The sequence below is a fragment of the Halomonas sp. ML-15 genome, assembly GCF_014779595.1.
Lineage (GTDB): Bacteria > Pseudomonadota > Gammaproteobacteria > Pseudomonadales > Halomonadaceae > Franzmannia.
The window spans coordinates 961,808-1,075,951 of record NZ_JACXZT010000019.1 but is presented as its reverse complement, the minus strand read 5'-3'; the positions used below and the strand labels follow the sequence as shown (position 1 = coordinate 1,075,951).

Genomic DNA, 114,144 nt, shown 5'->3' with positions numbered 1-114,144 from the left:
ACCACCATCGCTGTTCAATTCATACATTCTGCTGACCGGGGCAATTCGCCATGCGCTCTGCTTTCATATCCCAGCGGTTAGCAGTGATATTCACGACTCTTCTGCTGTCCAGCCCCGCCGGGGCCACACTGCTCACCGTCAGGGATGCCGATAACGGCGAGTTGTTGCCCAATGCGGTGATAGAAGTCCACGTTAGCGGAGCGCCGGGCCGGCCAGGCGTCGACGACGACATCATCCAGCGCGACGCTGCGTTTCACCCGCATGTCTCGGCCGTGCCGGTCGACAGCCGTATTCGCTTCCCAAACCAGGACAGTACCCGCCACCACGTCTACTCCTTTTCACCGGCCAAGGTCTTCGATCTCAATCTCTTTCTGCGCGATACGCCGCCTCCCGTCACCTTCGACCAGGCTGGGGTCGTGGTTCTTGGCTGCAACATCCATGATCATATGCAGGCCTTCATTGTGATCAGCGACGCCACCCACGTCGGGATGACCGAGCATGACGGTCGCTGGCAGGTGCCCGACCTGCCGGCCGGCGAGCATCGCGTGAGGGTCTGGCACCCACGCCTCGACGACAGCCACCAGCAGTGGCATGAGTTCTCTATTAACGGCGCAGATCAGCAGGATATTCTCCTCACCCTGACAGCCTCGCCACCGCCGCCCTCTGAACCTTCGGCGCTGCAGCAGCGATTCCGTGATGCCACCCAGTGACGACAAGCGGGCGCCGCTGTGAGCTTTCGAGGCCGCCTGCTCAGTGTAATGTTGCTCGTAGTGGTGTTTTCACTCACCGTAACCGGTGGCGCCTTTATGCGAGTGGTCTATCAGGATGCCCTTGCCAAAGGTGAGCATGACCTGGAAGTAGGCGTAAACGTACTGCAGCAGATCCTCGATGAGCGCGGCCAGCAGTTGCGTAGCAACGTGGCGATCCTGGCCGATGACTTCGGGTTCAAGAGCGCCGTGGCCACTCAGGATACCGATACGCTGCGCACGGTATTGGCCAACCACGGCGATCGCGCCGGCGCCGATATGGTCCTCCTCAGCGACCTCTCAGACACCTTGCTGGCCAGCAGCCACCACCCTGCCGGAAGCACGCTACCGTTTACCGACTTGCTGGAGCAGGCGCAGCAGCAAGGGGCGGGGGTTGATGTCATCGTCGAAGCCGGGCAACCCTATGAATTCGTGCTGCTCCCGGTCCGCGCGCCAAACCTGATCGGCTGGGTGGGCATGGGCTTCTTGATCGATGAGGCGCTGGTCGAAGAGATTCATAATCTTACCCGCCTGGACATCAGCGTTGTCGCCCAGCCAAGCGGAGACACCCCCTTCTATCTTGTCAGTTCGCGGCGTGACCTGACCGACCGAACCACGCCGATCGACATCGCGGACGACCCCAACTATCTGACCCGCGAACTGGCCCTCAATCTGGCCGGCCCACAGCAGACCCTCGCCCTGGTGCAAGTGTCGCGAGAGAGTCTCTTGGCCGCCTATCGCGACCTGCAGTGGCAGCTATTAGCCATCGTCGGCTTGATCCTGCTGCTGACCACCGCTGCTGCGGCCTGGAGCGCCCGCAGCATGAGCCTGCCACTGACGCGGCTGAGCGATGCTGCTCGACGCATAGGTCTTGGCCAGCGCCTCGAGACGATTGACGTCTCCCCTCGGGGCGAAACCGGCCTGCTGGCCGGCACCTTGCTGTCGATGCAGGCCGATATCGACGAGCGCGAGCGAGCGCTGCTGCACCGCTCGCGCCACGACCCGTTAACCGACTTGCCCAACCGCAGCAGCGCACAGGAGTGCATCATGGCGCTGATCGGACAAGGACAGCCCTTCTCTCTGTTGCGCCTGGCTATCGAAAGATTTGGCGATATCAACGACACCTTCGGCTATGCCCTGGGTGATAGGGTACTGATTACCCTTGCCCAACGGCTTGCACACCTGCCCTCCTCTGACTTCCAGGCCTTTCGTCTCAGTGATGATGAATTCTTGCTGCTGGTGCGCAACCTGGCCCTGCCCGCTGGCTGGCAGGACACGCTGCTGAACGATCTAAGCGAGCCCATTGAACTGGATGCTTCACCGTTTCGCCCATCACTCACCGCCGGGGAGTCGCATAGCCCCGCCCACGGTGAAGATCCTCACTTGCTGCTGCGACGCGCCGACATCGCCCTCGAGACAGCACGTCGTCAGCGCAGCGCCTGGCAGCGCTACCAGCCCGGACAGGACGAGCAGCATGTTCGCCAGCTGCGATTAATACGGGACTTGCAGGAGGCAGCCAGGGATTCCCAGCTGTGGATGGCCTATCAGCCCAAGATCGAAGCCAGCACCGGAAAAGTGAGTCAGTTCGAAGCGCTCATGCGCTGGCAGCATCCCAGTCTTGGATTCATTCCCCCAGACGAGTTCATCACCCTGGCCGAGCGGTCGGGCAACATCCGCCTGCTCACCCGCTGGATGATTGACAGCGTGTGTCGCCAGCTCGCCGAATGGCGCAGCAACGGGCAGACTCACTCGGTAGCCATCAATCTGTCTGCCGAGGACGTTATTGATCCACAGCTTGGACAGCATCTGCTCAGCGTGCTGGCGCATTACGACCTCAACGTCGAGCAGCTGAGTCTGGAAGTGACGGAGAGTGCCGTGATGCAGGACCCCGCGCTTGCCCACCGCTGTCTGTCCGAGCTTCGACAGGCGGGTCTTACGGTGGCAATCGATGATTTCGGCACTGGCTATTCATCGTTGGCGCAGCTCAAGCAGCTCCCCGTGGCCGCCTTGAAGATCGACAAGTCATTCGTCATGTCGCTGGATACGCAGCCAGACGACGTGGTCATCGTGCGCTCGACCATTGATCTAGGGCATCGCCTGGGGCTAAGTGTCGTCGCCGAGGGAGTGGAAACCGCTGCCATCGCTGCCATGCTGCGCGAGTTCGGCTGCGACGAGCTGCAGGGCTATTTGATTGCCAAACCGCTCCCGGGTCATGAGGTCGCCGCCTGGCTCGATCACTATCACCCCCGCGACATCCTCGGCTTGGCGTAAACTGGAGACAGTGATGCGAGTGACCCGCTTACCTCGATATACCCTATGGCGCTGCGTGTGCGCCACTCTGCTCACCGCACTCTCTCTCAACGTCTCGGCCGGCAGCCGCCTGCTCGGCACTGGCGGCGTCAGTCAGATCGAAGGGGCCGCGGGCGGCGGCCTGTCTCCCTGGGCGGTGCTTGCCGGCACAGCCAGTAGCGGCGAAGTGGGCCTGACCACCGTGGGAACCCGTGCCTGGTTAAACGATTATCGCCTGAGCGTCGGCGGCGTCGGGCTCAATCTGCATGATCGTCTGGAGCTGTCACTGGCGCGCCAGCGGCTGGATCTCACCACCCTGGGTGGCAAGCTCGAACAGAACATCGCTGGAGGAAAACTGCGACTCTTCGGCGATCTGCTTTATCACCCGTGGGGCATCTGGAGTCTGGGTCTCCAGCACAAGTGGCTGGAGGAAGGCGACCTCGCCCGGGCGATCGGTGCCAGCGACACACGCGGCACAGACATCTATCTGAGTGGTAGCAAGCTATGGTTTTCCGCCATTGCCGGTCGCAACCTGGTGACCAACCTCACGCTCAGGCACTCCGCCGCCAATCAGGGAGGACTGCTTGGCTACGGCGGGGATCAGAAAGACTCAGCCTCGCTGCTCGTCGAGGGGGCAGTGGGACTCTTTATCACGCCCAGCTGGATCATCGGTACGGAATACCGACAGAAACCCGACAATCTCTCTTTCGCCGCAGAGGACGACTGGCAGAGCCTTTACAGCGCCTACTTCTTCACCAAGCAGGTATCAGTCACGGCTGCCTGGCTGGAGCTGGGCTCAATTGCAGGTCTCAATGATCAGCGCGGCGGGTATCTCTCGCTTCAGCTCGCTTTCTGAGGAGAAACAGCTTGCTACACCGCTCTCGCATCATGCTGATAGCCGTCCTTTCAAGCGCCATGCTGATGGCCGCCGGCTGCACGCTTCGCCAATCCTCTCCCCCCCTTTATGCCGACTTGGGTGGCGAATCAGGCATTTCAGCGGTGGTGGAAAATCTGATGTATCGGATTGCCGATGATTCGCACATTGTTGGCTTCTTCGCCAACACCAATATCGACCTCTTCGTGGCCTCGCTGGAGCAGCAGCTATGCGATATTAGCGATGGTCCCTGTGACTACCAGGGGCCTCCCATGGACCGTGCACACCAGCATATGGGGCTCGATAACAGCCACTTCAATCGACTCGTGGAGCATCTCGATGCCGCCATGATCGACGAGGGCCTGTCGCTGCAAACCCGCAACCGATTGTATGCGCGCCTGACGCCGCTACATGGCGAGATCATGCGCCTGCAATAGTTGAAGCGCGGCTGTCTGCTGCTGACTACACTGAAAGCGCCTCAACGCAGGTCGTTCCAGGATGCACATGCCCGATCACCCCAATCACCGCAGCCCAAGCCCACTGACCCAGCGCCGTCTGATGGGCCTGCTGTCGGGTGCCCTCGGTGTCGGCGTAGCGCTCATCCTGGTCATCAGCTGGCAGGTTTCGCGTCACATGGGCATGGGCACCGGCCTGGCCTGGCTAGCCGGCGGCGCGACGGTGCTGTTCGCCGGATCGCTGCTGCTTGTCCGTGAGCTCGGCCGCCAGCGCGAGGAGCATCGCCGCCTGGAGCGCGAACTGCATGACTCACGCCAGCGCCTGCTCGCCCAGCAGCAGGCCTGGCACGAACTGCGCGACCTCCAGCAGGAGGCTGGAGACAGCGACTTCTACACCAGCGTTCTGATCTCCACGACACGACTGATGAACGTATCGCGGGTCAGCATCTGGCTGCTGGACGATGAAAGCATGACCTGCGAAGCCAGTCTCGATGACACTCAGGTTGGCGAGCAGCTGCCCATCGAAGACCTCCACGGCTATCTGGAGGCGCTGCGCGACTCCCCCAGTCTGGTCAGCGGCGAAGCGCAGCAGGACCCGCGGCTGGTCTGCCTCAACGACTACCTGATACAGCACGGGGTGGTCTCGATGCTCGATGCCGGCGTCTTCGTCGGCGGCGAGCTGCGCGGCATCCTGTGCTGCGAGTCCCCGACCCCACGGCGCTGGCATGCCGAAGAGGTCAGCTGTCTACTGGCCGTTTCGGGGCTGATTTCACAGTTTTCCGAGTCGCTGAGGCGCCGTGAGGCGGAACAGGACCTGTACCGCTATCTGCACCACGACGACGTGACCGGCCTGCCGACCCTCAGGGGGCTGGACACCCGATTGGAACGCCACCTCGAGGCCGGCCGCTTTCATCTTGGGGTACTGCGAATTGGTGGACTCAGCCAGATCAATGAAACCCTTGGTCAGCGCGGCGGCGACGAAGCACTGAACCTGCTCGCCCAGCATTTGCAGCGCTACATGTCCCAGTCGCTGCCCGGTATCGACCTGGCGCGCCTGCCCTCCAACCGAGTCATACTGGTCATGCCCGACACCAGCCGCGACGTGGTGCATCAGCTGCTGGCAGAGCTGCTCGGCTCCCTCAACGCTCACCCCTGGTGGGTCGCCAATCAGGCGTTCCAGTTGCAATTCGCGCTTGGCGTCGCCAGCTACCCGGACCACTCCGACAACGTCGAGCAGCTGCTGCAGCGCGCTGAGCTCGCACTCAAGGAGGCGCGCCATGATACCCGCCACTTCGTGGCCTTCTATGCCAGCGAGCTGAGTGCATGGCAGCAGCAGCAGAACCTCCTCGAGCGTGAGCTGCGCGAGGCCGTCCGCAGCCAGCAATTCTGCGTCTACCTGCAGCCGCAGTTCGACCGCCAGGAAACGCTCAGAGGCGCTGAGGTGCTGCTGCGCTGGCAGCATCCAGAGCGGGGCCTGATCAGCCCCGGAGTCTTTATCCACGAGGCCGAGCGCAGCGGCCTGATCCGCTCGATAGGCAATTGGGTACTGGAACAGGCCGGACAGCTGCTGGCCGGCCCGCTGGCCAACACTCCACTCAGTCTGTCGGTCAACGTCTCGGTGCAGCAACTGCGCGACGAGGATTTCGTGCCACGTATTGCCAGGCTGATGCACAAACATGCCATCGCCCCGGGTCGGCTGACCCTCGAGGTGGTGGAGTCGCTGCTGCTGTCCCCCGGCATCAGCCTGCAGCTCAAGGCGCTCCGCGACCTGGGCGTTGAACTGTCCCTGGATGACTTCGGTACCGGCTACTCATCGCTACGCTATCTGCAGGATTTTCGTGTCGATGAAGTCAAGCTCGACAAGGTGTTCATCGATGTCCTGCAGCAGGCCGAGGATGCGCCATTGGCCAGATCGATTATCGCTCTGGCCAAGACGCTGGGACTCAAGCTGGTTGCCGAAGGCGTGGAGACCCCGTTCCAGCTGGAGTATCTTAGCCGACAAGGCGTCGATCTGGTCCAGGGCTATCATCTGGCGCGTCCCGAGCCGGTCGTGGACTTCCTGACGCGCGTGCAGGCTGCCCCCTCGCTGCTCAATCACGGTTGACGCAGCGGCGACAAAAAAAGCCGGCCCAAGGGGCCGGCTACAGGGGGCTAGGCCCCCTACCCTGACGACGCGGTGAAGGGCGCAGGTGGCGTCGCGATGGCGACTACTCTGCGCGACCTTGATCCGATTTGCCGTGCTTGCCATGGCGCTTGTGATCGTGAATCACGAACCCCACCCAGCCGGCCATGAAAGCGACCACCAGGCCAACGGTGACCAGTCCGAAAATTACGGCGTCATCCCAGTACATGGCGTGTCTCCCGTGGCGTATGTGATGTGGTCACTGTAGCCAGCGGGGTCAGGGGGGACCCTGACCTGGATCAAGTTTGCGCGGCCGCTACCCTACGATGGCCATCGCCCTTGATCCAGATCAGTTTTAACGGCGGGTCACGGCTGCTTGCGGTCCTCGACCTGGGTGTGGTCGACACCCTCGTCCAGCGGATGTCCCTTGGCCAGCTCGGCGCGACTCGCTTCGCGGACACTGAGGACCTCGAGCCGATAGCTCAGACGCCCACCGGCCAGCGGGTGATTGGTATCGATCGTCACGCGCTCCGGGCCTACCTCAACCACGGTGACGATCTGCGGGCCGGCGTCGCCCTGAGTCTGGAAGCGCATGCCCGGCGCCAGGTCGTCGACCGGAAATGCTCCTCGGGAGACCTCCTGAACGAGTTCCTCTTGGCGCAGGCCATAGGCCTCGGCGGGCATCAGCGTGACGTTCAACTCGGCGCCCACGGCCTGGCCGTCGAGCGCGCGCTCGAGGCCGGACACGATATTGTCATGGCCGTGCAGGTACTCCAGCGGCGTGTCGCGTCCGCGGGAGTCGTCGAGCACCTCGCCAAGGGCATTCTTGAGCACGTAGTGCAGGCGTACCACACGCTGGGGCGCGATGGTGGTCATGGTGTCTCCTTTGCAACATAACGGGGATCGGCGGCGTCAGCCATCGCGTCGCAGTTGGCCGACCGGCATCTCCAGACGCTGCTGCTTGTGCAGCATGGTCAGCAGCACGATGGCACGCTCCTCGCCTTTATGGGACTCGAATACTGCCTTGAGATCGCGGAACGGGCCGTCGGTGATCTCGACGCTCTCGCCGGCGCGAAAGTAGACATTCACCTGTGACGCAGCATCCGCGGTATGGGCGGCCTGATCGCGCAGCAGCTGCACCAGAGCATCATCCACTGCCAGCGGTTCGTGACCGAAGCTGACCAGCTTGAGCACGCCACGGGTGGAGCGTATTGGACGCCAGTTGCTGGCCAACCGGTCGAGACGAATGAATAGATAGTAGGGGAACAAGGGCTCGGCGACCCATACCAGTTTGTCGCGGCGCTTCTTCTGCACCTCGAGGACCGGATGAAAGACCTCATAGCCTTGATTGTCGAGGTGTTCAGCGGCGCGAAACGACTCTCCCCCCTTGCACTGGATAATGTACCAGCGCGGAATGGCATCGGAGGACAGATCGCTTGGGTCATCGTTGAATTCGTGCATAGGGCTCCTGCGCTAACCGGCCGAATGTCGCTGGCGTCTGCTCTGCGGCTCTGCAACAATCGCCGCAAGTGATCGGCGGCCAAAGCCTGAGTTTACCACTCCTGTCAGCCGTCTTCCGCCCTGCAATGCGTCCCACGGATCGGAGAGACTGCCCATGCCCACGCCTATTGTTCAGCGTAGCTGGCGCGCCGCGCTAGGCATCTACCTGCGCGCCCCGGTGATCACCATGCTGTTCCTGGGCTTCTCCGCCGGGCTACCGTTTCTGCTGGTGTTCTCGACGCTGTCGGCCTGGCTGCGCAGCGATGGCGTGGAGGTCGCCGCCATCGGTTTCTTCTCGTGGATCGGCATCCTCTATTCGATCAAGTTCTTCTGGGCGCCGGTGGTCGACCGCCTGGCGCTGCCAGTACTCACGCGCACCTTCGGTCAGCGCCGCGGCTGGATGCTGCTGGCCCAGGCGCTGATCGCCGGCGGGCTGATCGGACTTGCCAGCCTCGACCCCACCCAGAACCTGGTGGTGGTCGCTGCGTTTGCGCTACTGGTGGCCTTCGGCTCGGCCACCCAGGACATTGCCATCGATGCCTTCCGCATCGAGTCGGCGCCGGATGATATCCAGGCCGCCATGGCCTCGACCTATATCATCGGCTACCGCGGCGGGCTGCTGGCCGCCGGCGCCGGCGCGCTCTATGTGGCATCGGCCTACTCCTGGGAAGTCGCCTACCTGACCATGGCGGCACTGGTGGGTGTCGGGGTGATCACGGTGTTGTTGCGCCCTGAGCCGGCCCGGCTGTCGCTCAACACCCAGTTGATCCATGAACCCAAGGTGCGTGCTTTTCTACGCGCCAGCCGTGGCCAGCCGAAACCAATGCGCCGCCTGGGGGCCTGGCTGATCGGCGCAGTGGTCTGCCCATTCACCGATTTCTTCTCGCGTCATCGTCTCAAGGCGCTGTGGTTGCTGGTGTTTATCGCGGTGTTTCGGATCAGCGATCTGGCCATGGCGTCGATGGCCAATCCGCTGTATATCGATATGGGGTTCTCGCTGGCCACCATCGCCAACGTCACCAATATCTTCGGTATCGCCATGAGCATCAGCGGCGGCATCCTCGGCGGGCTGCTGGTGGCGCGCTACGGCATCGGGCCGATCCTGGTGCTGGGCGCCGCAGCGGCGACCCTGACCAACCTGCTGTTCGCGGCCCTGGCCCTGGCAGGTCAGAGCCTGCCATTCCTGGTCATGGCGATCATCGGCGATAACCTGGCCAACGGCCTGGCCAGTGCCGTCTTCATCGCCTTTCTCTCGAGCCTGACCTCGAAGGCGTATACCGCCACCCAGTACGCCCTGTTCTCGTCGCTGATGACCCTGCCAGGCAAGTTCCTGAGCGGCTTCGGCGGCATGGTAGTCGCCGCCGAAGGCTATGCCACCTTCTTCGTGATCGCCACCGCCCTCGGCCTGCCGGCAATCCTGCTGGCAATCTGGGTCAGCCGCGACCAGGACCTGGTGCCGAGGCCTGTGCCGCGTGCCACCTGACTATCCTTGCGGCTGTCGATCACATAGCCAGTCCAGCGCTCCACGAGTGTTGGCCCACTGGTCGCGCATCAGGGTGCGGTACTGCCAGGCCTCGGCGCGACTGCCCGGTTCCGGCAGTCCCGAGGCGGGCAGGCTGACGCCTCGCGCACGGTCATTGCAGAGCATCTCGATAACGTGGCCGTTGATGGCGAGCGCTTCGCGCAGCGCCTCGCTGGCCTCATCGAAGCGCTCGAGGCGGAACAGTGCCAACGCTCGTCCCATCATCACCCCCAGCAACGGCGTTTCCATCGGCTGGTGGCTGACCTCCAGGGCGCGCCGGTCGCTGCCTTCACGCAGCAGTTGATCGAGCACCAACTCGCGCAGCCCGAGGCTATCTTGTGCGTCGAGGGAGAGCAGCCGCTCGGCCAGCTCGCGGGAGTGCTCGCGGGCGCCACGCTCCATGCCCACCACCAGCGCCAGGCCGGTGCGCAGCAGCACAGCGTTGTCGGCGGCATCCCACTCGAAGGAACCATCGCCGTGGCCGTCGAGCTGAGTCAGCCAGCGCTCGAGGCGCTGGGCCAGCGGCTCGAACAGGCTCGGCGCCATCCACGGCAGGCTGCCGAAGCGGCTGGTCAACGCCAGCGTCAGCGCCTGCATCACCTGGGGCGAGTCGAGCCATTCGGGATGCGCGCAGAGCTCGGCGAGCCACTCCCCGGCATGGGGCCAGGGATCGTCCTCGAAGCCCAGCGCCGCGTCTTCATCGACCAGCACCTGGAAGTGCTTCTGCCAGGCGGCAAACAGAGTGTCCTCGCGGGCGCTGCGATGGTACTCACGGCTACCATCCTCGGCCGTGACGAAGCGCAGCAGCGGTGCCGTGGGCAGCGCTTCCAGCAGCGCCTGGAGCGCTGCCAGCGGATCGGCCAGGTCCTCCTCGGAATTGACCATCTGCTCGGCCAGCGTCGCCCCCGGATTCTCGGCGAGATCGGCGAGAAACTGCAGCTGTTCGGGGTCGAGATCGCCCTGTCGCGACAGCCGGCGAAACCAAAACCGGGCGCGCTCAGCGGCCTCTTCGACGTTGCCCTCGTGAAGCAGCAGCATGGCTTCGATATAGGCCAGAGTCGGCGAATCGGGCAGCGCCTGCTGGGCGCGCACGAAGGCTTCTCGGGCACTCGCCAGGTCATCATTGTCGAGATGCATCAGACACAGCCGTTCCAGCGCCACACCGCGCAGGAACAGCGGCCCGCGGTCGAGCACCTCATCGAGCAGCGCGGTGCGCTTGCGATAGAAGCCGCGCTCCTGATAGAGATCCACCAGCAACTCGAAGGCCGGCTCGGCCTGCTCTGGCATCTGCGACCAGTCGGCGCCGTCGAACAGCGCCTCGAGAATCTGCTGGGCGCGCCCACGCTGGCCGCTCTCGGCGGCGATCAACCCGGCCTCGAGCAGCGACTGGGCCGGCGCATTGCCACTGGCCAGAGCCGCCTTGAGGGTGGGCCCCTTCCACTCGCGCAGCGACAGCATCCACATCAGGTGGCTGGGAATAGGCCCGGGGATCGTTACCGCGCCGCAGCAGTGCTTGGTCTTGCGGCCCGAGTCGCACCAGCAGGGCTCGTTGCGCCCCGGTCGCGCCAGCGGCTCGCAGTCGAACCCCGCGCGTTCGAGGGGAGTCTGCGACCACAGCTCGGGCGCCAGCGCTTGAGCCAGCGCCAGGTCATCGCCGACCAGGATGCGCCCCTCGTCGCGGGCCCAGGCCATGAACGACGGATAGTGCTCATTGTCACGAATTGCGCCAAGGGCTCCCGATGCAAACCCCAGCAGCTGTTCTACCCATACCGCCAGCATCGCCATCTCCGCCGAAAAAAATCGCGATAGTTTAGCACGTAGGCGGGGGTCGGCTCACCCTAGTGCGCGGCGCTGGCGCGCCCACTCCAGCAGCGGCTGGCTGCGAACATGCATGTCGAGACGCGCCCCAAGCCTGACCAGGTTCCAGTAGTGGCCGTTAAGCGCCCGCGACAGCAGAAGGGTGTCCGCCGGGGGCTGCAAGCGATCCATGGCCGCCCACACCCGTGGACTCAGCTCACGCAGACGACGGTGCACCCGCACATCGCCGAAGTCCTGCTCGCCGGGGGCAAACAGCGGCGCCACCGCCTCGGCAGATTCGCGATACAGCGCCAGCGGCGCCCCCTCCCCCTGGCGCCCGCCCATCTTGAGCAGGGCGGCGTCCATGGCCAGGGGATCATGCACCAGGGTGGCTTCCAGTAGTTCGAGCATCTGTGCCAGACGCGCCTCGGGCACCGCAACCACCGCGCCCAGATCGTAGATCACCAGACGGCCCTGATCGTCGCAGGCGAAGTTGCCGGCGTGGGGGTCGGCGTGCAGCTCGCCGAAGCGAAACAGCTCCTCGGTCAGCCAGTCGGCTAGCGTCTCGGCGATTCGCTGGCGGGTCGCCGTGTCGGTCTGCTCCAGGTCGCGCAGCGGCGTGCCCGGCACATAGCGCATGGCCAGCACCCTGGGGCCGCAGAACTCCATGACCGGGGCGGGAATCACGATCTGGTGGTGGTCGGCATAGCGCTGCCGATAGCGCGCCAGCGCTGCCGCCTCGGCGCGATAGTCGAGCTCGCCGCGCAGGCTGTCGGCGAGCTCCTCGAACAGCGCGTCGAGGCGCGCCTGGGGCACCTTGAACCAACGCCCCAGGCGCATCATGCGCCGCACCTGCGCCAGGTCGCTCTCCAGCACCTCGGCCAATCCCGGATACTGCACCTTGAGCACCAGGGTCTCGCCGGCGTGGGTCACGGCGCGGTGCACCTGGCCCATGGAGGCGCTGGCAAAGGGGCGCTGCTCCACCTCGCGGAAATGCGCCTCGAGGTCGCCATACTGCTCGACCAGGGTGGTGCGGATCTTCTCCCAGGGCATCGGCTCGGCCTGTCGTTGCAGTCGCGCCAGCTCATCGGCCAGATCCGGCGGCAGCAGGTCGTCCCACTGCGACATGATCTGGGCCAGCTTCATGGCCGGCCCCTTGAGCTCCGACAGCCCGGCAAACAGCGCCTCGCCCAGCGCCCGCCAATCGCTGTTGCCGCCCAGCCGGCTCTTGAGCATGGCGCCGCCGGTGCGTGCCCCCAGGCCCAGCAGGCGTCGTGTCCGTCCGCGCTCGCGCATATCGATACAAACCCTATACATTGAACAAGAAGAGTACACCTGGCGGTGCCGTCGCGATACTGGAAGAATATCCACCACCCCAGCTTGTGAGTCACGCCATGCGCCTGATCATCGCCGAAAAGCCCAGCCTGGCCAGGGCCATTGCCGACGCCCTGCCCGGCCAGCAGCGCCGCTTCGATGGCGGCATCGAGGTCGGCGCGACCACCGTTACCTGGTGCCTCGGTCATCTGCTGGAGCAGGCGCCGCCTGACGCCTACGATCCACGCTACAAACAGTGGCGGCTCGACCATTTACCGATCGTGCCTGACCCCTGGCAGCTGATGCCACGCCCCAAGGCGCGCGGCCAGTTGGCGGTGATCCGGCGTTTGCTCAAGGCAGCCAGCGAAGTGGTGCATGCCGGCGACCCGGATCGCGAAGGCCAGCTGCTGGTGCAGGAGGTGATCGAGCATCTGCGTTGGCGTGGACCGATCAAGCGCCTGCTGATCAGCGACCTCAACCGCCCGGCGGTGGTCAAGGCGCTTGGGCGGCTGGAGGATAACGCCCGCTACCAGGCCCTCTACCGTGCCGCAGAGACCCGCGCCCGCGCCGACTGGCTGTACGGCATCAATCTGACCCGCGCATGGACCCTGACCGGGCGCCAGGCCGGCCATGACGGCGTTCTATCGGTGGGCCGGGTGCAGACGCCGGTGCTCGGTCTGGTAGTGCGCCGCGACCGCGAGATCGCTGATTTCACGCCGCGACCTTTCCATGTGCTGTGGGCCGATTTCGCGGTCGCCCATGGCCAGGTACGCGGCTGGTGGCAGCCCGGTGAGCGGCACCCCCTCGACGACCAGGGTCGGCTGCTGGAGCGCGCCCCGGCGGCCGAGCTGGCCGCACGGCTGCCGGGCGCCGAGGGCCTGCTGAGCGAGCTCGACAGCCGCGACAAACGCCAGGCGCCACCGCTACCCTACTCGCTGTCGGCACTGCAGGTCGACGCATCACGGCGCTACAAGTACTCGGCCAAGCAGGTCCTCGACACCTGCCAGGCACTCTATGAACGGCATACCCTGATCACCTATCCACGCTCGGACTGTCGCTATCTGCCCCGCGGCCACCACGCGCCGCTGGCGGCCGCCCTGCCGGCGCTGTGCCAGGCCGATGCGACCCTCGCCGAGTGGTGCCGAGGCGCTGATTTCACGCGCCGCGGACGCGCCTTCGATGATGCCAAGGTCGGCGCCCACCACGCTCTGGCGCCCACCGGCAAGACCCCCGACCTGGCGCGGCTGTCGGCGATGGAGGCCAACGTCTACCGCCTGGTGGTGCGCAATGTCCTGGCGCAGTTCCATGCCCACCTCGAGACCCGCGAGGTCAAGGCGTGCTTCGAGGTGCTGGGCGAGCGCTTCACGGCCAGCGGCAGCGAGGTGTTGGTGGCCGGCTGGAAGCCGCTGTTCACCACCCGCGACGAAACCCCGCCGCTGCCGCCGCTGACCCGCGGTGAAGCGGCCCGGGTCAGCGGCGCCGGCGTCGAGGATCGCGAGACCCGTCCGCCGGAGCCCTTCAACGATGCCAGCCTGATCAAGGCGATGATGAACGTCGCCCGCTATGTCGACGACCCGGCCGTCAAGCGGACGCTGCGCGAGTCGGACGGCCTGGGCACCGAGGCGACCCGCGCCGGCACCATCGAGACGCTGCTCGACCGCGGCTACCTGGTGCGCATCAAGGCCGCGCTGCGCGCCACCCATACCGGCCATGCGCTGATCGCCTCGCTGCCCGATCCCGCCACACGCCCCGAGCGCACGGCGCTGTGGGAGCAGCGCCTGAGTCGCATCGCCGAGGCCGATGACGACGAGCAGGCGTTCCTCAGCGCGCTACTCGGCGACCTGCGCGGCCTGCTTGGCGCCGCCGATGCCGAGCGTATGCGCCAGGCCCTGGGCAGCGCCCAGGGCGTCGCCGCACCGCCAGCGCGGCCGCGCAGCGGCGGCAAGAAGACGCGACGCAGCACCAAGCGCAGCAGCGGCACCCGGCGGCGCACGAGCAAGGCCTCGGGAGGCAAGACATGATCCAGCCGCAGCTGATTGTCGGCCCCGGCGCGCTGGGGCGACTGCTCGCCATGCGCCTCAGCGACCTGGCCCCGGTGACGCTGCTCGGACGGCGCCCGCCGCCCGAGTCGCTGTGCCTGACCAGTCCCGACGGCCAGCGCCTGCAGCGTCGGCTGACCGGCGCCACGCCGGAGAGCCTCACCGCGCCGTTTCGCGGCACCCTGCATCTCACCACCAAGGCCTACCACGCCGCGGCGGCGCTGGAGGGCATTTCGGCAAAGCTGGCGCCCGATACCCCCCTGGTGCTGTGGCAGAACGGCTACGGCGTACAACGGACGCTGACCCGGCGCTGGAGCGGGCCGGTGCTGTGCGCCACCACCAGCGAGGGGGCCTATGTGACCGAGGGCGGCGTGGTGCACGCCGGACACGGCGAGACCTATCTGGGTCATCTTGATGGCGCCCATGCCGACCTCGCCGAGGCGCTGGCCGCGCTGCTGAGTCGGGCCGGCCTGCGCTGCCAGGCCGTCGGCGATATCGATCTGCGGCTATGGCACAAGCTGGTCGTCAATGCCGCCATCAATCCGCTGGTAGCGCGCTGGCGAATTCGCAACGGCCAGCTGCGCGACCGGCCGTTTCGGCCGCTGGTCGAGGCGCTGCTCGATGAGCTGGAGGCGATCATGCATGCCGAGGGCATCGCCCCGCCGGCAGAGGGCTGGCATGGCCGGGTGTGGCGGGTCATCGAGGGCACCGCCAACAACCGCGCCTCGATGCTTCAGGACGTGCTCGCGGGGCGGCCCACCGAGCATGATGCCATCCTCGGCCCGCTGCTAGAAGCAGCGCGACGCCACGGGCTTGCCACCCCCCAGCTGAGTGCCCTCTACGCTGCAGGTTGAGGCCAGCGCAGCCACGCCTCGAGCCCGCCCTGGCGGCGATTGTTCAGCCGCAGCGTCAAGTGCTGTCGGCGGGCAACCTCTAGCGCAATCGACAGGCCCAGGCCGCTGCCTTCGACCTCGCGGTTGCTGCCTCGACGAAAGCGTTCGGTGACCGAAGCGAGTAGCGCCTCGTCGATCCCCGGGCCACTGTCGCGCACCACCCACCAGGCCTGTCCAGCATCGCGGCCCATCGCGACGCTCACCCAGCCCCCCGGCGGCGTATAGCGCAGGGCGTTATCGAGCAGATTGCGGATCAGCATGCCCAGCTCGGTGCCATTGCCCTCGACCCAGACAGCCTCATTGGTGTCGATAGAGAGCTGCTGATCACGGGCGTGTGCCTGAGGCCACGCCTCCGCGGCCAGCTCCTGGGTCAGTGCCAGCAGGTTTACCGGCGCCGGTGAGGCGTCGCTCTCCTGCTCCAGACGTACCAGCGCCAGCAGCTGCTCGACGACGCGCTGCAGTCGCTCGATGCCGCCCTGGGCCCGCGACAAGGCGTCCCGCTCGCCGGCCACGGCATTATCCAGATGTACCCTCAACGCCGCCAGTGGGGTGCGCAACTCATGGGCGGCATCGGCACTGAAGCGTCTCTCCCGGATAAGCGCTCCCTCGAGCCTCGCCATAAAGTCGTTCAAGGCGTCACGCAGCGGTCGTAGCTCACGCGGCACCGCCAACTGGAGACGCCCTAGCTGGCCTGCATCGCGCCCGGCGACCTGCTGCGACAAGCTCGCCAACGGCCGCAAGCCGTAGTGCACCACCAGGCCCACCAGCAGTAGCAGCACCGGCAGCGCGATCAGCAGCGGCAGCAGGTTACCCAGCGCCAGCTGGCGGGAGAGATCGTCATGGAAATCCTCGCGCAGGCCAATACTGAGCCAGCGCTGCTGATCGTCGAGGACCAGGCTGAAGACCCGCCAGCGCTCGCCGTCATAGGTTTCCCAGCGATAGCCCTGGCGCTGCGGCGACGGAAATGGGCCGGCATCGTTCCACTCGGCGCCCATCAACCAAGGCGTACCGTCTGCTTGCCAGAAGCCCAGGGTGAGCATGCGCTCGTCTTGATGGAAGCGCGCAGGGGCGGCGGCCGGCGTCTCTGCCACGTCCCCTTCGTCACCGAACCAGCGCGAGGGGTGGCCCGGCTGATCGAGGTGGCGAGCAATCCGCGCATACTCTTGTGGCGGCGTTCCCGGCGCCAGCAGCGAGGCGACGATTCGGCCCTGGAGGCTCAGCTGTACGTCGAGCACATCCTCGGCCTTGTGGTGGGTAACTCGATAGATGACGGCGATGATAATGACCGTGGCAATGGAGAGCACCATCGTCAGCGTGACGATCAGGTAGCGACGAATCGAGCGCATCAAGCAGACACCTCCAGGCGATAGCCGATGCCGCGGGTGGTGACGATCAGCGACTTGTCGAGCTTCTTGCGCAGGTGGTGAATATGCACCTCCAGGGCGTTCGACTCGACATCCTCGTCCCAGCCGTAGAGCAGGCTCTCGAGCCGTGAGCGAGGAATCACCTGACCGGGGTGACGCGCCAGCTCCAGCAGCAAGGCGAACTCGCGACGCCCCAGTTTCACCGCCTGGCCCTGCCACATCACGTCATGCCGCGCCTCATCGATCACTAGCTCGCCGAGCTGCAGCTGCGGGGAGCGGCGCCCCTCGCCCCGCCGCGTCACCACGCGCAGTCTGGCCAGCAGCTCGGGTAGATCGAAGGGCTTGAGCACGTAGTCGTCGGCGCCCCCGTCCAGGCCGCGCAGGCGATCGGCCAGGGCGTCCCGCGCGGTAAGCACGATCACCGGCAGGGTGTGGCGTCGACGCAGCGCCTCGAGCACCTCGAGGCCGTCGATATCGGGCAGGCCGAGATCCAGTACCAGCGCCGAGAACGTATCGCTTTCCAGCGCGGCCAGCGCCTCGCCGCCGCAGCGCAACCAGTCGACGGTATATCCCTCTCGGTGCAGCGCCACGCGTATGCCCTCGCCCAGCGACGGATCATCCTCGACCAGGAGTATTCGCATGTCAGAGCACCGTCGTCACTGTTTGAGTTTCGCCATGTCTACTTAAGGTTTTCTTAAGTCACGCCAGCCAAGGTAACACTCAGCGAGGTGTCCCTCGCCCACTCCATTAAGCAAGCGAAGAGGCTTTACATGACCCTATCACTGCATGCGCCGCGCAGCCTGAGCTACCTGCAACAACACCCCGCAATCGAACGTCCCGAGCCTCCTGTGCCGCCGTCATGGGAGAGTCCGGCCCTCGACGTGATGGTCGATCTATCCCGTGTCGAGGTGCCCAGCGTTGCCTATGACACGCCTATCGACGAGGCCCGCGCCGCGATGGAGCAGCACAAGGTCCAGCAGCTGCTGGTCATGGATGCCGCCGGCTGCCTTAGCGGCATCGTGATGCTCCGCGAGGTGATCGGTGGGCGTCGCATCACCATCGCCATGCACCAACACGACATTGCCAGGAGTGAGGTGACCGCAGGCATGGTGCAGATTCCCTGCGAGTCGCTGCACGCCATGCCGCTGACCCACCTGGAGCGACTGAGTGTCGGCCAGCTGATCGAGACCCTGCGCGCGTCTGGCGACCAGTACCTGCTGGTTACCCAGGGCGACAAGGAGCAGCCGCCGCGGCTGCGCGGCCTGATCTCGGCCGCCGACGTCAGCCGCGCGCTGCGACTGGATCTGTCGCTGCTGCCCGGTGCGCGCTCGTTTGCCGATATCTGCCAGGTAGTGCTTGGCCACGAGCTGTGAGGGCAACCAGCGCGGCAGCGCCGCGGAGACGCTGCCCCCAGCCGCCGACTAGCCGGTATTGCGTAGCCCGGCGGCGATACCCGCCATGGTCACCATCAGCGCCCGGGACAGCTCCGGGCTGATCGCCCCATCGGCATCGCGGTTACGCTGCAGCAGCTCGGCCTGCAGGCCGTGCAGCGGGTCGATGTAAGGGTTACGTACCGCAATCGCCTGGCGGATCAGCGGGGTGTTCTCGAGCAGCGCCTGCTGATCGAGGATCTCGAGCAGCAAGCCCTGCAGCCGGGTAAAGCGCTCACGCAGGTTCATGCCCAGCGCCAGCAGCGCCGGCTCATCGACCAGTCGTCGCTCGTAGTAGGCGGTGATCTCGACGTCGCCCTTGGCCAGCAGCATCTCGAGCATATCGAGATAGGTGCCGAAGAAGGGCCACTCCCGGCGCATCTCACGCAGCCGCTCGAGGCCGCCCTCCTCTTCCAGGCGAGTGGCGAAGGCATCCCCGCTGCCCAGCCAGGCCGGCAGCATCAGGCGGGTCTGGGTCCAGGCGAAGATCCAGGGGATCGCCCGCAGCGTCTCCACCCCGCCATCCTGACGCCGCTTGGTGGGCCGCGAGCCCAGCGGCAGACGCCCCAGGGCCCCCTCCGGCGTCACCGCGCGGAAGTAGGGCACGAAGTTGGGATCCTCGCGCACCACCCCGACATAGCCGCGATGGGCAATCTCGGCCAGGCGGTCCATCTCCTCACGCCAGTGCGGCTTGGGCGCCGGCGGCGGCAGCAGGGTCGCCTCGAGCACCGCGCAGGCGTAGATCTCCATCGAGCGCAGCGCGATCTCCGGCTGGCCGAACTTGAAGCGAATCATCTCCCCCTGCTCGGTCACCCGCAGGCTGCCGTTCACCGAACCCGGCGGCTGGGAGAGAATCGCCGCGTGGGCCGGACCGCCGCCGCGACCGACGGTACCGCCGCGGCCGTGGAACAGGGTCAGGTCCACGGCGTGCTCGTCGCAAACCTCGACCAGGGTCTCCTGGGCACGATACTGGGCCCAGGCAGCGGCCAGCTGGCCGGCGTCCTTGGCCGAGTCGGAGTAGCCGATCATCACCTCCTGACTGTCGCCGACCAGGCGCCGATAGCCGGGCAGCGCGAGCAGGCGGTCGACCACGTCACCGGCACGATTGAGATCGTCGAGGGTCTCGAAAAGCGGCGCGATGGGCAGCCGCACATCGCCACCCACCTCCTGCATCAGCAGCGCCACCGCCAGCACGTCGGAGGGCTGGGCGGCCATCGAGATGATATAGGTACCGAGCGCCTCGCGCTGCTCGCGGGCGATGACGCGGAAGGTGTCGATCACTTCGCGGGTCTCGGTGGAGCACTCCCAGCGGCGTGGGATCAGCGGGCGCCGCGACTCGAGCTCGGCGAGCAGAAAGTCCTGGCGCTGCTGCTCGTCCCACTCGCGGTAGTGGCCGAGCTCCAGAAAGTCGGTAAGCTCCTCGAATACCTGACTATGCCGGCTCGACTCCTGGCGGATATCCAGTTTGGTCAGGGTCACGCCGAATACCGCCACCCGGCGCAGGGTATCCAGCAGCGCGCCGTTGGCGATGGTGTCGAGCCCGACGTCGCACAGCGAGCGGTAGCAGGCCAGCAGCGGCGCATAGAGCTGGTCGCGGGTTTCGATGATTGGCCCGCCTTCATGGCTGCGGCCGTCGAGGCACGCCTTGGCCCAGTCGCGGGTCGCTTCGACCCGCGTCGTCAGCCGCTTGAGCAGCGCCCGATAGGGCTCAGGCTCGTCGCCGACCTCAGCCTTCAACGCACTGTTGGCCTTCCACATCGACAGCTCGGCCTTGAGCTGTTCGAGATCGCGCAGGTAGAGATCGGCGGCCATCCAGCGCCCCAGCAGCAGCACCTCGCGGGTGACCTTGGCGGTCACGTTGGGATTGCCGTCGCGGTCGCCACCCATCCATGAGGCGAAGCGCAGCGGCGCGGCATCCAGCGGCAAACGCTCGCCGGCGGTCTCCAGCAGCAGACTATCGAGGTCGCGGTGGAAGTCGGGTACCGCCTGCCACAACGAGTTCTCGATCACCGCGAAGCCCCACTTGGCCTCATCCACCGGCGTGGGCCTCTCGTGGCGGATCTCGTCGGTGTGCCAGGCCTGGCTGATCAGCTCCTCGAGCCGGCCGTGGGCGCGGCTCGACTGCTCCGGGTAGTCGCCGGCGGCCTCGATCACCGACAGGCAGTCGTCGATGGCGTCGTACTTCTGGATCAGGGTGCGCCGAATGACTTCAGTGGGGTGGGCGGTAAGCACCAGTTCGACGCGCATGCCGGCCAGCGTTTCAACCAGCTTGCGCGGCGCATGCCCCTCGGACTGGGCGCGTCGCAGCAGCTCGCCAAGCACCGGCTGTGAGCCGGGTTTGTAGTCTTCCACGCGACGGTAGCGGGCGCGGTAGTGCTGCTCGGCGATATTGGCCAGATTGAGAAACTGGTTGAAGGCGCGGGTCACCGGCAGCAAGTCGCGGTCGGGCAGCTTGCGCAGGAACTCGATCAGCTCGCGGCGACTCGGCTGGTCGCCCTGTCGGCCGCGCTTGGCGAAGCCGCGGATAGTCTCGATCTTGTCGACGAAGGCGCTACCCTGATCGTCGCCAATGGTACGCCCCAGGCTGTCGCCCAGCACGCGTACGTTGTCACGCAGCGATTCGTGGAGATCATCACTCATGGGCGGCGCCCTCCTTGCGGTAGTCAGGGGTGTCTTCATCGCGCTTGGCGTCTTGCCAGTGCGCTTCCATCTCGTCGAGCGTGACTGACGCCGGCTGCTGACCTCGCGCGGCCAACGCCGCCTCGACGTGACGAAAGCGGCGCTCGAACTTGGCGTTGGTGGTGCGCAGGCACTGCTCAGGGTCGGCCTTGAGGGTGCGCGCCAGGTTGGTGACCGCAAACAGCAGGTCGCCGACTTCCTCGGTGGCGTGTTGGCGGTCGCCGGCAGCGAGCGCCTCCTCGACCTCGGCCAGCTCCTCGCGGATCTTGGCGATCACGCCGCGGCTGTCGGGCCAGTCGAAGCCGACCCGGGCCGCGCGCTTGGAGAGCTTGGCGGCCCGCGACAGCGCCGGCAGCGTGCGCGGCACGTCGTCGAGCACCGAGACATTGCCAAGCTCGGCGCGGGCGGCGCGTTCCTCGGCCTTGAGCGCCTCCCAGCGGCTATTGACCTGGCGGGTCTGCACCTGCTCGGCGCTGACCCCGGCGGGACGGCGCGAGGCCAGGCTGCCGTCGGGGAACACGTGGGGATGCCGCTGCAGCATCTTGGCGGTCAGGGTATGCACCACGTCATGGAAGTCGAAACGCCCCTCCTCGGCGCCGAAGCGGGCGTAGTAGACGACCTGGAACAGCAGGTCGCCGAGCTCGCCGGGGAGCTCGTCGAAGGCGCGCCGCTCAATGGCATCGGCGACTTCGTAGGCTTCCTCGAGGGTATGCGGAACGATAGTGTCCCAGTCCTGCTGGATATCCCAGGGACAACCCTGCTGCGGGTCACGCAGCACCGCCATCAGGCTCAGCAGGTCGTCGAGGTCGTAACGTGACTGACTCATGGCTGGGGCCTCCGCTGGCGCCCAGACCGCGGCTTGCCACCACTGCGCAGGCGCTTGACGTCGATCACGTTGGGCAGCTGCTGAATGCGCGAGAACAGCCGGCCGAGTGTTTCCAGGCCGTCGACCTCCACGGTAATCGACATCCGCGCGATGCCGTCGTCCTGGTCGGTGAGAGTGTTCACCGACAGCACGTTGACGCGATCATTGCTGAGCACGCCGGTGACGTCGCGCAGCAGCCCGGAGCGGTCCCAGGCCTCGATCTCGATATCCACCGGATACTGGGTGCGCGACCGCTCGCCCCACTCCACCTCGATCACCCGCTGCGGTTCGTCGAGACGCAGCTGCAGGATATTGGGGCAGTCCTGACGGTGCACGGTGACGCCGCGCCCCTGAGTGATGAAGCCAACGATCGGCTCACCGGGCACCGGGTGGCAGCAGTTGGCCATGCTGGTCTTGAGGTTGCCGACCCCGAGCACGGTGATGGCGTCGCCGTCGCTCTTGCTGGGGGCACGACGCGGCTTGGCCAGCAGACGGTCGAGCTGCTCCTGATCATCCGACTCGCCGAACAGCTGTTGGGCCTGATGCAGCACCTGACCAATGCGCAGGTCACCGGCGCCCAACGCGGCGTACATGTCCTCGACGCTGGTGTAGTTGACCTTGCGCGCCAGGGTGATGAGATCCATGTCCTCGACGTCGAGTCGCTTCATCTCCTTGTCGAACAGCGCCTTGCCCTCTTCGAGGTTCTGGCTGCGCGCCTGCTGCTTGAACCAGGCCTGAATCTTGGCCCGCGCCCGCGAGGTACGCACGAACCCCAGCGAGGGGTTGATCCAGTCGCGGCTGGGGCCACCCTTGGTGGCAGTGAGAATCTCGACCTGCTGACCGGTCTTGAGCTTGTAGGTGAGCGGTACGATACGCCCGTTGACCTTGGCGCCACGGCAGCGGTGGCCGATCTCGGTATGCACGCGGTAGGCGAAATCGATGGGCGTGGCGACCTTGGGCAGATCGATGACGTGACCGTCGGGCGTAAACACATAGATGCGATCCGGGGCCACATCGCTATTAAGGCCTTCGCGCAGATCACCGAAGTCGCCGACCTCGTCCTGCCACTCGAGCACCTGACGCAGCCAGGCGATCTTCTCTTCGTAGCTGCGGCTCTTGGCGTTGGTGTCATGCCCCTTGTAGCGCCAGTGGGCACACACGCCAAGCTCGGCTTCCTCGTGCATGCCGAAGGTGCGAATCTGGATCTCCAGCACCTTGTTTTCAGGCCCCAGCACCGCGGTGTGCAGCGACTGGTAGCCGTTCTTCTTGGGATTGGCGATATAGTCGTCGAACTCGTTGGGCACATGATGCCAGCGCGAGTGCACGAGCCCCAGGGCGGTGTAGCAGTCGGTCACCTCGGGGACCAGGATACGCACCGCGCGCACGTCGTAGACCTGTGAGAAGTCGATACGCTTGCGCTTCATCTTGCGCCAGATCGAGTATATGTGCTTGGCCCGGCCGTCGACCTGGGTGCGCGAGATGCCCTGAGCCTCGAGCAGCCCCTTGAGCGTCGCCACCACCTCATGGATATAGCGGTCGCGGTCGAGGCGCTTCTCGGCCAGCTGCTTGGCGATCGACTTGTAGTCGTCTTCGTGCAGGTAGCGGAAGGAGAGATCCTCGAGCTCCCATTTGAGGTGGCCGATGCCCAGCCGATGGGCCAGCGGCGCGTAGATATCGAACACTTCCCGGGCCACTCTGAGCCGCTTGTCGCGGGTCGCATCCTTGACCTGGCGCAGTGCGCAGGTGCGCTCGGCGATCTTGATCAGCGCCACCCGTACATCGTCGATCATGGTCACCAGCATCTTGCGCAGGTTGTCCTGCTGGTCATGCTGGGTCATGCCGTGGCTCGGCGTCTGGTGGCTGATTGCCGCCATCTGCAGCACGCCATCGATCAGTCCCGCCACTTCGCCACCAAAGCGCTTGGCCACCCCATCGAGCCCTATCAACCCCTCGCGCACCGCGCGATAGAGCACTGCCGCCTCGAGGGTTTCCTGATCGAGCTTGAGCTCGCCGAGAATATCGGCCATCTCCAGGCCCATGCGAAAGCTCGAACCATCGTCCAACCACGCCTTATGGGGCCGCTCGGCCTCCCTGGCCAGGCGATCGGCGAGTTCGCAGGCCTCGCGCATTTCGCCCCGGTCACGCAGGGTGGCGTCTTCCTCCAGGCGAACCAACCATTGTGATATATCGACTGCCCCGTCGGCGGTCAGCGGCTGGTCTTCACGCACCTTAACCATGGGGTTGCGTTCCTCTTGTTGGGTGGCTCATCCGCTGCGTTCGAACAGCAGCATGGCTTCCAGATGAGCCGTCTGCGCGAACATGTCGGCCACGGCCGCGCGACGTATTCGATAACCACCTTGCACAAGGCGTGCCGCATCCCGCGCCAGGGTGGCCGGATCGCAGGCGATATACAGTAGCTGCGGCACCCTGCTGGCGGCCAACTGGGTGCAGACGGTGTCGGCGCCGTCACGGGGCGGGTCGAGCACCACCAGATTCGGTGCCCAGGCCAGGACCTCGCTCACCGCGGCGGCCTGGTTGAGATCACTCTGGCGCGCCTCGACATTCCCCAGCCCATTGCGTCGGGCGTTGGCGGCCAGCCGTTCAACCATCGCCGGATTGCCCTCCACGCCCAGCACCTCGCCGCCCCGGCAGGCCAGCGCCAGACTCAGGTTGCCCACCCCGGCGTAGAGATCGAGCACGCGCGCCGCGGGGGTCGGCGCGAGCCATGCCAAGGCGGTATCGATAAGGCGCTGGTTGACCGCGGCATTGACCTGCACGAAGTCGCCAGGGGCGAACGTCAGCGCCAGATCATACCCGTCGGCGACAATACGATAGCCCAGCTCGGGCGCCACACTCAGCCACTCTAGCTGTGCCGCCTCGCGCCCTAGCCACCACGCCAGGCTGACGCCCCGTTCGGCCGCAAACGCCTGCCAGCGCTCACGGTCGCCGCTATGCTCGCGAAGCTGGCGCACCACCAGCGTGGCCCCCGCATCACTGTCGATGAGTTCGATGTGCCCGACATGACGCGGCGCCTCGAGGGCCGCCAGTTGGTGGTGCAGCGGCGCCAGCAGCGCCGCCAGCCGTGGTACCAGAATAGTGCACTGATGAATATCGAGCAGGTGATGACTGCCCTTGCCGCGAAAGCCGAGATGGATCGCCCCCTGGGCATCGACCTTGACCCCCAGTCGGGCCCGCCGGCGATAGCCGTGACCGTCTGCCGCCAGCACCTCGGCCGACGCCGGCAGCGCCAGCGCTTCACGTGCCAAGTGCTCGCCAAGCACCGCCAGCTTGTGTTGACGCTGTCCGGCGTCGGCAAGATGCTGCAGGTCGCAGCCGCCGCACTGGCCGAAGTGGCGGCACGCCGGCTCGACGCGCTGGTCGGAGGCCTCGAGCAGCTCGCGCACATGGGCTTCGTCGAAACGCTTGCGCTGTCGATGCACCGCCGGCAAGACCCGCTCGCCGGGCAGCGCACGGTCGATGAACAGCGCCTTGCCGTCGGCGCGGTGCGCCACACCGCGGCCATCGTGAGCGAGGCGCTCGATCACCACGCTATCATCGTCGCCTGACACCACTCGCGATGTGGCCTTGTTGGCCTGGCGCAGCCCCGAGGTGCCCGAGGCCGGACGCGCCGTGCGACGCTTACCGAGCATCGCCATCAGGCCTCCGGTGCATAGAGGCCGGTAGACAGATAGCGGTCGCCGCGATCGCAGACGATAAACGCGATCACCGCATCCTCGACCTGCTCGGCGATACGCAGCGCACCGGCCAGCGCCCCACCGGACGAGACGCCGGCCAGGATACCCTCCTCGCGGGCCAGGCGGCGCATATGCTCTTCGGCCTCCTGCTGGCCAATGTCGAGCACTCGGTCGACCCGAGTGGCATCGAATATCTTCGGCAGATAGGCCTCGGGCCAGCGGCGAATCCCGGCGATGCTGGCACCGTCTTCGGGCTGCAGGCCAACGATCTCCACCGCAGGGTTCTGCTGCTTGAGGTACTCGGAGACGCCCATGATGGTGCCGGTGGTACCCATCGAGCTGACGAAGTGGGTGATAGTGCCGTCGGTCTGCTGCCACAGCTCGGGGCCGGTGGTACGAAAGTGCGCCAGCGGGTTGTCGGGGTTGGCGAACTGGTCCAGTGTCTTGCCTTCACCGCGGGCGATCATGGCATTGGCGACATCGCGGGCCCCTTCCATGCCCTCCTCCCTGGATACCGTGATCAAGGTGGCGCCGAACGCCGCCATCGCCTGTTTACGTTCGCTGGAGGCGTTGTCGGGCATGATCAACGTCATGCGGTAGCCCTTGATGGCGGCCGCCATGGCCAGGGCGATCCCGGTATTCCCCGAGGTCGCCTCGATCAACGTATCGCCGGGATGAATCTCTCCGCGGGCCTCGGCCTGCTGGATCATCGACAGCGCCGGACGGTCCTTGACCGAGCCGGCCGGGTTGTTGCCTTCGAGCTTGGCCAGCAGGGTGTTGTTGCGCCCCGCGGCTATGCGTTTAAGGCGTACCAGAGGGGTGTTACCCACCACATCCTCGAGCGTGGGGAAGTGCATGCGGAGCATCCTTCTCAAAGCGTATGCCACGATTATATCTGTGCCCGTCGGTGGGTGACAGGGATCGACCCGCGCTGTGGCATAATGCCTGGATCAATTTCCGTGCGGACCCATGGCCATGCCGATCAGAACCCGACTGCTGCTGCTGGCGGTCGTCGTGCCACTGGCGCTGATGCTGACCCTGACCCTGATTGCCCTGCTGCACGACAGCCAGGTGCGTCGCGAGGCCCTAGAACAGCGCACCCTGGGCAGCGCTGAGCTGCTGCGCCCCGCCATCGAACACGCCATGCTCGATCACCACAGGAGCTGGCTCCCTGAGCTTCTTCAGCGCCTGCAGGACATCCCCGAGGTGCGCGCCGTCAGCCTGCGCGACGCCGCCGGCACCGCGACCCTGGCGCTGGGACAGCAGCAGCCCGCGCTGAGCGACTACGCCTCGGTTCAGCGGCTCGGCGAGCACGACGGTGACTGGCGGCTGGTGGTTCCCCTCGACGGCGGTGATGCCACGCACTACCTGGATCTCAGCGTTGACACCACCACGCTGAGTCTCGCCTTCTACCGCCATCTGACCGCCGCCGCGCTGGTGTGGCTGGTCTCCGGGCTGCTGCTGTTCCTGCTGACCTATATCGTCTATCGCCGCATCGACCGCCCCATCGAAGAGCTGCAGGAACTGCTGCGTCGCCTCAATGCAGGCGACTATCAACTGCGACTGGCGCGTCGCGGCCCTCCCGAACTGGGACGCCTGGCAGACAGCGTCAACACCCTCTCCGACCACCTCGAGAACGCCCACGAGGATACCCAGCGGCATATCGACCAGACCACCCGCGACCTCCAGGAGTCGATGGAGACCATCGAAATCCAGAATATCGAGCTCGATATGGCCCACCGCCGGGCGCTCGAGGCCAACCGCATCAAGTCGGAATTCCTGGCCAATATGAGCCACGAGATCCGTACCCCGCTCAACGGCATCATCGGCTTCTGCCAGCTGCTCTCCCGCTCGAACCTCGACCCGCGTCAGCGTGAGTGGCTCGAGCATGTCAGCAAGGCCTCGGACAGCCTGCTAGCCTTGATCAACGACATCCTCGACTTCTCCAAGCTCGAGGCCGGCAAGATGGAGCTCGAGTGCGTCAATCTGGATATCCAGGCGCTGATCGACGAGGTGCTGGGGCTGCAGGCGCCCCAGGCCCATCACAAGCAACTGCACCTGCTGGGCCTGGTATACGACGATGTCCCCGAGCAGTTGCAGGGCGATCCACTGCGCATCAAGCAGGTGCTCACCAACCTGGTTCACAATGCCATCAAGTTCACCCAGCAGGGCGAGGTGATCGTCAGGGTAATGCTCGATGACAGCGATACCCAGGGTGTCACCCTCAGAGTCAGCGTCAGCGATACCGGTATCGGCCTCAGTGAAACCGCCTGCCAGCGGCTGTTCCAAGCCTTCAGCCAGGCCAGTGCCAGCGACAGCCGCCACTACGGCGGCACCGGTCTGGGGCTGATGATCTGCCGCCAGCTGGTCGAGCAGATGGGGGGCGAAATCAAGGTGTCGAGCGAGCTCGGTCGTGGTTCGACGTTCACTTTCACACTGCCGCTGCAGGCCCAGCGACTCGATCCAAGGCCTCCTGAGCTGACCCTCGGTGGTCTGCGGGTTGCCTTCGACGAAGCCCATCCGGCGACGCGCCACGCCATCGCCCACCTGCTCGAGGAGTGGGGGGCCCATCTGGTCGATATGCAGACCGACAGCCCCCCTGACCTGCTGATTGCCGGACTCCCCTATGAAGACCTGGCGCCAGCGCGCCTGGCCAGTTGGCAGGCGTGCCTCGACGCCAGCCGCTGCCCCTGCATTCTGCTGGTACAAGCGGGCCCACTGGAACTGCCCGACCTGCACCTGCCGCATGGAGGTGAACTGCTCAGTCGGCCGCTGTCGCGCCGGGCACTGGCCGCCAGCATCGAGCGCTTGATCTCGCCTCGTGCGCTGCCGCCCCTCCCTGCCGACCAGCCACAGGCGCGCTTGCTGGTGGTGGACGACAACAGCGCTAATCGTCGCCTGCTGGAAGCCATGCTCGAGGATCTGGGCCTGGGTGCCCAACTGGCCGCCAGCGGCGAAGAGGCCCTGGCTCTGGGGCAGAGCGAACACTTTGATCTGGTACTGATGGATATCCGCCTACCGGGGATGGACGGCATCGCCACCACTCAGGCGCTGCGCCGGCTCGACGCACAGTGGCGCGACTGTCCGGTGGTGGCGGTTACCGCCCATGCCATGCAGGAGGAGCGCCAGCGGCTGCTGAGCAGCGGACTCCAGGAGGTATTGATCAAGCCGGTCGACCACGACGCCCTGCATGAGCTGATCAAGCGTCGATTGGCCTTCGCCGAGCGCCCCGTCACCAAGGCGCCGGCGGCGATGCAGGATGAACTGGCAGTGGTCGACCTTGCGCTTGGCACCCAGTTGGCTGCCGGGCGTGAAGCCCTCGCCCGCGAGACGCTGATGCTACTGATCGACAGCCTTGACGCCAGCGAAGCCGCATTGCGCAGCGCTTGGCAGGCCGGCAACGAGGAGGCATTTCTCGACGCCATCCACGCCCTCAACGGCGCCTGTCGCTACTGCGGGGTGCCGCAGCTGGCACTGCTCGCCGAGACCCTCGAGACACGCCTGCGTAGCCGCGGCCTGGCCGATGTGGCCCCGCTACTCGACGACCTCTATGCCGCCATGGCACGTCTCGCCGACTGGCGTCACCGGCTTCAGCCCTCCAGCACCACGAACGCCAGCGCCAGCCCATCGTCGTCCGAGAGCGACAGGTGAAGCGTCGCCACCCCGGCGGCCTCGGCTTGCTCCCGTGCCCGCCCCGCCAGCACCAGTGACGGCCGTCCCAGGGCATCGTTGGCCACTTCGATCTCCGTCCAGCGCATGCCCTGGCGCAGCCCGGTACCGAGGGCCTTGACGAAGGCTTCCTTGGCGGCAAAGCGCTTGGCAAGAAAGGCCGCCGGCTGCGGGTGCTGATGATAGCGGGACAGCTCGGAGGGTCCCAGCAGACGCCGTGCGAAGCGCTCGCCGTGGCGCGCCATGGCGGCCGCAAAGCGATCAATTCGCGCCAGGTCGGTGCCGATTCCCAGGATCATTGGGAATCAGCCGTGCTGGTGATCATGGGCATGGTCGTGGTCGTACTCATCCAGAGCCGCAATCAGCCCCGCCTCCTGACCTGCGATGACCAGGCGCTTCATCTCGGCTACCGCTTCCTTGAGCCCCACGAACAGCGCGCGGGCGATGATCGCGTGGCCAATATTGAGTTCATGAATACCCCCGATGGCGGCGATGGCCTCGACGTTGTGGTAATGCAGCCCATGGCCGGCATTGACGGTCAGGCCCAGCTCCAGGGCCATCTCGGCCGCTGCCGCGATCCGCGCATGCTCATGCCTGGCCGCCTGGCCGCTAGCCTCGGCGTAGGCGCCGGTGTGCAGTTCGATGACCGGTGCCCCGGCCCTGGCGGCGGCCTCGATCTGCTGCGGTTCGGGATCGATGAACAGCGACACCTCACAGCCTGCGGCGGCCAGGCGACGGCAGGCAGCCTGCACCGCCTCGAAGCCCCCGACCACGTCCAACCCGCCCTCGGTGGTCAGCTCTTCACGCTTCTCCGGCACCAGACAGACGTGGGCCGGGCGCACCTCCTCGGCCAGGCGCAGCATCGTGTCGGTGACGGCCATCTCGAGGTTCATGCGCGTATTGAGGGTCTCGGCCAACAGCCGCACATCGCGCTCCTGGATATGCCGGCGATCCTCACGCAGATGCACCGTGATCCCATCGGCACCGGCCTCCTCCGCCAGCAGCGCGGCCTGCAGCGGATCCGGGTAGCGAGTACCGCGGGCCTGACGCAGGGTCGCGATATGATCGATATTGACGCCGAGCTGGATTCGAGGCGCATGCATGAGGGATCTCCACGCTTTAAAAGGATTGGGCATCCACCGCCGCAAGCGGCAGTGTTGAATGCATCAGGATGACGCGACGCGGCGGCGCGCCGCAAGACGCTGCATCAGCTCTCGCGAGCGCAGCGGCCGAGTGCCCAGCAGCGGCGCCAGCGCCGCCCGGGTCAGCACCTTGGCGGGGCCAGCCAGCCCCGCCTCTCCCCACTGGCCACTGGCCAGCAGGCGCAGGGTGCGCCCATCGAGCCCCTGGCTGCCACCCGGCGGTAGCGCCTCGAAGGCACGCGTCTCGGCGCGGTATACATAGCGTCGCTGGGGGTCCAGTTCGCCATCGGCCAGATCGCGAAACAGCGGCTCGGCATCCAGCAGCTCGAGCAGCGCCAGCTCCAGCCGACGCAGCGCACTAGCTCTCGCCTCAGGCCGCGGCAGGGCCTCGAGGGTCGCGCTGTAGAAGGCGAACACCTCGCCTGCCGGCAGCTCCAGCGGCATCACCCGGGTCAGCAGCTCGTTGGCATAGAGACCACACAGCAGTCCTTCGCCAGCCAGCAGCGCCGCGCTGCCAGTGCTCTCCATCAGCCGCAGGCGCTTGAGCTCGCCGCTGCCTACCCAAGTCACGTGTAGCGGCGCGAACGGCTGCAGACGTCCCCGCGAGCGGCTCCCCGGGCGCTGCACGCCCTGGGCCACGGCTCTTACCCGGCCATGGGCCAGCGTCAGCAGGTCGACCAGCGCACTGGTCTCGCGATAGGGGCGCTTGTGAAGCAGAAAGGCCGGTTCGGGCTGCATTTTGTATCTGTCCTGGAATGCGTACAAACCTCGTCGAGCGCAGACACGCCTCAGTCCAGGTGATACCCCAGGCTCTTCAGCGCGCGTTCGTCATCCGACCAGCCACGCTTGACCTTGACCCACAGGTTGAGCATCACCTTGCAACCAAGCGCGCGCTCCATATCGAGCCGCGCCTCACGGCCAATGCTCTTGATGCGCTCGCCGTTCTCGCCGATCAGGATCTTTTTCTGACCCTGACGCTCGACCAGGATCAGCGCGCTTATATGAGTGACACGATCGGTCTCGCGGAACTCCTCGATCTCCACGGTCATCTGGTACGGCAGCTCGTCGCCGAGTTGGCGCATGACCTTCTCGCGCACCAGCTCGGCGGCCAGGAAGCGCTGGGAGCGGTCGGTCACCTGGTCGTCGGGGTAGTAGTGAACGCTCTCCGGCAAGTGCTTGGCGACCTCGGCCTCGAGTTCCGGCACATTGCTGCCGTGCTTGGCCGATAGCGGCAGTATTGCCGCGAAGTCGCGCTTGGCGCCAACCTCCTCGAGCCACGGCAGCAGACTGGCCTTGTCCTCCAGCCAATCGACCTTGTTGACGGCGAGAATCACCGGCGCCTTGACGTGGGTCAGCTTGTCGAGCACCACCTGGTCTTCGGGCATCCAGCGGGTGCGGTCGACGATAAACACCACACAGTCGACGTCGCGCAATGCCTGACTGGCCGCCTGGTTCATAAAGCGATTGATCGCCTTGTTACGATCCTTGGACATGATATGCATGCCGGGGGTATCGACGTAGATGATCTGGTCATCACCTTCGCTCTTGATACCCATCACCTGATGGCGCGTGGTCTGCGGGCGCCGCGAGGTGATGGAAATCTTCTGTCCCAGGATACGATTCATCAGCGTCGACTTGCCGACGTTGGGGCGGCCGACAATGGCCACGAATCCACAGCGCTGCGTCATGCTCGCCCTCCTCGTGGTTCGAGCAGCACCAGCGCCTTCTCGGCGGCCTGCTGCTCGGCATGGCGGCGGCTCGAGCCGACACCGACGGTGGCGGACTCGAGCATCTCCACCTGGCATTCGATGGTGAAGGTCTGGGCATGAGCCTCGCCCTCCACCGACAGTACCTCATAGCGCGGCAGCGGAGACTGCCGGGACTGCAGAAATTCCTGCAGCCGGGTCTTGGGGTCCTTCTGGGTATCCTGCAGGTCGATGGCTTCGAGACGCAGCGCGTACCACGACAGCACCCGTGCCTTGGCCACGTCCATACCGGCATCCAGATAGATAGCGCCAATGACCGCCTCGACGGCGTCGGCGAGGATAGAATCACGCCGATGGCCACCACTCTTCATCTCGCCGGATCCGAGTCGCAGACACTCGCCGAGATCGAACTCTCTGGCCAGCTCGGCCAGCGTCTGGCCCTTGACCAGTTGCGCGCGAAGCCGCGACAGCTGGCCCTCTCGCGCATCGGGGAAGCGGCGAAACAGCGCTTCGGCGATCACGAAATTGACGATCGAGTCACCGAGAAACTCGAGGCGCTCGTTGTTCTGCCCGCCGTAACTGCGGTGGGTCATGGCCAGCTCCAGCAGACCGAGGTCGGCGAACGCATGGCCGACCCGGCGGCTAAAACCATTCAAGGGGTTACTCACGAAACTCCTGCTCTTTGTTGTGTCCTGATAACAATGAATAGCCCGATGCACGACTTCTCGCCATGCATCAGGCCTTGTAGTTGGCGCCAGCGATCACAAAACGTCAGTGAATGCGGCGCATCGAACTGAAGCTGGGCAATCCGCCATCCCAGTGCATCCATACCGCAAACGCCTTGCCGACGATATTTTCCTCCGGCACGAAGCCCCAGTAGCGGCTGTCATTGGAGTGATCACGGTTGTCACCCATGGTGAAATAGTGCCCTTCTGGCACCTCCAGCTCGCGCATCTGCGGCCCGGGGTCGCGGGGATTGTTGTAGATCTGATGGGCCTGCTCGCCGAGCAGCTCCTCAAGCAGCTCTTCGCCGGGCTGCTCGCTGGGGTCGGTCTCGAGCAGAGTGTTCGGCACCCGCTCGCCGTTGACGTAGAGCTCCTTACCCTCATAGCGGATGCTGTCGCCCGGCAGCCCCACCACGCGCTTGATGAAGTTGATCGATGGCTCCTGGGGGAAACGGAACACCATTACGTCGCCGCGCTCGGGCTCGTTAAACTCCGCGACCCGGGTGTGCAACACCGGCAAGCGCAGGCCATAGGTAAACTTGTTGACGAGGATGAAATCCCCCACTTCCAGCGTCGGGCGCATCGAGCCCGAGGGGATCTGAAACGGCTCGACCACGAAGCTCCTCAGCACCAGCACCACCAGCAGCACCGGAAAGAACGAACGCGAGTAGTCCACCGGCCACGGCTCGCGCGCCAGTTTGCGCCGCGTGGCATCGTCCAGGCCATCGCCGCTCTCTGCTTCCACCGCTGCCAGGCGCGCGCGCCGCGCACGCCCCCACCACACCACATCCAGCAACCAGACCACACCGGTGACCGCTACGGCCACCACCAGCAACAGCGAAAAATCCATGCCTATCCTCGTCCCTAGTCATTCACCTTGAGCACGGCGAGGAAGGCATCCTGGGGAATTTCCACCTTGCCTACCTGCTTCATGCGTTTCTTGCCTGCTTTCTGCTTCTCGAGCAGCTTCTTCTTGCGGCTTACGTCGCCACCATAACATTTGGCAGTGACGTTCTTGCGCAGCGCCTTGACGGTGGAGCGTGCCACCACCTGACCACCAATAGCGGCCTGGATCGCCACGTCAAACATCTGGCGTGGAATCAGCTCTTTCATCTTCTCGACCAGCAGACGTCCGCGGCCGTGGGCATGATCGCGGTGAATGATCGCCGCCAGGGCATCGACCTTGTCACCGTTGATCAGCACGTCGAGACGCACCAGCTTGGCCGCCTCGAAACGTTCGAAGCTGTAGTCCAGCGAGGCGTAGCCCTTGGAGATCGACTTCAGGCGATCGAAGAAGTCCATCACCACTTCCGACATCGGCAGCTCATAGACCAGCTGGATCTGGTTACCGAGGAACTGCATATCGAGCTGGGTGCCGCGGCGCTGCTCGCACTCGGAGATAACGTTGCCGACGTACTCCTGAGGCACCAGGATACTGGCGCGTACGACCGGCTCGCGCATCTCGTCGACATTGGCCATGTCGGGCAGCTTGGACGGATTGGAGACGTAAGATACCTCACCGTTGTCCATGACCAGCTCATAGACCACGGTCGGCGCCGTGGTCAGCAGGTCGATGTCGTACTCGCGCTCGAGACGCTCCTGGATGATCTCCATGTGCAGGGTGCCGAGGAAGCCGACCCGGAAGCCGAAGCCCAGGGCGTCGGAGTTTTCCGGCTCGTACCTGAGGGAGGCGTCGTTCAGCGCCAGCTTCTCGAGTGCGTCGCGGAAATCCTCGTAGTCGTCGGCGCTGACCGGAAACATGCCGGCATAGACCTGCGGCTTGACCTTCTGGAAACCCGGCAGCCGCGGCACGTCAGGCGTCTTGGTATGGGTGATGGTATCGCCCACCGGGGCGCCCTGGATCTCCTTGATGCCGGCCACCACGAAGCCTACCTCGCCCGCACGCAGCACGCCGGTCTCCTTGCGCAGCGGCGTGAACACCCCGACCTCGTTGACCTGCCAGTCACGGCCGGTGGAGTTGATGCGAATCTTCTCGCCTTTCTTCAGCGTGCCGTCGAACAGACGCACCAGCGATACCACGCCCAGGTAGTTATCGAACCAGGAGTCGACGATCAGCGCCTGCAGCGGCGCATCGGGATCGCCCTTGGGCGGCGGGATATCGCGCACCAGGCGCTCGAGCAGCGCCTCCATGCCCAACCCACTCTTGGCCGAGACCTGGCAGGCGTCGGTGGCGTCGATGCCGATGATCTCCTCGATCTCCTGGGCCACCTTGTCGGGGTCGGCCTGGGGCAGGTCCATCTTGTTGAGCACCGGCAGCACCTCGAGCCCCTGCTCCACGGCGGTGTAGCAGTTGGCCACCGACTGCGCCTCGACGCCCTGGGCGGCATCTACCACCAGCAGCGCCCCTTCACAGGCGTAGAGCGAGCGCGAGACCTCATAGGAGAAATCGACGTGCCCGGGGGTGTCGATGAAGTTGAGCTGGTAGGTGTTGCCATCCTCGGCGTGGTAGTCGAGGGTTACCGACTGCGCCTTGATGGTGATGCCCCGCTCGCGCTCGATATCCATCGAATCGAGCACCTGCTCCTTGAGCTCACGGTCGCTCAACCCGCCGCAGATCTGGATGATCCGGTCGGAGAGCGTGGACTTGCCGTGGTCGATATGGGCGATGATCGAGAAGTTGCGGATATGCTTGAGCTTGTCGTGGGACACGTCGTTGGCCATCGAGTCAGTTCTGCCTTTCAAGAAATCGGCGTGCGCGCCAGGACGGTACTATCGAAGCCACTATTTCGAATAGGGAGGGTCGACAGGAGGGCAGCAGGCGCATGCCGGTGAGCAAATTGCGCTCATTGTACCGGCATGCGCCTGGCAGGAACAGCGAAGCCGCGCCGGCTTCGCTGTTGGCTTACTCGCTGGCGTCGAGACGCAGCGCCACGAACAGCGAGCGGCCGTCGCGATAGAGGCGCATCGGCACGGCACGATCGCTGTCGATGCCCTCGACCACCTCGAGCAGCTGCTGGGGCGAATCGATGGTCTGCTGATCCAGCGAAACGATGACGTCTCCAGGACGAATGCCCGCCGCTGCCGCGGCACCTTGCGGGTCGACCTCGCGAACCTGCACGCCTCCCTCTATGTCGAGACGCTCGCGATCGGCAGCATCCAGCTCGATCACGCTGAGCCCAAGCCGCGCCTGGCGGTCGCTTACGTCTTCCTCGGCGGCGCGTTCCTCACCGTTGGCGTCCGGCCAGCGGCCCACGGTGACGCCCTGCGTGCGCTGCTCGCCGTCACGCATCAGGATCAACTCGACGTCATTGCCAGGACTGACCCGGCCAATCAGACGCGGCAGGGTGGTCGAAGACTCTACCTCTTCGCCGTCGACCTCGAGGATCACGTCCCCGGCCCTCAAGCCACTCTGGGCAGCGGGGCCTTCAGGATCGAGATCGGCGATCAGCGCACCGCTCGGGCTATCCATACCGAACGACTCGGCCAGATCCCGCGACACCGGCTGAATCACCACACCCAGCCAGCCACGGCTGACGCGTCCGTCATCGCGCAGCTGATCGGCGATATCCATTGCCACGCTGATCGGGATCGCAAACGAAACGCCCATGAAACCGCCACTGCGGGTGAATATCTGCGAGTTGATGCCGACCACTTCACCGTCGAGGTTGAACAGCGGCCCACCGGAGTTACCCGGATTGATAGCCACGTCGGTCTGAATAAAGGGCACGTAGGCATCCCGCGGCAGGGTGCGATTGATGGCACTGACGATGCCCGCAGTCACCGAGTGATCGAAGCCGAACGGCGAACCGATAGCGGCTACCCACTCGCCGACGCGCAGGTGGTCGGAGTTGCCTATGGTCAGAGTCGGCAGGCCCTCGACATCGACCTTGAGCAGCGCCACGTCGGTCTGACTGTCGGCGCCGATCAGCTCGGCCTCGAGCTCACGGCGATCATTGAGTCGCACCAGAATCTCGTCGGCGCCATCGACCACATGGGCATTGGTCAGGATGTAACCATCCTCGCTGATGATAAAGCCGGAGCCCAGCGACTGACGCTCCTGGCCACGCCCACGTCCCTGTCCAGGCGGACTGGGGAACTGATCGCCAAAGAAGTGGCGGAAGATCTCGGGGATATCCTGCCCCCCAGGGCCACCGAACTGCTGGCTACGCGACGGCACCTCGCGGGTACTGGCGATATTGACTACCGCGGGGGCAGCCTCCTCCACCAGCTCGGTAAAGTCGGGCAGGCTGCGAGCCTGGGCGGATTGCCAAGCAAAGGCGGCAATTATCAACAACAACCACAGCGAAAGATGTCGTGTCGTGCGTTCCATTAGGATGCTCCTGCGACGGCGTTGAAACACTCAGTGCGGATGTAACGAGCGTAGCGCCAGGCATGGCGATACGCGGGGAGGTAGTAGCTTGTGGCGTCTGAGCAGCGCAGCGTCACGGCGGCGGCTCCTGGGCGACATCATCATCATCGACCGCCACACGCTCGGGCCGCCACTCGACCTGCTCGGCAATCTGCAACAGCACCTGTGGCGGCAGCTCGCCCATGGCGACGATCTGCATGGTCTGGCCGCCGATATCAGCATGGCGCACCGCCGCATAGGAGATGCCCAGGCGATGCATCCCCGGCGACAGCACCTGACCGTCGGCATCCAGCGGCTCGACGAACAGACTCAAGCTCGACAGCCCGTCGCTGAACAGGCGGTGCCCTACGGCATCATCGTGCACGCTGCTGCGCGTCGATACCGGCTGCGGCGCATAACCCGGCGGCAACCAACCCGGCATCCAGGGATCCGGCGGCGCTTGGCGAAGCTTGTCGAGGCGCACATGACCGTCGTGCAGTCGAGCCCGCTCGAGATCGGTGATCTGAAAGGTTTCGAGTACGCGTCCGCTATCGTCCAGCAACAGCTGCTTGAGCGGCAGTGCCGTGGCACGGTCCAGCCACAGCCTGTGCCCATAGCGCATGCTGTCCAGAGGCTCGATATCCAGTCGCACCGCGTAGCGGCCGGCGATGCGCTCCTCGCCATCGAGCCGCAGCCGATAGTGGTCACTCAGGTGAGTCATGATCGCAGTGGGCGAGGCCGGCACCTCACTGCCCTCCTCGGCCCAACCACCACGGCCAATGCTGCCACGCCGTTCGAAAACCCGAGGCGGACCGTCGAGGAACTGCGCCACCTCGCGCTCGACGCCGTCTACCACCTCGTGGGACAGCGCCAGGGTGCGTATCCCGTCACTGCTGATGCGAACCGCCCTGGCGTGGAAGATATAACAGTGATTGGCCCAAAGACTGAATTCGAACCAGCCTTCAGGAGATTCCGGCGCTGCCACGCCATCGAGCACCGTGCAATCGAAACCGGCGTCACTGTCCCAGGCAGCGGCGAGGGCCTCCTGACCGGAGGGTTCATCGGCGACAACTGCGCTCGGCAACCACATCAGCGCAACGAAGGCTGCGGCCAGCGACGGGCCACAGCGACGAAAAGAGGCTATCAGCGAACAGCGCTGCACCGATCGCAGCGGATGACGGAAATACGCGGTCATCCCAGCCCCCATCAGCGCTGGCCCAGGGTCTCGGTTCCCGACGCGCGCAGCAGCGGCATCCAGGCATCCCCGCTACGATAGGTCGCACCCTCGGCATGGCGATCGAGATAGGATTGCAGCAGCTGCGCCTGCTCCTGATCCCCACGCTGAGACTGCCGAGAGCTGGGCGCCATGAACATCGGCATCTCCGCGGACGCGCCGACGGTCATGATGCCGCTGCTGCCCCCTTGGGCAGGCGACTGAAACATCGGCAGATCGACCAGCGATGGGCGGGAAGCTTGTGCCCCCGTATTGCCAGCGGATGCAGGAACGGCCTGGGCCGCACCTTGGGCGCCACTACCACCGGCCAGAGCCGGCTGGCTGGCCGCACCGTCGCTATCGCCACCGTGGTAGACCTGTACCCCGGTGATCACCATCAGCGATACGGCAGCCGCAATCGCGGCACTGCTGGAAAACGACAGGCCGCTGCGCTTGCGCGTCGACGGCTGTTCGACCACCGGCAGCGGTTCCTCCGCGATCTTCGCCATGATACCTGCAGAGAGGTCGGTGCTGACATCGACATCACGATCACGCTGCATGAGGCTGCGGGCCAAGTGATAGCGACGCCAAGCGTCAGCATCATCGCCTTGACCGTCGAGTGACTTGAGCACGCGACGCACCTCGAGCTCATCACCTTCATTGTCCATCAGCGCGGACAACGACTCTCGTGCATGTTGATTCATTACTTACACCCTCATCCTCGACAGGGCCTGACGCCCATTAGTCAGTAGAATCCTTGAAGCCGTACCAAGAACACTTCATTTGAGCCTGGCAGCAGGCTCGCAACGTTGAACGCTGGTTGCGGCGCTGACCCGTCATGCAACTGCCCCTCGGGAAGCGCCAATGGCGACCACCCTTGTGACGTCATCAGTCGCCAACAGTTCAGCGGCGGGCACGAAAAACTCACTCATGGATCATGTCCTGCGTGCGCGACGTGGTCATCAGCGGCTGGATATGCTTATCCACCGCTTCGCGGGCACGGAAGATTCGCGAACGCACGGTGCCCACCGGACAGTTCATGATGTTGGCGATATCTTCATAGGAGAGCCCATCGAATTCACGCAGCGTAATCGCGGTGCGCAGATCCTCTGGCAGATTCTCGATGGCCTCGAAGACGGCAGCCTCCAACTGATCACGCGCGATGACCGCCTCCGGCGTCTCGGTGTCGGACAAGCGGCCGCTGTGATCGACAATCTCAGCATCGACGATGTCCAGGTCGCTACCCGGCGGGCGACGCCCGCGCGAGACCAGGTGGTTCTTGGCCGTATTGATGGCGATACGATACATCCAGGTATAGAAGGCACTCTCGGCGCGAAATTTGCCCAGCGCACGGTACGCCTTGATGAACGCCTCCTGAGCCACATCATGCACCTCGGCATGATCGTGCACATAGCGGCCGATCAGGCCGATGATCTTGTGCTGGTACTTCTTTACCAGAAGATCGAAGGCCCGGTTGTCGCCCTGCTGAGCACGCTCGACGAGTTGCTGGTCGGTTTCCCTTGTGCCCATTCAACCCCTCCCCGACCGGGAGGGCATCGCGGGGGGGGAGTCAGACAGTGCCAGCACAGCGGCGGTAAAAGCGAATCTGATAATCATGGCGTCAACCTGGGCCCTGTCAGGCAAGTGTGATGGTTACCCGTAAGTGTTCCTGTTTATTGGCATTCCATCAAGCAGGGGCTGCCGACCTCAACGACCCGCTGTGACCGAAACCACGCGCTGGAGTTCCATCTCAGCGTTGATTTTTCACGCCTCGCCGGGCGATAGTAGGGCCACACTTTGCATATTCCACGCGTGAACCACGTCACAGGTAGCGGCATGTCACAACAGCAGGTCAACAACCTCAACGTCCTGGCCCAGGACGTTCTCATCACCCCCGATGCGCTGAAGCAGGAAATCCCGCTCACCGAAGGCGCCGAGCGCACCGTTATCGAGGGGCGCGACACCATTCAACGCATCCTCGACGGCAGTGACCCGCGCCTGCTGGTGGTGGTCGGCCCTTGCTCGATCCACGACGTGGACGCCGCACTGGATTATGCTCGCCGGCTACGCCGCCTGGCAGATCAGGTCAAGGACAGCCTGTATATCGTGATGCGCGTCTACTTCGAGAAACCGCGCACCACGGTGGGCTGGAAGGGATTGATCAACGACCCGCACCTCAACGGCTCCTTCGAAATCCAGGAAGGCCTGCATATCGCTCGCCAGTTGCTGGTGGATCTGGCCGAGATGGGGCTGCCGCTGGCCACCGAGGCGCTCGACCCGATCTCCCCGCAGTACCTGCAGGACTGCATCAGCTGGTCGGCGATCGGCGCACGCACCACCGAATCCCAGACCCACCGTGAGATGGCCTCCGGCCTGTCGTGCCCGGTGGGCTTCAAGAACGGCACCGACGGCAGCCTCGACGTGGCGGTCAACGCCCTGCAGTCGGTGGCCCATCCGCACAACTTCCTGGGCATCGATCAGGCCGGCCAGGTGGCGATCATCCGCACCCGCGGCAACGCCTACGGCCACGTGGTGCTGCGTGGCGGCAACGGCAAGCCCAACTATGACAGCGTCAGCGTGGCGCTGGCCGAGCAGGAGCTGACCCGCGCCGGCATCAAGCCAAATATCATGGTCGACTGCTCCCATGCCAACTCCAACAAGGATCCTGCGCTGCAGCCGCTGGTAATGGAGAACGTCACCAACCAGATCCTCGAAGGCAACCGCTCGATTATCGGCCTGATGGTCGAATCGCACATCGGCTGGGGCAGCCAGAAGATCCCGGAGGATCACACTCAGCTCAAGTACGGTGTATCGGTTACCGATGCCTGCATTGACTGGGATGCCACCGTTGAGGCCTTCACCTCCATGAACGATAAGCTCAAGCCGGTGCTGGCAGCGCGTACCCAGGCCGCCTGAGGAAACACTGCATAAAGCACGCCCTGACACCCACAGCGCCCGCCGGATGGCGGGCGCTGTCGTTTGTGGTATCGCTAGCGATCAGGGCAGCTGTGCCACACCGTCGATCTCGCGACTGAAGGGGGGGAGCGCATCGAGCAGCGCGCGCCCGTAGCGCCGTGTCAGCACGCGGCGGTCGAGCAGCGTGATGCGACCGCTGTCCTGCTCCTTGCGGATCAATCTTCCGCACGCCTGCACCAGCTTGATCGAGGCGTCAGGCACGCTGATGCGCATAAAGGGATTGCCGCCACGGCTCTCGATCCACTCCGCCAGGGTCGCACCTACCGGGTCGTCGGGCACCGAGAACGGCAGCCGAGTGATCACCACATGCGTCAGATAGTCCCCGGGCAGGTCGATGCCCTCGGCGAAGCTTGCCAGGCCGAAGATGATACTGCCCTTGCCGGCGTCGACCCGGGCCCGGTGGCGCTCGATCAGCTCGCGCTTGGGCAGCCGGTCCTGGGCCAGCACCCGCTCGGCCAGCATCTTGGGTAGCGCCTTCTCCACCGCACGCAGCTGAGCCCGCGACGAGAACAGCATCAGCACCGCCTCGCGGTGGTCCAAGCCGGCAACGAAATCGATGATTGATTGCTCATGGACCTCGCGATTGCTGGGGTCCACCGCTTCACGGGGCACGCTGAGCACCGCTCGCGAGTAGTCGAAGGGACTCGGCAAGCGCTGATAACGGTAGCGGTTGGCCAACCCTGCCCGCTCCTGCAGCCGCTCGAAGCGTCCCAGTGCGGTGAGTGTGGCTGACGTCACCACCGCACCATAGCAGCTGCCCCACAGCGTGCGCGCCAGCGTATGCGCAGCAGACACCGGGCTCGCCGAATAGACCAGCTCGGGCTCTCCGGCCACAGGTTCGAAGGTCAGCCAACGCGCCCGCGGCGGCTCGGCCGGGTCATCCTCCTCGCTCATCGTCAGCCATAGCGCATGAGCCTCCAGGGCACGACCGTGCAACAGCGCGATCAGCGGCAGCCATGGCTCAGCCTGCTCCTTGGGCAGCCCGGTGTGCTTTTCCGGGTCGAGGCTCTCGCGCAGGATATCGGCCATACTCTCGAGATTGCGCGCCAGTGTGGCAAACACCACCACCAGCGCACTCGCCTGCTCGCGCAGCGCCAGCGGCGCACGCCCCATCTCGAAGCGGTGATGGCGGCTCTCGTCGCCACTGCCTTGGGGCAGCTCAGCGAGCTGGTGACCCAGCGCCATGATCTCGCCCAGCCGCGGCTCGATAGCGGCAATGGCCTCGGGAAACCCGGCCAACAGCCGGGCCAGCGTGGGCTGCACGGCCAGCGCCGCATTCAGTTCGGTGAGCGATTTCTTGAGCGTTCTCAACCAGCGCAGCGCGCCGTTGACGGCAAAACGGTGCGTGAAGTGCTCCACCGCTTTATCCGGCAGATGATGACCCTCATCGAAGACGTAGATGCAATCGGCAGGCTTGGGCAGCACCATGCCACCACCCAGCGACAAGTCGGCCAGCACCAGGTCATGGTTGGCGACAATGATGTCGGCGCTATCGAGGTGACGGCGTGCGCGAAAGAAGGCGCAGGCGTTGAAGTGGCCACAGCGTCGATTGGTGCACTGGCGATGGTCGGTGGTCAGCCGCCGCCACTGTGGATCGGCGATGGCCTCTGGCCAGCTGTCGCGATCACCGGCCCAGCGACCGCTGCCGTAGGCTTCGGCGAGCGACTTGACCAGGGCATGAAAGTCATCGCCGTCGCGCGATTCGAGGGCCTGCTCGAACAGCGATAGCGTCGGGTTGTCTTCGGCGCCGTCGAGGACTTTCTCGAGATTGGCCACGCACAGGTAGCGGCCGCGCCCCTTGGCCAGGGCATAGTCAAACGTGAGCCCGCTGTGGGCCTTGAGCGAGGGCAGGTCCTGATGCAGCACCTGCTCCTGCAGCGCCACCGTGGCCGTCGAAATCACCAGCCGCTTGCCGCGCGCCTGGGCCACCGGCAAGGCCGCCAGCAGATAGGCCAGGGTCTTGCCGGTGCCGGTGCCCGCCTCCAGCACGCAGACGTGCTCGTCGCTGACCCGCTTGCCGCTGTCGTCGGCTTGAATGCCGGCCAGGGTGCGGGCGATCTCGGCGATCATCAGCCGTTGACCGTAGCGCGGCGTCAGCTCGAGGCCCTCGAGCACGCGGCGATAGGCGGTCTGGATATCGCCTTTCAGGGCCTCATCGAGCATGGTGGCGCCTATAGCATACCTGCAGGGGGGTGCTCACAAGGCAGCTTGTCGTTGATGTAGCGCTCGATCTCGGGCAGTGAGAAGGCGTCTTCTTCGCCGACGAAGCTGATCGATACGCCCTTGGCACCGGCGCGACCGGTGCGGCCAATGCGGTGCACATAGTCTTCCGGATCTTCCGGCAGGGTGTAGTTGATCACATGGCTGACGTCGTCGATATGAATGCCACGCCCGGCCACGTCGGTGGCCACCAGCACCTGCACCTCGCCTTCACGGAAACGCTCGAGGGTCTTGATGCGCTGGGCCTGGGGCACATCGCCGGACAGCATCGCCACGTTGACATCGGCCTTCCTGAGCAGCTCGTCGAGCTTACGCACCAGGTCGCGGCGGTTGCCGAACACCATCACGCGCTCAAAACTCTCCTGCTTGAGCAGGTTGATCAGCAGCCGCTGCTTGTCGTCGTCGCCGACCATGTAGACGCGCTGATCGATGTCGGCGGCGTTCTCCACCGTGACCTCGATCTCCACGTGGGCCGGGCTCTCGGTCCACTGGCTGGCCAGATTGAGGATGTCTTCGGTGAAGGTGGCCGAGAACAGGAAGGTCTGACGCTCCTCTTTCTTCGGCGTATGACGAATGATGCGCTTGACGTCGGGAATGAACCCCATCGACAGCATGCGATCGGCTTCGTCGAGCACCAGCACTTCGACCTGGGTAAGATCGACGTCGCGCTTCTCATGGAAATCGAGCAGCCGGCCCGGTGTCGCCACCAGGATATCCAGGTTCTTGCCCAGATTGTCGCGCTGCTTCTGGTAGTCCATTCCGCCGACCACGCTTGCCACGTTGAGGTCGGTGAAGCGCGCCAGTGCCTTGGCATCCTTCTCGATCTGCAGTGCCAACTCGCGGGTCGGGGCAACGATCAACGCCCGCGGCGCACCGGCTTTCTGGCCGTTCGGCGTTTCCTCCTCGAGGAAGTAGGCAAGAATCGACATCAGGAATGCCGCGGTCTTGCCGGTACCGGTCTGGGCCTTGCCGACGATGTCGCCGCCAAGCAGGGTCTGCGTCAGCGCTTCGGCCTGAATCGGCGTGCAGTACTCGAAGCCCAGGGCATGGATCGCGCGCATCAGCGGCAGCGGCAGATCGAAGTCGTGGAAGCGCCACTTGCCCGCCACCGGCGGGACCTGGAACTGACGCAGATCCCAGCTGGATTGCGACTTGCGCGGCTTGCGGCGACGACGCTTGGGCTTGCGGTTCTGGGCCGGTGCGGTGGTCTTTTCCGACTCGCTCATAGGCTGTGATTCTGTCCGTAATGTCTGTGGATGGTATGCCAGTCCAAACCTGCCTGGACGTTTTCAGGCGAACTATTGTAGCAGCCATTGGCGACGAGGGCGCCCCCGGCTGTGTGGCACCCGTCGTGCCTGTTAGAATGTGGCTACACGGTATATGGAGTCATGCGTCATGACACGCAGGAAGAAGACCCGCTCGCTGGCTGACAAGGTGACGCTGCGCACCGGCAAGCGCAAGGATTTCAAGAAATGGCGTCACGAGAATCCCGATCAGGTCACCTCGTCGCGTCGCTTCACAGAGAAGAAGCGCCAGCAGCGCAAGCTGCAGGCGGCCCGCAAGCTGGCCCGCCAGCAGCAGGCGCCGGGCATTCAGGTGCATCCCGAGTCTGGGGGTGACGACTGATGCGCCTGGTCTCGTTCAATATCAACGGCATTCGCGCCCGTCTGCATCAGCTGGAAGCGCTGATCGAGTCGCACCGTCCGGCGCTGATCGGTCTGCAGGAGACCAAGGTACAGGACAGCGAGTTTCCCCGCGAAGCGGTCGAGGCCATGGGCTACCGCGTCTTCTTTCACGGCCAGAAGGGCCACTACGGCGTGGCGATGCTGTGCCGCGACGAGCCCGAAGCGGTCTACTACGGCTTTCCCGATGATGCGGAAGATGCTCAGCGGCGCATGATCGGCATACGCCTCGCGGCGTCCAACGGCGATCCGCTTACGGTGTGGAACGGCTATTTCCCTCAGGGCGAGAACATCGAACACCCCACCAAGTTCCCGCACAAGCAGCGCTTCTATGCTCAGCTGACGCGACTGCTCGAGGAGGAGTGCCGTCCCGAGCAGCGCCTGGCGGTGATGGGCGACTTCAATATCTCGCCGGAAGATATCGATATCGGCATCGGCGAGGATAACCGCAAGCGCTGGCTGCGCGAGGGCAAGACCAGCTTTCAGCCCATTGAGCGCGAATGGCTCGGTCGCGTCAAAGGCTGGGGCCTGAGCGACAGTTACCGGCTACGCTACCCTGAGGTCGACGACCGCTTCAGCTGGTTCGACTACCGCTCCAGGGGCTTCGAGCGCGAGCCCAAGCGCGGCCTGCGCATCGACCATATCCTGGTCACCGCGCCGCTGGCCGAACGCGTGGCCGATGCGGGTATCGACTACGACCTGCGCGGCATGCAGAAGCCCTCGGATCACGCCCCGGTATGGACCGAGCTAGCGCTCTGAGAGCTGCGCCTGGGTGTGGGGCTGATCCAGGCCGCCAAGCCACGCCTCGGCCTCTTCAGCGCCCAGCGAGGCGGCTTGCTGCCAGGCGTCCCGCGCCCAGCGATCGCGCCCCCAGTCGTTAGCCAGCTGACCCAGCCGCAGCCAGTCGTCGGCCTCACCGCTGCGCTCTGCCAGCTCCTGCCACGCCATCAGCGCCGCCTCGCGGTCTCGCGCCGCCTGCCAGGCCTGGGCCAGCAGTCGGCGGTGCGCCAGGCTGTCGGCCACCTCACCCGCCTCGAGGGCAGCGTGCAAGTGTTCGGCGCCTCGCGCGGGGGTGCCTGCCATCATATGCAGACGCACCAGGGTCAACAGATCCTCATCACCCGAGAATACCCCCAGGCGCCAGGCGCTATCCCAGAACACTGCCGCCTGCTCATGAAGTCCGGCCTGCTGAGCCAGCGCCGCGGCGCGGCGCCACTCTGCGGCGGGCGAGTCGCCGTCCAGCTCGCCCCCCAGCAGCGTCAGCACCTGCTCTCCGGCACCGCTCTGCTGATAAACCGCCACGGCCAGGCGGCGCTGGCTCGGCGACAGCGAGCCCGTCTCCGCGGTCGCACGTGAGAGCCACTCGCGGGCGTCTTCCCAGCGCTCAAGCTCCGCCAGTGTCCTGACCATGCGCCAGTAGTCGTCGCGCTGCCCCGCATGGCGAGTCAGCCAGTCGGCCAGCAGTTCAGCCCCCTGCTCGCGCTGTCCGGCCGAGAGCCGCAGGCCGGCCTCCTGGTACAACCAACGATCGCGCTGGCTCGACGATGCCTGGCTGCTGTTTCTCGCTTCCTCGAGGTATGCAGCGGCCTCCTCGAAACGCTCCAGCCTGGCGGCGGCGTGTGCCGCCAGCTGGAGATAGAGCGCACTCGCCCAGCGGTCCGCGGCATTGCCCCCCGCCAAACGCTGGGACTGCGACTCGGCGCGCTGCAGTACCGTATCTGCCGCCCCCTCCTGGAGCTGCTGCTGTAGACGCTCGAGATCGCGGATGAACTCACCCGGCAGCGGCGGCTCGGCCAGCACCGTCAGCGGCGTGGCAACAAGCCAGATCCATACGATACTCAGCGCGAGACGTTTAAGGTGCATCGATCACCTCAACTGAAATTCGAGACGTTGATGGGCACGCCGCAGGCCTCCGGCCGGTTCGAACTGCCAGCGCTGCACCGCCTCTATCGCGGCGCTGTCGAAGACATTGCGCGGCTGGGCACTGGTGACCTGGACGGAGGAGGGATCCACGCTGCCATCCGGCCGGATCACGAAGCGTACCTCGACGAAACCCTCTAGTCCGCGCCGCTGCGCCCGCGATGGGTACTCCGGCGGCACCCGGCTGGTCGGTGAGAGCTGACCAACGTCCACCGGCGCCTCACTGTCCGCTTGAGTATCACTCGGGCTGGCGTCTGTCGCCGTATCCGACGCCACCTCGGCCGTCGCCTCTGCTTCGGGTGCAGGAGACGGCTCCGGCTCGGGCTGCGGCTCAGGTTCGGGCTGCGGCTCCGGTTCGGGCGGCGGCTCTGGCGACACTTCGCTCATCTCCGGCAGCGTCTCGTCCAGCTCCAGGGGTTCCGCAGCGTCCGGTAGCGGCTCCGGATCCGGTAGCGAGATAGGGCTCTCCTGCGGCGGCAACTCAGGTGCGGGCGGCGGTACTGCCGCGGGTGGCGGCGGAGGCGGCGCTTCCGCGGGCGCTTCGGCAGGCTCCTCTTGCGGCACCTCAGGGGCATCCACCATGGTCATCGCCATGGTGTTGTCGAGCATCTCGACCTCAGCCTCGGGGGGAGCCACCAGCAGCGCCAGCAGCCAGAAAAGGGCTACCGCCAGCAGAATCCCGCCAAGCGCCGACATAGGCACTCGCGTCATGACTCGCTCCGGCTGGCTGCCACCGCCACCTGCTCGACACCGGCACTACGGATGCTATCCATGACCTCAATCAGGATGCCGGTGGCGGCTTGCCGATCCGCCTGGATCACCACGCTGCCATCATCGCTGACCAGCGCGGCCACTTCATCGCCGACGCGATGCAGGTCGATGGCCTTGCCATCTACCCACACCGCCCCCTCCGGCGTGATGGCGACCATCACTTGCGCCTCCGGCTGGGGCGTCGCCGAACTCGATTCGGGGCGCTCGATCTCCACCCCACTCTCACGGATGAAGCTGGTGGTGACGATAAAGAAAATGAGCATGATGAAGACCACATCGAGCATCGGCGTCAGGTTGACTTCACTGGCCTCGCCGCTGTCGGCCGTCATTCGGCGCCTACGCATGGGATTCCTCCACGGCCCGGGCCAGGCGGTCATGTAGCCGCTGGTCCTCGCGCCGGATGATATGTTCCAAACGACTGGTGAAAAGCAGCCCGACGACCGCCACCGCCATGCCGGTCAAGGTTGGCAGCGTGGCACGTGCCACACCGTCCGCCATCGAGCGCGCCTGGCCGCTACCGCTAAGTGCCAGACTATCGAACACCGCGATCATGCCGGTCACGGTCCCCAGCAGCCCCAGCAGGGGACACAGGGCGACCAGCAGCTTGAGCCAGGGCAGCGGCCGACGCAGGCGCCGGATCAGCTCCCGCGTCCACACATCCCGGAGCGTACGGGCGCTCCAGCTCAAATGGTCGCTGCGCTGAGTCCAGCGCTCGATCAGCTGTCGGCGCTGGTGGCGATAGGTCACGCGAAAATACCACCAGCGCTCCAGCGACAGGGTGAACAGCAGCATGGCCACCACGGCGATAACGACCAGCACCTCACCGCCAGACTCGACCAGACGCTCGAGGGGCTCAAGCCAACGCGGAGTCATGCGACCTGCTCTCCTGGGATGTGGGCGCGTCGCTCAGTGAGCCCGTCTCGAGATGCCTGGCCAAGGCCGCGCTCGCCTGACCCTCGACGACACCGGTCAAGTGGCGACTGCGGCCCGACAGCGCGGTATGCATGAATAGCAGCGGGACGGCGGTCACCAGACCCAACACGGTGGTCACCAGCGCCTGGCTGATACCACCGGCCATTAGCTGGGGATCACCGGTGCCGTAGACGGTGATCGCCTGGAAGGTCACGATCATCCCGGTCACGGTACCCAGCAACCCGAGCAGCGGCGCGATGGCAGCGAGCAGCTTGACCAGTGGCTGGCCACGTTCGAGTCTCGGCAGCTCGGCCAGTACGGCTTCGTCCAGCCGTGCCTCCAGCGCCTCGGGAATTTGATTCGCCTGCAGCTCACGGAAGCGCTGCAAGACTCTGCCTAGCGGGTTATCACTGCGCAGCTGTGACAGCTTAGCCAGCTGGCGACGCATGGCGAGGCTGACCCATAGCAGGTAGCCATACTGCAACAAGCCCACCAGCAAGCCGAAGGCGCCCAGCGTCACCACCACGTAACCAACGACACCGCCCTGATGGAAGCGCTCCAGCAGCGTGGGCTGCTGGGCCAGCGCCGCAATCACATCGCCATGGGTGGGATCCAGAGCGACATCACGACGCTCACCGGCATGAAACTCGGCCAGCACCTTGGCCACCGAGCGCGGCGTGCGCTCGACCACCGCCAACCCCGCCTCTCCGACGCCGCGCCGCAGCAGCGCATCATCGGTAAAGGCCGCAAAGTCGCCCAGACGCACCACATCACGAGGCACTATCTCGCCATCCGTTCCAGCCACCGGCGCCTCGAACTGCACCACGCGCCCGGTCTCTTCCACCAAGCCCAGCAGCCGGTCGGCAAAGCTTTCCAGGTGCTCCAACTCGAGCACGGAGACCGTATCTAGCCGCTCGGGAAGCCGTCCCTCACCGACGGCTACCCAGCTATTATTGAGAGCGTCGCGCAGCTCGCCAGTGTGACGCGATGCCAGCTCGAGTATCGCCGCCAGATCACTGCCCTGCTCCTGCTGCCGCGCCTCGAGCTCGTCACGATGCTGGGCCTGGATCTCGCGCTGATCGCTCAGCGCCGCATGGCGCTCCTGAGCAGCGCGATGCGCTTCACGACTGCGTTCCAATGCCGCTTCCAGGGCCTCGCGATCGTCGAGCAACTCACTCAACCGCGCCCGGTCGCGCGCTTCGGCCGCCTCCCGCTCAGCACGCAGGCTACTCAGCGTCTCGGGGTCGCCCTGCGCCAGTGCGGTGACGCTGAACAGCACCACCAGCATCAGTAACGCCATCACTCTTAGCGTGCTCATATGCCGCCCTCCCTAGCCAGTGGGCCATTGTCACGCTCAAGCGGCTGAGAAACCGGTAGCTGCAAGAGTTCAGGGGCGCGCTGATCGCGCGCCATGCGCAAGCCTTTGCGCACTTCTCGGCGCTGCTGGTCATCCAACGGCGCCCAGTCAGCGTCTTCTGCCAACCACACCCCGCCCTCACGGCCATCCGGCGTGAGGTAATAGAGCCCTACACGCCCCAGACGCAGATAGTCCACTTCACGCCGGCTTGATTGCGATTCATCAGTCACTACCAGGTAATCGCGCCAAGCATCCATCTCCAGCCCATACGCCAGCTCATAGCGCCATACGTCCAGAATTCGCTCCATCCGCTCGGCATCGTCGAGGTCCGGATCCCCCAGTGCGGTTTCCAGACTCGCCACCCGGGCACGCCGCTGTGACTGCATAAACGGCAGATCCCTCTCGATCCAAGCGTCGAGCCTCGCCACCAGGCTCGCCTGCAGGGAGGGCAGCGACTGTCGTGTCACATCGAGGGTATCCAGCGCCAGCTCACGACGCTGCAACTGCTCCGCCTGCTCTACCAGATGGGGGACAAGGCGCGCGCTCTCCTGTTCTAGTTGCCGCGTCTCGCTTTCGCGCTCACGAAGCTCTGCCAGCATCGCGCGGCTCTCATCGTCTGCAGCGTCGATCTGCGCCTGCAGCTCAGCCTGCTGACGCTGAGCGTCTTGTGCCTCGGACGTCAGCGAGTCGGCATTGGCCTGTCCAGCCAGTAACAGGACGCATAGCGCAGCGCCTAAGCGCAGGGAATCTAAACCATTACCACGCACCGTTCTCTCCCGTCGTCGTTGCCTAGTAGAAGCCATCGCCAGATAGGATATCACCTCGACCGCGAATAACAATGACTTTCATTATCAAGAAGATGCCTCAACGAGGCGTACACCCCTCTCGAGACGCACGGGGCATACGGCGCAGGTTGGTCAATAGCGGGGTGCCGGTAGCCGGATCATGCAGCAGGGTGCAGTCGATGTCGTAGAGCTCGGCGACCAGCTCACGGGTCACCACTTCACGAGGCTCGCCCTGGACAATGATGCGCCCTTCGCGCATCGCCACCAAATGGTCGGCATAGCGGCAGGCGCTGGCCAGATCGTGCAGCACCAGCGCCAGCGTTCGCCCCTCGCCGGCCAGTCGCCGCACCAGCTCGAAGACCTCCAACTGATGGCCCAGATCGAGCGCCGAGGTCGGCTCGTCGAGCAGCAGCAGCGGCGTTTGCTGGGCGATGGTCATGGCGATCCAGGCACGCTGCCGCTGCCCACCCGAGAGCGCCTCAAGCGGACGCTCGGCCAACGCTAGCAGATCCGCCGCCGCGAGTGCCGCCTCGACGGCCAGATGATCCTGCCGCGACCACTGCCGCAAGATGCCCTGGTGGGGCTGGCGGCCGAAGCGGATCAGGTCGCGCACCGTCAGCCCCTCAGGGGCAATCGCCTCCTGCGGCAGCAGCGCCAGACGGCGCGCCAGCTCGCGGGCCGGCAAGCGCTGGATATCCTTACCGTCGAGCAGTACGCAGCCGCCCCCCGGGGCGTGGAGCCGTGCCAACCCTGCCAGCAGGGTCGACTTGCCGCAGCCGTTGGGGCCGACGATGGCGGTCACCCGGCCAGGTGGCAGGCGCAGGTCCAGCCCTTCGATCACACGTCGCTGACCGTGGGCCAGGTCGAGCCGCTGCGCTTCAAGCGCGCAGCCCTCCGCCACTTCACTCATGCCAGACTCCTTAGAGGTCGCAGTAGGATCCATAACAACCAGGGACCGCCGACCACGGCGGTGACGATCCCTACCGGCAGTTCGATGGGCGCCAACAGCACCCGTCCGACCAGATCGGCCAGCACCATCACCAGCGCCCCGGCCTGCGCCGAGGCGATGATCGGCACGCCGCGACGGCAGGAGAGCGAGCGGGCGATCTCCGGGCCGATCAGACCCACCATCCCCACTGGCCCGGCCACCGCCACCGCCAGCCCGGTGAGCAGTACCGACACCGCCAGCACCTGCCAGCGCCGTCGCGCCACCTGGGACCCTAACCCCTGCGCAACGGCGTCGCTGAAGCGCATCAGCGATAGCGCGCGGGACAGCGCCATCGCCATCACCAGCCCGACGGCCGATCCCACGGCAAGCACCAACAGCGCACCCGTGGGGCGGGCATTGAGCGTCCCCACCGTCCATGGGTAGGCGGCATTGGCGGTATCCATATCGACCCGCGCCAGCAGCAGCTGGGTGATGGCGCCGAATACCGCCCCCACGCCGATCCCGGCGACGATAAAGCGGTAGCCGCGACTGCCACCGCCGGCGGTCAGCCCGAAGGTGATCGCAGCAGCGGTGGCCGCCCCCGCCAAGGCCATCGCCGGTGGTGCCAGCGACACGCCGAGCCCCACCACCGAGGCCACGGCAAAGGCCGTGGCCCCATTATCAATACCGATGATGCCCGGTGTGGCCAGCCGATTACGGGCCAGCGTCTGCATCAGGCAGCCCGCCACCGCAAACGCCGCTCCGGTCAGACAGGCGGCCCACAGTCGCGGTAGCCGCAGCTCGATCACCATGAAACGGTCCATGAGGCCCCCGCCGCCCAGCAGCACGGCAACCAGCGACTGGGGTGCCAGGCGCACGCTGCCCAGCGCCAGATAGACACCGCTCGCGACCATCAGCGCCAGCAGCAACCCCAGATTGGCCAGCGCACTGCGTCGGCTGATCAACAGGCTCGCCTCGCCACCACCCGGCCACTGCCAGCGCAGCCGCCAACTGCCATGGGGCACCGGCGGCGCTGTGCTCGGCCGCATCTTGTCTCGTGCAGCGCTACGCGCCACGAAGAGTAACGACATAAGGATTCCGGCTCCGCTTTTACAGGGTGGGTAGGCGCCTGGCGCGCACCACCGCCACCAGCACCGGAGCGCCACATAGCGCCGTCAGCACGCCCAGCGGCATTTCCGATGGCGCCACCAGCAGCCGCGAAAGAATGTCCGCCGACACCACCATCAGCGGCCCCAGCGGCAGGCACAACCACAGCACGCGACGAATGTCGGGCCCCGCCAGGGCACGCGCGGCAAACGGCACCACCAGTCCGACGAAGGCGATGGGGCCGGCAATCGCCGTGGCCGCCCCGACCAGCAGGGCCACGGCCACGATCACCAGCAGCCGCACCCGCCCCGGACGGTGGCCTAGCCCCGCCGCCACCCGCTCGCCCAGCGAGAGGGCCGCCAGCGGCCGGGCGATGCTCAGCACGATCAGGCTGGCCACCGCGAGGCTCGGCAGAACGGCCAGCAGATCATCGAGGCGCCGGCCAGACAGACTGCCGATCACCCAGAAGCGAATCTCATCGGCAGCGCGCTGGTCGAACAGCAGCAGCAGTGCCGTCAGCGATGCAAGCAAACCTGAGAACGCCGCCCCGGCGAGCACCAGGCGAACCGGGTCGCCGCCCACTCCGCGCAGCCGCGCCACGCTTAGCACGCACAGGCAGCCGGCCAGGGCCCCCAGCTGCGCCGCCGAGACGCGCAGCGTGGTGGCACTGGCACCCAGCAGTAGCGCAACCGCCACAGCGAAGGCACTACCGGCACTGACCCCCAGCAGCCCCGGCTCGGCCAGCGGATTGCGCGTGACGGCCTGCAACAGCGCACCGGCACAGCCCAGCGCCAACCCCACGACCACTCCAATCAGGGTGCGCGGCAGCCGCAGTGAGCCGACCACGAAGCGCGCCTCGGGATCGCCGTCGCCGGCCAGCACCGCCAGTGCCCGCAACGCGCCGACCTCCCCCGCGCCCACCAGCACGCTGAGCAGCATCACGCTCGACATCAGCAGCACCAAGCCCAGCCAGGGGATCGCCGGGTGCTGGGCCTGCGCTGCAAACAGGGCTTGCCTCATGGCAGTAGCGCACGCTCGAGATCATCGAGGATTGCCTGGGCCGCTAGCGGTCCTTGGGCGCTACTCCATAGCTGGCCGTCGACGCTGACCACGCGATCACGCTGCACCACGTCGAGGCGCTCGAAGGCGGGCGACTGACGGGCACTGGCAAGCGCCTCCTCACCATCCGCATTGAGCGTGGCCAGGAACAGCCAGTCGTCATCGATGCGCGACAGATTCTCGAGGCTCAGCGGGTCGCTATGGCCAGCCTGCTCCGGCACCAGGCCGCCATCGTGCACCTCGAGCCCGGCAGCCGCCAGCACGCCGGTGCTAAACAGCTGCGACGACATGACCAAGGGCCCCTGGGGCATCCAGCGCACCAGGGTCGCACCGCTGTCGATACCCTGCTCTGCGATGGCCTGTGCCATCTCAGCGGCACGCTGCTCGACCTCAACGATGGCCTCTTCCACCTCGGCTTCGCGCCCTAACGCCTGGCCATAGAGCCGTGCATCGTCCTTCCACGCCTCGCGGCTAAACCCCTGAGCGGGAGGCACCACGGTGGGGGCGATCCGCGACAGCAGCGCGTACTGCTCATCGCTGAGCTGCGGCGGTGCCAGGATCAGATCAGGCTGTTGATTCAGCACCGCCTCGATATTGATCTCACGCACTACGCCGACGATAGCGATGTCGTCCAGATAGTCGTCGAGGTAGCGCGCCACGCCGTCGCCGCCACGGGTGGTCACCGCACCCAGCGGCGTAATGCCAGCGGCCAGCGCAGTGTCCAGGGCACCCTCGTGGAGCGTCACCACCCGCTGCGGATCGCTAGCCACCTCGACCGGCCCATGGGCGGTCTCCACACTGTGAGCGTAAGCGGTAGTCGTCATTAGCGTCATCATCAGGGCCAGCAGTGGGCGGCGTGGCAGCAATGCAAAGGACATGCAATATCTCCAGCATGAACGGCGAATGGATTTGAGGAGATTGATAATAATGATTCTCATATACTAGCGCAGCATCAGCCTGCGGAACGACGTGTTGCCGATTGCGCAACGCGACGCAGACGCCGATAATAAACAGAATCATTTATATGATGGTATGCCTTCATGGCATACTGATCGATCTAGCCGACCGAGAGACATCCCGGATGTACTTGCCATGCACGATCTTGATGAACTGACCGCCTTCGATGCGGTGATGCAGTCCGGCAACCTGACCCGCAGCGCCACCCGCCTGGGATTGTCGAAGTCGACGCTGAGCCGGCGTATCAGCCAACTCGAGGCACGCCTCGGCTATCCCCTGCTGCGGCGCCAGTCCAACCGTCTCTTGCCTACCGAGGCCGGCGCACTGTTCCACGGTTACTGCCAGCGCATACTGGAACTCGCACGCCAGAGCCGGGCGGCCCTCGAGGAGCTGCATCACGAAATCAGTGGCGAACTGGTGATCGATGCCCATGTTGCGCTGACGCGGCCGTGGATCTCCCAACTGCTGCACGACTTTATGGCGCGACACCAACGGATCGACATGACGCTGAAGACCCACGAGCGATTTCATGCCAGCGCCGAGAGTACCGCCATTCACGTCACCCTCGGCCCCGTTATGGAGGAGCACCTGCGCTGCGAGCAGTTGACGCTGCTGCGCTGCGGTATCTACGCCCATCCCGACTACCTGGCACGCTACGGCCGGCCACGGCAGCCCGATGAACTGTTCGATCACCACTGGATCGATCTGCTCGGCGACGCCGAGGGCGGCCTACCGCTGCGTCACAGCAACGGCGCGCAGTTCCTGTTCCAGCCGCCGCGCTCGCGGCTGCGACTCGACCAGCACATGCTGCAGGCCGACGCCATCGCCCGTGGCCAGGGACTCGGCATCATGCCGTGCTGGCTCGCCGAGCGCCGTGAACGCGCCCACCCCGGCGACCTGGAGCTCTGTCTGCCGGAGTGGCAGCTGCCGGCCCTACCGGTGTTTCTGCTCTATGCCCACGGCCATCAAGCCGGCAAGGTCAGCGCCCTTCTCGACTTCCTGCGCCGCCACCTTCCCGTGGAGTGGAACAGCGAGCCCGCCTCTCCCCTCAGCGTTGCATCCTGAGCAACGCATCGTTTCTGCTTGAGCCCTTCCCTCTCGCCACCAGGTGCCGATAGAATTCACCCGCATTTGATAATTAATATCATTCAATAACCAGCATCATTCAAAGGTGAACTCATGACCCACGCGTCTCGACGCGCCCTGGCTGTCGCCATCGCCGCGGCCAGCGCTTCCCTGACGGCTGTCGCCGAGGAGCCCCCACGTCTCGACAACATCGTGGTGACGGCGGCCGGCTTCGAACAGGCATTGGCCGATGCGCCGGCCAGCATCTCGGTGGTGACCCGCGAAGAGCTGGAGCAGCGCCAGTTCTCCAATATCGGCGAAGCCATTGCTCACATTCCCGGCGTCGACGTGCGCTCTGGCGTGGGCAAGACCGGCGGGCTCAATGTCAGCATTCGCGGCATGCCGAGTAGCTACACCCTGGTCCTGATCGATGGGCGCCGCCAGAACGCCGCTTCTGACGTTACCCCCAACGGCTTTGGCGAGACCGGCACCAGCTTTATGCCACCGCTGTCGGCCATCGAGCGTATCGAGGTGATCCGCGGGCCGATGTCGACGCTCTATGGCTCCGACGCCATGGGCGGCGTAATCAATATCATCACCCGCCGCGTCGCCAACGAGTGGAGCGGCTCGGTCACCGCCGAGAGCACCTTCCAGCAGCACCGTGAGGAGCCCAACTCCCAGGCGCTCAGCTTCTTCACCAGCGGCCCGCTGGTCGAGGAGACCCTGGGTCTCCAACTGCGCGGCCGGGTATACAACCGCGGCGCCTCCGACCGTCTACTGGAAGGCACCGGCCGCGACCCACGGCCCGCCGAAGGCGAGATCTACTCCATTGGCGGGCGCCTGAACCTTACCCCAGACGACACCAACGAGGTCTGGCTGGACGCCGAGCGCTCCCGCCAGTGGTATGACAATACCGATAGTCGTCTGGGCAGCCTGGACGGCAGCAACCCGAACAACCCCAACCAAGTCTACGGCTACGAAGATCACATGCGCTTCAACCGTGATCAGGTGGCGCTGGGACACACCGGACGCTTCGACGCAGGCACCTGGGAAACCAGCCTGACCCACGCCATTACCGAAACCATTGGCCGCACCATCCCCCATCCCAACGCGGGGCCCGGTACGCCACACCCCGCCCTGCCCCACGCCCCGATCATCGGCTCGCCACGCACTCTGGAGAACGAGCAGACGGTACTCGACAGCAAGTTCACCACCAATATCGGCGCGCACATGCTCACCTTCGGCGGCCAGTATATCGAAGCAGAGCTGACCGACGACCTCGCGCCTGACAGCTACGACGAGTCGCAGTGGGCGCTGTTCCTGGAGGACGAGTGGTGGCTACGCGACGATTTGGCGCTGACCCTGGGCGGCCGCTATGAGAATCACGACGCCTTCAGTGGACACTTCACACCGCGGGGTTACCTGGTATGGAACGCCGACGACAGCTGGACGTTGAAAGGCGGTGTCAGTCGCGGCTACAAGACGCCGACCCTCAACCAGCTGAGGGATGGCATCAACAATGTCACCGGCCAGGGTAGCCGGCTATTGATTGGCAACCCCGATCTTCAACCGGAGAAGAGCACCAACTACGAGATCGGTGCCCACTACGACCACCAGGCGGGCTTCTCGGCGGGGGCGACGCTCTTTCATACCGATTTCACCGATCGCATCGTCACCGCCAGCGAGCGTACCGTCACCGGCAACCCGAGTATTCCCGACGGCACCTATGATCAAGCGATCAACATCGGGGAGGCACAAACCCAAGGGCTCGAGTTGGAAGCTCGCTACCGTTTCGCCCCCGCCTGGGAACTGCGCGGCGGCTACACCTACACCGATACCGAGATCAAATCGGATGACGCCCGCGGCGCCAGCCTGACCCTCGCACCACGGCACAAGCTCACCGCCGCGGTGACCTGGGACATCAACGAGCGCTGGTCCGCCACCCTGGAGGGCGAGCACTACAGCGGCCGGGATCGCTTCGCCTCCACGCCTGAGGCGGGTAGCCAATCGGCAGCGCTCGTCGCCGCCGTTGGCGACAGTTTCAAGAGCTACGAGCTGTTCAATCTCAGTTCCACCTATCGCGTGGCGGATAACGTGCGCCTGACCGGCACCATCCACAATCTGCTCGATACCGACTTCGGCAGCGGTACGACCTACGAATACGAGGGTGACACCTACGCGGGCTATGACTACATCGCCACGGGTCGGTCGATTGACGGCACCTATATGGATCGCCGCAGCCTGTGGCTCTCGGCGACCTACGAGTTCTGATCGCCCTCGACTGGCTTGAGTTTCGACTCACATTTGCCCCGCCACGGCGGGGCTTTTTCATGCCTCCCCCCCCTTACCAAGGCCAGATACGACAACGCCCCGCACAGGGCGAGGCGTTGTCAGATTAGGCGTTCAGAGTTCGCTACTTAAAGCTTGCTCTCCAACTCCGGCAGCACCTCGAACAGATCGCCGACCAGTCCGGTACTATCGAGAGCGCTACCTGGAAGATCCCGATCTTCCTTACAGCTTGCTCTCCAACTCCGGCAGCACCTCGAACAGATCGCCGACCAGGCCGGTACTATCGAGAGCGCTACCTGGAAGATCCCGATCTTCCTTACAGCTTGCTCTCCAACTCCGGCAGCACCTCGAACAGGTCACCGACCAATCCATAATCCGCTACCTGGAAGATCGGCGCCTCCTCGTCCTTGTTGATCGCCACGATCACCTTGGAGTCCTTCATCCCCGCCAGGTGCTGGATGGCACCCGAGATACCCACGGCGATGTACAGGTCAGGGGCGACGATCTTGCCGGTCTGGCCGACCTGCATGTCGTTGGGCACGAAGCCGGCGTCCACCGCGGCTCTTGAAGCGCCGATGGCGGCACCCAGCTTGTCGGCGATGCCCTCGAGCAGCGTGAAGTTGTCGCCGTTGCCCATGCCGCGCCCGCCGGAGATGACGATCCGCGCACCGCCCAGCTCGGGACGGTCGGACTGCGCCAGCTCCTCCTTGACGAAGCGCGACTGGGCGTTGTCGGCAACGTAATCGACCGCCTCGATGGCGGCGCTACCGGTAGTGGCGACCGCGTCGAAGGCGGTGGTACGCACGCTGATCACCTTGAGCGGGTCGTCGCTCTTGACCGTGGCGATGGCGTTGCCGGCGTAGATCGGCCGCTGGAAGGTGTCGGCGCTCTCCACGGCGATGATCTCGGAGAGCTGGCTGACGTCCTTGAGCGCGGCAAGCCGCGGCAGCACATTCTTGCCGGTGGTGGAGGCGCTGGCCAGCACGTGGCTGTAGTCGTCGGCCAGGGCCACCAGCAGCGCGCCCATGGGCTCGGCCAGCTGATAGGCGTAGACGGCGTTGTCGGCGACCCGCACCTTGCTCACCCCATCGAGCTGGGCGGCGGTCTCGACGGCGGCATGGACGCCATCACCGGCCACCAGCACGTGAACATCGCCGCCGATGGCGTTGGCCGCCGCAACGACGTGGGCGGTGGCGTCGGCGAGTTGGCCGTCGTGAAGATCGGCGAGAACCAGAATGCTCATATGATCGACTCCTTCTTAAAGCACTTTGGCTTCGTTCTTGAGTTTGTCCACCAGCTCGTCGACGGAGCCAACCTTGACGCCACCCTGGCGCTCAGGGGGCGGGGTGACCTTGAGCAGGCTGACCCGGGAGGCCACCTCGACGCCCAGCTCCGCCGGGGTCTTGACGTCCATGGGCTTCTTCTTGGCCTTCATGATGTCGGGCAGCTTGGCGTAGCGCGGCTCGTTGAGGCGCAGGTCGGTGGTGACGATGGCCGGCAGGCTCAGTTCGACGGTCTGCAGGCCGCCGTCGATCTCGCGGGTCACGGCGACCTTGTCTCCCTCGACCACCACCTCGGAGGCGAAGGTGCCCTGGGGCAGGCCGCTCAGCGCCGCCAGCATCTGACCGGTCTGGTTGTTGTCGGTGTCGATGGCCTGCTTGCCGAGGATCACCAGCCCCGGCTGCTCCTCCTCGACCACCTTGGCCAAGAGCTTGGCCACCGCCAGCGACTCGACGCGCTCGTCGGTATCGACGTGGATGGCGCGGTCGGCGCCTAATGCCAGTGCCGTGCGCAGCTGCTCCTGGGCGGCCTTGGGGCCAACGGTCACCGCGACCACCTCGGTGGCAACGCCCTTTTCCTTGAGTCGCACCGCCTCTTCCACGGCAATCTCGCAGAAGGGGTTCATCGCCATCTTGACGTTGGTGAGGTCGACATCGGAATTGTCCGCCTTGACGCGGATCTTGACGTTGTAGTCGATGACGCGTTTAACCGCGACCAGTACCTTCATAGTGTCCTCGCTTGGTTCACTCGCTGAAGCCTTGGATTGGCAGCGACCGCCATGCCCTGGGACGAGCGTCGCTCACCGCCCTAAGTAGGGTGTTACAGTCGATCTATTATGCATATCATGGCCGAGAACTAGAAGCAAACGACCGTTTTAATCAGAATTTGATATAACCTGTTATGCAAACGCCTGATCAAGCACAATGGCGGGAAGCGACCAGACCGTGGGAGGAGACTGCAGGTGGAACACGTAGAACGCGATTCAATGGACGTCGATGTGGTCATCGTCGGCGCCGGCCCGGCCGGGCTTTCGGCGGCCTGCCGCCTCATGCAGCAGGCCGAAGCGGCTGGCCAGGAGCTCACCGTATGTGTGGTGGAGAAAGGCTCCGAGGTGGGTGCCCATATCCTCTCCGGCGCGGTGTTCGAACCCCGCGCCCTGAATGAGCTGTTCCCCGATTGGGAATCCCGCGGCGCCCCGCTCACCACCCCGGCGATTCGCGACGAGCTCTACCTGCTCAAGGATGCCGACAAGGCCCAGAAGCTGCCCAATGCGCTGGTGCCCAAGAGCATGCACAACACCGGCGGCGACCAGACTCGCTACGTGATCAGCGCCGGCAATCTGTGCCGCTGGCTGGCCGAACAGGCCGAAGGCCTCGGCGTCGAGATCTTCCCCGGCTTCGCCGCCCAGGAGACGATTATCGAGGATGGCGTGGTCAAGGGCATCCTGATCGGTGACATGGGCGTAGCCGCCGATGGCCAGCCCAAGGACGGCCATATGCCGGGCATGGAGCTGCGGGCCAAGTACACCCTGTTCGCCGAGGGCGCCCGCGGCCATCTGGGCAAGCAACTGATCGGTGAGTACCGCCTCGACGAGGGCAGAGATCCGCAGCACTACGGTATCGGCCTCAAGGAGCTGTGGGACGTGCCCGCCGACAAGCACGAGCCGGGCCTGGTGCTGCACGGCTCCGGCTGGCCGCTGGCCAAGGATGCCCACGGCGGCTGGTTCCTCTACCACGCCGAGAACCAGCAGGTGGTGGTGGGGCTGATCATGGATCTCTCCTATCAGAACCCCTGGCTGTCGCCGTTCGATGAATTCCAGCGCATGAAGCACCACCCGCTGCTCAAGCAGTATCTCGAGGGCGGCTCGCGGGTCGCCTACGGCGCCCGGGCGATCACCAAGGGCGGGCTCAACTGCCTGCCCAAGATGACCTTCCCCGGTGGTCTGCTGATCGGCTGTGACGCCGGCACCCTCAATTTCGCCAAGATCAAGGGCCTGCATACCGCCATGAAGTCGGGCTTGGTGGCCGCCGAGAGCGTCTTCGAGGCCCTCGCCACTGGCGATGAGGGCGGCCAGGAACTCACCGCCTTCACGGCCAAGTGGGAGGCGAGCTGGGCCTATGCCGAGCTCAAGGAGAGTGCCAGCTTCGGCCCGGCGATTCACAAGTACGGCACCGTCGGCGGTGGCGCCTACAACTTCGTCGACCAGTTGCTGGGCGGCAAGCTGCCCCGCGTCCACGACACCACCCCGGACCACGCCGCGCTCAAGCCCGCCGCCGAGTTCGAGAAGATCGACTACCCCAAGCCCGACGGCAAGCTCTCCTTCGACAAGGCCTCCTCGGTGTTCCTCTCCAACACCAACCACGAAGAGGATCAGCCCTGCCACCTCAAGCTCGCCGATCCGGCGCTGCCGATTCGCGACAACCTTCCCGAGTACGCCGAACCGGCTCAACGCTACTGCCCGGCCGGGGTCTATGAAGTGGTCGAGGACGACGCCGGCAAGCCGCGCTTCCAGATCAACTTCCAGAACTGCGTGCACTGCAAGACCTGCGACATCAAGGACCCGGCCCAGAACATCACCTGGGTGGCGCCGGAGGGTGGCGGCGGGCCCAACTACCCCAATATGTAAGCGGATAGAATGACACCAATGGCAGGCGGACTCAGGGTGAGAGCGCCTGCTGCAGTGCCTCGGCCACCCGCCGTTGCTGCGCGGACTCGAGATAAGGGTGCATGGGCAGGCTGAGCACCCGCGCACAGGCCGCCTCGCAGATCGGCAGCCGGCACGACGGGTCGGCCACCGCCGGCTGGCGATACAGCGGTCGGGGGTAGTGAATCGCGGTGGGAATCCCGGCTTCCAACAGCCGCGCCGCGACCTCGTCGCGCCCCTCCAACTGCAGGGTGTACTGGGCATGCACACTGGTATTGCCCGGCAGTCGCTGCGGCAAATCCAGCGCCAGCCCATCCAGCAGCGCGTCATAGCGCTCCGCCACCCCCTGACGCTGCGCCACCTCGTCATCGAACACCGCAAGCTTGACCAGCAGAATCGCCGCCTGCAGCGTATCCAGCCGGCTGTTCATGCCCAGCTGCAGATGCTGGTAGCGCCCCGCATCGCCGTGGTTGATCAGGCGCCGCAGTTGCTCCGCCAGATCGTCGTCATCGGTAAACAGGGCCCCGCCGTCGCCGTAGCATCCGAGCGGCTTACTGGGGAAGAAGCTGGTGCAGGCCACCCGACTCAAGGCGCAGGAGGCGCGACCATGACGACGGGCACCGAAACTCTGGGCGGCATCTTCGATCACTATCAGCGCATGGCGCTCGGCCAGGTCGTTGATCGCTTGCATATCAGCGCACTGGCCGAACAGCGAGACCGGCATGATGGCGCGGGTGCGCGGGGTAATCAGTGCCTCGAGCCCTTGGGGATCGAGCAGCAGGCTGCCGGGCTCGATCTCGGCATATACCGGCCGCGCACCGCACAGTGCCACGCTCTCGGGGCTGGCCACGAAGCCGAAGCCAGGGACGATCACCTCGTCGCCGGGGCCGATTCCGAGCCCCATCTGCGCCAGCTGCAGGGCCGCAGTGCCGCTGCCGCAGGCGATGCAGTGGGCGACGCCGGCCCGCGCCGCAAGGCGCTGCTCCAGCTCGGCGACCTCCGGCCCCTGTACATAGCAGCCGTGTGCCAGGACACGCTGCATGGCCGCATCCAGGCGCGGCTTGAGGCGCGCCTGCTGGGCAGCCAGATCAACGAATGCCATGGCCATGGATTAGCCCCCCACGGCGCCATCATAGGGCGCCAGCCCCAGCGTCCTGAGGCGTGGGTGCAGCTGGGCATCCGGCGCCGGCTCGGGCTGTGCCTCGCGAATCGCCTGCACCGCCGCCAGGCAGGGGCGTACCGTCTCGATGCCGAAGCCGCGCCCGGCGAGAATCTCACGATAGCTGACCGTGTGCAGATCGGTGAAACCGGCGGAAAACTCGAAGGCTTCACCGTCGCAGGTCACCGAACGATAGGTGGGCTGCCGCCCGCGCACCTCAGCGGGGAGATCATCGGCATCGATGGAGAGAAACCAGCGCACCCTTGCGCGCCGATACTCGAGATAGCCGCTGGCCTTGTGATCATCGCGATAGTGCAGCGACAGTTGCTGCAGCTCGCCGAAGACCATCTGCAGCATATCGAAGAAGTGGATGCCGATATCGGCCACCACGCCGAACGAGCGCCGCGGATCGCCCTTCCAGCTCTCCAGGTACCAGGGGCCGCGTGAGGTGATATAGGTGAGCTCCACCTCATGGTTGTCGCGCCCTGCACGCTCGACCCGATCGCGCAGCTCATGGATCACCGGATGGTGACGCAGCTGCATGATCGAGTAGACCCGCCGCCCGCTCTCCGCTTCCACTCGGCGCAGCTCATCGAGCTGCTCGACGCTGGCCACCAGCGGCTTTTCACAGATCACATCGCAGCCCAGGTAGAGCCCGGCGGTGACGTGGGCGCTATGCAGATGATTGGGCGAGCAGACCACCAGATAGTCGAGTGAATGGCCCTGTCGCTTGCGCCGCCAGGCGTGCTCGAGAAAGCGTTCGAATTCGGTAAAAAAAGCGCAGTCGGTGGAGATCGAATCGATGACACCCACTGAGTCGTTGATGTCGTAAGCCGCCACCAACTGATGACCGGTCGCCTGGATTGCCTGCATATGGCGAGGGGCGATATAGCCCGCCGCACCGATCAGCGCAAAGTTCATCCCAGCCTCCCTGGCGTCGAGTAGCAAGTCACCAGATAAAGGTAGCGGGCAGTGGCGAGATTTGCCTAATGCCTGTGATCAGTCGCCGCGCGCCACCGGCCGCGCCGGATCCTCGATCCACTCACTCCAGGAGCCGGCATAGAGGCGCGGCAGCGGCAGCCCGGCCACGGCATAGGCAAGAATCGTGTGGCAGGCGGTGATCCCGGAACCACAGTAGGCCACTACCTCTTCGGCCTGTGGCAGTTCGGCTGCCAGCCGCTCGGCCGGCTTGAAATACCCCGACGCGTCGAGGTTGGCGGCGCTCGGCCGAGAGCGGGCACCGGGGATGTGCCCTGCCACGGGATCGATGGGCTCCTCCTCACCGCGAAAACGCGCCGGGCTTCGCGCGTCGACCTTGAGGGCGCGGCCCGAGAAGACCTGATCGGCCTCTACCCGGGCCGCGTCATCGAACGCCGGTCGCCAGTCGCTTGGCCGAGTGGATGTGTCGCCCGGCTCAAGCTCACCGCCAATGGCCTGCCAGGCCATAAGACCACCGTCGAGGACGTACACCTCGGGATGACCGGCCCAGCAGCGCAGCATCCACCAGGCCCGCGCCGCAGCCAGCTGGCCGCCCATGTCGTCGAACACCACCAGCGGCCGGTCAGGCGAAACGCCGAGCCGCTGCAGTGTCGCCGTAAAGGTTGCCGGGTCAGGTAGCGGATGACGACCGCCCTTCCCCGGCGTCGCGGCCAGGTCGCGATCGAGGTCGAGAGGCAGGCTGCCGGGGAGGCTGGCCTGGCGCCACAGCACGCGACCCGCCGCGCTGTCATTGAGGCGTGCGCGGCAGTCGAGCAGCAGCGGTGCGCTATCGGTTGCCAGGCGCTGCTGCAGCGCCTTGGCGCTGATCAAAGGCTGTGTCATGCGGACTCTCCAATCGGTTCCAGGGGGGCGCGCAGCGCGATCAGGCGGCGCTTGCCGGCGTGGGTGAAGCGCACCTCGATCACCGGGTTGGCCGGGTCACCCTCGACCACCTGAATCTCGCCCTCGCCGAATACCGCATGGCGAACGCGCTGGCCAACGTCGAACGCCGCTGCCGCATAGCGACCCGCTGCGCTGGCGACGCCGGTGGCAGCAGTGATCGTCAGCGCTCGGCCGGTGGCCGCCAGGTAACGCTGCATCAGCGTCGGCTCGACCACCGCCAAGGCCGCCGTTGGCACGGCGTCCGCGCTCAGGGCATCGGCCACCCGCTGGCAGTCGTCCCAGGCGCTCTCGGCAATGAAACGGCTAGGACGGTGCTCGCCGCCGTCATGCACCATCAACAGCTGCTCGCGGGCGCGGGTAATGGCGACATAGAACAGCCGCCGCTCCTCCTCCAGGCGCTCCGGCGTCAGCGGGTTGTCACGACTGTAGTGGGGGAAGTCCTCTTCATTGGCGCCCCACAGCGCCACCAGTGGCCACTCCAGCCCCTTGGCGCCGTGCACGGTGGAGATCAGGATCCCGTCGGCATCGCCGGCGCCTCCCGCTTCGTCCTGGACGGGCCGCTCGAGCAGCGCGATAAAGGCCTCAGGGTCATGATCGAGCTCGGCGGCCTGCTCGATCAACACGTCGAGCAGGCGCACGTCCTCCTCGCCTTTCTCACGCCGGGCGGCGGCGCGCTTGAGCACCTTCTCGGCGTCGAGGCGCTCGACCACCTCGGCCAGCAGCCGCGACGGCGGCCAGGCGGCCAGCTTGGGCAGGTCGCAGAGCAGCGCCCAGCGGCGCTTGAGGTTGCGCCGCTGGATCGGCTTGAGACTCGCCAGCAGCGGGTCGTCACGGCTCGGCCACTGCTGCGACTCGGCCAGCCGCGTGGCCAGCGCCTGCAGCCGCTCACGCGCCACGAAAGGCGTCGGCTGGGCGAGCAGCAGCAGCAGATGCGCCGGGTCCTGGAGCAGCCGCGGCTGGCGCGCCAGGCGTAGATAGCCGGCCAACGCCTGGACCAGCGGCAGGCGAAATACGAAGCGGTCCTCGCGGGCCAGACGAAACGGCAGGCCGGCACGCAGCAGCTGCAGCTGCACCGACACCGACAGCGCCCAGCTGCGTACCAGCACACAGCCCTCGGCGAGGCTGCGGCCTTGGCGCTGCCAGTCGCCCAGGGCCTCGACCAGCGCTCCTCCCCCTTGGGCCACGCTCAGCCGGGTCGTCGGATTGCCCGGGGCTGCCAGACACAGCTGATCGGGTCGCCGGCGATTGGCGGCAATGGCATGGTTGGCGGCCAGCGCCAGCGCATCGCCATGGCGAAACGTGGTCGACAGCGGATAGTCGCGGGCCGCACCGAAGGTGCGCGTGAAGTCCTCGAGCATGGTGTCGGGGCGCGCACCGCGCCACTCGTAGATGCACTGGTTGGCATCGCCCACCGCCATCACCGACGCGCGCTCGCCGGCCAGCAGCGCCAGCAGCCGCTGCTGCGCCTCGTTGATATCCTGATACTCGTCGATGATGACATGGTCGAGAAAGCCCTGAACCCGCTGGCGCAGCGCGGGATCGGCCTCCAGGGCACGCAGCGGCCGATACAGCAGGTCGGCGTAGGTCATCAGCCGATGCTGCTCGAGCAGCGTCTCCGCGGCATCGAAGGCGTCGACGAAGTGGCCGGTGTCGTCGCCAAAGTCGAGCCGCTCATAGAGCGTCTGGGGCGCCTCCATCTCGGCCTTGACCAGTTCGCAGAAGTGGCCGAAGGCCTCGAGCCTATCGCCGTCCAGCGCCGACTCGAGCTGGGCCTCGTCGCCGTGCAGAGCCTGCTGGACCGCCTGGCGCAGCAGCCGCTCGCGCTGCCACTCCTGAGCCAGCAGCTCACGCCGCGTCAGCGCTCCCCAGCGGGTCAGGGTGCCGGTCAGGCGGTGGCCGATGGAGTGGAAGGTGCGCACGTCGGGCAGCGCCTGGCCCGGCGGTGCCCAGCGCATCAGCTTGGCGGTGAAGTCTTCCCGCGCTGCGCGGTTGAACATCAGCACCAATAGCTTTGACGGCGGCGTGCCCTGGGCCAGCAGGTGTAGCACCCGCGCCACCATGGTGGTGGTCTTGCCGGCACCGGCTACCGCCGCGACCCGGGCGTGGCCGCCGGCATGGGCAACTACCGCGCGCTGCTCGTCGGTCAGCTTCACGACGCCTCCAGCGCGCCGAGCGGCTGCCAGTGGCCGGCACTGACCAGGCCAAGCTGTGCGCGCCCTTCGACCGTGCGCTGCTCGCCCTCTTCCACAAGACGATAGAAGACGTTACGGCCAAGCCGCGCCGCCAGCCCGAAGCGCACCGCCACCTCGGGCACCGGGGTACCCTCAGGTGTGGCGGTAACCTGCAGCCGAGGCGACTCGCCCAGTGCCACACGGTCGCCCACGTTGGTGATCAACCACCAGGTACCGGCATGCTGCTCGGCGTCGACGACCACGAAGGCGCAGTCCTCTACCATGACATGCCACTTCTCCACCGGGCTGACCAGGTAGTGCTCGCCGTCAGACTCGCGACGCAGCAGCGTCGAGAGCAGCCGCACCAGCGAGGATCGGCGTATCAGCGTGCCTTCGTGAACCCAGTGGCCGTCGGCACGAATTGTCAGATCCATCTGCCCACTCAGCGCCGGGTGCCAACGCTCGAGGGGAGGAATCGCCCCGGTGGGCTCGGTAGCGCTCAGCAGCGGTTCGAAGGACATAGCGTTCTCTCGTTACATAACGGCTCAGACCAGCCCGGCGGCGGCCAGGCTATCATGCATTTCGGCCGGCGCATGGGGAGCCGCCTGGCGAAACAGCCGATAGAAGTTGGCCGTGGTCTGCATCGCCACTTCATCGACGCTGATGCCACGCTCGGCGGCAATGCACTCGGCCACCTCGACCACCCAGGCCGGCTGGTTGGGCTTGCCGCGATGCGGCACCGGTGCCAGATAGGGGCTGTCGGTCTCGATCAGCAGGCGATCGAGGGGAATCCGGCGCGCCAGCTCGCGCAGGGCAGCGGCATTGCGGAAGGTGATGATCCCCGACAGCGAGATATAGAAGCCGTGACGCACCGCCTCGCGGGCCATGTCGAGGTCTTCGGTAAAGCAGTGCAGCACGCCACCCACTGCCGGATCGGTGTGAGCCTTGATCAGCGCCAGCGTCTCGTCACGCGCCTCGCGGGTATGGATGATCACCGGCAGCTCGAGCTCGGTGGCAGCGATCAGTTGACGCTGAAAACGTTCCCGCTGCACCTCGCGGCTGGGCACCTTGTCCGGCGACTGCTGCAGGTAGTGGTAGTCGAGACCGCACTCGCCGATGGCCACCGCGTCGTAGCGCTCAGCGACCTCCTTGATCGCCTCGACGCTAGGCTCCTCAGCAACCTGGTGCAGCGGATGGACGCCGGCGGAGATCACCACGTCGCTGTGCTCACGGGCAATGGCGGCTACTCCAGGTACGTCTTCCAGGGTCACGCCGATGGCCAGGAACTGACCCACGCCACGGTCGCGGGCGGCGGCCAGGGCGGCGTTCAGATCGCCGTCATGGGCGCTCAGATCGAGGCGGTCGAGATGGCAGTGCGAGTCTACGAACATGCGGTGAAATACCCGAAAAATGGATGTATGGCATCGACTGGCAGGGCTACAGCGTATAGGTGGCAGCCCCCTTGTCGAGCTGCCCGGCCAGATGCGTTTCGATACGGTCGCGCACGGCCTTGTCCTCGGCACTGAAATGCACGCCGATACCCGGTCGGCGGCGACCCGACACCCCGGGAGGCGAGATCCACACGACCTGACCGGTGACCGGCAGCCGGTCGCTCTCGCCGGGCAGCGTCAGCAGCAGGAAGACTTCCTGACCCAGCTCATAGCGCGCCTCGGTGGGCACGAATATTCCGCCGCGCTCCAGCGAGGGCATATACGCCTGAAGTAGTGTCGGTACGTCGGGGATCGGAAGTGACAGGGCTTTCTGGGCGGCCATGGGCAATGACTCCTGCATAAACCAAGGGAGCGCTGGCTCAGGAACGCAGCAGCGCCGACCAACGCACCAGCCAGGCTTCCAGTACCAGCTGCGGGTTGGGGTTGCCGCCCACCGCCAGCAGGTGGCGCTGCTCCTGAGCATAGTCGAGCAGCCGAAACCAGTCGTGGATACGCGCGTTCTTGACCGCCTGCCGGTAGAGCGGCAGCAGGTCGGGGTTGCGCAGTTGACCGCGGTCTCCCGACAGTCCCAGCCGGATCAGGTCCTCGAGCCAGGCAATACCGTACCACAGGATGCGCTCCACCGATTGCCCAGAGAGGCGCGCAGCCTCGGCCACCGGTTCGGCACCGCGGACCAGCGCATCGAACAGCTCGTGCAGTGCCTGGCGCAGCGCACGGGACTCGGGATCGGCCATTTCACGGGCCAGCAGCGGTAGCCCGCCAGCCGCATCGAGCCAGAACGGCGCTTCGTCGACGTCGCCAAGGGCCTCGCCGAGCCACTCCAGACACGCCGACGCCGGCGGCACCGGCAGGCTCCAGCGCTGGCAGCGTGAGCGAATGGTCGGCAGCATGCGCGAGGGAATATCGGCAATCAGCACAAACAGGGTGCGCTCACCGGGCTCCTCGAGGCTCTTGAGCAGCGCATTGGCCGCCGCTATGTTCATCGCTTCGGCGGGCTGCAGCACGATCACCCGGTAGCCGCCCTGCTGAGCGGTCTGGTTGACGAAGGTATTGACCTCGCGAATCGGATCGATGCGGATCTGGCGACTCTTCTCCACCGGCGACACCCGCAGCAGGTCGGGATGGTAACCCGAGGCCAGCATCGCGCAGCTGTGGCAGCGGCCGCAGGCGAGCACACCCGGGTCCTGGCACAGGGTGCGCGCCAGCAGCGCCTCGGCCAGCTCCTGCTTGCCGACGCCGTGGGCCCCGGTCAACAGCAATGCATGGGGCAAGCGTCCGGCATCCTGCTGACCGGTAAGCTGAGTCCACAGCGCTTGCTGCCAGGGGTAGGGAGCGGGAACTGTCATGATGGCGTCTCCAGCAGCGTAGACAGGCGCTGGGCGAGCCGAGCCTGAACCTCGTCTAGCGCGCCGGCCGCATCGATGACCGCGATGCGCTCGGGAGCCGCGGCAGCCTGTGCCAGATAGGCCTTGCGTACCCGGGTAAAAAAGGCCTCACGCTCGCGCTCGAAGCGATCCGGCGCCGAGCCGCGCGCCGCCAGGCGCTGGCGGGCCGCCGCCAGCGGCATATCCAGCAGCAGGGTCAAGTCGGGCCGCAGCTCGCCCTGCACGAAGTTCTCGAGCGTGGCGATACGCTCCACCGGCAACCCTCGCCCGCCGCCCTGATAGGCAAAGGTGGCATCGGTAAAACGGTCGCACACCACCCAGGCGCCACGCGCCAGCGCCGGGCGAATCACCTGGGCCAGGTGCTGGGCGCGAGCGGCGAAGACCAGCAGCAGCTCGGCATCGTCATCCAGCGGCTCGTCGCTGGTAGGGTCGAGCAGCAGTTCGCGGATCGCCTCGGCGCGCGGCGTGCCGCCCGGCTCGCGGGTACGCACGACCTCGATGCCGCGGGCGCTGAGCCAGTCGCAGACCCAGGCCATATTAGTGGTCTTGCCGACGCCTTCGCCTCCCTCGAGGGTGATAAAACGCCCTTTCTCTTGAAAGCGACTCCGCTCCAGACTTTCCTGGGGACAAGCCTCCGAGGAGGCGCTATGAATACTTCCCTGTACGCTACCTACGCCATCCCTGGCGTAGGACCTCCTCTCCGGCTTGTCCCCAGCGTCTGTCGCTAACCGGTTTGAGTCGTTATGACGCATGCCTACTCCAATCAGCGATTACGAATATACCGATTGACCGCGTTGTTGTGCTCGCGCAGCGTACGGGAGAAGTGGTGGGTGCCGTCGCCACGCGAGACGAAATAGAGCGTCTCGCCGGGCAGCGGGTTGACCGCCGCCTCGAGGGAGGCGCGACCGGGCATGGCGATCGGGGTTGGCGGCATGCCGTCGATCACATAGGTATTGTAGGGCGTGGCTTCCTGCAGGTCGGCGCGGGTGATACGCCCCGTGTAGCGCTCTCCCATGCCGTAGATCACCGTGGGATCGGTCTGCAGGCGCATGCCCTGCTGCATGCGACGCTTGAATACCCCGGCGATCTCGCGGCGCTCTTCGGGCGCGCCGGTCTCGCGTTCGATCAGCGAGGCCATGATCAGCGCTTCATAGGGCGAGTCGATGGTCAGGTCGTCGTCACGCTCAGCCCATACTTCCTCGAGGACCCGCTCCATGCGCGTCAGCGCCTGACGCAGAATCTCGACGTCGCTAACGCCCTTGTGATAGCGATAGGTGTCGGGGAAGAACCAGCCCTCCGGATGCACCCCCTCACGGTCGAGCAGCGCCATCACTTCGTCGTCGGAGAGCCCTTCAGTGCGGTTATCGAGCTTGGGGGCATTGTCGAGCAGCTGACGCATCTGCCGAAACGTCCAGCCCTCGGGAATCGTCAGCGGATAGGTGACCACCTGATCGCTACCCAACAGTTCGATCAGCTCGCGGCCCGTCATCTCTGGCCTGAGCATATACTCGCCGGTACGCAGCTGCGGCACCGACTCGGGCTCGAGGCGAGTCAGCAGGCGAAAGGCCCAGTCGTCACGGATGATCCCGCGTGACGCCAGGTCGGCCACCACGCGATTATAGCCGGCGCCCCGCGGCACTTCGTAGAGGGTGTTCTCCTCCAGCGCAAGTGGCGCCTCGATCCGCGACTCCCAGTAGCGGTAGCCGCCATAGGCGGCCACTGCCGCCACCACAACCAGAAACAGCAGGCCTTTCACCACTCGCATCTCTTATCCTCGATCAAACTATCTCAGCGGATTGTCGGATAACCCAGCAGCCTGTGCCCGGCATCCTGCAATAGGCGATGATTCTCGTCCAGTGACCAGCGGCGCAGACATGCGCCCTGCGGGTCGTCCAACTGCGTCAGCGGCCAGACGCCCTGCAGCGAATTGCCCAGCCACGCCGCCTCGGCGTCGAGCAGTGCCGCCGGGCCCGCCTCGACCTCGGCGATGTCCAGCTCAGACAGCAGCGCCTCGCGCAGCGTACCGGCCACGCCGCAGTGCGCCAGGCGTGGCGTCTCGAGCCGCCCACGGCGCAGCCAGAACAGATTCATGCAGGTCGCCTCGACCAGCTGGCCGTGGCTGTCGCACAGTAGCCCCTCGGCGATGGCATCATCCTGCCACTCGCCCCGCGCCAGCACGTTCTCCAGCCGATTGAGATGCTTGATACCGGCCAGCGCCGGCTGACGTCCCAGGCGCAGCCGACAGTGGCGAACTCTCACGCCCTCATGCCAGCGCACCGGCTGTGGGGTGAAGCTGGCCAGCTGCCAGCGCAGCCGGGGCGTCGGCGAGTCAGGCGGACGATAGCCACGCCCACCGCTGCCGCGGGTCACGATCAGCTTGAGCACGGCGAGGCCAGGCGGCGCCTGGCGGCAGAGCGCCCCCATGGCGTCCTCGTCGGGCAGTGCAAAGCCCAACCGCTCGGCCCCGCGCCGCAGACGCGCCACATGCTCCGACCACAGCAGCGGCTCGCCGTCGCGCACCAGCACGGTCTCGAACAGGCCATCGCCATAGGCCAGCCCGCGATCATCGAGCGGCATCTCCTCCATTCGGCCGCCTTAGACTCGGGTGAAGATCAGCGAGCCGTTGGTACCGCCGAAGCCAAAGGAGTTGGACAACGCCACGTCGATCTTCATCTTGCGGGCAGCGTGTGGCACGTAGTCGAGAATGCAGCCCTCCTGGGGGTTGTCCAGGTTGATGGTCGGCGGCGCCACCTGATCGCGAATCGCCAGCACGCTGAACACCGCCTCTACCGCACCGGCTGCCCCCAGCAGATGGCCAATCATCGACTTGGTGGAACTCACCGCCACCGCTTCAGCGGCGCTGCCCATCACCTTCTGCACCGCACGGCTCTCGGCGAGATCTCCGGCGGGCGTCGAGGTGCCGTGGGCGTTGATATAGTCGATGTCCGAAGCGTCGATACCGGCATCGCGCACCGCATTGCTCATCGACAGCGCCGCGCCGCGCCCGTCTTCCGGGGGCGCGGTCATGTGGAAGGCATCGTCGCTCATGCCGAAGCCCTTGAGCTCGGCGTAGATGGTCGCTCCGCGCGCCTTGGCGTGTTCGTACTCCTCCAGCACCATCACCCCGGCACCGTCGGAGAGCACGAAGCCGTCGCGGTCACGGTCCCAGGGGCGGCTGGCCGCTGCCGGGTCGTCGTTGCGCGTCGACAGTGCTCGGGCCGCCGAGAAGCCGCCCAGGCCAAGCGGCGTAGTGGCCATTTCGGCGCCACCACAGAGCATCACGTCGGCGTCGCCATAGGCAATGGTCCGGGCGCTGTAGCCGATGTTATGGGTGCCGGTGGTACAGGCAGTGGTAATGGCGATATTGGGTCCGCGAAAGCCGTGCTGGATCGCCAGGTTGCCCGAGATCATGTTGATGATCGAGCCGGGCACGAAGAACGGCGAGATACGCCGCGCCCCGCCCTTGTTGAGGGCATTGTGGTTATGCTCGATCATTGGCAGCCCGCCAATCCCCGAGCCGATGGCGACACCGATGCGATCGGCGTTGTCTTCGGTGCACTCGAGGCCCGCGTCGCTGATGGCCTGGGCCCCCGCGGCCACGCCATACTGGATGAACAGGTCCATCTTGCGCGCCTCCTTGGGGTTCAGATAAGGGCTGATATCGAAGCCCTTCACCGAACCGCCGAAGCGCGTATTGAAACCGCTGACATCGAAATGCTCGATGGCGGAAATGCCGCTCTTGCCGGCCACAATATTCGCCCAGCTCTCATCGACGGTATTACCCACCGGCGTTACCAGCCCGAGCCCGGTCACCACGACCCTTTTCCGAGACATCAGCTCTCCTCCAGACATCCTTGATGGCACGGCCACGCAATGCTGGCTGCGTGCCGTTTTGCGCGCATTATACCTGAACCTTAGCGGGCTGTGGCCGCCGCGAAAACATCCCGCCACCACACCCATCGATCGCACCGCCAAGCGCAGGCCAATACGAAAACGGGGACCGTCCTGCAAGCAGGACGGCCCCCGTAACGGCCGCTGGCCGCGATCCGACAGCGCAACGCGCTGACGTCACACCTTACTGGTGTGCATTGACGTAGTCGATCGCTTCCTGAACGGTGGTGATCTTCTCAGCTTCTTCGTCGGGAATTTCGGTATCGAATTCCTCTTCGAGCGCCATCACCAGCTCGACGGTATCCAACGAGTCGGCGCCGAGATCTTCGGTGAAGGAGGAGGTGTTCTGAATGTCCTCTTCCTTGACGTTCAGGCGCTCTGCCACAACCTTCTTCACGCGCTCTTCGATAGTGCTCATTATGTGGTCACTCCAGTCGTTCAAAATAGCCGTTGAAAATCCAGCCGTTCGAAATCCGCTAGCCCAAAAAGCTGCGGTGTAGTGTATAGACCGCCCCCAGGCGACGCAAGATTCGCGCCCGGGAACGGTCCGCGCGCCATCAGCGCATGTTCATGCCACCGTTGACGTGAAGCGTCTCACCGGTGATATAGCCTGCTGTCTCGCCGGTCAGGAAGCCCACCGCTGCGGCGATTTCCTCCGGCTGCCCGAGCCGCGACAGCGGAATCTGGCCAAGCAGCATCTCGTGCTGCGCCTCGGGCAGAGCGTCGGTCATATCGGTGGCGATAAAGCCCGGCGCAACATTGTTGACGGTAATGTTGCGTGACGCCACCTCTCGTGCCAAGGCGCGGGAAAAGCCTTCCATGCCGGCCTTGGCCGCAGCATAGTTGCTCTGACCGAGATTGCCCATGGTCGCCACCACCGAACTGATACTGACGATGCGTCCGAAACGCGCCTTGGTCATGCCGCGCAGGCACGCCTTGCTGACGCGATAGACCGACTTGAGATTGGTGTCGAGCACCGTGTCCCACTCGTCTTCCTTCATGCGCATCAACAGATTGTCACGGGTAATGCCGGCGTTGTTGACGAGGATGGTCGGCGCGCCGAATTCGTCACCAATCGCCTTGACCAGCGCATCCACGCTGGCCTGGTCGGTAACGTCGAGGCAACGCCCGGCGCCCTGGATGCCGTGGGCCTTGAGGTCGGCATCGATCTTCTCGGCGCCGGACTCGCTGGTCGCAGTACCGATCACCACGCGGCCCTGACGCCCCAGCTCATGGGCAATGGCACGCCCGATACCGCGGCTGGCACCCGTGACCAATGCAATTCTCGCTTCGCTCATAGACTGTCCCGAATTAAGTCATGATCTGATCGACCAACGCCCAGCGTCAGCCCTACTTGCCAGCCTCATGGGCCAGCTCGAGCGCCGCGCTCAGGCTGTCGGGGTCGTTGATCGCCAACCCCCTGCTGCCGCGGGCGATGCGCTTGTTGAGACCGGTCAGCACCTTGCCTGGGCCACATTCGATGAACACCTCGGCACCCTGCCCAGCCATGGCTTCTACACACGCCGTCCAGCGCACCGGACGATAAAGCTGCTCCACCAGTCGCGTGCGCAGCGTATCGACATCGGCATGCGCCAGCGCATCGACATTCTGTATCACGGTGTAGCGTGGCGCACGCAGCTCGATGGCGCCCATGGCGGCCTCGAGGCGCTCGGCGGCGGGCCGCATCAGCGCACAGTGGGACGGCACCGACACCGGCAGCGGCAGCGCACGCTTGGCGCCAGCCTCCTGACAGGCCGCGATGGCACGCTCGACGGCCGCCTTGGCACCGGCGATGACCACCTGGCCGGGGGCATTATAGTTGACTGCCGAAACCACATCACCCTGAGCCGCCTGCTCGCAGGCCGCCTCGACGGCGCTGTCGTCGAGCCCCAGGATAGCCGCCATGGCGCCCTCGCCGGCCGGCACCGCGGCCTGCATGGCTTCACCACGCAGTTTGACCAGCCGCACCCCCTCGGCGAACGTCATTACACCGGCACACACCATGGCACTGTATTCGCCCAGGCTGTGGCCGGCCATGGCCGCCGGACGCGGCCCCTCGAGCTCCTGCCACACACGCCAGATTGCCACGCTCGAGGTCAGCAGCGCCGGCTGCGTGCAGGTGGTGGCATTGAGGTCCTCTTCCGGCCCCTCCTGCACCAGGTGCCACAGGTCGTAGCCCAGTGCGTCCGACGCCTCCTCGAAGGTCGTACGTACCACACTGTAGCGTTCCGCCAGCTCGCGCATCATGCCAACGTGCTGGGAGCCTTGTCCCGGGAACATGAGGGCCAGGGATTGAGTCATGGCTATCACCTCTGGGGGTTGTCTGCGTCCATTCGACGGGGATCGGCCCCGCTAACGCCTCGGCCGCACGCGACCGACGCGTTAGCACGCCGCCACTGATCCAGTTCTCGCGCCAGGTGCTGAGGCAGCGCTTGATCGACCTCTTGCACGGCACGCCCCACCGCATAGCCGAAGCCCGCAGCATCGGCGCCGCCGTGGCTCTTGACCACGATACCGTTCAGCCCCAGCAGACTGGCACCGTTGTAGCGCACCGGGTCGAGCTCGCGCTTGAGGCGCCGCAGCGCAGGCCTCGCCAGCAACCCTACCAAGCGACTGCTCCAGTGCGCCTCGAAAGTCGCCTGGACCCGCTCCATCAACATTCTTGCCAAGCCTTCGCTGGCCTTGAGCACGGCGTTACCGACAAAGCCATCGCACACTACCACATCGACCTTGCCAGAATAGATACCGTCGCCTTCGATAAAGCCTCGATAGTCGAGGCCCGGCACCTGGCGCAGCAGCGCATCCGCCTCACGCACACTGGCACTCCCCTTGGTGCCTTCAACGCCAATGTTGAGCAGCGCCACCCGCGGTGCCATCACGTCGTCCACCCGCCGCGCCATGACCGCCCCCATCAGGGCAAAGTCGACCAGCCGCTCGGCCGAGGCTTCGACATTGGCACCCAGATCGAGGAGATAGCAGCGCCCCCCCTCTCGGGTCGGTACCGCGGTGCTGATCGCGGGCCGCGGAATGCTTGCCACGGTCCCCAGCGCACGCCTGGCCAGTGCCATCAGCGCACCGGTATTACCGGCGCTGACGCCGGCATCGGCCCGCCCCTGGGCCAGGCTGTCGAGCATCATCGCCAGGCTGCTGTCACGCGGCGCGCGCAGTGCCTGAGACGGCTTCATCGCCTGATCGATCACTCGCGGCGCGTCACACAGCGTCAGCCGCTCGGCCACACCGCGCAGAGCTGCAGGCAAGGCATCGATCTCCGACGCCAATAGCGCCCGAGGGCCAAACAGACAGGCAGAGAGTCTTGGCTGAGCATGCAGCGCGCGCGCGGCGCCCTGAACGGTGGCGCGGGGACCGAGGTCCCCGCCCATCGCATCAATGGCCACGCGCATGGTCAGCGGACGATATGGATCGCGTCGCGCGCCAACTTACGCGTCGACGACCTTGCGGCCACGATAGAAGCCGTCCGGAGAGACGTGGTGGCGCAGGTGGGTGGTGCCGGTTTCCTTGTCCTGAGACAGGGTCGGTGCGCTCAGGGCGTCGTGGCTACGACGCATGCCGCGCTTGGAACGGGTCTTGCGGTTCTGTTGAACTGCCATGAGATATCACTCCAGAGTGTATCGATAATGAATCAGGATTTGTCTTTCAAGGCGCGCAGCACCTCGAAAGGACTGACAGTGGACGTCTCGGCAACTTCAGACGCCTCACCGCTGCTCAGCTGGTCGCGAGAGACGCGACACTGCGCCTCGTCGTGGTAAATCACCTGCGGCAGGCTGAGGAGCAACTCGTCCTCGAGCAGGCTGAGGAGATTCAGCTGTTCGTTTTCCACCAGCACCGGCTCATGAGTGCTCGGCAGTTCGGCCGCCAGGGCATCGCTGCTGACCATACCGAGCAGAAACTGGCTATCGACCCGCTGCGCCATTGGCGTCAGACAGCGCCGGCATGCCAGCAAAAGTTCGGCGCTCAGCCAACCGTCGATAACGCGCCGCCCCTGGGCATCGATGGCAAAGTCGAGGCGAACCTCGACCACGCCGGACTGCTCGCCGGCTTCAGCGGCAAGGCGCGCGAAACGATCGAGTGGCACCTGCCCCTCGAGACGTTCGCCATTGGCAGCGAGCCGATAGGGCTCAACCTGCAGAGGAAGTCGTGTGGTCAACATAGGCGCGCAATGATAGGCACTCCCCCCGCCCCTGTCAAAGCCCCGATGGGCGCTGTTTCACCGCGCTGTACAAGCCGGCTCGGCAGGCGGCAGACTAGGCTTTGTACGAAAAGTCGGCGAGCGAAGGTCAGGCAAGGCAAAAATTGGCGAAAAAACGGAGTTTACGGGGTGTAAATGAGTATTTTGAGCCGATTTTTAACGCCGCATGGCCGAGCACAGGCAGTTTTCGTACAAAGCCTAACGGCCTACCCGCTTTGCCATCCGACCTCAAGGAGAGGTGCATGCCGGACCTGGTTCTTGCCTCCAGCTCACGCTTCCGCCGCCAACTGCTCGAACGCCTGGGCCTGCCGTTCGACTGCGCCAGCCCCGATATCGACGAGACGCCGCGCCCCGATGAGACACCGGAAGCACTGGTCCACCGCCTGGCACTGTCCAAGGCCAGCCGCCTGGCCGAGGCCTATCCCACCCATCTGATCGTCGGCTCCGACCAGGTGGCGGTATTCAACGGCGAAATCCTCGGCAAGCCCGGCGACGAGGCCACCGCCCGCGCCAATCTGGCGCGTTTCTCCGGGCAGCGGGTGCACTTCATCACCGGCCTGGCGCTGCTCGACAGCGCCCACGGCCGTCATCAGGTGTGCCATGAGACCTACGACGTGGTGTTTCGCCAACTAAGCGAGCAGGAGATCGGCCACTATGTGGCCCGCGAGCAGCCACTCGACAGCGCCGGCAGCTTTCGCATGGAGGGGCTGGGCATCAGCCTGTTCGAGAAACTCGAGGGGGATGATCCCAACACCCTGATCGGCCTGCCGCTGATTCGCCTCTGCGCGATGCTGCGCGAAGCGGGCATGGATCCGCTGGGCTCGAGTCAAAACAACTAGGCGGCTTAGTTCCAGTAAGCGACGCGGCTTTTCCGGCGACAGGCCTACGCGGGGGCGCTGTAAACCCATCCCTGGGCGCTACCTTTTCCCTGCTACGCTTTCGTATCCCTGCTTCGCTTGCAGGACCGGGGTTGGCCATCCATGGCCAACCCGTTCGGCGAAAAGAACCCCCGCTCCGACCTGTCCCCGGCGCCGCTGCCGATTGGCATCAAACGACTCGGCGCTCTCACGGCAACTGGTAGCGCAGTGGCGATTGAGAGCTGGGCAGCCCCATCCACTCCGCGGCGACCCGCCCGAAGTGGCGCGTAAAGCGCTCGAAGGGGTCGAGGCGAGGCGTGTAGTCGCGCAGCCGCGGCTCGTCGAGCAACTCCCGAGCCAAGCCGTCGAGGCTCTCGATCTTGTCGACCAGCCCCAGGCCCAGGGCCTGCTCGCCGCTCCATACCAACCCGGAGAAGATCTCCTCGTCGTCGGACAGACGATCGCCGCGCCCGGCGCGCACCGCCTCGACGAACTGGCGATGGGTGGTTTCCAGCACGTCTTGCCAGAACAGCCGCTGGCTCGGGTCGATCTCCGAGAAGGGGTCGAGAAACGCTTTGTTGTCGCCGGCGGTGAACACGCGACGCTCAACGCCCAGCCGCTCGATAGCCTCCTCGAGTCCGAAGCTGGCGGACACCACGCCAATGGACCCCACCAGGCTCGACGGCGCCACCAGGATCTCGTCGGCAGCAGCAGCAATATAGTAAGCCCCGCTGGCGCCGATATCCTCGACCACCGCATAGATCGGCTTGTCACCCTTGTCGCGCAGCCGCATGATCTCATCGTAGATGCGCTGAGATTGCACCGGGCTGCCGCCGGGACTGTTGATATGCAATACCACCGCTGCGGCACTATCGCTGTCCCAGGCGCGATTCAGCCCCTCAATAATGCGTTCGGCGCTGGCCGGCGATTCACTGTCGATCACGCCCTTGACCTCGATCACGCCTAGATGACGCTCACCCGGCGCCACCTCACGCTCGGGCCAGAACAACCCGTAAAACGAGGCCGACAGCGAGGCCAGGATCAGGGCCGCGAAGAAAAAGCGAAAGAACAGCTTCCAGCGACGCGTACGCCGCTGCTCGGTCAGAACGCCGCCCACCCAGCGGTCCATCATCTCGATCTGTGCCAGGCGCTGCCGCTCGCGCAGGGTCTCGGCATCGTCAACCGACGCGACGGCCGGCTCGGCTGCCTGCCCCGCCTGCGCGGCGCGGCGCTGCTCATTGCTCAGCTCCGGCCCCTGGGTCCACTTATCCTGTGCAGCGTCATCGTCTCGCTTGTCGTCACTCATCGGCGTCCTGCTCGTGTGGTTGAGGCGTCATGGTGTGTCGTTCAGGCATGCAGCCAGTCGATCAGTTCGGGAAATGCATGGGCGGTAAAGCTTGGCCGACTCGCGGCAAGCCGCTGACGGTCGTGCACGCCGTAGGTCACGGCGATGCGATCCATGCCCAGCGCGCGCGCCATCTCCAGATCATATTCGGTATCACCGACCATCACCGCGTCCTCGACATCGACGCCGGTCTCGGCCAGGAGTTCCTCGAGCATCTGCGGATGCGGCTTGGAGCGCGTCTCGTCGGCGGTGCGGCTGGCATCGAACCAGGCACCGCTGCCGTTGGCCGCGAACACTCGATCAAGGCCGCGACGGCTCTTGCCGGTGGCCACCGCCAAGCGTGCGACACGCCCGTCACGCAGCCGTGCGATACCGCGCTCAACGCCGGGAAAGAATGCCAGCGGGATCTGGTCGGCGGCACGAAAGCGGCGACCATAGTGCTGGCGCAGCGCCTCGGCATGTTCGGCACTGATCCCCGGACACAGCTTGGCAATCGCCTCGGGCAACCCCAATCCGATAATATCGCGTACCGCCGCGCGGCTCAGCGACTCGAGCCCGACATCACGTGCCGCCGCCTGCATGCAGTCGACGATGCGCGCCTCCGAGTCCATCAGCGTACCGTCCCAGTCGAAGATGATCAGTCGATAGCGCATCGGTGCTCCTGTGTGAAAGCGTAAGTCAGCGAGCCGCCCGCGCGCGAACCAGCGCCGCCTCGAGTTCGTCACCCAGCGGCGCCTTGATATGCACCGGCCGGCCGCTGGTGGGCTCGGGGAAGGTCAGCGCCGCCGCATGCAGGAATAGCCGCGACAGACCCAGCCTACCCGCCAAGTGCTGCCCCTCCCGGGAGCCGTACTTGTCATCGCCGAGCAGTGGATGGCCGGCATGGGCAGCGTGCACGCGAATCTGGTGAGTACGCCCAGTGACCGGCTCGGCCTCGATCAGGGTGGTGCCGGCAAAGGCCTCACGCACCGCAAAGCGCGTCCGCGACACCTTGCCATCGGGATCGACGCGCACCCGCCGCTCGCCGTTGCCGGCCTCGAAACGATCGAGCCGGGCGCTGACGTAGTCGCGTCGCGCCGGCCAGCGCCCAGCCACCAGTGCCAGATACTGCTTATCCATCTGGCGCTCCTTCAAGGCGTTATTAAGCGTCACCAGCGCCGGCCGCGACTTGGCCAGCAGCAGGCAGCCGGAGGTATCGCGGTCGAGGCGATGCACCAGTTCCAGGAAGTCGAGATCGTCTCGCACCTGACGCAGCGCCTCGATCAAGCCAATCTTGACGCCGCTGCCGCCGTGCACCGCGAGCCCCGAAGGCTTGTTGATCACCAGCCAGTCAGGCCCCTCGACCAGCACGCTGCCGGCCAGCAGATTACGCAGATTGTCGCTGACCTCGCGGGTCGCCTCCTCGGGAGCCAGTCGCAGCGGCGGGACACGTACCAGATCACCGTCGACCAGGCGGTAGTCGACCTTGACCCGCTTCTTGTTGACGCGCACTTCCCCCTTGCGCACGATCCGGTAGATCAGGGCCTTCGGCGCCCCTTTCAAGCGGGTACGCAGGAAGTTGTCGATGCGCTGCCCGGCCTGCGCCTGGGTCACCTCGACCCACTGTACTCCCCTTCCCACCTCTTGCCCGTCGGCCATGCCCACCTCGACTCGCTGTAATGCTCGAAGGCGGCATTCTACCCTAGCCGTCGCCGCTCTGCGCCAATTGCTGCTACACGGCATTGCTGGTATATTTCAGGCTCGCTCAAATGGGCAAGCAGCGCCCGGCTGATGCGCCTGCACGACAAACACGCAGGCCAGAGCGACGATCAAGGCCGCAGTCATGCTGGCACCGCCGCATGCCCTGCCGCCGGCAGCAAGCAGTAGTAGATCACCAAGCAGTTGATAACAGTTTTTGAACGCCACGCCCGACCCTGGACTCCTCCCGCCCACACAGGCGCGAGCAGTACCGGCCACGGGAATACCTAACAGCGTGCCGGGGGCCGGCGTTGGCGAATCGATGAATGCCAGGTGTCTGGCGGAAGACCGCAGGGCCGGATGGGCATGGCGCCCACCGAGACATGTCCTGCCTCCGCCGCGTACTCAACATGATCATGCCAAGGCAGGCGCCACCCGCCCCTGCACTGGCCGGGCGCAACCGCATCCGCGACATGCGCTGAGCACAAGCACGCAGCACCCAGAGGTTCGCCTTCGTCGACGCTCTGGAGTCTCTTCGTTGGGGCTCCCTGGCCGCCTTCCGGCGCGCCTTGAATAGCGAGACAACATGAAACGGATGCTCATCAACGCGACACAGCCGGAAGAGCTGCGCGTCGCCCTCGTCGATGGACAACGCCTGTACGACCTGGACATCGAGTCCGGGGCACGGGAACAGAAGAAAGCCAATATCTATCGCGGCAAGATCACCCGCGTCGAACCCTCCCTGGAAGCCGCCTTCGTCGACTTCGGCGCCGACCGCCACGGCTTCTTGCCGCTCAAGGAGATCTCCCGCGAATACTTCGTCAAGGAGCCCTCTGGCCGCCCCAATATCAAGGAAGTGCTCAAGGAGGGCCAGGAAGTCATTGTCCAGGTCGACAAGGAGGAGCGCGGCAACAAGGGTGCCGCCCTGACCACCTTTATCAGCCTGGCCGGCCGCTTTTTGGTGCTGATGCCCAACAATCCGCGCGCCGGCGGCATCTCACGGCGCATCGAAGGTGAAGAGCGCGCTCAGCTCAAGGACGCCATGGGTCAGTTGACCCTGCCCGACAAGATGGGCGTCATCGTCCGTACCGCGGGCATCGGCCGCTCCACTGAAGAGCTGCAGTGGGATCTCGACTACCTGGTCCAGGTATGGGAATCGATCACCGAGGAAGCCGGCAAGCGCCCCGCGCCGTTCCTGATTTACCGCGAATCCAACGTGATCATTCGCGCCATGCGCGACTATCTGCGCCAAGACATCGGTGAAGTCCTGATCGACAGCCCCGAGGTGCATCAGGAGGCGCTGGCTTTCATCCGCCAGGTGATGCCCTCCTACCAGCAGAAGATCAAACTCTACGCCGACGAAGTGCCGCTGTTCTCGCGCTTCCAGATCGAATCCCAGATCGAGACCGCCTACCAGCGTGAAGTCAAGCTGCCCTCCGGCGGCTCGATCGTGATCGACCACACCGAGGCGCTGGTTTCCATCGATATCAACTCCGCACGGGCCACCCGCGGCAGTGATATCGAGGAGACCGCTCTGCAGACCAACTCAGAGGCGGCCGACGAGATCGCCCGCCAGTTGCGTCTGCGCGATATCGGCGGCCTGGTGGTGATCGACTTCATCGACATGAGCCCGGCGCGCAACCAGCGCGAGGTCGAGAACCGCATGCGCGACGCCCTCAAGCTCGACCGGGCCCGCGTTCAGATCGGCCGCATCTCGCGCTTCGGGCTGATGGAGATGTCGCGTCAGCGGCTGCGCCCGTCGCTGGGTGAGACCAGCGGCGTGGTCTGCCCGCGCTGCGACGGCCAGGGCACCATCCGCGACGTGCGCTCGATGTCGCTTTCGATCATGCGCCTGATCGAAGAGGAGGCGATGAAGGAGCGCAGCGCACAGATCCGCGCCATCCTCCCGGTGCCGGTGGCCACCTACCTGCTCAACGAAAAACGCAGCGTGCTGGCCGAGATCGAGCGCCGCCAGGGCGTCCAAGTGGTGCTGCTGCCGAGTCCCGACATGGACACGCCGCACTACGATGTGCAGCGCTTTCGCGACGATCACATCGGCGATGAAGACGCCGACAAGTCGAGCTTCGAGCTGTCTACCGAGACAGAGATCGGCCAGGAGCCGGATCTCAGCGACAGCAAGCCGATCCAGCGCGCCGAAGCCGCCGTCAAGAGTGTGGCCCACAACGCACCAGCGCCGGCCTCACTGCAGCAGGATAACGAGCCGGTCACCAAGCCCGAGCCCACCCCGACCGCCGCCCCCGCCAGCGCGCCGACAGCGGCCAATGACGGTGTCTTCTCGCGGCTGGTCAAAGGTCTCAGCAAACTGCTCGGCAGCGAAGAGGAGCGTACTCCCTCGCCTCAGCAGCCAAGCCAGAAAAGCGCCAGCGAGACGCGCCAATCCCGTCCCCAGCAGCGGGCTAATGGCGACAGTGGCAATAGCAGTGACGGTCGCCAGGAACGCGGCAGCCGTGGTGGCCGCAACAATAACCGTCGCGGTGGCCGCGGCGAGTCACGCCAGGATGGCCGCCAGCAGCAGGCAGAGTCGCGCCAACCGCGCAGCGATGCCAAGCCCGATGCCAAGCCCGACGACACCACCAGCACGCCTCGCCAGAGCGACGACGGTCGCGCTGCCCGCGGTCGCGGACGCGGTCGCCAGGACGACGAGCGGCGCGGCGCCAACCGTCCTAGCGACGCCCGGGGCAACCGCGACGCAGCAAAATCCCAGCCGGCCGAGAACTCGCCGGCCAAGGAAGCTGCCAAGGAGCAGGAAGCACCCAAAGATGACGGCAAGCCGAAGCGTACGCGCAATAATCCGCGCAACCGCACTCGTAAGCACGCCCTGAACCCCCAGGCCGAGGCCGAGCAGCAACGCCTCCAGGCCGAGGCTCAGGCAGCACCGGACGTCACGCCGGAAGAAGCGCCCAAGGCCGAGGGCAAGGCGCCCGAGACTGCCAAGGCCGATGCCAAGCCAGCGGAAACGCCCAAGGCTGAGGCCAAGGCGTCCGAGGCTGCCAAGGCCGATGCCAAGCCAGCGGAGGCGCCCAAGGCTGAGGCACCGAAAGCCGACGATCAAAAAGCTGACGCCAAGCCCGCCGAAGCGTCCAAGGCTGAGACCAAGGCGTCCGAGGCTGCCAAGGCCGATGCCAAGCCAGCGGAGGCCCCCAAGGCTGAGGCACCGAAAGCCGACGATCAAAAAGCTGACGCCAAGCCCGCCGAAGCGTCCAAGGCTGAAACCAAGGCATCCGAGACTGCCAAGGCCGACCCCAAGCCAGCGGAAACGCCCAAGGCTGAGACCAAGGCGCCCGAGACTGCCAAAGCCGCCCCCAAGTCAGCGGAAACGCCCAAGGCTGAGACCAAGGCGCCCGAGACTGCCAAGGCCGACCCCAAGCCAGCAGAAACGCCCAAGGCTGAAACCAAGGCGCCCGAGACTGCCAAGGCCGACCCCAAGCCAGCGGAAACGCCCAAGGCTGAGACCAAGGCATCCGAGACTGCCAAGGCCGACCCCAAGCCAGCAGAAACGCCCCAGGCTGAAACCAAGGCGCCCGAGACTGCCAAGGCCGACCCCAAGCCCGCAGAAGCGCCCCAGGCTGAGACCAAGGCGCCCGAGGCTGCCAAGGCCGACCCCAAGCCAGCGGAAACACCCAAGGCTGAGACCAAGGCGCCCGAGGCTGCCAAGGCCGACAGCAAGCCCGCCGAAGCGCCCAAGGCTGAGCCCAAGGCACCCGAAACTGCCAAGGCCGACCCCAAGCCGTCTGCAGAGGCTCCCAAGAGCGATGCCGGTGGGCGTCGTCGTCGTCAGCGCCGTGCTCACAACGACCCGCGCGAAATCCGTCGCCGCGAGCAGCAGGCCAAGACTGACGACAGTCAGGCGTAAGGGAAACGAGCACGCCGGGGCTTGCCCGGCTTGCTCTCCCTGGCAGACACAGCAAAACGCCCGCAGGCACTGCCTGCGGGCGTTTTGCTGTGTGGACAGATAGCCGCCAGCCTAGCCGGCGAGGCGTGGTTCACGTGACAGCGCCACCCCGAACCGCTCCTCGACCGCCGCAGCGATCTCAGCGGCGAACGCCAGCAAGCCCTCGGCATCGCCACCTCCGTGGTGAACCAGCACCAGAGCCTGGCGATCATGCACACCGAACGCTCCGCGCCGCACCCCCTTCAGTCCACAGCGGTCGATCAACCAGCCCGCGGCCAGCTTGACCCGCCCATCGGGCTGAGCAAAATGCGGCATATCCGGGCAGTCGACAAGCAAGTGCTGGGCTTGCTCGGCACTCACCAGCGGATTCTTGAAAAAACTCCCGGCATTAGCCAGCTGTGCCGGATCAGGCAGCTTTTCGCGGCGTATCGCTACCACGGCCTCGGCAACGTCGCGCGGCGACGGCGCGTCAGTCACCCGTGTCGCCAGATCGCCATACCCAAGCCGTGGATGCGGTGTCTCGCTAAGCATAAGATTCAGTGCAGTGATCACCACACGCCCCGCCAGCGCGCCCTTGAAGATACTGTCACGATAACCGAATCGGCACGCTGCACCAGTCAGCGTCTCATAACGACCGCTGTCGAGATGCAGCAGCTCGACGCTCTCCAGCACGTCCGCCAGTTCTACGCCATAGGCCCCAATGTTCTGTATTGGCGCCGCCCCGCAGTGACCGGGAATTAATGCCAGGTTCTCGATACCCCACCAGCCGCGGTCGACGCTGGCCATGACCAGCGCATGCCAGTTCATGCCTGCTTCAACGCGCAGCGCAATGCCGCCCTCGGCGTCGCGGCGATAGTCCCAGTCGGCGAAGGTCGGCCGCACCACCAGTCCACTTAGCCGCCGCGGCAGAATCAGATTGCTGCCACCCCCGAGGACGGTAAGCGGCCAGCCCGCCTGCTGCGCCATGGCCACCGCCGCCGCCAGCCTGGCCGGGGACTCCGCGTCGATAAAGCGCTCGGCGACACAGGGCAGCCCCAGGGTATTGTGCCGCTGCAGGTCGCGATCGAGACATAGCGCCAGCTCAACGCTCACCGCTCGCACTCCAAGCGCTGTCGCAGGTGGTCGATCAGGCCATCGGCGGCCCGCTCTACCAGGTCGAGCACCTCATCGAAACCCTGTTCACCACCGTAGTAAGGATCGGGCACGGCGCGCCCCGCCTCGCCGGCAAAATCGAGCAGCAGCCCCACCTGCGCGTCACAGTCGGCGGGCCGCAGGGCCTCCAGGCTGGCCAGATTGTCGTCGTCCATGGCCAGCAGATAGTCGAATCGAACAAAGTCCTCGGCGTCTAGCTGGCGGGCACGCAGTGAACTCAGGTCGACGCCGCGTCCCCTTGCCGCCGCCTGCGCCCTGGCGTCTGGTGCCTTGCCGATGTGCCAGCCGCCGGTGCCGCAGGAGTCCACCGTCACCACCTCTGCCAGGCCAGCCTCCTCCAGTCGCCGACGAAAGACCCCTTCGGCGGTAGGAGAGCGACAGATGTTACCCAGACAAACGAAGAGAATACGCATACCACCTCCTGTCAAGCGTGCTGTTCGGCTAGCCACTGGCGCACTCGTGCGAGGTCCTCGACGGTATCCACGCCGGCTGGATGATGATCACAGGCCAGGGCCACCTGGATGCGGTGGCCATGTTGAAGCGCACGCAGCTGTTCGAGCTGTTCGAGTTGTTCGAGAGGCGCCGGCGCCCACTGGCGATAGGCGTTGAGAAAGCCGACCCGATAGGCGTAGAGGCCGATATGGCGCAGCCAGCTGTCGCTGTGGAGCAACCCGGGGCGAGTGGCGAACGCCGCCCTGTCCCACGGCACCGGGGCCCGCGAGAAATAGAGTGCGCAGCCGCGAAAATCGCGGACCACCTTGACCACATTGGGATTGAACAGCGTCTCGACGTCGCCGATCGGCTCGGCCAGGGTGGCGATCGATGCCTCATCGTCGTCGGCCAGACGCGCCGCCACCTGATCGATCAGCGACGCCGGAAGCAGCGGCTCATCGCCCTGTACGTTGACCACGATGTCCGCCTCATCGAGCCCCAGCTGCTCGGCTACCTCGGCCAGCCGGTCGGTCCCCGAAGGGTGATCGTCACGAGTCATCAGTGCTTCGCCGCCTACAGTGGTAATCGCCTCGGCGATGCGCTGATCATCGGTGGCCACCACCACCCGGGTCGCCGCACTGGCCAACGCCTGGCGCCAGACTCGCACCACCATCGGCTCGCCAGCGAGATCGAGCAGCGGCTTTCCAGGCAGGCGTGACGAGGCATATCGCGCCGGCACCACCACCACGAAGTCACTCATTGGGCGCTGTCTCCCGGCGGCGTCTTGCCTAGCTTCTCATCGACATCCATGACCCGCGCTTCGTCCTCCAGCATCACCGGAATGCCGTCGCGAACCGGAAAGGCCAGGCCGTCGAAGTGGCACTTCAGCTCACCGGCTTCGCGATCATACTTGAGCTTGCCCTGGCACAGCGGGCAAACCAGCATGGCCAGCAGTTGCTTGTCTAACGTCATGATATTTGGCCCTTGTGGTGCTTGCAGTGATGGGGAGTCCTGGCGAGCGCGGCAAGGCGCGCCTCGAGCCAGGTCACGAAGGCGGCATCCGGCTGGGCCTCGACTTCCAGCGCCCAGTGGTGCGGATCGCCCATGGCGCGACACTTGACCGCGTCCTTGGCAGTCATCACCACCGGACGCGAGTCCGCGAACCTCAGCTCGGCCGCCCGGTAGCGGTGATGGTCGGAGAATGCATGCGGCTCCACCTCGAGCCCCAGCGCCGCCAGGCTGGCAAAGAAGCGCTGGGGGTGACCGATGCCGGCGACAGCATGAACCGCCGCCGCGAACGGCAGCGGCGTCAGCGCGTGGCGCTCGCCGCTGGCCAGATGGTGCCAGCACTGCGCTGCGAGGCGCAGACGATAGCCCGGCGGCGTGGAGGCCGCGTCTTGCTCGCCGTTGATCAGTACGGCATCGACCCGCGCCAGCCGCTCGGCGGGCTCGCGTAGCGGCCCGGCTGGCAGACAGCGGCGATTGCCGAGACCACGCTGAGCGTCGACCACCACCAGCTCAATGTCGCGGCCCAGTGCCAGATGCTGCAGGCCATCATCACTGAGCACGATATCGCAGCCGGCATCCAGCAGTGCCCGGGCACCACGTGGACGGTCGGGGTCTACCACCACCGGCACCCCGCTCTGCTGAGCCAGCATCAACGGCTCGTCGCCACAAGCGCTGGCCGGGGTGTCGTGCATGACGCGAAGCGGGTAGCGCTCGCTGCGACCGCCGTAGCCGCGAGAGACAATCCCCGGCCGCCAGCCGCGCGCTGCCAGCCAGCCGGCAAGCCACGCCGTAAGCGGCGACTTGCCGGTGCCGCCAAGGGTGATATTACCCACCACGATAACCGGCACCGGCGCCCGCCACACTGCCTTGCGACCGTCGGCATAGGCCCGGGCACGCTGCGCGACGGCCCAGCGGTAGAGCGCTTCCAGCGGGCGCAATAGACGCAGCCAGGCGTCGCCGCGATAGGCGGCCGCCAGCCAGCGCTCGCCGAGCCGCCTGCTCATGCCGGCGGGGCTTCCTGGAACTGCAGGCGGTGCAGGGCGGCATAGGCGCCGTCGCGGGCCAGCAGCTCACGGTGGCTGCCCTGCTCGACCACTTGGCCCTGCTCCATGACCAGAATACGATCGGCACGCTCGATGGTCGACAGCCGGTGAGCGATGACGAAGGTCGTGCGCCCCCGGCAGACCGTCTCAAGGGCACGCTGAATATAGCGTTCGGACTCGCTGTCGAGCGCCGAGGTGGCCTCATCGAGAATCAGCAGTGGGGCATCCTTGAAGATCGCACGGGCGATCGCCAGCCGCTGGCGCTGACCGCCGGAGAGCATCACCCCGTTGTCGCCGATGATCGTCTCATACCCCTTGGGCAACTTGGCGATGAATTCGTGGGCGTAGGCGGCCCGCGCCGCCGCTTCGATGGCCGCGGGATCGGCGTCGGGCACTCCATAGGCGATGTTGGCCGCCACCGTGGCATTGAACAGCGTGACCTGCTGGGAGACGATGGCGATCTGCCGACGCAGCGGCGACAGTTGGTAGGCCTCCACCGGCACACCGTCGATCGCCAACTCGCCTTCACTAGGTCGATAGAAACGCGGCAGCAGGCTGACCAGCGTCGACTTGCCACTTCCCGAGCGCCCAACGATGGCGATCATCTCCCCCGCCTTGACCTCGAGATCGATGCCCTTGAGCACCTCTGGCTGGTCGTCAGCGTAGCGAAAATGCACGTTGCGCAGGCTGACGTCGCCCTTTATACGCTCTGGAAGCTGCTCACCGTGGTCCTGTTCAAGGGGCTCCTCGAGCAGCTGGAAGAGTTCACCCGATGCAGCAATGCCCTTTTGAATCTCGCTATTGATCTCGGTCAGCTGGCGAACAGGCTTGGCCATCAGCGAGGCGGCGGTAATAAAGGCCACGAATTCACCCGCCGTCATGTCATCGAGCAGCGCCGGCGACATCGCCAACCACACCAGCAGTGCCAGCGACAGCGCAATCAGCAACTGGATGATCGGCGTACTGATCGCCTTGGTCAGCGCCTCTTTCATGCTCTGCTGGCGGTTGTACTCGCTGGCCTCGGCGAAGCGCGCCTTCTCGAAAGCCTCAGCGCCGTGGGTGCGTACCACGCGATAACCCGACAGCGCTTCGGAAGCCACATGGGTGACATCGCCCATGGAGTGCTGGATGCGCTGCGAGATGCGCCGGAAGCGCTTGCTGGCGTAATTGACCACGCCGCCGATTACCGGCGTCACCGCCAGGAACAGCAGCGTCAGCATCCAGTTGGTCCACAGCAGATAGCCGATCAGGCCCAGCACGAACAGCCCCTCGCGGAGCAGAATGGTAATGGCGTTGGTCGCCGCACCGGTGACCTGCTCGACGTGGTAGGTGACTCGGGATATCAGGTGGCCGCTGGAGTGGGAGTCGAAGAAGCGCCCTGGGAGGTGCAGCATGTGATTGAACACGCCACAGCGCAGCGCGTGCACCACGTTGCGTGCCACGTTGCTCATGAAATAGGTGCCAAGGAAGGTACCGACCCCGCGGGCCGCGAACATGCCAACCACGAACAGCGGCAGGAACAGCCGGAAGGCGGCATCGGGACTCTGGATGCCATCGATCAAGCGCTTCATCATCTCTGCCAGCGCCGTGCTCGATGCTGCGTAGATGGCATAGCCAACCACCGCCACGGCGAACGATCTCCAGTGCGGCCTGACGTAGCCAAGCAGCTGCTTATAAAGGGACCAGCCGGTTTGTTGCGTCACGGTGTCTCCACGTGTGTCAGTGAATCGCGAGTCGCGATGCGAATCTGCTGAATGCCTAGCGCACCGGCACGATCGAGGGCAGTGACCACCGCGCCGTGTGAGCTGTGTCGGTCGGCTTCGACGATCAGCCCATGCTCGCGAGCCGCGTCGGCGACCTCGGCAAGCGCCACCGAGAGACCCGCTGCGTCCAGGCGCTGCTCACCGAGCCGGTAGTCGCCCTCCCGCGACACCACCAGGGTGATGGGCGATGCCGCGAGCGGCGCCGCGGTGTCGCTGAGTGGCAGCTCAAGCTCCAGCGCCTGGCGGGTCTCGAAGGTCGTCGAAACCATAAAGAAGATCAGCAATAGAAACACCACATCGATCAGCGGTGTCAGGTTGACCTCAACCGGTGCATGACGGTGGCGCACAAATCTCATGAGGCACGCTCGACCTTTGTGGCGGGCGTCTCGCCTGCAGGCCGCTCGGCCAGCGAGACTGCCCCCTGGTGATGGGCGAGAAACTCCACCACTAGCCCGGCCTGCTGCTCCATGCGCACGGTGATGTCCTCCACGCGGCGCTGAAAATAGCGGTGGAACATCAGCGCCGGTATCGCCACCGTCAGCCCCGCCGCGGTGGTCACCAGCGCCTGGGAGATGCCCCCTGCCAGATCGGCCGTGCGCTCGGCGCCGCCGGCTGTGACGATCACCGCAAACACCTCGATCATGCCCAGCACCGTTCCCAGCAGGCCGATCAGCGGGGTAATCGCGGCGATGGTCCCCAGCGGACTCAGAAAACGCTCCATGTCATGGATCACCGCCGTCGCCGCCTCCTGCAGCCGTCCGCGTACCTGCTCATGACCCAGCCGCACATTGCGTAACCCTGCCGCCAGCACCCCACCAAGCGGCGAGTGGCTCTCCAACCAGTAGAGATTGACCGGCCCCTGGCGAATCAGGGTACAGACGTCCTGCCCCAACCCCAGAGGGGCGATGCGGCGTGCGCGCAGCGTCCATAGTCGCTCGATCACGATCACCGTCGCCACCAGCGAACAGCCTAGCAGCGGCAGCATCAACCAGCCGCCGGCGACCAGAGCATCGAGCAGATCCATAGCAGCCCTCCTAACGCGCATCGAGTGGCGCCGATTCTACCCCATGACACCTGCCCCCGACACCGCCACGCCACCCCACCAGGTTCCGCATCGCGTCGCCAGCGGCATACGAACCAGCGCCCAGCCGCCAAGTCACCGCACCATCGAGAGCGGTGTTCCACAGACAGCGGCCACGTAGGCGCCGCACTACCTCGTCACTGGGGTGCCCATGAGGATTATCGCGCCCGGCACTGAACACTACCTGTCGAGGGTCGAGCAGCTCAACCAGCTGCGGTCCGGTGCTGGTATGGCTGCCGTGGTGGCCGGCCACCAGCAGCGTCAGCGGTGCCTCGACATCGAGCACAAAAAAGCGCTCCACCTGGCGCCCCACGTCACCGGTGATCAGTACTCGCTGCTCACCTGCCTCTACCAGCAGAACGCAGGAACGGTCGTTACTCGACCACGCGGCGTTATCCCCCGGTGGCGGCCACAGCAGCGAGAACCTGACGTCGTCCCACCGCCAGGACTGCCCTGCCTGACAGTGCTCGAACGGCACGCCGATATCCTCCCCCCTGGGTGCCATGAAAGCGTCTACACGATGCTCGGCGAGCGCCGGGACACCGCCGGCGTGATCGATATCGTCGTGGCTGACGATGACCCGGTGGAAATGCTGTGGCCGAGGCCAGAGGTCGGACAGCGGCATATAGCCGGAGCGAAAGCGTGGCCCGGTGTCATAGAGCAAGCGATGACGAGCCGTACGCAGGTCGACCAACTGCCCCTGGCCGACATCGTGCACGCGAACTTCGAGCTGCCCGGGTGGCACAGCTGTCGGCATCAGCACCAGCGGCAGCAACCCCAGCAGCATGCTCGCCGTGATTCGCAAACGCAGCGCCAGCCCCGGCAGCGCCCAGCAGGCGGCCAGCAGGACCAAGGCGAGCGCCAGCGGCCAGCGCTGCCAGGGCGCCGGCGACCATAGCGGCAACCAGGCCATGGCCACGCCCAGCAAACCATGCAGTGCCTCGGCGAGTATCCCGAACAGCCACCAGCACAGCCCAGACAGCGGCGGCATCCAGGCCAGCAACCAACCCAGCAGGCCCAGCGGCACCATCAGCGTACTGACCAGCGGCACGGCGAGCAGGTTGACCAGCGGCGCCGCCGGCGCCAGCCGATCGAAGGCGATCAGCACCGCCGCCGCCATCAGCGGCGCCAGCAGCAGTTGAGTGCGCACCAGGGCCCACAGCCAGCCGCGCAGACCACGCGGCCGCTGACGGCCCTGCCAGATCACGATCAACAGCGCCACCGCTACAAAGGAGAGCCACAGCCCTGGCCGCCATAGTGACAGAGGGTCAAGCAGCAGTACCGCCCCCAACGCCAACCACCAGGCCTGCCAGGGGCCTGGGGCGTGCCGCCCGCTGGCCACCCACAGCCCGACCAGGGTCATCAGCATGGCGCGCTGCGCCGGCGGCGCGAATCCTGCCAGCAGCGCATAGCCCACCGCCGCGGCGCCGGCCAGCCACCACGGCCAGGTCACCAGTCGCCAGCGACCTGGCACCACGAGGCGCGCCATGCCACGGCCAAGCAGCAGGGCAAAGGCAGCCACCAGTCCCACGTGCAGCCCAGAGATCACCACCAGATGGGTGGTGCCAGTGCCGTTGAGTCGCTCCCAGTCATCCTCGCTGAGACGCTCGCCGGCACCCAGGGTCAGCGCCGCCAGCCAGCGCCGTGCCACCCCCTCCTCAAGGCGCCGGTCGAGATAGACCAGGCCACGCTGAGCAGGCAGCGGTAGTGATGACGACAGCAGGATTGGCTCAGGGTCGCGGCGCACGTAGCCGGTGGCGTCGATGCGCTCGCGCCACAGCCAGGCGGCATAGTCGAAGGTGTGGGGATTGGCAAAACCGGTCGGCGGGCGCAAGCGCACCGTGAAACGCCAACGATCACCGACCTGCATCTCGGGGGCACTCGATTCGGCGTCGAATAGCGTCAGACGCACCCGTCGCAGACGCTCACAGGAGGGGCGCGGCGCAGCCTGGGGCTGACACGCCTCGACCCGCACCAGCAGCCGCGTCAGCTCGCCTTGGGGGACGACCTGAAGCAGACGCCCCTCAAGCTGCAGTTCTTCGCGAGACAATCCCTGGGGCAGGTCCGACGTGGCTGCCTGCAGTACCGGCCAGGCACTTAGGCTGGCGACCAGCAGCAGCGCCATCCAACGCCAACGACGCCAGGCCAGCAAGCCCGCCAGCAAGCCCGCTTCGGGAAGCCCCGCGGGTGCCAGCCAGCCGGCAGCGATTCCGAGTAGTGCCGCCACCGCCAGCGGCAGCGCCCATCCCATGCGCATCGTCGTTTCACGTCCGTGTGTCGTCACCAATGCCATCGCGGCAAATATGGCACCCAATCATGGCGGGCCATGAGCCTAGTATGGATAATAGCTGACTTCGAGCCATCCGAGTGCCACCACGAGCCCGCCATGCCGCGCCGACTGCTACAGCGCTACATGCCCCACCCCGACACCCTCAAGCGCAAGCGCTCACTGCGTTTCATGGGGCGGCTGATTGGCGACCCATCGCTGTGGGTGCTGTCACGTCGCAGCGTGGCCAATGCCTTTATGGTGGGCTTGTTCAGCGCACTGCTGCCGATCCCTTTTCAGATGGTGGTGGCCGCTGCCGGTGCCTGGCTGCTGCGCTGCAATCTGCCGCTCTCGGTGGGGCTGGTGTGGATTACCAACCCGTTGACCATGCCGCTGATCTTCTACGGCAACTATCGGATCGGCGCCTGGCTGCTCGACACCCCGGCGCGGGAGGCGCCCACGCGACTCTCGACGCGCTGGATCGCCGAGCAGATGGTCGACATCATGCCGATCCTGGCGATCGGTTCGCTGTTCTCGGCGGTCGTGGTGGGCCTTGCCGCCAACCTGATCATTCGCTTGATCTGGCGCTGGCAGGTATCGCGCAGTTGGCGCCGCCGTCGGTTACGTCGGCGGCGCCATCAGCGCAATGGAGAGGAGTTCTGATCAGGCCGCAGAGAGACGGCCCGCATCGAGTCGCAGTACACGGTCCTGATGGGCCGCGAGTGCCGGGTCGTGGGTGACCACCACAAAGGCGCAGGCCGTGGTGCGCGCCAGCTCATCCATCAGCGATAGAATGCTCGCCGCGGTGGTCTGATCGAGGTTGCCGGTGGGCTCGTCCATCAGCACCAGGCTGGGGTCGGTGATCAGCGCCCTGGCGATAGCCACGCGCTGCCGCTCGCCGCCGGACAGCTCACCGGGCTTGTGCTCGGCTCGCTCCGCCATGCCAACCCTGGCCAGGATCTCCCGCGCCCGCGCCTGCGCCTGCTGACGCGTCTGGCCGCGAATGATCAACGGCAGCGCGGCATTCTCCAGCGCTGTCAGCTCGGCCAGCAGGTGGTGGAACTGGTAGACGAAGCCGATGTGGCGGTTACGAAACTTGCCCAGCGCCGCTTCCTTGAACTGTGCCAGCGACTCCCCGGCCACTTTCACTTCTCCCGCGCTGGGGCTATCCAGCCCGCCGAGCAGATTGAGCAGCGTGGTCTTGCCCGACCCGGAGCTACCCACCACCGCCACCCGCTCGCCGGCCAGAACTTCAAGATCCAGCTCGTGGAGCACGGTCAGGTCCTGGGGCCCCTCGCGATAGACGCGGGTCAAGCCGCGACACTCGAGCATCACCTTGCCGACCGACGGCGAAGCGGGGGTCATCACGTCATCACTCATAGCGCAGCACCTCGGCAGGTTGAATCCGGGCCGCACGCCAGGCCGGATAGAGCGTCGACAGGAAGGTCAGCACGAAGGCCGCCGCGACGATATTGAAGACATCCGACCAGTCCAGGCGCGACGGCAGATAGCTGATGAAGTAGACATTCGAATCGAGGAACTGGATACCCAGCACCGATTCGAAGAAATTGATGATATCCGAGATGCTCAGCGCCAGGATCACACCGAGTATTACCCCGATCAGAATACCGATAAGACCGATCGCCAGCCCCTGGACGATGAAAATCCCCATGATCGATCGCGGCGTGGCACCGATGGTCCGCAGGATGGCAATATCGGCGTGCTTGTCGGTGACCACCATCACCAGCGTGGAGACGATATTGAAGGCCGCCACGGCGATGATCACCGTCAGCAGCAGGCCGATCATGCGCTTCTCCATCTGAATGGCCTGGAACAGGTTGCCGTGGGAGAAGGTCCAGTCGATGCCGCGGTAACCGCTGCCCAGGTCGCTGATGATGGCGCGAGTTTCACTGTTGGCGGCAAACAGATCATCGAGCTGCAGGCGCAGCCCTTCGACGTTGTCGCCGAGTCGCGCCAGGGTCTGCATATCCTCGATATTGGCGTAGGCCAGATTGGCATCGAGGTCGGCGCCGACGCTGAAGATGCCGCTGACCGTGAAACGCTTGAGGCGTGGGAAGACGCCCGCCGGCGTGATCGAGGCCTCGGGCACCAGCAGGGTCACCCGGTCGCCGACGCTGACGCCCAGATTGCGTGCCAGCATCGAGCCAAGTACCAGATTCCACTCACCAGGCTGTAGATCGTCGAGGCTGCCCTGCTGCATATGCCGGCCGATAATCGAGACACGCTCTTCCCACTCGGGCTCGATGCCATTGACCATGGCACCCTCGTTGCGCCCACCCACCGAGAACATGCCCTGCTGCTGGATATAGGGCGCCGCCCCGATCACCCGCTCACGCTGGGTAAGCTCCTCGGCCAGCGAGCGCCAGTCGCTGAGCCCTTCGCTGGCTTCGATCTTGGTGTGCGGCACCATCCCCAGCACCCGGTTGCGCAGCTCGTGGTCGAAGCCGTTCATCACCGATAGCACCAGGATCAACACGGCCACACCGAGCATCAGCCCCAGCATCGAGGTTAGCGAGATAAAAGAGATGAAATGGTTGCGGCGCTTGGCCCGCACGTAGCGCAGACCAAGCATGATGGGCAAGCGGTCGAGCATCGCGATCGATTCCTTGTCAGAAGGCGCACATGGTAAGGCTTTTCACCGCCAGGTGCATCGTTGTCCGTGGCCGATATTCGGCCCGATGGGGCCACAGCATGCCAGGCTTGCATCCGGACCGACAGCGTCCTACATTGCGCGCTTTGGTTACGGCCCCGGCCGGCCATGATTCATCCAGCGTGAGAAGACCGCATGGCGTTACGTCTGTTCCCCGAGTGGCACCCTCAGGATGCCATCCAGTTGACCTGGCCCCACGCCGATAGCGACTGGGCCCCCACCCTGGCGTGCATCGAAGCGACGCTGACCGCCATGGTGGTGGCCATTACCCGCTACCAGACGGTGCTGATTGCGGTCGCCGATACGACCACCCGCGAGCGGCTGGCGCACACTTTCTCATGTCTCGGCGTAAGCGGCGAGCGGCTGCGGCTGGTGGTCGCAGCCGCCGATGACACCTGGGCCCGCGACCACGGCCCGATCGCCGTGGAAGAGAACGGGCGAATCGTCTTGCGCGACTTCACCTTCACCGGCTGGGGCGGCAAGTTCACCGCCGAGCGCGACAACCGGCTCAGTCAGCAGCTCGCCCAGCAGGGGGTATTCGCCGCCCCCCTCGACGCTAACAGCCTGGTGCTAGAGGGCGGTGCCATCGAAAGCGACGGCCAGGGCACCCTGCTGACAACCGAGGCCTGCCTGCTCAACCCCAATCGCAACCCACACCTGGATCGGCGCGGCGTCGAAGCCGAGCTGGCCGCGACGCTGGGGGCTAGCCGCGTACTCTGGCTGGCCCACGGCCACCTCGAGGGTGACGACACCGATAGCCATATCGATACCCTGGCACGCTTCTGCGATCCGCACACCATCGCCTATGTCCACTGCGACGACGCCCAGGACCCGCACTACCCTGCACTCGCCGCCATGCGTGGTGAACTCGAGGCGCTGCGCCAGGCCGATGGCACGCCCTACCGGCTGGTAGCACTGCCCTGGCCGCAGCCCTGCTTCGATCCCGATGACGGCCACCGACTGCCAGCGACCTATGCCAATTTCCTGATCATCAACGGCGCGGTATTGGTGCCCACCTACGCCGATGCCGCCGACACCCGGGCCCTGGCGGCACTCGCCGAGGCCTTTCCAGGGCGTGATATCGTCCCCATCGACTGCCGCAGCGTGATCCGCCAGCATGGCAGTCTGCACTGCCTGACCATGCAGCTGCCCCGCGGCAGCCTGGCAGCGGCACCCCACTCAGCGGAGGGAACCCCATGACTCACAACCTCACGGTCGGCCTGGTCCAGCAGGCGGCCTGGCCGGACAAGCAGCGCAGCCTCGCCGAGAGCGAGCGCGGCGTGCGTGAACTGGCGGCCCGAGGCGCCCAGTTGGTGATGCTCCAGGAGCTGCACGCTACCCACTACTTCTGCCAGTTCGAGGACCCGGCGCTGTTCGACCTTGCCGAACCGCTCGATGGCCCCACCGGCCAGCGGCTCGCCGCCCTGGCCGCCGAACTCGATATCGTGCTGGTCGGCTCACTGTTCGAGCGCCGCGCCGCCGGCCTCTACCATAACACGGCGGTGGTCTACGACCGCCAGCAGGGCGCTGTCGGCCACTACCGCAAGATGCATATCCCCGACGACCCAGGCTTCTACGAGAAGTTTTACTTCACCCCCGGCGACGCCGACGCGACCCGGGGCTTTCAGCCTATCGATACCTCGCTGGGTCGTCTCGGGCTGCTGGTGTGCTGGGATCAGTGGTACCCGGAGGCGGCGCGCCTGATGGCGCTGGCCGGCGCCGAGCTGCTGCTCTACCCCACCGCCATCGGCTGGCATCCACCCGACGACGACGACGAAAAACACCGCCAGAAAGAGGCCTGGACGCTGATCCAGCGCAGCCACGGCGTGGCCAACGGCCTGCCGGTAGTCGTCGCCAACCGGGTCGGCCACGAGCCGGACCACTCTGAGGTCAGCCCTGGCATCGACTTCTGGGGCGGCAGCTTCGTATGCGGCCCCCAGGGCGAACTACTGGCGCATGCCGGTGAGGAGAGCGAGCTGCTGCTGGTCGAACTTGACATGGCCCGCGGCGAGCAGACCCGGCGCATGTGGCCCTATCTGCGCGACCGGCGCATCGACGCCTACGGCGATCTGACCCGACGCTATCGGGATTGAATTCGGAGGGATAGTGGGCAGGCTAAGACGCCGACATGAGCGGCCCCGGGGATAGGCCAAAGCGGGGGTTCTTTTCCAGGGATGGAAAAGGTAGCGCCCAGGGATGGGTTTACAGCGCCCCCGCGTAGGCCTATCGCCGGGAAAGCCGCGACTGCCGAGGCGCCGCTCTCCCAGCGCCTGGCTTACTTCCAGAAATCGCGTATCGAGGCGATGCCCTGAGCGCCCACCGCACGGGCGTGATCGGCATCGAAGCGGGTCATGCCGCCCAAGGCGAAGACCGGCATACCGGCAATCTCGACCAGCTGCTGGAAATCGTGCCAGCCCAGCGGCGCGGCATCCGGGTGGGTCGGGGTCGTGCGCAGCGGCGATAGGGTCACGAAGTCGCAGCCGATTCGCGCCGCCTGCTCGAGCTGGGCACGATCGTGGGTCGAGGCCGACAGCCACTTGCCCTCGGCAATGGGCCGCCGCTCGAGGCTCATCAAGCGTTCGCTGGTGAGGTGGATACCGTCGGCATCGACCTCGTCGAGCAGCATCGGGTCGCCGTTAAGCAGCAGCCGTGCCTCAAACTCCCGGCATAGCGCCACGGCCTGCTGGGCGCGTGCCACGTAGGCGTCATGCTCGAGGCTCTTGGCACGCAGCTGCACCAGGCGAATGCCATCTTCACGCAGCGCCCGCTCGAGCTTGGCCATAAAGACGGCGTCTTCATCCTCTTCGGCGCTGATCAGGTACTCGGTGGGCAGCATTACCGCGCGCAGAATCGGCAGATTGGCCGCCGGGAACGGATAGTTGGCCAGCTCCTCCATCGGCACCCAGCGCACCGCCTGTCCTTCGCGCCCGAACGGCTCACCGGCAAACTCATGGACCTGCCATACGTCCAGCAAAATATGCTTGTCCGGATACTCGTGATGCACCCGGATCAGCGGCTGAGCACGGAGGATCTCCACCCCCAGCTCCTCGTGCAGTTCGCGACGGAGCGCTTCGAAGCCGGTCTCATAGGGCGCCAGCTTGCCACCGGGGAACTCCCATAGGCCACCCTGATCCACGTTGGAGGGGCGCCTCGCGATCAGCACCTCATGCCGATCGCCGCTGACGATGGCGGCAGCCGCCACATGTACCCGTCTCTTGATCATTATCCCGTTACCCTTCTCATCACGGACGTCCCCAAATATCACTCATCGTTAACCGTGCTCAACTGCGATAGTCGGCGTTGATCGATACATACTCATGGGATAGATCCGAGGTCCACACCGTGGCAGCGGCCTCGCCGCGCCCCAGACGGATGCGAATCACGATCTCCTCTCCGGCCATCACCGCACTGCCGGCCTCCTCGGTGTAGCTGTCGGCGCGTCCGCCGTGTTCGACGAGGCGTACCTCGCCGAGGTCGATGACCACCTTGTCGACGTCGAAATCTGCCACCGGAGCGCGCCCCACCGCGGCCAGAATTCGCCCCCAGTTGGCATCCGAGGCATACAGCGCGGTCTTGACCAGCGGCGAGTGGGCCACGGTAAAGGCCACGTCCAGCGCCTCCTGGCGCGATTGCGCCTCGCTGACCTCGAGGGTCACGAACTTGGTCGCACCCTCGCCGTCGCGAATGATCGCCTGGGCCAGTTCGACCAGCAGTGCATCCAGCGCCGCCCGGAAGCGTGCCACGTCCGCGTCGGTGGTCACCGCCGGCCCATGTCCCGTCGCGATAAGCATGCAGGCGTCGTTGGTGGAGGTGTCGCTGTCAACGGTGATGCAGTTGAACGAGCGCGCCACCCCCTCGCGCAACCAGGCCTCCAGGTCGGCCTGGGCAATGCTGGCATCGGTGGCGACAAAGCCCAGCATGGTCGCCATGTTCGGCTGGATCATTCCCGAGCCCTTGCTGATGCCGCTGATGGTCACCGTTTCGCCACCGATCTCGACCCGGGTAGTGGCGCCCTTGGGGCGTGTATCGGTGGTCAGAATGCCCTCTGCGGCGGCGACCCAGCCGTCGGCGTCGAGGCTGTCGATGGCGTCAGGCAGCCCTGCCAACAGCCGCTGCATGGGCAGCGGCTCGCCGATCACTCCGGTCGAGAACGGCAGCACGGCGGTCCCGGCCACGTCAGCCAGGCGCCCCAGCTCGGCGCAACTGGCTTCGGCGTCGCGCATGCCCAGATCGCCGGTGCCGGCGTTGGCATTGCCGGTATTGATCAGCAGGTAGCGCGGCGTCTCGAGGGCCAGATGACGCTTGGCGACGTGCACCGGCGCTGCACAGAAGGCATTGCGCGTGAATACGCCCGCCACCGTGGCGCCCGGGGCGATCTCGATCACCACCAGGTCACGGCGCCCCGGCGTCTTGATGCCGGCCATGGCGGTGCCGAGCCGCACCCCCTCTATCGCCGGCAGCACCGGAAAGGTGTCCTTGCCTACGGCCATGCGTGTCTCTCCTTACTCGATAGGTATCAGCTCAGCTTGCCGCAGCACTGCTTGTACTTCTTGCCCGACCCACAGCTGCAGGGATCGTTGCGCCCCACCTTGGGACCTTCACGCCGCACCGGACGCCCGTCAGCACCGGGTGCCGGGCGGGCGGGTTCGGCGTCTGCTGCCGGATCGTCGTCGAGCGCCTCATGGCGGGCGGCACCCGCTTTCTGGCGCTCCAGCTCCTCGCGACGCTTACGCTCCAGTTCCTCGACCTCGTCCGGACGGCGCACCTTGACGTGGCTGAGAATCCGCGTGATATCGGACTTGATGTTGATCAGCAGATCCTGAAACAGGGTAAAGGACTCGCGCTTGTACTCCTGCTTGGGATTCTTCTGCGCATAGCCGCGCAGGTGAATACCGCGGCGCAGATGGTCCATCGCCTGCAGGTGCTCTTTCCAGCGCGAGTCGAGAACCTGCAGCATGACCTGCTTCTCGAAGCGACGCATCAGCGCTTCACCGACGGTCTCGACCTTGGCGGCATACACCTCGCGGTGCTGGGCCTGCAGCTTTTCACGCAGCTGCTCCTCGTGGAAACGCTCGTCATCCGCGGCCCACTGCACCACCGGTGCATCGATATTGAACTCGCTCTTGAGGTGCTCCTGAAGCCCCTCGAGGTCCCACTGCTCCTGCAGGCTCTGCGGCGGCACGAACTCGCTGATCGCCAGGTCGAGCACCTCTTCACGAATCCCCAGTACGTTCTCGGAGACATCCTCGGCGCCGAGGATCTCATTGCGCTGTTCGTAGATCACCTTACGCTGGGCATTGGCCACGTCGTCGTACTCGAGCAGCTGCTTGCGAATATCGAAGTTGCGACTCTCGACTTTCTTCTGGGCCCGTTCGACGGCGTTGGAAACCATCTTGTGCTCGATCGCCTCACCGCGTTCCAGGCCCAGGGCCTGCATCAGGCGCTGCACGCGGTCGGAGCCGAACAGTCGCATCAGGCTATCTTCCAGCGACAGGAAGAAGCGCGTCGAGCCGGGATCGCCCTGGCGCCCCGAGCGGCCCCTTAGCTGGTTATCGATACGCCGTGACTCATGGCGCTCGGAGCCAATCACATGCAGGCCACCGGCGGCCAGCACCGCCTCGTGGCGGGCCTGCCACTCGGCCTTGGCCTGTTCGATGTCGGCAGTACTGGGATCCTCGAGCTTGGCGACCTCGGCCTCCCAGTTGCCCCCTAGCACGATGTCGGTACCGCGACCGGCCATATTGGTGGCGATGGTAATCGCGCCGGGTCGACCCGCCTGGGCGATGATCTCGGCTTCGCTCTGGTGCTGCTTGGCGTTGAGCACGTTGAAGTCGAGCTTGGCCTTGCGCATCAGGTCGGCCAGGTACTCCGAGGTCTCGATCGAGGCGGTACCCACCAGTACCGGGCGACCCGCCTCGGTCTCGGCCTGGACCTCCTTGATGATCGCCTCGAACTTCTCCTCGCCGGTCAGATAGACCAGATCGTTGAGATCCTTGCGCGCCAGCGGGCGGTTGGTGGGAATCACCATCACGTCGAGGCCGTAGATTTGGCGGAACTCGAAGGCCTCGGTGTCGGCGGTACCGGTCATGCCGGACAGCTTCTCATAGAGACGGAAGTAGTTCTGGAAGGTGGTCGAGGCCAGGGTCTGGCTCTCGCGCTGTACCGTCACCCCCTCCTTGGCTTCCACCGCCTGGTGCAGGCCCTCCGACCAGCGCCGGCCAGGCATGCTGCGTCCGGTGTGCTCGTCGACGATCACCACCTGACCATCGTTGACGATGTAATCGACATCGCGCTGATAGAGGTGACGCGCTCGCAGCGCCGAGTGCATGTGCTGAAGCAGGTTGAGATTCTGCGCCGCGTAGAGCGAGTCGTGCTCGCCGAGCAGCCCCTCACCGCGCATCAGCTCCTCGACCCGGTGGTGGCCATCCTCGGTCAGCTCGACCTGCTTCTGCTTCTCGTCGAGGAAGAAGTCACCGCTCTCGGGGTCCTCGGGATCGCTGCATTTTGTCAGCCCCCCCGCCAGGCGGTCGACGGTCTTGTACATCTCGGTGTTCTCTTCCACCGGACCGGAGATGATCAGCGGAGTGCGCGCTTCGTCGATAAGGATCGAGTCGACCTCATCAATGATGGCGTAGTGCAGGCCGCGCTGGACCTTGTCCTCCAGCGAGAAGGCCATGTTGTCGCGCAGGTAGTCGAAACCAAACTCATTGTTGGTGCCGTAGGTGATGTCACAAGCGTAGGCGGCACGTTTCTCTTCACCGCTCTGACCGGAATAGATGGTTCCTACCGAGAGCCCCAGGAACTCATACAGCGGGCGCATCCATTCGGCATCGCGGCGCGCCAGATAGTCGTTGACGGTGACCACGTGGACACCCTTGCCGGGCAGCGCATTGAGGTAGACGGCCAGGGTGGCCACCAGGGTTTTGCCCTCGCCGGTCTTCATCTCGGCAATGCGGCCATGGTGCAGGGCGAGCCCGCCGATCATCTGCACGTCGAAATGGCGCATCCCCATCACCCGCTTGCTCGCCTCGCGGACGGCGGCAAATGCCTCGGGCAATAGGCGATCAAGGGTTTCACCGCCGGCCAGGCGTTCACGCAGCTCACTGGTAATATTGCTCAGGGCAGCGTCATCGAGGGCCTCATAGCGCGACTCGAGCTGGTTGATCTCAACGATCGGTCTGGCCAGGCGTTTGACTTCGCGGTCGTTCTTGGAGCCGACCATCTTGCGTAATAGGGAATTCAACATGACATGTTCACTCGTAGCGTGGAATCGAAACACAGCGTTTCGACCGGCATCGACCGGTCGTCGCTGGCGCCATCCAAGGCGTCTTCAGATGGAATGAGCAAACACGTCAGGGGGGCCTCGGCGAGACAGCACGTCGGCACCCGCCACCCGGCGCAGGCCACAGATGGCGCGTCGACGCCCCGTGCGCCTCGGGACAGGCGGGCGCCGGCGGGTGATGGGGAGCCAGCGCCGACGGCGTGCCAGACGCCGGCTTTCGGCACGAATGCTGTCCGGTACCAGCCAGCAGATTTGCACCACGCGGCTGACCAGGCGTACGTCGCCCTGGGCCAGGCCCGCGGGCAGCAGACAGCCCACCAGCAAGCCAGCAAGCCACCAGCGACTACGCACGCGGCGGCGCGTGGTCAGCGCCGCTTCGCGACGGACGTCGGGCGTGGGCTGCTCGTGGGAAGCTGGGCCAGCGTGACTCATGCTGTCGATGTACTCTCTGGCATGCTAGATTGCCTGCTATCGTTTGGCGTCCTAAGTGCAAGCCCATGAGTATAAAGGTTAAGCGTTTCCGCGCCCAGCCCGTGGCCCGACTACTCGGCGGTCAGGGGGAACTCGGCGGGCTGATGCGCATGGCGCAGTTGATCGGTCGCGCGCAGCAGCTGCTGCGCGAGCAGCTCCCCGAAGAGGTACGCGAACATGTATTTGTCGGCGGCTATCGCGACGGCAAACTGACGCTGATTACCGATCGCGCGGTGTGGCTGACCTGGCTGCGCTATGAACAGCCGCGCCTGCTGGCGCTACTCCACCAGCATCGCGAGTACGAGGCCGTGCTCGGCTTCACCCTCAAGGTGCGTCCGGTGCGACCACTCAAGGTCCCGCCGCGCCAAACCCGCGCCCTCTCGGCCAACGCTGCCGACGAACTGTCGAGCTGTGCTGCCGATACCGACGATCCGCGTCTGAAGCGCGCCCTGGAGCGCCTGGCGGGCCACGCCGAACCTAGCAGCGAGCCTAACTAAGCCAATCGAGTAGGAGGGGGAGTCGCCTCCCCCGTCCTCTCACACCACCGGGCATACGGTTCCGTACCACGGCGGTTCACGAAGAACGGCTAAGCCCTCTTACCGTATCCAGCACTGATACCAGCCCCTGCTGACCGAACCAGCGGTTCGGCAAGGCGTGGCGCATATGCAGAGCACCTGCATTCCACCAAGGACCGCGCCCGTTTACCGCTGACTTCCAGGCACGTACCTCGCCCAATCCCAGCGCTACGAGCTTGCGCCGCCGGGTCCGTGGACGCTTCCACTGTCGCCAGATGACGCAACGCAGTCGCCGGCGTATCCATTGATCCAGCGCTTCCAGCGGGCGCTTCACGTCGACAAGGCTGAAGTAGCTGCCCCAACCCCGCAGGACGGGGCTCAGCTCCTTGATGACTCGCCGGGTGCTGCGCCCTCTGCCACGCTTGAGGATCTCGCGGACACGCTGCATCAGGCCCTGTAGGCTGGCCTTGGCGATGGTCAGCTTTGGCAGCTTGTGCCGGGTCAGCGTGTAGCCCAGATACCCACGGTTCCAGGGCCGGTCCACCGCACTCTTGTCGCGATTCACAGTCAACCTGAGCGAGCTCTCGAGAAAATCACTCAGGCTGGCCATGACGCGCTCGCCCGCTCGCCGACTCCTGACATACACCTGCATGTCGTCGGCATAACGGCAGAAGCGATGACCGCGGCGCTCCAGTTCCTTGTCCACGTCGTCTAGCAGGATATTGGCCAGCAGCGGGCTCAGCGGCCCACCCTGAGGCGTTCCCTGTTGACGTGGCGCGGTCAGGCCATCCTGGAACAGGCCGGCCTCCAGATAGCGACGGATCAGGCGCCGTACCCGCTTGTCGCGGACACGGCGTGCGACCCGCGCCATCAGCAGATCGTGGTTCACTCGATCAAAGAAGGCTTCCATGTCGAGGTCGACCACCCAGCGGTGGCCGGCAGTAACGTGGGCTTTCATGATCGAGACGGCCTGCTGGGCGCTGCGCTTGGGTCGATAGCCGTAGCTCGATGCCGAGAATGTCGGATCGAAGATCGGCGTCAGCACCTGAAGCAGCGCCTGCTGGATCAGCCGGTCGGTGACCGTGGGAATGCCGAGCTGCCGCGTCCCGCCCTTGGGCTTGGGAATCTCGACGGCCCGGACTGGGCTGGGATGGTACTCACCGGCCAGCAGCCGCTCACGCAGCGTCGGCCAGTGCCGTTTCAGGTGGTCAGCCAGTTGATGCACCGTCATGCCATCGACACCCGGTGCGCCTTTGTTGGCAACCACCTTCCGGTAAGCCCGCGCCATGTTGGCCTTTTCTACCACGGCTTCCATGAGCGGGGCGGGCTCCACTTTCGTCCACGATGACGACGCCGGGACCGTCTCGACGCCCACCGGCCGGGACTTGGGGTGCTGCCCCTGCCCCTCTGGGTGGGTGGCGGTATCAGCGCCAGTGGCTGTCTTCATGATCGATCCTCGAGACGTCATCGCCTACTCGCGGTTCTTCATGTTCGGCCCTTGGTGCCGCGGTGAACCGGCACTTACTATGGCCTCGGCTGACGTCTGGTGGCCCATCCCGTCGCCTCTCGACGCCGGTAGCACCGTGGCAGACCACCAGACCTCCCAGGGTAAGACGCGCGACCTTCCCGCTTATGCCTGTCGGATATACGTCATGGCGTTCCGTGCAAGTATCGGGCTTTGATGAGTTGGGCCATCTCACCCCGCCATGACGCCTCGTATCCGCTTCCTGTTCGTTAGGCCAGCGTTTTGCCTCGGGCTTCCTTCAGATTCCCCCTCGCGGGAGACACCCTTGCCGTCGGCTAGCACTTCCCCTTGCCGGGCGTGCAGGGGACTTTCACCCCCAAGTCATCCCGAGGCACCACCCTCAGGAACAGCGCCAGTCAGGCGCTGCGCGCCATGCCTGGCGCACCAAGAAAAAAAAATCGAGTCGCTACGCGAAGCGATTCACCTCTGCGACGTATAAGTCGCCACGCCATACTCACAATAAAGGTGTTCTTCCATGGCTAACAATCACTATGATGCCATCGTGGTAGGCTCTGGCATAAGCGGCGGCTGGGCCGCCAAGGAGCTGACCGAAAAAGGCCTCAAGGTACTCCTTCTCGAACGAGGCCGTAATATCGAGCATGTCAAGGATTACACGAACGCTTCTAAAGAAGTCTGGGACTATCCCCACCGTGATCGACCCACCCAGGAGATGAAAGAGAAATTTCCGGTCTTGAGCCGCGACTATCCATTGAATGAATCGACCATGGGACTGTGGGCCGACGAACAGGCCAACCCCTATGTCGAGGAGAAGCGGTTCGACTGGTTTCGCGGCTACCATGTGGGCGGGCGTTCACTGATGTGGGGGCGCCAAAGCTACCGACTCAGTCCCATGGACTTGGAGGCCAACCAGCGTGAGGGGATCGCCATAGACTGGCCGATTCGCTACGAGGACCTGGCGCCCTGGTATGACTACGTAGAACGTTTCGCGGGTATTGCCGGTACCCGTGAGGGACTGGATGTGCTGCCCGATGGCGAGTTCCTTCCTCCGATAGCACTCAACTGCGTGGAGAAGGACGTCGCCAAGCGTATCGAAGAGGCCTTTGACGGGCAGCGCCACTTGATTCATAGCCGAGTGGCCAATATCACTCAAGCCAAGCCGGAACAGAACCGGGTCGACTGCCAGTATCGCAACAAGTGCTGGCTGGGCTGCCCTTATGGCGCCTATTTCAGCACTCAGTCGGCGACGCTACCAGCCGCCATGGATACTGGAAACTTGACGCTGCGGCCCTTCTCGATCGTCACCCAGGTGCTCTACGACAAGGATCGCAAACGCGCTCGCGGCGTCGAGGTCATCGATGCCGAGAATCATCAGACCTACGAGTACACCGCCGATCTCGTGTTCCTGAATGCGTCGACATTCAACTCGACCTGGATACTGATGAATTCCGCCACCGATATCTGGGAGGGCGGCCTGGGTAGCAGTAGCGGTGAGTTGGGCCACAACGTCATGGACCACCATTTCCGCTGCGGTGCCAGTGGTGACGTCGAGGGCTATCTCGACAAGTACTATTTCGGACGGCGTCCGGCCGGTTTCTATATCCCTCGCTTTCGTAACGTCGACGACCAACACCGGGCCTATGTGCGGGGGTTCGGTTACCAGGGCGCGGCGAGTCGCCAAGGCTGGGATCGAGAGATTGCAGAACTCAACATCGGTGCAGAGTTGAAGCAGGCGCTCAGCCAACCAGGGAGCTGGACCATTGGCATGACTGGCTTCGGCGAGATGTTGCCCTACCACGATAACCTCATCTCACTCGATCACAGCGTGCGTGACAAGTGGGGGCTGCCGGTGTTGAGCATCGATGTGGAGCTCAAGCAGAACGAGCGGGATATGCGCCAGGACATGATCCAGGATGCCGTGGATCTCTTGGAAGCCGGCGGTGTGCAGAACGTCAAGGGAGAAGAAGGCGACTACGCGCCGGGCATGGGAATTCACGAGATGGGCACGGCGCGCATGGGGCGGGACCCAAACACCTCAGTGCTCAATGCTTACAACCAGGTATGGGATGCCCCCAATGTCTTCGTCACCGACGGCGCTTGCATGACGTCATCCTCCTGCGTCAATCCATCGCTGACCTATATGGCACTGACTGCCCGCGCGGTCGATCACGCGGTAGAAGAACTCAAGCGGGGGAATCTGTGATGCATCGTCGTGAACTACTCAAGATGATCAGCGTGGCGACTGGCACGGCATTGATCGGTGGCCACTCCTTGTTGGCGTTTAGTGCCCTCGACGAGAGTGAGCACGACTTCACTGCCCAGGATGTCCAGCGGCTGGATGAGTTGGCCGAGACGATTCTACCGCGCACCGATACCCCGGGTGCCAAGGATGCCGAGGTAGGCGCTTTCATGACGCAGTTCGTCACTGCCTGCTACAGCGCTCAGGAGCGCACCCTCTTCCACCATGGGCTGGCACAGCTCGAGGCGCGCAGTCGCGCTGAATATGGCCAGGCGTTCCTGGCACTGGACGAGCCGCAACGGCGTGAGCTGATTGGTGAGCTGGACCGGGAAGCCCTTGCTCAAGTGGAAAATTCCGACACGCCCCATTACTTCACCATGATGAAACAACTGACGCTATTCGGTTTCTTCACCTCAGAGGTGGGCGCCACGCAAGTCTTGCGCAATGAAGCAGTGCCTGGTCGTTACGATGGCTGTGCACCCTACGAGGAGGGGGAGCCCGCCTGGGGCACCACCTGACAGACGGCTGGGGCACTGCGCTCGACGCCGTTGAGACGCGTATCACAACACCCCAGTGAGCAGCTGCTTTCTCTCGATATGCCATTCATCTGTGGCGGGCCAACGGCCCGTCAGGAGGTGTCTTGCTGTCCGATGGCGCTGCGCTGCTCGTGAGGGCCCCTTCCCAGGCTCTTCAATGACAACAATCGGAGCAATGGACATGACTCACAACTTTCACCCTCGCCTCCTGCTGGTTGCCGGCTTGGCGGCAGTCGGCACTACCCCCAGCCTGGCGCAACTGGTCTACGAAGGGGAGTCGGGAGAACTCACCTTTGGTGGCGATGTCGAGCTGGATATCAATGCTCAGAACACCCATGCCGGCGAAGGTCCGATCTTTTTCGAAGACGATGTCGATCATGGCGATGAGTTCAATCAGACCGGACGCATCCTGCTCGATATCGGTGGCGAGCGCCGCAGTCCAGCCCACCACTATGCTCGTTTCAAGGTGCAGCCGCTGATTCAAACCGATGGCGACTTCGCCGTCGATGATGCCTGGCTCGCCATCGGCAATCGCCATGGACTGGAGTTCAAGGTCGGCCGTTTCGAGGCATACGACCTGTTCCCTCTGGGGCAGGATGTCTTCGTTGGCTTCAGCGGCGATACCTCGGACGGCCTGTATCGCGATGGTCAAGGGTACGTCTATCAAGCCAAGGAGGGGCGTGGCCGTGGCGGCGACTCCGGCCAGGTAATGGTCAGCCAGCGCAGCGGCAACCTTTACGCCGAGATCTCCACGCTATTCGGCGATCGCACCGATCTCTTCGATACCGATACCTACCACGGTTACCGGATCGATCCCGACGAGCACAGCAAGGACTCCTTTATCGTGCGTCCCGTCATCGCCTGGACACCCGGGCCCTGGACTCTGGCGGCGGGGCTCGAGACCAATCTGGTCGACGATGCCATCGTCGATGAGCGCGGGGCCGACATCGGCGATCGTACCGGCTACGGGATGCGGGTCTCCTACCGGGCCGGCGACTGGCAGTGGAATGTCAACCTTGCCCACCTGGATGCCTTTGAGGAGACCAATCAGACACTGGGGGTAAATGCGCTATGGCGCCAGTTTGGTGTGGGCTATATCCATGCCCGCAACGACATCGACGACGTCAATCCCGTGGAGGGTGACGATGTCGTGTTCAGTGTCCCGGGGCGCTACGACATCGACACGCTCTATACCTCCTACCATTTCGCCGATGTGCTCAGTATCGACGACCTCAGTCTCTATCTCGGGGCTTACTACAGCCGTATTGACCACCAGCAGATCGACAACCTGGACGACGCCGACCGCTACGGCGCCCGGGTGCGTTTCAAGTACCTGTTCTAAACAGCAAGGAGTCTAATGATGAATACCCCCACACGCATGATCTGGATGACCTGCAGCAGTCTGGTGGCACTGTCCGCCGTAGCCGACGAGTCCACGGCGACGGAGGGGCTCGATCCTCGCCAACAAGCCGCCAAAACGGAGGTATGGGAGCCGGTCCCCCCCGTGGTGTCGGCCCCTGAGGGGCAAGCCCCGTCAGATGCCATCGTTCTCTTCGATGGCAGTGGCCTGGAGGCCTGGGAGGCCGACGAGGGTGGGCCGGCGATGTGGCGTCTCGAGGGCGATGCCATGACGGTGGAGCGCGGTAGCGGTGGCATTCGCACCCGACAGGATTTCTGCGACGTGCAGCTCTACCTGGAGTGGCGTGCACCGGCCGAGATCGATGGCATGCAGGGCCAGGATCGCGGCAATAGCGGTGTCTTCCTGCAGGAGCGTTACGAGATTCAGGTACTCGACTCCTACGACAACGCGACCTATCCCAACGGCCAGGCCGCATCGGTCTACAAGCAGCATATTCCCTTGGTCAATGCGTCACGCCCACCGGGCGAGTGGCAGAGTTACGATATCCTCTACACGGCGCCGCGTTTCGACGCGTCGGGGGAACTGACCTCGCCCGCCTATGTCACGGTACTGCACAACGGCGTGCTGGTTCAGCACCACGTCGAGATTCAGGGCACCACCGAGTGGATTGGCGAACCCGATTACGACGAGGCGCATGGTTGTGCACCAATCTATCTGCAGGACCATGACGCCGCGGTGAGTTTCCGTAATATCTGGGTCAGGGAGCTATAAACCCAATAGTAGTTAATGACAGACGGCGGAACGTCACGGTAACTCGACACAGCGCCCCAGCGAGCTGGCACCGGGCTCGATGCCCAGCGCATCGGCGGTGCCGGCGAGCACCGCCTGAGCAGCTAGAAATGCCTCGCGTGGACGCCGCATGCGGATGCTCTCCATCAGCACACGGTGGCGCTCGAGGCTATCGTCGGGGTCGCTGGCGCTCTCATTGGACATCGACACCAGCAGATGGATCGAGGGGCGCAGGATATGCGACAGCTGCGCCCAGACGATGTTGTGGGTGGCCTTGAAGATCGCCACGTGGAAGGCCACATCGCACTCGCTATGCAGGCGACGCTCCTCGGCACAGCTGGCGTTGCGCAGGTTCTGGCCCAGCCCCTCGAAGGCCTCCTCGATGGCGACCAGATCGCGCGCCTTGGCGCGTCGGGCAGCGGTCATCGCCACATAGGGCTCGACGTCGAGGCGAAAAGCCAGGATCTCACGCTGAATCTCCGGGTTGGGCGCCGCATAGTGGGTCATCCACTCGGTCACCTGGGGGTCGAGAATATGCCACTCGCTGTATTCCCGCACCTTGGAACCGTGGCCGGAGATGCGCTCGATGATGCCGGCGTCTACCAACTGACGCAGATCGCTGCGAACCGCCGAGCGGTTAATGGCAAAGCGCTCGCAGAGGTCCAGTTCGCGAGGCACGAAGTCGCCGGGCTGGTAGCGGCCGGCGAAGATCGCCTCGGCGAGGTGTTCGGCGATACTCGGTCGCGTCGCCGGCTTCGGTAATGGTGACGTCAAAACGGAGAGATCCTGTGATGGTTGTTGGTCATCATAACGTATTGGCTCGCTCGGCTGGATGCTGCAGCGCCGCCCCGGCACCGCCGCGTAGCCGCATTTCCAGCCGACGCTCGTAAAGCCCCTTGACGGTTAGCGTGCCCAGCACCAGGGTCCCGCCCACCAACGCCATGGGCGCCGGCTGTTCCGAGATGATCCACCACGCCAGCAGCGTGCCCACCACCACTTCCAGCAGCAGTAGCAGCCCCACCTCGGCGGCGGGCAGATAGAGCGGGCCGCGCTGCAGAAGGGTCACCCCGCAGGGCACGATGATCAGGCACAGCAGGACCACCACGGCGAGCTGATTCACCGGCGGCAGCGTGGTCTCGGCGCCGGCCAGCCAGAACAGCCCGGCCACGCTACCGACAATCAGGCCGTTGAACACCAGCATCGGGCTCATGTCGATGCCGGGCCGGGTGCGACACAGGGTGAAGTTGATCGCCAGCGTGGTCGCCGCCATCAGGGCAAAAGCGTTCCCCACCCAACTGCCGGCACCGGCGTCATCCAGGGCGATCATGGCGATCCCGGCCAGGCACAGCCAGATCGCGATCCAGGTGCGGCGCGGTAGGCGCTCCTTGAGAATCACCCACGATAGTGCTGCAGCAATCAGCGGCGCACCGGCCAGTATCATCAGCACGTTGCCGGCCTTGGTGTACTGGTTACCGAGCACGAAACCGCAGGTGGTGAGGCTGAACAGCAGCGCCACGGCAATGCCGGTCCAGCCGCAGCGGCGGTAGACGGCCCAGATGCCGTTGCCGTGGCGCATCAGGGCGATCAGAAAGAAGCCCAGCGCCGACAGAAAACCCCGCCACATCAGAATCTCGGCGTCGGGCAGGTTGGCGACCTTGATCAGCAGCGCATCCGGGGCCATGATCAGCGCCCCGCCGGCGGTCAACAGCAGGCCTTGCTGACGATGCGAAAGTGAGGAAAATGCCGACATATCAGTGATTGTCCCTCGGTGGGCTGACCCGCGCGACGTCGCGGTATTTGGTCGCCGGCGTCAGG

102 protein-coding genes are annotated in these 114,144 nt (G+C 65.3%); 26 read left to right on the top strand and 76 right to left on the bottom strand.

The genetic code is table 11. From position 1 onward, the window contains the following. Positions 1-83 precede the first annotated feature (83 nt). The 5 genes from IEI94_RS16775 to IEI94_RS16755 all read left to right on the top strand — a co-directional run bounded on the left by IEI94_RS16775 (position 84) and on the right by IEI94_RS16755 (position 6,468). Entirely contained in the window at positions 84-710 is a 627-nt protein-coding gene (locus tag IEI94_RS16775) for a Cupredoxin (protein WP_318153417.1), read from the top strand. Between the two features lie 60 nt (positions 711-770). Next, the gene (locus IEI94_RS16770) at positions 771-3,017 is read left to right on the top strand and encodes an EAL domain-containing protein (RefSeq protein ID WP_318153416.1); all 2,247 of its coding nucleotides are present in this window, start codon (positions 771-773) and stop codon (positions 3,015-3,017) included. Between the two features lie 13 nt (positions 3,018-3,030). Then, positions 3,031-3,891 (top strand): DUF3034 family protein, encoded by an 861-nt coding sequence (locus IEI94_RS16765; protein ID WP_191168403.1) that lies wholly within the window; start codon positions 3,031-3,033, stop codon positions 3,889-3,891. A gap of 11 nt (positions 3,892-3,902) precedes the next feature. Beyond that, positions 3,903-4,346, top strand: coding sequence for a group I truncated hemoglobin (locus IEI94_RS16760; RefSeq protein ID WP_224750171.1), 444 nt, complete (start codon positions 3,903-3,905; stop codon positions 4,344-4,346). Positions 4,347-4,413: 67 nt separating this feature from the next. Then, complete coding sequence (locus IEI94_RS16755; RefSeq protein ID WP_191168402.1) at positions 4,414-6,468, top strand: putative bifunctional diguanylate cyclase/phosphodiesterase; 2,055 nt, start codon at positions 4,414-4,416, stop codon at positions 6,466-6,468. Between the two features lie 103 nt (positions 6,469-6,571). On the opposite strand, the gene ccoM is transcribed toward IEI94_RS16755, so the two are convergent. From ccoM to rfaH, 3 genes are all read right to left on the bottom strand, one after another. Then, entirely contained in the window at positions 6,572-6,715 is a 144-nt protein-coding gene (ccoM, locus tag IEI94_RS16750) for a cytochrome c oxidase subunit CcoM (RefSeq protein WP_191168401.1), read from the bottom strand. 137 nt (positions 6,716-6,852) lie between these two features. Next, a complete protein-coding gene (locus tag IEI94_RS16745) occupies positions 6,853-7,362 on the bottom strand; it encodes an FKBP-type peptidyl-prolyl cis-trans isomerase (protein ID WP_191168400.1) in 510 nt (169 codons plus the stop codon). A gap of 36 nt (positions 7,363-7,398) precedes the next feature. Beyond that, positions 7,399-7,947 (bottom strand): transcription/translation regulatory transformer protein RfaH, encoded by a 549-nt coding sequence (gene rfaH / locus IEI94_RS16740; RefSeq protein ID WP_191168399.1) that lies wholly within the window; start codon positions 7,945-7,947, stop codon positions 7,399-7,401. 154 nt (positions 7,948-8,101) lie between these two features. Here rfaH and IEI94_RS16735 point away from each other — a divergent pair, with 154 nt between their 5' ends. Further along, positions 8,102-9,469, top strand: coding sequence for an AmpG family muropeptide MFS transporter (locus IEI94_RS16735; protein ID WP_191168398.1), 1,368 nt, complete (start codon positions 8,102-8,104; stop codon positions 9,467-9,469). On the opposite strand, the gene IEI94_RS16730 is transcribed toward IEI94_RS16735, so the two are convergent. Together IEI94_RS16730 and IEI94_RS16725 are read right to left on the bottom strand one after the other, a co-directional pair. Further along, positions 9,470-11,287 (bottom strand): SEC-C metal-binding domain-containing protein, encoded by a 1,818-nt coding sequence (locus IEI94_RS16730; protein ID WP_191168397.1) that lies wholly within the window; start codon positions 11,285-11,287, stop codon positions 9,470-9,472. Positions 11,288-11,341: 54 nt separating this feature from the next. Continuing rightward, complete coding sequence (locus IEI94_RS16725) at positions 11,342-12,601, bottom strand: ABC1 kinase family protein (RefSeq protein ID WP_191168396.1); 1,260 nt, start codon at positions 12,599-12,601, stop codon at positions 11,342-11,344. 98 nt (positions 12,602-12,699) lie between these two features. On the opposite strand from IEI94_RS16725, the gene IEI94_RS16720 reads away from it, so the two are divergent. Then, entirely contained in the window at positions 12,700-14,640 is a 1,941-nt protein-coding gene (locus IEI94_RS16720) for a DNA topoisomerase III (protein ID WP_191168395.1), read from the top strand. After that, a complete protein-coding gene (locus tag IEI94_RS16715) occupies positions 14,637-15,512 on the top strand; it encodes a ketopantoate reductase family protein (protein WP_191168394.1) in 876 nt (291 codons plus the stop codon). Before IEI94_RS16720 ends, IEI94_RS16715 begins: the two co-directional genes overlap by 4 nt. On the opposite strand, the gene IEI94_RS16710 is transcribed toward IEI94_RS16715, so the two are convergent. Next, a complete protein-coding gene (locus tag IEI94_RS16710) occupies positions 15,497-16,897 on the bottom strand; it encodes an ATP-binding protein (RefSeq protein WP_191168393.1) in 1,401 nt (466 codons plus the stop codon). The two genes, IEI94_RS16715 and IEI94_RS16710, sit on opposite strands and share 16 nt — an antisense overlap. Then, a complete protein-coding gene (locus tag IEI94_RS16705) occupies positions 16,897-17,556 on the bottom strand; it encodes a response regulator (protein WP_191168392.1) in 660 nt (219 codons plus the stop codon). The genes IEI94_RS16710 and IEI94_RS16705 overlap by 1 nt, the downstream gene beginning before the upstream one ends. Positions 17,557-17,685: 129 nt before the next feature. On the opposite strand from IEI94_RS16705, the gene IEI94_RS16700 reads away from it, so the two are divergent. Further along, on the top strand, positions 17,686-18,288 hold the full coding sequence (locus IEI94_RS16700) for a CBS domain-containing protein (protein ID WP_191168391.1): 603 nt from the start codon (positions 17,686-17,688) through the stop codon (positions 18,286-18,288). A gap of 48 nt (positions 18,289-18,336) precedes the next feature. Here IEI94_RS16700 and ppc read toward each other — a convergent pair whose 3' ends face one another. Genes ppc through cysM form a run of 5 tightly spaced genes read right to left on the bottom strand, consistent with a single transcriptional unit; the run spans position 18,337 to position 26,441 of the window. After that, positions 18,337-20,985 (bottom strand): phosphoenolpyruvate carboxylase, encoded by a 2,649-nt coding sequence (gene ppc / locus IEI94_RS16695; RefSeq protein ID WP_191168390.1) that lies wholly within the window; start codon positions 20,983-20,985, stop codon positions 18,337-18,339. After that, on the bottom strand, positions 20,978-21,850 hold the full coding sequence (gene mazG, locus IEI94_RS16690) for a nucleoside triphosphate pyrophosphohydrolase (RefSeq protein ID WP_191168389.1): 873 nt from the start codon (positions 21,848-21,850) through the stop codon (positions 20,978-20,980). Before mazG ends, ppc begins: the two co-directional genes overlap by 8 nt. Next, positions 21,847-24,126 carry a GTP diphosphokinase gene (gene relA, locus IEI94_RS16685; RefSeq protein ID WP_191168388.1) on the bottom strand — a complete coding sequence of 760 codons (2,280 nt, stop codon included), beginning with the start codon at positions 24,124-24,126 and terminating at the stop codon, positions 21,847-21,849. Before relA ends, mazG begins: the two co-directional genes overlap by 4 nt. Positions 24,127-24,153: 27 nt before the next feature. Further along, positions 24,154-25,545 (bottom strand): methyltransferase domain-containing protein, encoded by a 1,392-nt coding sequence (locus tag IEI94_RS16680; RefSeq protein WP_191168387.1) that lies wholly within the window; start codon positions 25,543-25,545, stop codon positions 24,154-24,156. After that, complete coding sequence (cysM, locus tag IEI94_RS16675) at positions 25,545-26,441, bottom strand: cysteine synthase CysM (protein ID WP_191168386.1); 897 nt, start codon at positions 26,439-26,441, stop codon at positions 25,545-25,547. Before cysM ends, IEI94_RS16680 begins: the two co-directional genes overlap by 1 nt. 118 nt (positions 26,442-26,559) lie before the next feature. Here cysM and IEI94_RS16670 point away from each other — a divergent pair, with 118 nt between their 5' ends. Continuing rightward, complete coding sequence (locus tag IEI94_RS16670; protein WP_191168385.1) at positions 26,560-29,235, top strand: ATP-binding protein; 2,676 nt, start codon at positions 26,560-26,562, stop codon at positions 29,233-29,235. On the opposite strand, the gene acpS is transcribed toward IEI94_RS16670, so the two are convergent. From acpS to rpoE, 11 genes are all read right to left on the bottom strand, one after another. Then, positions 29,175-29,552, bottom strand: coding sequence for a holo-ACP synthase (gene acpS / locus IEI94_RS16665; protein ID WP_191168384.1), 378 nt, complete (start codon positions 29,550-29,552; stop codon positions 29,175-29,177). The genes IEI94_RS16670 and acpS overlap by 61 nt on opposite strands. Positions 29,553-29,558: 6 nt before the next feature. Beyond that, positions 29,559-30,356: a pyridoxine 5'-phosphate synthase gene (gene pdxJ, locus IEI94_RS16660; RefSeq protein ID WP_191168383.1), complete on the bottom strand. Its 798-nt coding sequence runs from the start codon at positions 30,354-30,356 to the stop codon at positions 29,559-29,561. A gap of 63 nt (positions 30,357-30,419) precedes the next feature. Next, positions 30,420-31,133: a DNA repair protein RecO gene (gene recO, locus IEI94_RS16655; RefSeq protein ID WP_191168382.1), complete on the bottom strand. Its 714-nt coding sequence runs from the start codon at positions 31,131-31,133 to the stop codon at positions 30,420-30,422. A gap of 50 nt (positions 31,134-31,183) precedes the next feature. Continuing rightward, positions 31,184-32,083 carry a GTPase Era gene (gene era / locus IEI94_RS16650; RefSeq protein WP_191168381.1) on the bottom strand — a complete coding sequence of 300 codons (900 nt, stop codon included), beginning with the start codon at positions 32,081-32,083 and terminating at the stop codon, positions 31,184-31,186. Next, complete coding sequence (rnc, locus tag IEI94_RS16645) at positions 32,080-32,769, bottom strand: ribonuclease III (RefSeq protein ID WP_191168380.1); 690 nt, start codon at positions 32,767-32,769, stop codon at positions 32,080-32,082. Before rnc ends, era begins: the two co-directional genes overlap by 4 nt. Positions 32,770-32,872: 103 nt before the next feature. Continuing rightward, entirely contained in the window at positions 32,873-33,676 is an 804-nt protein-coding gene (lepB, locus tag IEI94_RS16640; RefSeq protein WP_191168379.1) for a signal peptidase I, read from the bottom strand. A gap of 14 nt (positions 33,677-33,690) precedes the next feature. Then, positions 33,691-35,508, bottom strand: coding sequence for a translation elongation factor 4 (gene lepA, locus IEI94_RS16635; RefSeq protein ID WP_191168378.1), 1,818 nt, complete (start codon positions 35,506-35,508; stop codon positions 33,691-33,693). Between the two features lie 181 nt (positions 35,509-35,689). Then, positions 35,690-37,117, bottom strand: coding sequence for a DegQ family serine endoprotease (locus tag IEI94_RS16630; RefSeq protein ID WP_191168377.1), 1,428 nt, complete (start codon positions 37,115-37,117; stop codon positions 35,690-35,692). 112 nt (positions 37,118-37,229) lie between these two features. Beyond that, entirely contained in the window at positions 37,230-38,330 is a 1,101-nt protein-coding gene (locus tag IEI94_RS16625) for a MucB/RseB C-terminal domain-containing protein (protein ID WP_224750170.1), read from the bottom strand. 11 nt (positions 38,331-38,341) lie between these two features. Further along, positions 38,342-39,052 carry a sigma-E factor negative regulatory protein gene (locus IEI94_RS16620; RefSeq protein ID WP_191168376.1) on the bottom strand — a complete coding sequence of 237 codons (711 nt, stop codon included), beginning with the start codon at positions 39,050-39,052 and terminating at the stop codon, positions 38,342-38,344. Between the two features lie 220 nt (positions 39,053-39,272). Continuing rightward, positions 39,273-39,878: an RNA polymerase sigma factor RpoE gene (rpoE, locus tag IEI94_RS16615; protein WP_191168375.1), complete on the bottom strand. Its 606-nt coding sequence runs from the start codon at positions 39,876-39,878 to the stop codon at positions 39,273-39,275. A 306-nt stretch (positions 39,879-40,184) separates the two neighbouring features. Between rpoE and IEI94_RS16610 the strand changes: the two genes are divergently transcribed. After that, on the top strand, positions 40,185-41,264 hold the full coding sequence (locus tag IEI94_RS16610) for a 3-deoxy-7-phosphoheptulonate synthase (RefSeq protein ID WP_191168374.1): 1,080 nt from the start codon (positions 40,185-40,187) through the stop codon (positions 41,262-41,264). Positions 41,265-41,345: 81 nt separating this feature from the next. Here IEI94_RS16610 and dinG read toward each other — a convergent pair whose 3' ends face one another. Both dinG and rhlB read right to left on the bottom strand, forming a co-directional pair. Then, positions 41,346-43,487, bottom strand: a complete 2,142-nt coding sequence (gene dinG / locus IEI94_RS16605) for an ATP-dependent DNA helicase DinG (RefSeq protein WP_191168373.1) — start codon at positions 43,485-43,487, stop codon at positions 41,346-41,348. An 8-nt stretch (positions 43,488-43,495) separates the two neighbouring features. Then, complete coding sequence (rhlB, locus tag IEI94_RS16600) at positions 43,496-44,770, bottom strand: ATP-dependent RNA helicase RhlB (protein ID WP_191168372.1); 1,275 nt, start codon at positions 44,768-44,770, stop codon at positions 43,496-43,498. Positions 44,771-44,939: 169 nt separating this feature from the next. On the opposite strand from rhlB, the gene IEI94_RS16595 reads away from it, so the two are divergent. Then, on the top strand, positions 44,940-45,170 hold the full coding sequence (locus IEI94_RS16595) for a hypothetical protein (protein WP_191168371.1): 231 nt from the start codon (positions 44,940-44,942) through the stop codon (positions 45,168-45,170). Further along, positions 45,170-45,985 (top strand): exodeoxyribonuclease III, encoded by an 816-nt coding sequence (gene xthA / locus IEI94_RS16590; protein WP_191168370.1) that lies wholly within the window; start codon positions 45,170-45,172, stop codon positions 45,983-45,985. Before IEI94_RS16595 ends, xthA begins: the two co-directional genes overlap by 1 nt. Here xthA and IEI94_RS16585 read toward each other — a convergent pair. The 10 genes from IEI94_RS16585 to IEI94_RS16540 form a co-directional block, all read right to left on the bottom strand. After that, the gene (locus tag IEI94_RS16585) at positions 45,974-47,089 is read right to left on the bottom strand and encodes a hypothetical protein (protein WP_191168369.1); all 1,116 of its coding nucleotides are present in this window, start codon (positions 47,087-47,089) and stop codon (positions 45,974-45,976) included. The genes xthA and IEI94_RS16585 overlap by 12 nt on opposite strands. A 3-nt stretch (positions 47,090-47,092) precedes the next feature. After that, a complete protein-coding gene (locus IEI94_RS16580) occupies positions 47,093-47,857 on the bottom strand; it encodes an energy transducer TonB (protein ID WP_191168368.1) in 765 nt (254 codons plus the stop codon). Continuing rightward, positions 47,854-48,261, bottom strand: a complete 408-nt coding sequence (locus IEI94_RS16575; RefSeq protein ID WP_191168367.1) for an ExbD/TolR family protein — start codon at positions 48,259-48,261, stop codon at positions 47,854-47,856. Before IEI94_RS16575 ends, IEI94_RS16580 begins: the two co-directional genes overlap by 4 nt. Then, a complete protein-coding gene (locus tag IEI94_RS16570) occupies positions 48,254-48,790 on the bottom strand; it encodes a MotA/TolQ/ExbB proton channel family protein (protein WP_191168366.1) in 537 nt (178 codons plus the stop codon). The genes IEI94_RS16575 and IEI94_RS16570 overlap by 8 nt, the downstream gene beginning before the upstream one ends. Beyond that, on the bottom strand, positions 48,771-50,147 hold the full coding sequence (locus IEI94_RS16565; RefSeq protein WP_191168365.1) for a MotA/TolQ/ExbB proton channel family protein: 1,377 nt from the start codon (positions 50,145-50,147) through the stop codon (positions 48,771-48,773). Before IEI94_RS16565 ends, IEI94_RS16570 begins: the two co-directional genes overlap by 20 nt. Continuing rightward, positions 50,144-50,953, bottom strand: coding sequence for a DUF3450 domain-containing protein (locus IEI94_RS16560; RefSeq protein ID WP_318153415.1), 810 nt, complete (start codon positions 50,951-50,953; stop codon positions 50,144-50,146). The genes IEI94_RS16565 and IEI94_RS16560 overlap by 4 nt, the downstream gene beginning before the upstream one ends. A gap of 97 nt (positions 50,954-51,050) precedes the next feature. After that, positions 51,051-51,881: an ABC transporter ATP-binding protein gene (locus tag IEI94_RS16555; protein ID WP_191168364.1), complete on the bottom strand. Its 831-nt coding sequence runs from the start codon at positions 51,879-51,881 to the stop codon at positions 51,051-51,053. Continuing rightward, a complete protein-coding gene (locus tag IEI94_RS16550) occupies positions 51,878-52,990 on the bottom strand; it encodes a FecCD family ABC transporter permease (protein WP_191168363.1) in 1,113 nt (370 codons plus the stop codon). Before IEI94_RS16550 ends, IEI94_RS16555 begins: the two co-directional genes overlap by 4 nt. 19 nt (positions 52,991-53,009) lie before the next feature. Then, a complete protein-coding gene (locus tag IEI94_RS16545; RefSeq protein ID WP_412030923.1) occupies positions 53,010-53,957 on the bottom strand; it encodes a FecCD family ABC transporter permease in 948 nt (315 codons plus the stop codon). A 65-nt stretch (positions 53,958-54,022) separates the two neighbouring features. Next, entirely contained in the window at positions 54,023-54,943 is a 921-nt protein-coding gene (locus IEI94_RS16540; RefSeq protein WP_191168361.1) for an iron-siderophore ABC transporter substrate-binding protein, read from the bottom strand. 214 nt (positions 54,944-55,157) lie between these two features. Between IEI94_RS16540 and IEI94_RS16535 the strand changes: the two genes are divergently transcribed. Next, a complete protein-coding gene (locus IEI94_RS16535) occupies positions 55,158-56,087 on the top strand; it encodes a LysR family transcriptional regulator (RefSeq protein ID WP_191168360.1) in 930 nt (309 codons plus the stop codon). A gap of 114 nt (positions 56,088-56,201) precedes the next feature. After that, complete coding sequence (locus tag IEI94_RS16530; protein ID WP_191168359.1) at positions 56,202-58,358, top strand: TonB-dependent receptor domain-containing protein; 2,157 nt, start codon at positions 56,202-56,204, stop codon at positions 58,356-58,358. A gap of 334 nt (positions 58,359-58,692) precedes the next feature. On the opposite strand, the gene IEI94_RS16525 is transcribed toward IEI94_RS16530, so the two are convergent. Together IEI94_RS16525 and IEI94_RS16520 are read right to left on the bottom strand one after the other, a co-directional pair. After that, positions 58,693-59,619 (bottom strand): electron transfer flavoprotein subunit alpha/FixB family protein, encoded by a 927-nt coding sequence (locus tag IEI94_RS16525; RefSeq protein WP_191168358.1) that lies wholly within the window; start codon positions 59,617-59,619, stop codon positions 58,693-58,695. Between the two features lie 15 nt (positions 59,620-59,634). Next, on the bottom strand, positions 59,635-60,384 hold the full coding sequence (locus IEI94_RS16520; RefSeq protein WP_191168357.1) for an electron transfer flavoprotein subunit beta/FixA family protein: 750 nt from the start codon (positions 60,382-60,384) through the stop codon (positions 59,635-59,637). Between the two features lie 234 nt (positions 60,385-60,618). Here IEI94_RS16520 and IEI94_RS16515 point away from each other — a divergent pair, with 234 nt between their 5' ends. After that, a complete protein-coding gene (locus IEI94_RS16515; RefSeq protein WP_191168356.1) occupies positions 60,619-62,283 on the top strand; it encodes an electron transfer flavoprotein-ubiquinone oxidoreductase in 1,665 nt (554 codons plus the stop codon). A 31-nt stretch (positions 62,284-62,314) separates the two neighbouring features. Here IEI94_RS16515 and IEI94_RS16510 read toward each other — a convergent pair whose 3' ends face one another. From IEI94_RS16510 to IEI94_RS16425, 18 genes are all read right to left on the bottom strand, one after another. Next, complete coding sequence (locus IEI94_RS16510; protein ID WP_318153414.1) at positions 62,315-63,409, bottom strand: DegT/DnrJ/EryC1/StrS family aminotransferase; 1,095 nt, start codon at positions 63,407-63,409, stop codon at positions 62,315-62,317. Positions 63,410-63,412: 3 nt separating this feature from the next. After that, the gene (locus tag IEI94_RS16505) at positions 63,413-64,381 is read right to left on the bottom strand and encodes a Gfo/Idh/MocA family oxidoreductase (protein WP_191168355.1); all 969 of its coding nucleotides are present in this window, start codon (positions 64,379-64,381) and stop codon (positions 63,413-63,415) included. A gap of 78 nt (positions 64,382-64,459) precedes the next feature. After that, on the bottom strand, positions 64,460-65,281 hold the full coding sequence (locus IEI94_RS16500) for a sulfurtransferase (RefSeq protein WP_191168354.1): 822 nt from the start codon (positions 65,279-65,281) through the stop codon (positions 64,460-64,462). Further along, positions 65,278-67,494, bottom strand: a complete 2,217-nt coding sequence (locus tag IEI94_RS16495) for an ATP-dependent helicase (RefSeq protein WP_191168353.1) — start codon at positions 67,492-67,494, stop codon at positions 65,278-65,280. The genes IEI94_RS16500 and IEI94_RS16495 overlap by 4 nt, the downstream gene beginning before the upstream one ends. Continuing rightward, positions 67,491-68,033, bottom strand: a complete 543-nt coding sequence (locus IEI94_RS16490; RefSeq protein WP_191168352.1) for a DUF1285 domain-containing protein — start codon at positions 68,031-68,033, stop codon at positions 67,491-67,493. Before IEI94_RS16490 ends, IEI94_RS16495 begins: the two co-directional genes overlap by 4 nt. A gap of 24 nt (positions 68,034-68,057) precedes the next feature. Next, complete coding sequence (locus IEI94_RS16485) at positions 68,058-68,903, bottom strand: TatD family hydrolase (protein WP_191168351.1); 846 nt, start codon at positions 68,901-68,903, stop codon at positions 68,058-68,060. A 46-nt stretch (positions 68,904-68,949) separates the two neighbouring features. Continuing rightward, positions 68,950-69,285, bottom strand: coding sequence for a PilZ domain-containing protein (locus IEI94_RS16480; RefSeq protein ID WP_191168350.1), 336 nt, complete (start codon positions 69,283-69,285; stop codon positions 68,950-68,952). A gap of 37 nt (positions 69,286-69,322) precedes the next feature. Further along, positions 69,323-70,309, bottom strand: coding sequence for a DNA polymerase III subunit delta' (locus IEI94_RS16475; protein ID WP_191168349.1), 987 nt, complete (start codon positions 70,307-70,309; stop codon positions 69,323-69,325). Continuing rightward, on the bottom strand, positions 70,306-70,962 hold the full coding sequence (tmk, locus tag IEI94_RS16470) for a dTMP kinase (protein WP_224750290.1): 657 nt from the start codon (positions 70,960-70,962) through the stop codon (positions 70,306-70,308). Before tmk ends, IEI94_RS16475 begins: the two co-directional genes overlap by 4 nt. A 149-nt stretch (positions 70,963-71,111) precedes the next feature. Continuing rightward, positions 71,112-72,113, bottom strand: coding sequence for an endolytic transglycosylase MltG (mltG, locus tag IEI94_RS16465; protein WP_191168347.1), 1,002 nt, complete (start codon positions 72,111-72,113; stop codon positions 71,112-71,114). A 23-nt stretch (positions 72,114-72,136) separates the two neighbouring features. Further along, positions 72,137-72,934 (bottom strand): aminodeoxychorismate lyase, encoded by a 798-nt coding sequence (pabC, locus tag IEI94_RS16460; RefSeq protein WP_191168346.1) that lies wholly within the window; start codon positions 72,932-72,934, stop codon positions 72,137-72,139. Between the two features lie 9 nt (positions 72,935-72,943). Then, on the bottom strand, positions 72,944-74,182 hold the full coding sequence (gene fabF / locus IEI94_RS16455) for a beta-ketoacyl-ACP synthase II (RefSeq protein ID WP_191168345.1): 1,239 nt from the start codon (positions 74,180-74,182) through the stop codon (positions 72,944-72,946). 241 nt (positions 74,183-74,423) lie between these two features. After that, positions 74,424-74,657, bottom strand: coding sequence for an acyl carrier protein (gene acpP / locus IEI94_RS16450; protein WP_016414620.1), 234 nt, complete (start codon positions 74,655-74,657; stop codon positions 74,424-74,426). Between the two features lie 139 nt (positions 74,658-74,796). Next, positions 74,797-75,537: a 3-oxoacyl-ACP reductase FabG gene (gene fabG / locus IEI94_RS16445; RefSeq protein ID WP_191168344.1), complete on the bottom strand. Its 741-nt coding sequence runs from the start codon at positions 75,535-75,537 to the stop codon at positions 74,797-74,799. Positions 75,538-75,589: 52 nt separating this feature from the next. Beyond that, on the bottom strand, positions 75,590-76,540 hold the full coding sequence (fabD, locus tag IEI94_RS16440; protein WP_191168343.1) for an ACP S-malonyltransferase: 951 nt from the start codon (positions 76,538-76,540) through the stop codon (positions 75,590-75,592). Between the two features lie 5 nt (positions 76,541-76,545). Continuing rightward, positions 76,546-77,640: a phosphate acyltransferase PlsX gene (gene plsX / locus IEI94_RS16435; RefSeq protein WP_191168342.1), complete on the bottom strand. Its 1,095-nt coding sequence runs from the start codon at positions 77,638-77,640 to the stop codon at positions 76,546-76,548. A 36-nt stretch (positions 77,641-77,676) separates the two neighbouring features. Continuing rightward, on the bottom strand, positions 77,677-77,847 hold the full coding sequence (rpmF, locus tag IEI94_RS16430; RefSeq protein ID WP_021820795.1) for a 50S ribosomal protein L32: 171 nt from the start codon (positions 77,845-77,847) through the stop codon (positions 77,677-77,679). A gap of 32 nt (positions 77,848-77,879) precedes the next feature. Beyond that, on the bottom strand, positions 77,880-78,407 hold the full coding sequence (locus IEI94_RS16425) for a YceD family protein (RefSeq protein WP_191168341.1): 528 nt from the start codon (positions 78,405-78,407) through the stop codon (positions 77,880-77,882). Positions 78,408-78,688: 281 nt separating this feature from the next. Between IEI94_RS16425 and IEI94_RS16420 the strand changes: the two genes are divergently transcribed. Then, on the top strand, positions 78,689-79,285 hold the full coding sequence (locus IEI94_RS16420; protein ID WP_191168340.1) for a Maf family protein: 597 nt from the start codon (positions 78,689-78,691) through the stop codon (positions 79,283-79,285). 226 nt (positions 79,286-79,511) lie between these two features. Here the strand turns inward: IEI94_RS16420 and sppA are convergent, their stop codons facing one another. Genes sppA through IEI94_RS16405 form a run of 3 tightly spaced genes read right to left on the bottom strand, consistent with a single transcriptional unit; the run spans position 79,512 to position 82,286 of the window. Next, on the bottom strand, positions 79,512-80,609 hold the full coding sequence (gene sppA, locus IEI94_RS16415) for a signal peptide peptidase SppA (protein WP_191168339.1): 1,098 nt from the start codon (positions 80,607-80,609) through the stop codon (positions 79,512-79,514). Positions 80,610-80,650: 41 nt separating this feature from the next. Further along, on the bottom strand, positions 80,651-81,301 hold the full coding sequence (locus IEI94_RS16410) for an HAD-IA family hydrolase (RefSeq protein WP_191168338.1): 651 nt from the start codon (positions 81,299-81,301) through the stop codon (positions 80,651-80,653). Between the two features lie 25 nt (positions 81,302-81,326). After that, a complete protein-coding gene (locus IEI94_RS16405; RefSeq protein ID WP_191168337.1) occupies positions 81,327-82,286 on the bottom strand; it encodes an RluA family pseudouridine synthase in 960 nt (319 codons plus the stop codon). A gap of 625 nt (positions 82,287-82,911) precedes the next feature. On the opposite strand from IEI94_RS16405, the gene rne reads away from it, so the two are divergent. Beyond that, positions 82,912-86,199, top strand: coding sequence for a ribonuclease E (gene rne, locus IEI94_RS16400; protein WP_191168336.1), 3,288 nt, complete (start codon positions 82,912-82,914; stop codon positions 86,197-86,199). 111 nt (positions 86,200-86,310) lie between these two features. Here the strand turns inward: rne and murB are convergent, their stop codons facing one another. Genes murB through IEI94_RS16355 form a run of 9 tightly spaced genes read right to left on the bottom strand, consistent with a single transcriptional unit; the run spans position 86,311 to position 94,968 of the window. Then, on the bottom strand, positions 86,311-87,330 hold the full coding sequence (gene murB / locus IEI94_RS16395) for a UDP-N-acetylmuramate dehydrogenase (RefSeq protein ID WP_191168335.1): 1,020 nt from the start codon (positions 87,328-87,330) through the stop codon (positions 86,311-86,313). Next, positions 87,327-87,803, bottom strand: a complete 477-nt coding sequence (locus IEI94_RS16390; protein ID WP_191168334.1) for a low molecular weight protein-tyrosine-phosphatase — start codon at positions 87,801-87,803, stop codon at positions 87,327-87,329. The genes murB and IEI94_RS16390 overlap by 4 nt, the downstream gene beginning before the upstream one ends. Before the next feature lie 11 nt (positions 87,804-87,814). Continuing rightward, on the bottom strand, positions 87,815-88,582 hold the full coding sequence (kdsB, locus tag IEI94_RS16385) for a 3-deoxy-manno-octulosonate cytidylyltransferase (protein ID WP_191168333.1): 768 nt from the start codon (positions 88,580-88,582) through the stop codon (positions 87,815-87,817). Beyond that, positions 88,579-88,794 (bottom strand): Trm112 family protein, encoded by a 216-nt coding sequence (locus IEI94_RS16380; RefSeq protein WP_191168332.1) that lies wholly within the window; start codon positions 88,792-88,794, stop codon positions 88,579-88,581. The genes kdsB and IEI94_RS16380 overlap by 4 nt, the downstream gene beginning before the upstream one ends. Beyond that, entirely contained in the window at positions 88,791-89,834 is a 1,044-nt protein-coding gene (gene lpxK, locus IEI94_RS16375; protein ID WP_191168331.1) for a tetraacyldisaccharide 4'-kinase, read from the bottom strand. The genes IEI94_RS16380 and lpxK overlap by 4 nt, the downstream gene beginning before the upstream one ends. Further along, positions 89,831-91,576 carry a lipid A export permease/ATP-binding protein MsbA gene (gene msbA / locus IEI94_RS16370; protein WP_191168330.1) on the bottom strand — a complete coding sequence of 582 codons (1,746 nt, stop codon included), beginning with the start codon at positions 91,574-91,576 and terminating at the stop codon, positions 89,831-89,833. Before msbA ends, lpxK begins: the two co-directional genes overlap by 4 nt. Beyond that, a complete protein-coding gene (locus IEI94_RS16365; RefSeq protein ID WP_191168329.1) occupies positions 91,573-91,992 on the bottom strand; it encodes an ExbD/TolR family protein in 420 nt (139 codons plus the stop codon). Before IEI94_RS16365 ends, msbA begins: the two co-directional genes overlap by 4 nt. After that, complete coding sequence (locus IEI94_RS16360; RefSeq protein WP_191168328.1) at positions 91,989-92,660, bottom strand: MotA/TolQ/ExbB proton channel family protein; 672 nt, start codon at positions 92,658-92,660, stop codon at positions 91,989-91,991. Before IEI94_RS16360 ends, IEI94_RS16365 begins: the two co-directional genes overlap by 4 nt. A gap of 10 nt (positions 92,661-92,670) precedes the next feature. After that, positions 92,671-94,968 (bottom strand): DNA internalization-related competence protein ComEC/Rec2, encoded by a 2,298-nt coding sequence (locus IEI94_RS16355; RefSeq protein ID WP_318153413.1) that lies wholly within the window; start codon positions 94,966-94,968, stop codon positions 92,671-92,673. A 135-nt stretch (positions 94,969-95,103) separates the two neighbouring features. Between IEI94_RS16355 and IEI94_RS16350 the strand changes: the two genes are divergently transcribed. Further along, complete coding sequence (locus IEI94_RS16350; RefSeq protein WP_191168326.1) at positions 95,104-95,646, top strand: DUF2062 domain-containing protein; 543 nt, start codon at positions 95,104-95,106, stop codon at positions 95,644-95,646. Here the strand turns inward: IEI94_RS16350 and IEI94_RS16345 are convergent, their stop codons facing one another. Together IEI94_RS16345 and IEI94_RS16340 are read right to left on the bottom strand one after the other, a co-directional pair. Next, on the bottom strand, positions 95,647-96,363 hold the full coding sequence (locus IEI94_RS16345; RefSeq protein WP_224750169.1) for an ABC transporter ATP-binding protein: 717 nt from the start codon (positions 96,361-96,363) through the stop codon (positions 95,647-95,649). Beyond that, a complete protein-coding gene (locus tag IEI94_RS16340) occupies positions 96,356-97,597 on the bottom strand; it encodes a lipoprotein-releasing ABC transporter permease subunit (protein WP_191168325.1) in 1,242 nt (413 codons plus the stop codon). Before IEI94_RS16340 ends, IEI94_RS16345 begins: the two co-directional genes overlap by 8 nt. Positions 97,598-97,789: 192 nt before the next feature. Between IEI94_RS16340 and IEI94_RS16335 the strand changes: the two genes are divergently transcribed. Further along, positions 97,790-98,854 carry an agmatine/peptidylarginine deiminase gene (locus IEI94_RS16335; protein WP_191168324.1) on the top strand — a complete coding sequence of 355 codons (1,065 nt, stop codon included), beginning with the start codon at positions 97,790-97,792 and terminating at the stop codon, positions 98,852-98,854. Further along, positions 98,851-99,747, top strand: coding sequence for a carbon-nitrogen hydrolase (locus tag IEI94_RS16330; protein WP_191168323.1), 897 nt, complete (start codon positions 98,851-98,853; stop codon positions 99,745-99,747). Before IEI94_RS16335 ends, IEI94_RS16330 begins: the two co-directional genes overlap by 4 nt. A 182-nt stretch (positions 99,748-99,929) precedes the next feature. Here the strand turns inward: IEI94_RS16330 and IEI94_RS16325 are convergent, their stop codons facing one another. The 4 genes from IEI94_RS16325 to IEI94_RS16310 all read right to left on the bottom strand — a co-directional run bounded on the left by IEI94_RS16325 (position 99,930) and on the right by IEI94_RS16310 (position 105,368). Then, the gene (locus IEI94_RS16325; protein ID WP_191168322.1) at positions 99,930-100,877 is read right to left on the bottom strand and encodes a Nudix family hydrolase; all 948 of its coding nucleotides are present in this window, start codon (positions 100,875-100,877) and stop codon (positions 99,930-99,932) included. A gap of 58 nt (positions 100,878-100,935) precedes the next feature. Beyond that, on the bottom strand, positions 100,936-102,144 hold the full coding sequence (gene argJ / locus IEI94_RS16320; RefSeq protein WP_191168321.1) for a bifunctional glutamate N-acetyltransferase/amino-acid acetyltransferase ArgJ: 1,209 nt from the start codon (positions 102,142-102,144) through the stop codon (positions 100,936-100,938). Between the two features lie 26 nt (positions 102,145-102,170). Beyond that, complete coding sequence (secA, locus tag IEI94_RS16315; RefSeq protein ID WP_191168320.1) at positions 102,171-104,900, bottom strand: preprotein translocase subunit SecA; 2,730 nt, start codon at positions 104,898-104,900, stop codon at positions 102,171-102,173. Positions 104,901-104,984: 84 nt separating this feature from the next. Beyond that, positions 104,985-105,368, bottom strand: coding sequence for a hypothetical protein (locus tag IEI94_RS16310; RefSeq protein ID WP_224750168.1), 384 nt, complete (start codon positions 105,366-105,368; stop codon positions 104,985-104,987). A gap of 65 nt (positions 105,369-105,433) precedes the next feature. On the opposite strand from IEI94_RS16310, the gene IEI94_RS16305 reads away from it, so the two are divergent. Next, entirely contained in the window at positions 105,434-105,904 is a 471-nt protein-coding gene (locus IEI94_RS16305; RefSeq protein WP_191168319.1) for a DUF721 domain-containing protein, read from the top strand. 76 nt (positions 105,905-105,980) lie between these two features. Here the strand turns inward: IEI94_RS16305 and ltrA are convergent, their stop codons facing one another. Further along, positions 105,981-107,369 (bottom strand): group II intron reverse transcriptase/maturase, encoded by a 1,389-nt coding sequence (gene ltrA, locus IEI94_RS16300; RefSeq protein ID WP_191168318.1) that lies wholly within the window; start codon positions 107,367-107,369, stop codon positions 105,981-105,983. Between the two features lie 553 nt (positions 107,370-107,922). Here ltrA and IEI94_RS16295 point away from each other — a divergent pair. From IEI94_RS16295 to IEI94_RS16280, 4 genes are all read left to right on the top strand, one after another. Next, complete coding sequence (locus tag IEI94_RS16295; protein ID WP_191168317.1) at positions 107,923-109,608, top strand: GMC oxidoreductase; 1,686 nt, start codon at positions 107,923-107,925, stop codon at positions 109,606-109,608. Next, positions 109,608-110,162 carry a gluconate 2-dehydrogenase subunit 3 family protein gene (locus IEI94_RS16290; RefSeq protein ID WP_191168316.1) on the top strand — a complete coding sequence of 185 codons (555 nt, stop codon included), beginning with the start codon at positions 109,608-109,610 and terminating at the stop codon, positions 110,160-110,162. Before IEI94_RS16295 ends, IEI94_RS16290 begins: the two co-directional genes overlap by 1 nt. Before the next feature lie 199 nt (positions 110,163-110,361). Further along, on the top strand, positions 110,362-111,522 hold the full coding sequence (locus IEI94_RS16285; protein ID WP_191168315.1) for a carbohydrate porin: 1,161 nt from the start codon (positions 110,362-110,364) through the stop codon (positions 111,520-111,522). Between the two features lie 18 nt (positions 111,523-111,540). Continuing rightward, entirely contained in the window at positions 111,541-112,311 is a 771-nt protein-coding gene (locus IEI94_RS16280; RefSeq protein WP_224750167.1) for a DUF1080 domain-containing protein, read from the top strand. Between the two features lie 33 nt (positions 112,312-112,344). Here the strand turns inward: IEI94_RS16280 and IEI94_RS16275 are convergent, their stop codons facing one another. Continuing rightward, positions 112,345-113,103, bottom strand: coding sequence for a FadR/GntR family transcriptional regulator (locus IEI94_RS16275; RefSeq protein WP_191168313.1), 759 nt, complete (start codon positions 113,101-113,103; stop codon positions 112,345-112,347). Positions 113,104-113,134: 31 nt separating this feature from the next. Beyond that, the gene (locus tag IEI94_RS16270) at positions 113,135-114,079 is read right to left on the bottom strand and encodes a DMT family transporter (protein ID WP_191168312.1); all 945 of its coding nucleotides are present in this window, start codon (positions 114,077-114,079) and stop codon (positions 113,135-113,137) included. Positions 114,080-114,144 lie beyond the last annotated feature (65 nt).

Excerpts from the sequence above, each read along its gene's own strand:
- IEI94_RS16525 (WP_191168358.1), bottom strand. The coding sequence starts at position 59,619 with ATGAGCATTCTGGTTCTCGCCGATCTTCACGACGGCCAACTCGCCGAC.
- IEI94_RS16475 (WP_191168349.1), bottom strand. The coding sequence starts at position 70,309 with ATGACAGTTCCCGCTCCCTACCCCTGGCAGCAAGCGCTGTGGACTCAG.
- pdxJ (WP_191168383.1), bottom strand. The coding sequence starts at position 30,356 with ATGCATGCGCCTCGAATCCAGCTCGGCGTCAATATCGATCATATCGCG.
- IEI94_RS16755 (WP_191168402.1), top strand. The coding sequence starts at position 4,414 with ATGCCCGATCACCCCAATCACCGCAGCCCAAGCCCACTGACCCAGCGC.
- IEI94_RS16565 (WP_191168365.1), bottom strand. The coding sequence starts at position 50,147 with ATGAGCACGCTAAGAGTGATGGCGTTACTGATGCTGGTGGTGCTGTTC.
- xthA (WP_191168370.1), top strand. The coding sequence starts at position 45,170 with ATGCGCCTGGTCTCGTTCAATATCAACGGCATTCGCGCCCGTCTGCAT.
- argJ (WP_191168321.1), bottom strand. The coding sequence starts at position 102,144 with ATGGCCGTAGGCAAGGACACCTTTCCGGTGCTGCCGGCGATAGAGGGG.
- ppc (WP_191168390.1), bottom strand. The coding sequence starts at position 20,985 with ATGAGTGATGATCTCCACGAATCGCTGCGTGACAACGTACGCGTGCTG.
- IEI94_RS16365 (WP_191168329.1), bottom strand. The coding sequence starts at position 91,992 with ATGAGATTTGTGCGCCACCGTCATGCACCGGTTGAGGTCAACCTGACA.
- IEI94_RS16420 (WP_191168340.1), top strand. The coding sequence starts at position 78,689 with ATGCCGGACCTGGTTCTTGCCTCCAGCTCACGCTTCCGCCGCCAACTG.
- IEI94_RS16350 (WP_191168326.1), top strand. The coding sequence starts at position 95,104 with ATGCCGCGCCGACTGCTACAGCGCTACATGCCCCACCCCGACACCCTC.
- IEI94_RS16405 (WP_191168337.1), bottom strand. The coding sequence starts at position 82,286 with ATGGCCGACGGGCAAGAGGTGGGAAGGGGAGTACAGTGGGTCGAGGTG.
- fabG (WP_191168344.1), bottom strand. The coding sequence starts at position 75,537 with ATGAGCGAAGCGAGAATTGCATTGGTCACGGGTGCCAGCCGCGGTATC.
- IEI94_RS16270 (WP_191168312.1), bottom strand. The coding sequence starts at position 114,079 with ATGTCGGCATTTTCCTCACTTTCGCATCGTCAGCAAGGCCTGCTGTTG.
- rfaH (WP_191168399.1), bottom strand. The coding sequence starts at position 7,947 with ATGCACGAATTCAACGATGACCCAAGCGATCTGTCCTCCGATGCCATT.
- IEI94_RS16355 (WP_318153413.1), bottom strand. The coding sequence starts at position 94,968 with ATGGGATGGGCGCTGCCGCTGGCGGTGGCGGCACTACTCGGAATCGCT.
- IEI94_RS16280 (WP_224750167.1), top strand. The coding sequence starts at position 111,541 with ATGAATACCCCCACACGCATGATCTGGATGACCTGCAGCAGTCTGGTG.
- sppA (WP_191168339.1), bottom strand. The coding sequence starts at position 80,609 with ATGAGTGACGACAAGCGAGACGATGACGCTGCACAGGATAAGTGGACC.
- IEI94_RS16285 (WP_191168315.1), top strand. The coding sequence starts at position 110,362 with ATGACTCACAACTTTCACCCTCGCCTCCTGCTGGTTGCCGGCTTGGCG.
- rpmF (WP_021820795.1), bottom strand. The coding sequence starts at position 77,847 with ATGGCAGTTCAACAGAACCGCAAGACCCGTTCCAAGCGCGGCATGCGT.
- IEI94_RS16520 (WP_191168357.1), bottom strand. The coding sequence starts at position 60,384 with ATGAAGGTACTGGTCGCGGTTAAACGCGTCATCGACTACAACGTCAAG.
- IEI94_RS16630 (WP_191168377.1), bottom strand. The coding sequence starts at position 37,117 with ATGGAACGCACGACACGACATCTTTCGCTGTGGTTGTTGTTGATAATT.
- IEI94_RS16305 (WP_191168319.1), top strand. The coding sequence starts at position 105,434 with ATGAGTATAAAGGTTAAGCGTTTCCGCGCCCAGCCCGTGGCCCGACTA.
- IEI94_RS16700 (WP_191168391.1), top strand. The coding sequence starts at position 17,686 with ATGACCCTATCACTGCATGCGCCGCGCAGCCTGAGCTACCTGCAACAA.
- ltrA (WP_191168318.1), bottom strand. The coding sequence starts at position 107,369 with ATGAAGACAGCCACTGGCGCTGATACCGCCACCCACCCAGAGGGGCAG.
- IEI94_RS16490 (WP_191168352.1), bottom strand. The coding sequence starts at position 68,033 with ATGTCCTTCGAACCGCTGCTGAGCGCTACCGAGCCCACCGGGGCGATT.
- IEI94_RS16390 (WP_191168334.1), bottom strand. The coding sequence starts at position 87,803 with ATGCGTATTCTCTTCGTTTGTCTGGGTAACATCTGTCGCTCTCCTACC.
- cysM (WP_191168386.1), bottom strand. The coding sequence starts at position 26,441 with ATGCACTTCCCCACGCTCGAGGATGTGGTGGGTAACACCCCTCTGGTA.
- IEI94_RS16715 (WP_191168394.1), top strand. The coding sequence starts at position 14,637 with ATGATCCAGCCGCAGCTGATTGTCGGCCCCGGCGCGCTGGGGCGACTG.
- lepA (WP_191168378.1), bottom strand. The coding sequence starts at position 35,508 with ATGGCCAACGACGTGTCCCACGACAAGCTCAAGCATATCCGCAACTTC.
- IEI94_RS16380 (WP_191168332.1), bottom strand. The coding sequence starts at position 88,794 with ATGACGTTAGACAAGCAACTGCTGGCCATGCTGGTTTGCCCGCTGTGC.
- IEI94_RS16610 (WP_191168374.1), top strand. The coding sequence starts at position 40,185 with ATGTCACAACAGCAGGTCAACAACCTCAACGTCCTGGCCCAGGACGTT.
- IEI94_RS16290 (WP_191168316.1), top strand. The coding sequence starts at position 109,608 with ATGCATCGTCGTGAACTACTCAAGATGATCAGCGTGGCGACTGGCACG.
- IEI94_RS16745 (WP_191168400.1), bottom strand. The coding sequence starts at position 7,362 with ATGACCACCATCGCGCCCCAGCGTGTGGTACGCCTGCACTACGTGCTC.
- IEI94_RS16485 (WP_191168351.1), bottom strand. The coding sequence starts at position 68,903 with ATGTTCGTAGACTCGCACTGCCATCTCGACCGCCTCGATCTGAGCGCC.
- IEI94_RS16705 (WP_191168392.1), bottom strand. The coding sequence starts at position 17,556 with ATGCGAATACTCCTGGTCGAGGATGATCCGTCGCTGGGCGAGGGCATA.
- acpP (WP_016414620.1), bottom strand. The coding sequence starts at position 74,657 with ATGAGCACTATCGAAGAGCGCGTGAAGAAGGTTGTGGCAGAGCGCCTG.
- IEI94_RS16345 (WP_224750169.1), bottom strand. The coding sequence starts at position 96,363 with ATGAGTGATGACGTGATGACCCCCGCTTCGCCGTCGGTCGGCAAGGTG.
- mazG (WP_191168389.1), bottom strand. The coding sequence starts at position 21,850 with ATGAGTCAGTCACGTTACGACCTCGACGACCTGCTGAGCCTGATGGCG.
- IEI94_RS16410 (WP_191168338.1), bottom strand. The coding sequence starts at position 81,301 with ATGCGCTATCGACTGATCATCTTCGACTGGGACGGTACGCTGATGGAC.
- IEI94_RS16765 (WP_191168403.1), top strand. The coding sequence starts at position 3,031 with ATGCGAGTGACCCGCTTACCTCGATATACCCTATGGCGCTGCGTGTGC.
- IEI94_RS16710 (WP_191168393.1), bottom strand. The coding sequence starts at position 16,897 with ATGCGCTCGATTCGTCGCTACCTGATCGTCACGCTGACGATGGTGCTC.
- IEI94_RS16575 (WP_191168367.1), bottom strand. The coding sequence starts at position 48,261 with ATGCGTAGGCGCCGAATGACGGCCGACAGCGGCGAGGCCAGTGAAGTC.
- IEI94_RS16360 (WP_191168328.1), bottom strand. The coding sequence starts at position 92,660 with ATGGATCTGCTCGATGCTCTGGTCGCCGGCGGCTGGTTGATGCTGCCG.
- IEI94_RS16585 (WP_191168369.1), bottom strand. The coding sequence starts at position 47,089 with ATGCACCTTAAACGTCTCGCGCTGAGTATCGTATGGATCTGGCTTGTT.
- era (WP_191168381.1), bottom strand. The coding sequence starts at position 32,083 with ATGACGCAGCGCTGTGGATTCGTGGCCATTGTCGGCCGCCCCAACGTC.
- dinG (WP_191168373.1), bottom strand. The coding sequence starts at position 43,487 with ATGCTCGATGAGGCCCTGAAAGGCGATATCCAGACCGCCTATCGCCGC.
- IEI94_RS16625 (WP_224750170.1), bottom strand. The coding sequence starts at position 38,330 with ATGACCGCGTATTTCCGTCATCCGCTGCGATCGGTGCAGCGCTGTTCG.
- fabF (WP_191168345.1), bottom strand. The coding sequence starts at position 74,182 with ATGTCTCGGAAAAGGGTCGTGGTGACCGGGCTCGGGCTGGTAACGCCG.
- IEI94_RS16730 (WP_191168397.1), bottom strand. The coding sequence starts at position 11,287 with ATGCTGGCGGTATGGGTAGAACAGCTGCTGGGGTTTGCATCGGGAGCC.
- IEI94_RS16570 (WP_191168366.1), bottom strand. The coding sequence starts at position 48,790 with ATGACTCCGCGTTGGCTTGAGCCCCTCGAGCGTCTGGTCGAGTCTGGC.
- IEI94_RS16720 (WP_191168395.1), top strand. The coding sequence starts at position 12,700 with ATGCGCCTGATCATCGCCGAAAAGCCCAGCCTGGCCAGGGCCATTGCC.
- rhlB (WP_191168372.1), bottom strand. The coding sequence starts at position 44,770 with ATGAGCGAGTCGGAAAAGACCACCGCACCGGCCCAGAACCGCAAGCCC.
- IEI94_RS16340 (WP_191168325.1), bottom strand. The coding sequence starts at position 97,597 with ATGCTCGACCGCTTGCCCATCATGCTTGGTCTGCGCTACGTGCGGGCC.
- secA (WP_191168320.1), bottom strand. The coding sequence starts at position 104,900 with ATGTTGAATTCCCTATTACGCAAGATGGTCGGCTCCAAGAACGACCGC.
- IEI94_RS16425 (WP_191168341.1), bottom strand. The coding sequence starts at position 78,407 with ATGTTGACCACACGACTTCCTCTGCAGGTTGAGCCCTATCGGCTCGCT.
- IEI94_RS16295 (WP_191168317.1), top strand. The coding sequence starts at position 107,923 with ATGGCTAACAATCACTATGATGCCATCGTGGTAGGCTCTGGCATAAGC.
- recO (WP_191168382.1), bottom strand. The coding sequence starts at position 31,133 with ATGCAGCCCGAACCGGCCTTTCTGCTTCACAAGCGCCCCTATCGCGAG.
- IEI94_RS16330 (WP_191168323.1), top strand. The coding sequence starts at position 98,851 with ATGACTCACAACCTCACGGTCGGCCTGGTCCAGCAGGCGGCCTGGCCG.
- IEI94_RS16735 (WP_191168398.1), top strand. The coding sequence starts at position 8,102 with ATGCCCACGCCTATTGTTCAGCGTAGCTGGCGCGCCGCGCTAGGCATC.
- rpoE (WP_191168375.1), bottom strand. The coding sequence starts at position 39,878 with ATGGGCACAAGGGAAACCGACCAGCAACTCGTCGAGCGTGCTCAGCAG.
- relA (WP_191168388.1), bottom strand. The coding sequence starts at position 24,126 with ATGGTTAAGGTGCGTGAAGACCAGCCGCTGACCGCCGACGGGGCAGTC.
- lpxK (WP_191168331.1), bottom strand. The coding sequence starts at position 89,834 with ATGAGCAGGCGGCTCGGCGAGCGCTGGCTGGCGGCCGCCTATCGCGGC.
- IEI94_RS16595 (WP_191168371.1), top strand. The coding sequence starts at position 44,940 with ATGACACGCAGGAAGAAGACCCGCTCGCTGGCTGACAAGGTGACGCTG.
- IEI94_RS16335 (WP_191168324.1), top strand. The coding sequence starts at position 97,790 with ATGGCGTTACGTCTGTTCCCCGAGTGGCACCCTCAGGATGCCATCCAG.
- IEI94_RS16540 (WP_191168361.1), bottom strand. The coding sequence starts at position 54,943 with ATGTCCTTTGCATTGCTGCCACGCCGCCCACTGCTGGCCCTGATGATG.
- IEI94_RS16550 (WP_191168363.1), bottom strand. The coding sequence starts at position 52,990 with ATGTCGTTACTCTTCGTGGCGCGTAGCGCTGCACGAGACAAGATGCGG.
- IEI94_RS16555 (WP_191168364.1), bottom strand. The coding sequence starts at position 51,881 with ATGAGTGAAGTGGCGGAGGGCTGCGCGCTTGAAGCGCAGCGGCTCGAC.
- kdsB (WP_191168333.1), bottom strand. The coding sequence starts at position 88,582 with ATGAGTGACTTCGTGGTGGTGGTGCCGGCGCGATATGCCTCGTCACGC.
- mltG (WP_191168347.1), bottom strand. The coding sequence starts at position 72,113 with ATGCGAGTGGTGAAAGGCCTGCTGTTTCTGGTTGTGGTGGCGGCAGTG.
- IEI94_RS16680 (WP_191168387.1), bottom strand. The coding sequence starts at position 25,545 with ATGGCGATGCTCGGTAAGCGTCGCACGGCGCGTCCGGCCTCGGGCACC.
- lepB (WP_191168379.1), bottom strand. The coding sequence starts at position 33,676 with ATGGATTTTTCGCTGTTGCTGGTGGTGGCCGTAGCGGTCACCGGTGTG.
- IEI94_RS16480 (WP_191168350.1), bottom strand. The coding sequence starts at position 69,285 with ATGGCCGCCCAGAAAGCCCTGTCACTTCCGATCCCCGACGTACCGACA.
- plsX (WP_191168342.1), bottom strand. The coding sequence starts at position 77,640 with ATGCGCGTGGCCATTGATGCGATGGGCGGGGACCTCGGTCCCCGCGCC.
- IEI94_RS16670 (WP_191168385.1), top strand. The coding sequence starts at position 26,560 with ATGCCGATCAGAACCCGACTGCTGCTGCTGGCGGTCGTCGTGCCACTG.
- IEI94_RS16310 (WP_224750168.1), bottom strand. The coding sequence starts at position 105,368 with ATGAGTCACGCTGGCCCAGCTTCCCACGAGCAGCCCACGCCCGACGTC.
- IEI94_RS16500 (WP_191168354.1), bottom strand. The coding sequence starts at position 65,281 with ATGACACAGCCTTTGATCAGCGCCAAGGCGCTGCAGCAGCGCCTGGCA.
- fabD (WP_191168343.1), bottom strand. The coding sequence starts at position 76,540 with ATGACTCAATCCCTGGCCCTCATGTTCCCGGGACAAGGCTCCCAGCAC.
- IEI94_RS16725 (WP_191168396.1), bottom strand. The coding sequence starts at position 12,601 with ATGCGCGAGCGCGGACGGACACGACGCCTGCTGGGCCTGGGGGCACGC.
- IEI94_RS16510 (WP_318153414.1), bottom strand. The coding sequence starts at position 63,409 with ATGGCCATGGCATTCGTTGATCTGGCTGCCCAGCAGGCGCGCCTCAAG.
- ccoM (WP_191168401.1), bottom strand. The coding sequence starts at position 6,715 with ATGTACTGGGATGACGCCGTAATTTTCGGACTGGTCACCGTTGGCCTG.
- IEI94_RS16545 (WP_412030923.1), bottom strand. The coding sequence starts at position 53,957 with ATGTCGAGCGTGATGCTGCTCAGCGTGCTGGTGGGCGCGGGGGAGGTC.
- IEI94_RS16580 (WP_191168368.1), bottom strand. The coding sequence starts at position 47,857 with ATGACGCGAGTGCCTATGTCGGCGCTTGGCGGGATTCTGCTGGCGGTA.
- IEI94_RS16535 (WP_191168360.1), top strand. The coding sequence starts at position 55,158 with ATGCACGATCTTGATGAACTGACCGCCTTCGATGCGGTGATGCAGTCC.
- IEI94_RS16325 (WP_191168322.1), bottom strand. The coding sequence starts at position 100,877 with ATGATCAAGAGACGGGTACATGTGGCGGCTGCCGCCATCGTCAGCGGC.
- IEI94_RS16530 (WP_191168359.1), top strand. The coding sequence starts at position 56,202 with ATGACCCACGCGTCTCGACGCGCCCTGGCTGTCGCCATCGCCGCGGCC.
- IEI94_RS16620 (WP_191168376.1), bottom strand. The coding sequence starts at position 39,052 with ATGAATCAACATGCACGAGAGTCGTTGTCCGCGCTGATGGACAATGAA.
- IEI94_RS16505 (WP_191168355.1), bottom strand. The coding sequence starts at position 64,381 with ATGAACTTTGCGCTGATCGGTGCGGCGGGCTATATCGCCCCTCGCCAT.
- acpS (WP_191168384.1), bottom strand. The coding sequence starts at position 29,552 with ATGATCCTGGGAATCGGCACCGACCTGGCGCGAATTGATCGCTTTGCG.
- rne (WP_191168336.1), top strand. The coding sequence starts at position 82,912 with ATGAAACGGATGCTCATCAACGCGACACAGCCGGAAGAGCTGCGCGTC.
- pabC (WP_191168346.1), bottom strand. The coding sequence starts at position 72,934 with ATGGAGGAGATGCCGCTCGATGATCGCGGGCTGGCCTATGGCGATGGC.